The sequence below is a fragment of the Achromobacter xylosoxidans genome (genome assembly GCF_002192695.1).
GTDB classification, from domain to species: Bacteria; Pseudomonadota; Gammaproteobacteria; order Burkholderiales; family Burkholderiaceae_B; genus Achromobacter; species Achromobacter xylosoxidans_C.
The window spans coordinates 1-89,473 of the sequence record NZ_MTLG01000094.1; the positions used below are offsets into that span (position 1 = coordinate 1).

Consider the following 89,473-nt stretch of genomic DNA (forward strand, 5'->3'; position numbering starts at 1 on the left):
CGGGATTCCGATGCTCGCCCCGGTGGGGCTGCGCTTCGGATCCCTCCGTCCGGCCACCGGCTCACGGCATCTGCCCATGAACGGGCCTGAAACCAATGCATTAGGCGACTCTCAGCCGAGGCTGCCCGGAGCCATCCGAAGCGCAGCCCCATTGGGGCGAGCATCGGAATGGCGCAGGGCGGCCTCGGCGGCTACAGAACCCTGGCATCCGCAAGCTCGAAGCCCTGCCGCTCCGCCCCCCGAAAGTGCTTGCCTACAAGGGTTGTCAGGGCTTTCGATAGGATTTATTGCGAATTGTGACGTTATAATTCCCGGCTGCTTGCATGGGGACGTTCCCCAGAAAGGAGCTCCCAGCATGGTAATGATGTTGCCTTTCCTGACTGGCCTGATCGCGGTGTGGTTCGGCATGCTAGGCCGGCGCCGCCCCTGCGTGACCTTCTGGCTGCTGACGCTGGCGCTGTTCGCCGCCTGGTGCCAGTACCACATGACCAGCCCGCTGGCCTTGTCGTTCTGAGGGCGGGGCGATGATCTTCTCTCGCAATCCCGCGCGCGGCTCGCGCATCCTGAACGGCCTGGCGCTGCTGGGCGTCACCGGCGCCCTGGGCATGGCCTTCTTCTGGCAGATCGCCTACGACGAGTTGCCTTGTCCGCTGTGCCTGTTGCAGCGCGTGGCGCTGTTGCTTGCGGGCGTGGGCTTTTTGCTGAACATGCGGCTAGGGCCTTCGCCCATGCACTATGCGATGAGCATCGCGGCCGCATTGGGCGGCATGCTGGCCGCGGGCCGGCAGGTGCTGCTGCACATCGCGCCGGGCGATCCGGGCTATGGCTCGCCGCTGCTGGGCCTGCACTTCTACACCTGGGCGTTCATCGCCTTTGCCGCCATTATCGTGTTCTGCGCGCTGATGCTGACGATCGACCGCAAGTGGGGCGACAACATGCTGCGCAAGCCCGTGTCGGTGCTGGGCGTGCTGGTCATGGCCCTGTTTTTCCTGATGGCGCTGGCCAATGTGGGCAGCACCACGCTGGAGTGCGGTTTCGGGCCCTGCCCGGACAACCCCGCCAGCTATCAGTGGCTGGATTCCGCCGCCGCCACATAGCCCCGCGCTCGCGCCGGGTAAAATACCGGGTTTCGCGGCATCCGTCCGCGGTCCTTTGACTTTCCGCGGCCTTGCGCCGCGGTCTCAACTCTACGACACCGGTTATGACAGCCAAGACTTCCGCAGCGGCAGAGGCCACCCCCGTGGTGGGCGTGATTATGGGTTCTTCCAGCGATTGGGAGGTCATGAAGCACGCGGTCACCATGCTGGAGGACTTCGGCGTTCCCCACGAGGCGCGCGTGATTTCCGCGCACCGCATGCCGCAGGACATGGCTGAGTACGGCGCCGAGGCGCATGCGCGCGGCCTGCGCGGCATCATCGCCGGCGCCGGCGGCGCGGCGCACCTGCCGGGCATGATGGCGGCGCTGACCGAAGTGCCGGTGTTCGGCGTGCCGGTGCCGTCCAAGTACCTGCGCGGCGAGGACTCGCTGCTGTCCATTGTGCAGATGCCCAAGGGCGTGCCGGTGGCCACGTTTGCGATCGGCGAAGCCGGCGCCGCCAATGCGGCGCTGCACCTGATCGCCACCCTGGCGGGCACGGATGCCGGCTTGCACAAGAAACTGGTGGCGTTCCGCGCGCGCCAGACGCAAGCCGCGCGCGACATGAAGGTTCCGCCCGAGGCCTGATCAGAATGACTCAATCGACTGCTTTCATGATTGCCCCCGGCGGCTGGCTGGGTTTGTTGGGCGGCGGCCAACTGGGCCGCATGTTCTGCCACGCGGCCCAGAGCCTGGGCTACAAGGTCGCGGTGCTGGATCCGGCCGCCGAATGCCCGGCGGGCATGGTGGCCGACCTGCACATCCAGGCGGCCTATGACGACGAGGCCGGCCTCGAGCGCCTGGCCCATGCCTGTCAGGCCGTCACCACCGAATTCGAGAACGTGCCCGCGGCCAGCCTGCGCACGCTGGCCACGCGCTGCCGCGTCAGCCCGGCGGCCGACGCCGTGGCCATCGTGCAGGACCGCATCGCCGAAAAGACCTTCATCGCCGCGCAGGGCATCCCGGTGGCGCCGCACGCCGCCATCCGCAGCGAGGCCGACCTGCGCGCCGCGCCGCAGAACCTGTTCCCGGGCATCCTGAAAGTCGCCCGCCTGGGTTACGACGGCAAGGGCCAGGCCCGCATCGACACGCGCGAGGAAGCGCTGGCCGCCTTCGCCGAATTCGGCGGCGTGGCCTGCGTGCTGGAAGCGCTGATGCCGCTGGATTACGAGATTTCCGTGGTCCTGGCGCGCGGCTTTGACGGCGCCAGCGTGGTGTTCCCGGTGGCGCGCAACGTGCACCGCGACGGCATCCTGGCGGTGTCGACCGCCGCGCCCGTGCAGCAGGACGCGGCCCACGCCGAACGCCAGGCCCGCGCCACGCAGGCCGCGCAAGCGATCGCGCAGGGCCTGGGCTACCACGGCGTGCTGTGCGTGGAGTTTTTCGTGCTCAAGGATGGCAGCCTGATCGTCAACGAGATCGCGCCGCGTCCGCACAATAGCGGCCACTACACCATGGACGCCTGCCTGACCAGCCAGTTCGAGCAGCAGGCGCGCGCCATGGCTGGCCTGCCGCTGGGCGGATCCGATCTGCTGGCGCCCGCCGTCATGCTGAACATCCTGGGCGACATCTGGTATCCGTCGGCCACCGCCACGGCGCAGCGCGAACCCGATTGGGCCGCCGCGCTGGCCGTGCCCACCGCCAAGCTGCACCTGTACGGCAAGCGCGAAGCGCGCCGCGGCCGCAAGATGGGCCACATCACGATCGTGGCGCCTACCCTGCAGCAGGCCCGCGACGACGCCGCCCGCGTGGCGGCGGCGCTGGGCATGCAGGCTCCCGAGTAAAGCGCGGACGCCATGACTTCCTTGCCCCCGTCTGCTTCCGCCAGCGCCGCGGAGATCGCCCAGGCCGCGCAGCGCATGCTGGACGGCGAGTTGGCCGCATTCCCCACCGAGACCGTCTACGGCCTGGGCGCGGACGCGGAGAACCCGCAGGCGGTCGCCAAGATCTATGCCGCCAAGGGCCGGCCTTCCAACCATCCCGTCATCGTGCACATCGCGCCGCAAGGCGATTTGTCGTACTGGGCGGCGGAAGTGCCGCAAGAGGCGCGCCTGTTGATCGACGCGTTCTGGCCCGGTCCGCTTACGCTGATCCTCAAGCGCGCGCCGCACATCGTCGACACGGTCAGCGGCGGCCAGGACAGCATCGGCATCCGCTGCCCCTCGCATCCGGTGGCGCAGGCGCTGCTGGCGGCGTTTGCCGCGGGCAAGCCTAACGGGCAGGGCGGCGTCGCGGCGCCGTCGGCCAACAAGTTCGGCCAGGTGTCGCCGACGCGCGCCGAGCACGTGCGCAGCGAGTTCCCCGAGGAAGTCGCGGCCGGCATGCCGGTGCTGGAAGGCGGCGCTTCGGATGTAGGCATCGAATCCACCATCCTCGACCTGTCGCGCCTGGACCGCGGCGCCGGCCCCGTGCTGCTGCGTCCCGGCCACATCAGCGCCGCGCAGATCGAAGCGGTGCTGGGCGTGCAGGTCTTCGCGCCCGACGCCGCCGCGCCGCGCGCCTCGGGCACGCTGAAGGCGCACTACGCGCCGCGCACGGCACTGGAGCTGGCCTCGGACGCGCGCCTGCGGGACGTGGTGCAGGGGCAGGGCCTGCCCGAGGGCAAGGTCGTGGTGGTCGCCTACGGCGATCGGCCCGATGCGCTCGACGGGCGGGTGCAGTGGCAGGGCGTGCCCGCCGATCCGGCGCGCTATGCGCAGGCGCTCTACGGGCTGTTGCGCGACCTGGACAAGCAGGGCTACGCCCGCATCATTGTGCAGGCGCCGCCTGCCACCGATGACTGGCACGCGGTCAACGACCGCATCGGCCGCGCCGCCGCCGCCTTCACGCTGGACACGACGGATCTGTGAGGCTCGAGCCTCACGCCGCCAGGAACTCCCCGATCCGCTCCACCGCCTGCCGTAACGGCGGCAGGAAATCTTCCGTCAGCCGGTTCAGCGGCACCCGCGCCGCCTTGACGCTGACGTTGACCGCGCCGCAGGCCTTGCCGCTGGCCGAGCGCACCGCCACGGAAATGGCGCGCACGTTCAGTTCCAGCTCCTGGTCGACGACGGCGTAGTCCTGCTCGCGGATGCGGGCGAGTTCCGCGCGCAGCCCGTCTTCGGAGACGATCGTGAATTCGGTGTACGGCTGCAGCTCGGTCGCGGCGAAGTAGCGGGCCAGCGCCGGTTCCGGCAACTGCGCCAGCAGCACCCGGCCGATGGAGGTGCAATACGCCGGCAGCCTGCTGCCCAGCCCCATCGAGGTCGCCAGCAGGCGGGTGACCTCGGAGCGCGCCAGGTACAGCATTTCGTGGCTTTCCATGATGGCCAGCGCGCAGGTTTCGTTGATCGTGGCGCTCAGTTCTTCCAGCACCGGCTGCGCCAGCGAGACGAAGGGCGTGGACGAGAAATAGGCGTAGCCCAGGCCCAGGATGCGCGGGGTCAGCACATAGAGCCTGCCCTGCTGTTCGGCGATGCCCAGCAGGATCAGCGTGTGCAGGCAGCGCTGCACCACGGCGCGCGGCAGGCCGGCGCGGCGGCTCAGTTCGGCTGCGGTCTGCGGATGGCGGCGCGTGCCGAAGGCGCGGATCACATGCAGGCCGCGCGCCAGCGTCAGCATGTAGTCCGGATCGCCGCGCAGCTGGTCGGGGTGATCTTCCGCCGCGAGCGGCGCGGCATAGCCGGGCGGGGGAAGATTGGGCCGCATCAGGCTGCGCGCAGTGGCGCGCCGGTGCGCGCCTGTAGGGCTGAGAGGGTCATGCCGTCGATCATATCCCGAACCAGCAGCCCGCCAGGCGTGACCTCGATGACGGCCAGGTCGGTATAGATGCGGTCCACCACGCCGGCGCCCGTCAGCGGATAGGTGCAGCGGTCGACGATCTTGGGTTCGCCGCTTTTGCTGTTGTGTTCCATCATGATGTAGACGCTGCGCGCGCCCACCGCCAGGTCCATGGCGCCGCCCACGGCCGGCGCTTCTCCCGGCTTGGCCAGCGACCAGTTGGCCAGGTCGCCGTTGGCGGCGACCTGCATGCCGCCCATGACGCAGATGTCCAGATGGCCGCCGCGCATCATCGCGAACGAATCCGCATGATGAAAGTACGCGCCGCCCTCGAGCAGGGTCACGGGCTGCTTGCCGGCGTTGATCAGGTCCAGGTTGATGTCGGCCTCGGCGGGCGGCGGGCCCATGCCCAGGATGCCGTTTTCGCTGTGCAGCACGATCTCGCGGCCGGCCGGCAGGTGGGCGGCCACCAGCACCGGCATGCCGATGCCCAGGTTGACATAGCTGCCGTCGGGTATGTCCTGGGCCAGGCGGCGCGCCATGGCTTCGCGGGTCAGGGGTTGGAACATGCGGATTCCTTTGCGGTTCGGCCAGCCCTAGCTGGAAAAGGCGGCGTTGGCGACCTGGGTGACGCGCTTGACGAAGATGCCCGGCGTCACCACGGCTTCGGGCGAGAGCTCGCCCAGCGCGACCTTGGCGCGCACCTGCACGATGGCGGTCTTGGCCGCCATGCACATGACGGGCCCGAAGTTGCGCGCGCTCTTGTTGTAGGTGAGGTTGCCCCAGCGGTCGGCCAGGTCGGCCTTCACCAGCGCGAAGTCGCCGTGCAAGGGGTGTTCGAAGACGTGGCCGCGGCCGTCGATCATGCGCGTTTCCTTCCCGCGCGCCAGCTCGGTGCCGTAGGCCGTGGGCGTGTAGAACCCGCCCAGGCCGGCGCCCGCCGCCCGCAGGCGTTCGGCGATGGTGCCTTGCGGCACGCATTCCAGTTCGATGCGGCCCTGGCGGTAGAACTCGTCGAAGACCCAGGAGTGCGAGGCCTTCGGAAACGAGCAGATCACCTTGCGCACGCGGCCAGCCTTGATCAGCGCGGCCAGGCCGGTTTCGTGGTTGCCGGCGTTGTTGCTGACCACGGTGAGTTCGCGCGCGCCCTGCGCGATCAGCGCGTGGATCAGTTCGGTGGGCATGCCGGCGCCGCCGAAGCCGCTGATCAGCACGGTGGCGCCGTCGTGGACGTCCGCGACGGCTGTTTCTGGGGTGTCGTAGAACTTGTCGATCATGGCGGGGCTCCTGCGCGCTCAGTCCACGGTGATGCGCGCCTGCTTGATGATCCCGGCGTAGCGGGTCGAGTCCGTCTTCATCAGCTCGGCGAATTGCGCGGTGGTGCCGCTGGCCGGCAGAAAGCCCGCGTCCAGGAATTTCTGCCTGACGTCGGGTTCCTTGACGATCTCGCTGATCTCGCGCGCCATGCGGTCCACGATAGCCGCGGGCGTGCCGGCCGGCGCCATCAGCCCGGCCCACGAGCCGGTGACGAAGCCGGGCAGGCCGGCTTCCTCCATGGTCGGGATCGAAGGCTCGGTCGGCCAGCGCGCCTTGCCGGTGAATGCCAAGGCCTTCAGCCGGTTCTGTTTGACGTACTGCATGGGCACGAGGATCGGGTCGAACACCATGGATACCCGGCCGCCCAGCAGGTCGGCCAGGATGGGCGCGCTGCCCTTGTAGGCCACGTGCGTCATCGTGATCTTGCTTTGCAGCGCGAAGTCGGCGCCGGTCAGGTGCGCGCTGGAACCGTTGCCGCTGGAGGCGTAGGTGAGCTTGTCCGGATTCTTGCGGGCATAGTCGACCAGTTCGGCCACCGTCTTCACGGGAATGTCCTGGGCCACGAACAGGAACAGGGGCAGGTCCGCCATCTGCACCACCGGCGTCAGGTCGGCGGGTTTGTAGCCCAGCTTGTACAGGTGGAAATTGATGATGTAGGCCGGAAGAATGGACAGGAAGGTGTAGCCGTCCGGCTCGGCCTTCGCCGCGATGGCCGAGCCCACGCTGCTGTTGGCGCCGGGGCGGTTCTCGATGATGATGGTCTGCTTCAGGCGCGGGCCGAGCTTGTCCATCACGATGCGGGTGACGATGTCGGTCGAGCCGCCGGGCGTGTACGGCACGATGATCTTGATCGGCTTGCTGGGCCAGTCATCCGCCGCATGGACGGCGCCGGCCGCCAGCCCGGCCGCGGCCAGGGTCGCGCCCAGCAGGGTTTTGAGAGTGCTGCGGCGGGACGGCAAAGTGCTTGCATATGCCATGGGTTGGTCTCCTCCATGAGTCGGCCGCTGGCGAGAGCGCGGCCGTTATTGTCGGGATTGCGGCGCCGGCAGCGGCGGGCCCGGGACGCGAAAAAAAGTATGGCATCAGGGCCTGCGGGGATCACGGCTTGGCGAGCGGATAAAGTTCGGTGACCGGACAGCTCTGCAATCTGTTGGAACGGCGGCCTGCCTGCGGGTTTCCACTAGGCGCCTTCGCGTTGTTCACGCCGTGGACATGGCTTAATCTGGCGGCCGGCCCAGTAAGGCAGGGCTCGGTTTCAACCGCAGCCGGCTTACAAGCCGGCGCGGGCATCCATCTCAGGAGAAGCGATCATGAAGCGGTCCATCTTGTTTGCAGCCGGCGCCTTGGCCCTGGCTTGCGCATCCCAGGCGGCGGTGGCGGGGCCCACCCTCGATGCCGTGAAGAAAAAAGGATTCGTGCAGTGCGGCCTGACCGACGGCGTATCCGGTTTTTCGGCCACCAACAGCAAGGGCGAATGGGAAGGCATGGACGTGGACATCTGCCGCGCGGTCGCGGCGGCGGTGTTCGGTGATCCGACCAAATTCAAGGGCACGCCGCTGTCCACGCAGCAACGCTTCACCGCGCTGCAATCTGGCGAAGTGGACGTGCTGCTGCGCACCGTCACGCTGACGCAGACCCGCGATACCTCGCTGGGGCTCGCCGCTGTGGCCGCCAGTTTCTACGACGGCCAGGGCATCCTGGTGAACAAGAAGCTGGGCGTGAAAAGCGCCAAGGAGCTCAACGGCGCCACGGTCTGCGTGCAGCCCGGCACCACCACCGAGCTCAACCTGGCCGACTGGTTCCGCACCAACAACATCGAGTTCAAGCCGGTGGTGATCGACAAGGTGACCGAAGTCGTGCGCGCCTTCGAGTCGGGCCGCTGCGACGCCTTTACCGACGACTCCTCGCAACTGGCCGCCGTGCGCGCCACCCAGGTCGCCAAGCCGGACGACTACGAGATCCTGCCGGAGCGCTTCTCCAAGGAGCCGCTGGGCCCCATGGTGCGCCAGGGCGACGAGAACTGGCTGGGCATCGTGCGCTGGACGCTGTTCGCGTTGATGGAAGCCGAGGAATACGGCATCACGCAGAAGAACGTGGACGAAATGTTGAAGAGCAAGAACCCCAACGTCTTGCGCATCCTGGGCGTGACGCCGGGGGCGGGCAAGAACATGGGGCTGGATGAAAAATGGGCCTACAACGCCATCAAGGCGGTGGGCAACTACAGCGAAGTGTTCGAGCGCAACGTCGGCAAGGACAGCAAGCTCGGCCTGCAACGCGGCACCAACGCGCTGTGGAACAACGGCGGCGCCATGTATCCCTGGCCGATCCGCTAAGGTTCGCGCCCGTCAAGACGGCCCGGTAACCCGGGCCGTTTTTTATGGCATCGCCACGCGATACGCATGAACCGTAATGCGGTACGCTATGCGCTTTCCACCGGACGCCCCATTACGCGCCATGACGCAGACCCGCAACGCCGAGGATTCCCCATTGTTCATCGCCGCGCTGGCGCGCGGCGTTTCTGTCCTGCGCGCCTTCAGCGAGGGCCAGCCCGCCATGACCTTGCCGGAACTGGCGGAAGCGACGGGACTGAGCAAGAGTTCGGTGCAGCGCTTCACCCACACGCTGTGGACCCTGGGCTATCTGCGCAAGGATCCCGTGAGCAAGAAGTTTTCGCTGGGGCCCTGGTCGCTGGAGCTGGGCATGAAGTACGTGCAGACCAGCCCGCTGGTGCTGGGCGGCAATCCCTTCCTGCACACGCTCAACCGCAACAGCCAGGAAACCTGCAGCCTGGCCGAGCCCGACGGCTTGGACATGGTCTACGTGGCGCGCTTTGCCACCCACAAGGAAATGTTCGTGAACATGCCGGTGGGCATGCGCTTGCCGCTGTATTGCACGGCGGCAGGTCGGGCGGTGCTGGCCAGGCTGGATCCCGGCGTCGCGCGCGATTTCCTGGAACGCTGCGACCGCAAGGCTTACACGGCCGCCACCATCACCAGCATGGACGAGCTCCTGGCCGAGCTGGAGTTTGCCCGCCGCCATGGCTATGCGCGCTCCAACGGCGAGTTCTACCCGGGCGACATCACGGTCAGCGCCGCGGTACTCGATGCGGGTGGCACGCCGGTAGGGGCGGTCAACGTGTCGGTCCCGTCCAGCCGCTGGTCGTTCGACCAGGCGCAGGCAGTGTTTGGTCCGCAAGTGGTGGAAACGGCGCACGCCATCAGTGCGTCGCGCACGCTGGGGCGGTCGCGCCCCTTCTATGAGATGGAGCCGCCAGGCGGCGCGCTGCGCGACGCGATGCCGTTCGCGGGCGACGAGGTCTGATTCCGCGGCGGGCAGGGCGCAGGCGCCTCGCGCCTGCGTGCCTTTTATTCATACTGATTTAGTCGGATATAAAACAACCGATTAGGGGAAACTCCCTAATTGGCTGGATGCTTGTACGCGCGCTACTCTTATTTCGACACGTTCATATCGCACAGCGATTTGATTGAATCTAAATAGTGATCCCGATCTTGTCCATGACAGCGGGTCGTCACACAGGAGCCGAGTTGTGCAGCAGCCAGCCGAAGTCCGTTTTCATCCCGTCGCCGGGTTCATGGGCCTGCCTTCCGCACGCGCCGCCGGCACGGGGGCCGCACGCGCCTGCGTGGTGGGCATCCCCTTCGATTGCGGCACGCATCCGTTCCGGGTGGGTTCGCGCCAGGGGCCGGACGCGATCCGCGAGCAGTCCAGGCTGCTGCGTCCGGTCGACATCTTCCGGCGCCACGGCATCGACAATCCGCCGGAATTCCTGCGCGCGATCGATGTGGGCAATGTGGCCTGCCATCCGGGCGATCCGGACGCCTCCTATCCGCTGATCGAGGCCGGCATCGGCGCCATCCTGGATTCGGGCGCCATACCGATTTCCATGGGGGGCGATGGCGCGGTCACGCTGCCGCAGCTGCGCGCCGTGGCGCGCCGCCATCCGGATTTCGTGGTGCTGCATTTCGATTCGCACACCGACACCTATCCCATCCCTGGCTACAACACGGCCACCACGTTCACGCGCGCCGCCGAAGAGGGGCTGCTGGACGTGGCCTCCAGCTTCCACGTGGGCACGCGCGGCAGCTCCTTCATGCCGGGGGTGCTGGAGTTCGGGCGCGAGGTCGGCTACACGATCCTGCCTTACGACGATTTCGACCAGGACCAGAAGGGCGCGCTGGAACAGATCAAGCAGCGCATCGGCCAGCGTCCGGTGTACCTGTGCTTTGACATGGACATCTTCGACCCCTCCTGCGCGCCGGGCGTGTGCACGCCGGAATGGGGCGGGCTCTCGGCCAAGGAAGGGCTGGCGCTGCTGCGCCAGCTCGCGGGCCTGAACTTCGTGGCGTTCGACGTGAACACCGTGTCGCCGCCGCAAGACGTGCAGGGGGCCACGGCTTTCCTGGCGGCCACCGTCATGCAGGAATTCTGCGCGCTGGCGGCGGTGGCGGTGCAGCAGTATCCGCAGGGGCGTCCGGCCTGAGCCGGCAGCGCCACGCCGATAACTTCATTCAAGGGGAAAACGATGAAATTCAAATCCATCCTGTTGGGCCTGGCTGCCGCCAGCCTGCTGGTCCATGCCGGCGCGCAGGCGCGCACGCTGGACGAGATCCGCGCGGACCAGAGCTTGAACGTGGTCACCACGGCGTCCGCGCCGCCGCACGGCTTCAAGAATCCGAAGTCGAACCAGCTGGAAGGCATCATGGTGGACGTGGCCGCGGCCGTGGCCAAGCACCTGAAGGTGTCGGACAAGCTATCCGATGTGCCGTTCTCCGGCTTGATTCCGACGCTGACCTCGGGCCGCGCCGACGTCATGTCGGCGCCGCTCTTCATCACCGAGGAACGCGCCCGCGCCATCGATTTCTCGGCGCCGGTCTATGAATGGGGCGAGGGCATCGTGGTCAGCGACAAGGCCGACAAGAAGTACGCCAAGTTCGAAGACATGAAAGGCCAGCGCGTCGGCGTGCTGGTGGACTCGGTGCAGTTCAACATGATCAAGGACATGCCCGGCACCAAGGTGTCGACGTACCAGGACTATTCCACGCTGCTGGCCGACGTGCGCGCTGGCCGCATCGACCTGGGCATCGTGGACCCGCCCAGCATCATCTACCAGATCAAGACCAAGAACATCCCCGGCGTGAAGCTCGACACCGGCTATCAGCCGCAGCGCAAGTGGCAGGTCGGCATGGCGGTGCAGAAGGGCAACGCCGCATTGCTGGAGGCGGTCAACGGCGCGCTGGCCCAGATGAAGCAGAACGGCGAGCTTGCCGCCATCGGGCAGAAGTGGGGCGTGGCCGACCTGATGAGCAAATGACGCCACAACGGCACGGATAAGGAGCACGACTTGGATCTCGCGACCCTGCGCATGTACCTGACCCCCCTCGCCGAGGGCACGGTCTGGACCCTGGCGCTGTTCTTCTCTTCGGCATTCCTGGCGGTGGCCCTGGGCCTGGTCGTCTGTCTGTGCCGCCTGTCGCCGTCGCGGCTGCTCAGCCGCGGCGCGCGTTTCTACATCGATGTGATACGCGGCACGCCGCTGCTGCTGCAGCTGTTCTACATCTACTACGGCCTGCCCGAAATGGGCGTGGTCATCAACGGCTTCGTTGCCGGCGTGCTGGGCCTGACGCTGAACTTCGGCGCCTATCTGGCCGAGCTTTTCCGCAGCGGCATCCAGTCCGTGGACAGCGGCCAGTACGAGGCGGCGCGCGCGCTGGGCCTGGGCAAGGTGCAGCGGCTGCGCCGCATCGTGCTGCCGCAGGCCTTGCGCACCGTGTTCCCGGCGCTGGGCAACTACGCGCTGGTGCTGATCAAGGAAACCTCGCTGGTGGCCGTCATCAGCGTCTACGAGCTGATGCGCGCGGGCGAAATGCTGGCGGGCGCCACCTTCCAGGCGCTGACCGTCTACACCATGGTGGGCGTCATCTACTTCGCCATGTGCAGCGTGCTGTCCTACGTGTTCCGCCGTTCCGAAAAGCGCCTGACCGTGCCGGGCTACTGGAGCGGCGCCGGCGAAAACCATGACATTTCCAAGGCCTGATGCGATGGATGGATTGAACTACGCCGCCCCTATCATCACGATGCAGGGCGTATGCAAATGGTATGGCGACTTCAAGGTGCTGGACGAGCTGGCGCTGGAGGTGCTGCCGGGGGAAAAGCTGATCCTGTGCGGGCCGTCCGGCTCCGGCAAGTCCACCACCATCCGGCTCTTGAACCGGCTCGAGGAACACCAGCAGGGCCGCATCGTCGTCGACGGCATCGAACTGAACGACGACCTGAAGAACATCGAGCGCATCCGCGCCGAGGTTGGCATGGTGTTCCAGCATTTCAACCTGTTTCCGCACCTGACCGTGCTGGACAACTGCACGCTGGCGCCGATGCTGGTGAAGGGCGTGCCGCGCGAGGAAGCCGAGGCCCGCGCCATGGAATACCTGGAACGGGTCAAGATCCCGCAGCACGCGTCCAAGTATCCGGGCCAGCTGTCCGGCGGCCAGAAGCAGCGCGTGGCGATCGCGCGCGCCCTGTGCATGCGGCCCAAGATCATGCTGTTCGACGAGCCCACCTCCGCGCTGGACCCCGAGATGGTCAAGGAAGTGCTGGACACCATGGTGGCGCTGGCGCGCGATGGCATGACCATGGTGTGCGTGACGCATGAAATGGGTTTCGCGCGCGAGGTCGGCGATCGCGTGGTCTTCATGGACCAGGGCGCCATCGTCGAAGCCGACACGCCGGACAATTTCTTCCGCGCGCCGCGCACCGAACGCGCGCAGGCCTTCCTGGGGCAGATACTGGGTTGACCGGGGTATTCAAATTCCGTTTGGCGGAACCTGCGGAATGGTTCCATGACGGCGGCCTGAAATGGCTCTAGCCGGTTTCGGCTACGCTACCTATCATGCATGTCACGCGGGCGCGCATGCGCCCATGCACCGCCAATGGAAAACGATCAGGGAAAAACGATGAACGGCGCTGATAGTCTTTGCGATACCTTGCTGGCCAACGACGTGGACGTTTGCTTCGCGAACCCCGGCACATCCGAAATGCATTTCGTCGCGGCATTGGATCGCAAGCCGAAGATGCGCTGCGTGCTGGGACTGTTCGAAGGCGTGGTGACGGGCGCGGCCGACGGCTATGCGCGCATGGCCGACAAGCCTGCCGCCACTCTCTTGCACCTGGGGCCGGGGCTGGGCAATGGCCTGGCCAACCTGCACAACGCCAAGCGCGCCCGCACGCCCATGGTCAACATCGTGGGCGACCACGCCACCTATCACGTCCAGTACGACGCGCCGCTGACCAGCGACGTCGAGGGTGTCGCGCGCCCGATGTCGCATTGGGTCAAGCGCACCACCAAGGCCGCCGACCTGTCCGCCGATGCGGCCGAGGCCGTGGGCGTGGCGCGCCGTTCGCCGGGCAATATCGCCACGCTGATCCTGCCGGCCGACGCGGCCTGGACGGATCTGCCGGAAAACGGCGCTGCGCCGGTGCTGGCCAAGAGCGAGGCTTTGGCGCAGACCTCGGAGGAAGCCGTGCGCGCGGCGGCCGCCGCGATCCGCTCGGGTGAAGTCACGACGCTGATGCTGGGCGGTTCCGCACTGCGCGAGCGCGCGCTGAACGCCGCCGGCCGCATCGCGCGCGCCACCGGCGTGCGGCTGGTGTCGGAAACCTCCAACCGCCGCATCGAGCGCGGCGGCTCGCGCACGCCGGTGGACCGCCTGCCGTACCCGATCGACCTGGCGGTGGCCAAGCTGAAGGACGTGCGCCATCTGGTGCTGGTGGGCGCGAAAGCGCCGGTCGGCTTCTTCGCCTATCCCGGCAAACCCAGCCTGCTGGCGCCGCCCGACTGCAAGCAGGTGGTGCTGGGCACGCCCGAGCAGGACCTGGCGCATGCGCTGGAGTGGCTGGCCGACGAGCTGGGCATCGCCCAGGACGCGCCGCGCCTGGCGGCCGCCCCCGCCAACTACGAGGTGCCCCAGTCCGGCAAGCTGACTGGCGCCGCCGTCAACATCCTGGTCGCGCACCATCTGCCGGAGCAGGCCATCGTCTGCGACGAGTCCATCACCCAGGGCCGCGAATTCCCGCTCTACAGCGTCAACAGCGCGCCGCACGACTGGCTGATGCTGACGGGCGGCGCCATCGGCATCGGCCTGCCCATGGCGACGGGCGCGGCGGTCGCCTGCCCGGACCGCAAGGTCATCACCCTGCAGGCCGACGGCAGCGGCATGTACACCTTGCAGGCATTGTGGACGCAGGCGCGCGAGAACCTGGATTGCCTGACCGTGATCCTGGCCAACCGTTCCTACGCCACGCTGCACGGCGAGATGAAGAACGTGGGCGTGCAGGAACCGGGCCGCAACGCCCGCCGCATGCTGGACCTGGAGGAACCGTACCTGGACTGGACGCATCTGGCGCGCGGCATGGGCGTGGAAGCGGTCAGCGTGGACACGGTGGAAGGATTCGCGCGCGCGCTGCAGGAAGGCCTGAAGCGGCGCGGCCCGTTCCTGATCGAAGCGGTGATCTAAACGCCCAGATAGCGCGTCAGCTGCTCGGGCTGCCGGGCCAGCGACGCGCTGTCGCCGTCTTGCACGATCTGGCCTTTTTCCATGACCAGGCAGCGGTCGGTGTGTTCCAGCACGGCGCGGTAATTGCGGTCCACGATCAGCGTGGACATGCCGCTGGCGCGGATCTGCCGGATGATCTTCCAGATCTCGGCCACGATCAACGGTGCCAGGCCCTCGGTGGCTTCGTCCAGGATCAGCAGTTCGGGATTGGTCATCAGCGCCCGGCCGATGGCCAGCATTTGCTGCTCGCCGCCCGATAGCTGCTGGCCGCCATGGCCCAGGCGTTCCTGCAGGCGCGGGAACACCTCCAGCACGCGGGCGTAGGTCCAGTCCTGGCGGCCGTCGCGGCCGGCGCGCGCCGCCACCTGCAGGTTCTCGCGCACGTTCAGGTTGGGAAAGATGCCGCGCCCTTCGGGCACATAGGCCACTCCCAGGCGGGCGATGGCGTGCGGCTGCGCGCGGGTGCAGTCGCGGCCGTCCACGCGCACGCTGCCCCGGGTGCTTCTGACGTGGCCCATCAGGCTGCGGATCAGCGTGGTCTTGCCCATGCCGTTGCGGCCCACCAGGCCCACGGATTCTCCCGGCGCAATGTGCATGTCGACGCCGCGCAGCACATGGCTGGCGCCGTAATGGACGTGCAGGCCGCCGGCTTCGATCAATGCGGTCATACGCTGGCTCCATGGCTGTCTTCGCCCAGGTAGGCGGTGCGCACGTCGGGGTTGGCGCGGATCGCGTCTGGCGTGCCGCTGGCGATGGCGGCGCCGTTGACCATGACGGTGATGGTTTCGGCAACGCGGAAAACCGCGTCCATGTCGTGCTCCACCAGCAGGATGGCGTGGCCGGGCTTGAGTGCTTCCAGCAGCTCCAGGATGCGGTCGGTTTCCTCGGGGCCCATGCCGGCCAGGGGTTCGTCCAGCAGCAGCACCTGCGGTTCGCCGGCAAGGCACATGGCGATTTCGAGCTGGCGCTTGCGGCCGTGCGGCAATAGCCCGGCCTCGCGCGCGGCGTCGTCCGCCAGGCCGGTGCGCTCCAGCGCGTGGCGCGCAAGCTCCGCGCTGTGGCGGCATTCGGAGGCGGACCGCCACCAGTGCCAGAAGCGCTGGCGGCGGGCCTGGGCGGCCAGCCTGCAGTTTTCGAACACGCTCAGTTCGGGAAAGATGGTGGAACGCTGATAGCTGCGGCCCAAGCCCGCGCGCGCCCGGTCGGGCTGGCGCCAGGCCGTGATGTCGCGTCCGCCCAGCATGACCTGGCCGCTGCTGGGCGCGAGTTCGCCCGATAGGATGTTGATCAGCGTGGACTTGCCCGCGCCGTTGGTGCCGATGACGGCGTGGACCTGGCCGCGCTGCAATTGCAGCGACACGCCGTTCACCGCCGTCAGGCCGCCGAAGCGGCGCGTGACCGCGCTTGCGGCAAGCAGGACGTCAGACATGGGGCTCTCCCTGGATGGGCAGGCGGGCGGGGGCGGGCTGGCGGCTGGCGCCGGCTGCGTCGGGCTTGGGCGAGGAGGGGCGGTCCTGGACCTGGGCGGCGTCGCGGCTGGCGCGGCGCTGACGCAGCTGCGCCGGCAGTCCGGCCAGGCCGTTGGGCAGCAAGGCCACCAGCGCGATGATGGCCAGGCCCAGCGGCAGATGCCAGTGGCGCGCGTATTCGCCGAAAATCTCCTGCGACTGGAACAGTTCCTGCAGCAGCACCAGCGTCACGGTGCCCAGCACCGCCCCGCCCAGGCTGCCCATGCCGCCCAGGATCACCATCAGCAGCACCAGGCCCGATTGTTCCCAGGCCAGCAGCTCGGGCGTGACGAAGCCGTCTTTCAGGGCGAACAGAAAGCCCGCCAGGCTGGCCAGCGTGGCGCCGATGACATAGGCGGCGAGCTTGTACGGATAGGTCGAGTAGCCGGCCGCGCGCATGCGCTGTTCGTTGATGCGGATGCCAGCCAGCGCGGCGCCGTAGGGCGAGCGCCGCAGCAGCGCCAGGAAGCCCCAGGTCAGCGCCAGGCAGGCCAGCACGAAGAAGTAGAAGGTCCGGGCATCGCCCAGGTCGAACGGCAGCCAGCCGCCCACCGAAAGCTCGGGCCGGAAGTACAGGTAGATGCCGTCGCTGCCGCCGCCGATCTTGGTGTCGTGGAACACGTAGTAGGCCATCTGCGAGAACGCCAGCGTCACCATGATGAAGTACACGCCGCGGGTGCGCAGCGCCAGCGCGCCGGTCGCCAACGCGTAGGCCGCGGCGGCGAGCAGGGCGGCCGGCAGCAGCCACCACAGGCCGGCGGCTTCGGATTCCGGCGAGAGCAGCGCCGCGACGTAGGCGCCGATGCCGAAGAAGGCGGCGTGGCCCAGACTGACCAGTCCCGCGCCGCCCACCAGCAGCTGCAGGCTGAGCGCGAAGATCCCATAGATCATGATCTTGATCGCCAGGCCGGTGTAGTAGTCGCTGCCGCTCCAGGAAAAAACGGCCAGCGCCAGCAGCGCCGCAATGGGCAAGAGTCGGTTCAACATGGTCAGCCCTGCTTGAACAGCCCTTCGGGCTTGCAAAGAAGTATGAAAGCCATCAGCAGGTACACCAGCACGCCTGCCGCGGACGGGAACAGCACCTGGCCGAAGGTCTCCACCACGCCCACCAGCATCGCCGCCAGGAAGGCGCCGCGGATCGAACCTATGCCACCGATCACGACCACCACGAAGCAGATGATGAGCACGCCGTTGCCCATGCCGGGATAGACCGAGGACACCGGCGCGGCGATGCTGCCCGCCAGGGCCGCCAGCGCCACGCCCGCCGCGAATACCAGGCGGTATAGCTTGTTGATGTCTATGCCCAGCGATCCGATCATCTCGCGGTTGCTGGCGCCGGCCCGCAGCATCATGCCCAGCCGCGTGCGCGTGATGACCCAATACAGCAGCAGCGCCACCGCGATGCCGACGGCAGAAATGAACAGCCGGTAGACCGGATAGGTCATGACGTCGCCCAGCGCGATGCTGCCCTGCAGCCAGGCGGGCAGGGGCACGCCGTGCACGTCATTGCCCACCAGGATGCTGCGCAGTTCTTCGAAGACCAGGATCAGGCCGTAGGTCATCAGCACCTGCTGCAAGTGGTTGCGCTTGTACAGGTAGCTGAAGAAGGCGGCCTCCAGCAGATAGCCCAGCGCGCCGGCGGCCAGCACGCAGAGCGCCAGCGTGGCCAGGAAACCGCCGCCCAGCCAGCGGTCGACGGCCGGTCCCAGCGCGAACGCCATGTAGGCGCCGATCATGTAGAAACTGCCGTGGGCAAGATTGATGATGCCCATGATGCCGAAGATCAGCGTGAGTCCGCTGGCCACCAGGAACAGCAGCAAGCCGTACTGGAAAGCGTTCAGGCTTTGAATGAGCATGATGCTGATGTCCATGGGGCCTCCCTGTGGCGGATTGCGCTTGGCGTCAGAGCTTGCAGCCGCGGGCCGGATCGGCCAGCTTCTTCACGGCGACATCCACGACCTTGTTTTCCAGCCCGTCGACGCGGCGCAGGTAGATGTCCTGCACGGGGTTGCCCGCGCTGGACAGCGTGAAGGGGCCGCGCGGGCTGTCCACCGTGGCGCCGCGCATGGCCTTGCGGAAATCCTCCTTCTTGGCGAAGTCGCCCTTGACCGCGGCCAGGCCCGACTGCATCAGCTGCGCCGCGTCATAGCCCTGCACCGCATAGACGTCGGGCTGCGCCTTGTAGGCCTTGCTGTAGTCGGCGCGGAAGGCATTGTCGCGCGGCGTGTTCAGGCCGTCGGCATAGTGCAGCGTGGTCAGCAGGCCTTGCGCCGATGCGCCCTGGGCCTCCAGCGTGCCGTCGGTCAGGAAGCCCGAGCCGTACAGCGGGATGGTCTTGCCCAGGCCGGCCGCATGGTAGTCCTGCACGAACTTCACGGCCCCGCCACCGGCGAAGAACGTGAACACCATGTCGGGCTTGAGCGCCGCGATCTCGGTCAGCAGCGGCTGGAATTCCACGTTTGGAAACGGCAGGCTCAGTTCCTTCACGACCTTGCCGCCGGCCTTCTCGAAGCCTTCCTTGAAGCCGCCGATAGCTTCGTCGCCGGCGGCGTACTTCCAGGTGATGGTGACGGCCGTCTTGTGGCCCTTGGCGAAGGCCACCGGACCCATGGCGTAGGCCGGCTGCCAATTGGTGAACGAGGTGCGGAAGATGCCCGGGCCGCACAGCGGGCCGGTGATGGCGTTGGCGCCCGCATTGGTCACGATCAGCGTGGTGTCGGCGTCCTTGGCGGCCTTGGCCAGCGCCATCGCCACGCCCGAGTGCACGGTGCCGATCAACACGTCCACCTGGTCGCGCTTGATCAGGCGGTTGGCGTTTTCGGCGGCCTTGGCGGGGTTGGACTCGTCGTCCACCTTGAAGTATTCGATCTCGCGTCCGCCCAGCTTGCCGCCTTGTTCGGCGACGTACAGCTTGAAGCCGTTCTCGATGGCGTTGCCCAGCGCGGCGTAGGTGCCGCTGTAGGGCAGCATGAAGCCGACCTTGATCTTGTCGGCGGCCTGGGCGCCGGTGGCGGCGAGCGTCAGAGCCGCGGCGAGCGCAGCCCGGTTCAGGGCGTGGTTCATGGTTAGTCTCCGTGCTTGTTATGGGCCGACGCAGAGGTCAGCGGGGTTTTTCCAAGCCGCCGACGAAGCCGGCGACGGCCTGGATAACGCGGGCTGGCTGGTCCCTGTGCGCCGAGTGGCCGCAGTCGGGCAGTTCCAGCAGTTCGGTCTGGGGCGCAAGCCGGCGTATGCCGCGTATCTGCGCCAGGCTGCCGTATTCGTCGTCCACGCCTTGGATGGCAAGCACGGGACAGGCGATGCGGGGCAGGTAGTCGTCCAGGTTCCAGCGGCGGAAGGCCGGGTCCAGCCAGATGTCGTTCCAGCCCCAGAACGCCGAATCCGGGTCCGCGTGATGGCGGCCCAGCCGGGCGCGCAGGTCCGTTTCCAGATAGGCCTGGCGCGCCTGCGCGATGCTGTCGACCGACACGTCTTCGACCAGGATATGGGGGGCGGCGGCCACCACGCCGGCGACGGCGTCCGGATGCATGGCGGCGTACAGCAGGGCGATGGAGGCGCCGTCGCTGTGGCCGAACAGCACCGGCTTGTCCTGCCGGGCGTCCAGGTCCAGGGCGCGCAGCAACGCGGGCAGTACGTCGCGCGCCTCGCGTTGCATGTAATCCACCGGCCGCTTTTCTTCGGAGCGCAGCGGCGTCGATTGTCCATATCCCAGACGCGAATACACCAGGCCGCGGCAGCCAGCGGCCTCGCAGACTTGCCGGGGCCAGTCCTTCCACATGGACACCGAACCCAGTCCTTCGTGCAGGAACACCAGCAGCGGGGCGCCGGGGCGATCGGACCCGATCCACTGGCATTCCAGCCGCAGGTCTCGTCCGCCGGCATGGAACTCGGCAAACACGGTCTCGGCCACGGCGCAGGCGTTCATGGCGTGGCCTCTTCCAGCTGGCGCAAGCGGAAGCGCTGTATCTTCCCGGTGGCCGTCTTGGGCAGTTCTTCCGTGAAATTGATCTGGCGCGGATACTTGAACGGCGCCAGATGCTGCTTCACGTAGTTCTGCAGCGCGGCCCCGGTCTGCGCGTCGGGCTCGAAGCCGGGGCGCAGCACCACGTAGGCCTTGGTCTTGACCAGCCCGTCGTGGTCCGGCACGCCGATCACGGCCGCTTCCAGCACGGCCTCGTGCTGCACCAGGATGTTCTCGACCTCCACCGGCGATACATACTGGCCGCTGACCTTGATCATGTCGTCGCTGCGCCCGGCATAGGTGTAGTAGCCGTCCGCGTCGCAGGTGTACTTGTCGCCGCTCTTGAGCCAGTCGCCCAGGAAGCACTGGCGCGTCTTGTCGCGGTTGTTCCAGTACATCAGCGCTGCGCTGGGACCCTTGATGTAGAGGTCGCCGATGGCGCCGGGCGGCACCGGGGCGCCGTTCTCGTCGCGCAGTTGCACTTCGTAGCCGGGCACGGGCTTGCCGGTGGTGCCGTAGCGCAGCTGCCCGGTCTGGTTGGAGATGAAGATGTGCAGCATCTCGGTGGAGCCGATGCCGTCCAGGATCTCGCAGCCGAAGTGGCGCGTGTAGCGTTCGCCGATATCACGCGGCAGCGCTTCGCCGGCGGACGTACAGATGCGCATGGCGACCTGCTCGCGCGCGGGCAGGTCGGGCGAGGCCAGCATGCTGGCGTACAGCGTGGGCACGCCGTAGAACACGGTGGGCCGGTGCTGGGTCAGGCGTTTGAAGACCGCCTGCGGCGTGGGGCGTTCGCCCATCAGGATGACGGTCGCGCCCACCGATAGCGGAAAGGTCAGGCCATTGCCCAGGCCATAGGCGAAGAACAGCTTGGCGGCCGAGAACACCACGTCGTCCTCGCGGATGCCGAGCACGGGCTTGGCGTAGAGCTCGGCCGTGTGCCACAGGTTGCCGTGGGTATGGACCACGCCCTTGGGCTTGCCGGTGGAGCCGGACGAGTACAGCCAGAACGCGATCTCGTCGGATAGGGTGCGCGCCGCCGGTGCAAGCGGCGCGGCGGCCAGCAGCGATTCGAGTTCGCGCGCGCCTTCGGGCAAGGGGCCGGCGGGCTGCGAAACCACCAGGTGTTCGACATCGGCGGCGGCCTGCCCCAGCGCGGTCTGCACCACCGGCAGCAAGGCGCCCGACGCGAACACGGCGCGTACCCGGCTGTGGCCGATGATGTAGGCGTAGTCGTCCGCGGTAAGCAGGGTGTTCACGGCCACCGGCACCACGCCCGCATGCAGCGCGCCCAGGAACACCACCGGCCAGTCTACGGTGTCCTGCATCAGCAGCAGGATGCGCTCCTCGCGCCGCAGGCCCAGCTGGCGCAGCGCGCCGGCCATGCGCGCCACCCGTTCCGCCAATTCGCCGTAGCTGATCTGGCGGGTGTCGTCGATGTAGGCCGGCTTGGCGGCGCGCGGCGCATTGAGCGCCGCCAGGTGGCTGGCGAAGTTGAGTTCGGCGGGACAGGCGTTCACGGTTGTCTCCTGATGTCCTGTGGGGTGGAAGCCGCGCTGTGTGTGTTTTTCTGGCGGTGGGGTGGGGCGGGGCCTCTCAGGTGCGCGTGAATTCGATGGCGCCGCCCGGCAGCAGATACAGCACCAGCGCGCGGCCGCCGCTCACGGTAGGGCTGTGCGCGCTGCCGGGGCCGTAGACCAGCCAGCCGGCGCCGTGGCCGTCGAAGCGGGCGCCCTCCGTCAGCGGCATGATCATGTCGATCTCGCCATTGGGGTGCGCGTGGTGCGGGCCGGCCAGGTCGTTCATGTCGACCACGTCCACCGAGCAGTCCGCCAGGTCGGGCGCGGGCTTGATGACGCGGCCGTAGCGGATGCCGCCGCCTTCCCGGCCGCACATCCAGCCCTCGGCCACGCCTTGCCTACAGGTGGCGTAGATCTCCTGGAACAGGGCGCTTTGGGGGCCGGCCTCGCGGTTCAGGCATTCCTGCAGCGCCGCGTCCAGCGGCTGGCCTTGCGTCAGGCGCGCTACCTCGCGCATCAGGGCATGGAATTGGTCAGGCGTACTCACCGGGCTCCTCCTTTACACTGTCGGCGCTTCAGAATCGAGATGAAATCGACTGCTGTTTTGTTGCGCGTGAGCCGAGCCGCTTTGGACTCGATGGAGGAAAAATAGTGCTTCCATTGATCAGGGTCAAGCACTATAGTGCATAAAACGTGGTAATCAGGGTTTTTGCGGAGTCACGTAAACATGAATCAAGCGCTAGACGCGGCGCCATCCGAACCCAGGCGGGAGGCGTTCCTGGTGGCATTGGGCGAGCGGGTGCGCCGCCTGCGGGCCATACGCGGCATGACCCGCAAGAGCCTGTCGCAGGTCACCGGCGTATCGGAGCGCCACCTGGCCAACCTGGAGCACGGGGTGGGCAACGCCTCCATCCTGGTGCTGCTGCAGATCGCCCGCGCCTTCAACTGCGCGCTGGCCGAACTGGTGGGCGACGTGACCACGGAATCGCCCGACTGGCTGCTGATACGCGAATTGCTCAGCGGCCGCACGGAATCCGACCTGCAGCGCGCGCGCGAAGCCCTGACCCAGCTGTTCGGCGTGGGGGCGGGGGCGCAGCGCCCCAACCGCACGCAGCGCGTGGCGCTGATCGGCCTGCGCGGCGCGGGCAAGTCCACCCTGGGCCAGATGCTGGCCGACGACTTGGGCTACCCGTTCGTGGAATTGAATCGCGAGATTGAGCGCGTGGCCGGGTGCAGCATCCTGGAGATCCATAATCTGTACGGTCCCAACGCCTACCGCCGCTACGAACGGCGGGCGCTGGAAGAGGCCGTGCAGATCTACCCGGAAATGGTGCTGGCCACGCCGGGCGGGCTGGTGTCTGAACCCGCCACCCTGAACCTGCTGCTGGCGCATTGCTACACGGTATGGCTGCGCGCCACGCCCGAGGAACACATGGGCCGGGTCATGGCGCAAGGCGATTTCCGTCCCATGTCGGGCAACAACGAGGCCATGGCGGACCTGAAGCGCATCCTGGCCGGACGCGAGGCCTTCTACGCCAAGGCGGATCTCACCTGGGTCACCAGCAACCTGGACGTGCAGGAAAGCTTTGCCGGCCTGCGCACCCAGGTGCGCAAGGCCTGCGGCCTGCCGCTATAGGCGGATTCGATGCCGGCCGGGCCGGCAATATGCATTTTTGTGCATGCCCCGCTTGACGGGGCTTTTTTTGTCCTCTAATCTGCACAATAATTCATGTCGTGCAGTATTTTTCCTGTTTTGACAGGAGTCCGAGGAGACACACTATGAGCAGCACCCTCAACCGGGTTGATTTCCGGACCGACCCCGAGCAGTACCGCCATTGGCGCCTGAGCTTCGACGGCGCGGTCGCCACGCTGGCCATGGATGTCGCCGAGGACGGCGGCCTGCGTCCGGGCTACAAGCTGAAGCTGAATTCCTACGACCTGGGCGTGGACATCGAACTGCACGACGCCTTGCAGCGCATCCGCTTCGAACATCCGGAAGTGCGCACGGTGGTCGTGACCAGCATGAAGGACCGCATCTTCTGTTCCGGCGCCAATATCTTCATGCTGGGCCTGTCCTCGCACGCCTGGAAGGTGAACTTCTGCAAGTTCACCAACGAAACCCGCAACGGCATCGAGGATTCCAGCCGCCACAGCGGCCTGAAGTTCATCGCCGCGCTCAACGGCGCCTGCGCCGGGGGCGGCTACGAGCTGGCGCTGGCCTGCGACGAGATCATGCTGATCGACGACCGCTCGTCCGCGGTCGCGCTGCCCGAGGTGCCGCTGCTGGGCGTGCTGCCGGGCACCGGCGGCCTGACCCGCGTGACCGACAAGCGCCGCGTGCGCCATGACCACGCGGACATCTTCTGCACCCTGGTCGAGGGCGTGCGCGGCCAGCGCGCCAAGGATTGGCGCCTGGTGGACGACGTGGTCAAGCCGGCCCGCTTCGAGGAGGCCGTGCGCGAACGCGCGCAGGCGCTGGCGCAGGGCAGCGACCGCCCGGCGGGCGAGCAGGGCATTGCGCTGACGCCGGTGCAGCGCACGGAAAGCGCCGACGCCCTGTCCTACCGCTATGTGGACATCCAGCTGGACCGCGACAAGCGCCAAGCCACCTGGACGGTGCGCGCGCCCGAGGGCGCGGTGCAAACCGGATTGCAGGACATCGTCGCCGCGGGCGCGGCCTGGTGGCCGCTGCAGATGGCGCGCGAACTGGACGACGCCATCCTGACCATGCGCACCAACGAGCTGGACATCGGCACCTGGATCATCAAGACCGAAGGCGATGCCGCGCTGGTGCTGGCCGCCGACGCCGCGCTCCAACAGCATGCGGACCACTGGTTCGTGCGCGAAACCGCCGGCATGCTGCGCCGCACGCTGGCGCGCCTGGACGTGACCTCGCGCAGCCTGTTCGCGCTGATCGAGCCGGGCTCCTGCTTTGCCGGCACCCTGCTCGAACTGGCGCTGGCCGCCGACCGCAGCTACATGCTGGACAACGAGGACGAATCCGCGCCCGCGCAGATCGTGGTGGGCGAACGCAATTTCGGCGCCTATCCGCTGGTCAACGGCCAGAGCCGCCTGCAACGCCGCTTCTATGAAGAGGAGACGCCCCTGGAAGCGGTGCGCGCGCGCACCGGCCAGCCGCTGTCGGCCACCGAAGCGCTGGAGCTGGGCCTGGTCACCTATGCGCCCGACAACATCGATTGGGACGACGAGGTGCGCATGATGCTGGAAGAGCGCCGCGCGCTGTCGCCCGACGCCCTGACCGGCCTGGAAGCCAACCTGCGCTTCGGCGGACAGGAAACCATGGAGACCCGCATCTTCGGCCGCCTCACCGCCTGGCAGAACTGGATCTTCAACCGCCCCAACGCCGCCGGCGACAAGGGCGCGCTCAAGCTCTACGGCAAGGGCGAACAGGCCGCATTCGACTGGAACCGGGTCTGACGGCCCCGCGATACCGCGCCGCGTGTATGCGGCCCACCCAAGGAACAGGAGCGAGACATGTCTGGCATCAACTACACCGATAAGATCCCCAACAACGTCAATCTGTCCGGCGACCGCACCTTGCAGCGCGCGCTGGAACATTGGCAGCCCAACTACCTGCAGTGGTGGCAGGACATGGGACCCGACGGCTCCCACGGCTTCGACGTCTACCTGCGCACGGCGGTCAGCGTGCAGCCCGACGGCTGGGCGCACTTCGATCACGTCAAGATGCCGGACTATCGCTGGGGCATCTTCCTGGCGCCGCAGGACGGGCAGCGCAAGATCCATTTCGGCGAGAACATGGGCCGCGACGTCTGGCAGGACGTGCCCGGCGAGCACCGCGCCAACCTGCGCCGCATCATCGTCACGCAGGGCGATACCGAGCCGGCCTCGATCGAGCAGCAGCGCCACCTGGGCCTGACCGCGCCCTCGCAGTACGACCTGCGCAACCTGTTCCAGATCAACGTCGAGGAAGGCCGCCACCTGTGGGCCATGGTCTACCTGCTGCACCGCTACTTCGGCCGCGATGGCCGCGAAGAGGCCGACGCGCTGTTGCAACGCAGTTCGGGGGATTCCGACAACCCGCGCATCCTGGGCGCGTTCAACGAGAAGACGCCGGATTGGCTGGCCTTCTACATGTTTACCTACTTCACCGACCGCGACGGCAAGTTCCAGCTGTGCGCACTGGCGGAATCCAGCTTCGATCCCTTGGCGCGCACCACCAAGTTCATGCTGACCGAGGAAGCGCACCATATGTTCGTGGGCGAATCCGGCATCTCGCGCGTCATCCAGCGCACCTGCGAGGTCATGAACCAGTTGAAGACCGATGACCCGGCAAGCGTGCGCGCCGCAGGCGTGATCGACCTGCCCACCATCCAGCGCTACCTGAATTTCCACTACAGCGTCACCATCGACCTGTTCGGCGCGGATCAGTCGTCCAACGCCGCGATCTTCTACGGCTCCGGCCTGAAAGGCCGCTACGAAGAGAGCAAGCGCACCGACGACCACCAGCTGAAGAACGACACCTACCGCGTGCTGACCGTGGAAAACGGCAGGCTGCGCGAGATCGAGGTGCCGATGCTGAACGCCCTGAACGAAGTGCTGCGCGACGACTTCATCCGCGATTCGGTCGCTGGCATCGGACGCTGGAACAAGGTCATCGAAAAGAGCGGCCTGCCGTTCCGGCTGCAAGTGCCGCACAAGGCCTTCAACCGCCAGATCGGCACGCTGGCCGGCATCCGCATGTCGCCCGAAGGCGAGATCCTCTCCGAATCGCAATGGCAGGCCAACAGCCACAAATGGCTGCCCACGCCCGAGGACCGCGCCTTCGTCGCATCGCTGATGGGCCGCGTCACCGAGCCGGGCAAGTTCGCCAACTGGATCGCGCCGCCGGTCATGGGCGTCAACCGCCAGCCGGTGAATTTCGAGTACGTCCGTTTCAACTAAAGCGGGGCGGCGGCCGTTTCCGCGGCCGCCTACCGGAGCATGGGGTAGACCGAGATGAACGCTCCCTTACCAGCAGAAGTCCTGAAGCAGCACTTGATCGATCCCGAGATCTGCATCCGCTGCAATACCTGCGAAGAAACCTGTCCGATCAAGGCGATCAGCCACGACTCGAACAACTACGTGGTGGATCCCGAGATCTGCAACGGCTGCATGGCCTGCGTGCCGCCTTGCCCCACCGGGGCGATCGACAACTGGCGCCTGATGGTGCGCGCCGAGGCTTATGGCGTGCAGGAGCAGTTGGGCTGGGAAGAGCTGCCCGGCGAGAAGGCGCTGCCGGAAACGGCTGCCGCTGCGCCGGCTGGCGATGAACCTGATGCGCTGCAGCCTGCCGCGCCCGCGCCGTCCGCCGCGCCCGGCGCGACGGTCCCGCCCTGGTCCGCCGCCCATCCCTACGTCAATCTGTACACGCACAAGACGCCGATGACGGCGACCGTGGTCGGCAACTACCGCGTGACCGGCGCCGACACGGAAAGTGACATCCACCATATCGTGCTCGACTTCGGCGAGCTGCCGTTTCCCGTGCTGGAAGGGCAGTCCATCGGCATCCTGCCGCCGGGCGTGGATGCGCAGGGCCGGGCGCATCACGCGCGCCAGTACTCGCTGGCCAGCCCGCGCGACGGCGAGCGGGCCGGCTACAACAATCTTTCCCTGACGGTGAAGCGCGTCACCGAGGATCACGCGGGCGCGGCCGCCCATGGGGTGTGCTCGAACTACCTGTGCGACCTGGCCAAGAACGACAAGGTGCAGGTGATAGGTCCGTTCGGCCATACTTTCCTGATGCCCAACCATCCGCGCGCCAATCTCATCATGATCTGCACCGGCACGGGTTCGGCGCCCATGCGCGCCATGACGGAACGCTACCGCCGCCGCATCGAGACCGGTGAAAATGGCCGGCTGCTGCTGTTCTTCGGCGCGCGCACCGAGCGCGAATTGCCATACTTCGGGCCGCTGATGAAGCTGCCGCGCGACTTCATCGACATCAACCTGGCGCTGTCGCGCGAAGCCGGGCAACCCAAGCGCTACGTGCAGGACCTGATCCGCGACCGCGCGGGCGCGGTGCGGGAACTGCTGGCGGACCGCAATACCTGCATCTACGTGTGCGGCCTGAAGGGCATGGAAGTGGGCGTGCTGGACGCCCTGCGCGACGTGACGGTGCAAGCGGGCCAGGATTGGTCTATCCTGCATGATGCGTTGCGCCGTGAAGGGCGCCTGCATTTCGAAACGTACTGAATCCACAAACATGCGTGGCAATCGGCGCGCCATGGCGCGCCGATTGCATTTGCGGGGGGAGTCCATACATGAAGTTCGCCGAGTTCAAGGACGGCATGGTCATCAAGGGCGGTCCGGTCACCCTGACGGAAGCCGAGATCCTGGAGTTCGCACGCAAGTTCGATCCCCAGTGGTTCCACACCGATCCCAAGCGTGCATCCGAAGGCCGCTGGGGCGGGCTGATCGCCAGCGGCTGGCACACCTGCGCGCTGGCCATGCGCATGGCCGTGGAAGCGGCGCTGCACGATTCCGAATCGTTTGGTTCACCCGGCCTGGGCGAGGTGCGCTGGCGTACGCCGGTGCGCCCAGGCGACACCCTGCGCCTCGAAGCGCGCGTGCAAGGCGTACGCACCTCGTCGTCGCGCCCGGACCTGGGCATCATCACCTGGGCCTGGACGGTCCTGAACCAGCACGACGAGGGCGTGCTGGAACTGGACGCGACCAGCCTGTTCGACCTGTCGGGCGAAAACTGAGGCCGGCCGTCTAGCGCTTGCCCGTCTGCTTCAGGATGGCGGCGGCTTCAGGACCGGCCGCTGCCTTCCAGTTCTTGACCGAGTCCGCCGCAGCATCCTTCAGGGCGCGGCGCACGGGCAGGGGCACCGACGTATTGATCGCCACGCCGTTCTTGCGCATGTTGGCGTAGTTCTGCTGCAGACGCCCGTCGATGCGCTTCCATTGTTCGGTTTCGGTCTGCGCCGCCGCCTGGTCGATGGCGCGGCGCGTGCGCGCGTCCAGCGCCTGATAAGCCTGCAGGTTCATCGTCGCCACCGAGATCGGCATGGCGTAGTTGATCTCCGCGAAGTTGGGCAGGTGCTCCCAGAGCTTGCGGCCCGCGCCGCCGTCGCCCGACGACAGCACCGCGTTCACCTCGCCCGAGGCGATCAGCGGCATCGCGTCCGCGAAGGAAATGTTCTGGGCGCGGGCGCCGGCCTTCTGCATGACGTCCTGCGACGTGGCGTCGTAGGTGCGGATGCTCAGCTTCTTCAAGGCCGCGACGCTGTCCAGCTTCTGCTTGGACCAGATGCCGGACGCCGGCCACGGCGTGGTGTAGAGCAGCTTCTGTCCATGCTCCGCCAGCAGCTTTTCATAGGCGGGGCGGGCGGCCTTGTTGAGGTTGCGGGCCTTGGACAGCGAGTCCGCCAGAAACGGCAGGGACGACACGCCGAACAAGGGGTATTTGGTGGCCAACGCGCCGGCGAAGGCATCGCCCGCATCCACCTTGCGCGCTTGCACCGCATCGATCATGTCGGCCGACTTGATCCCCTTGGACGCGTCAAAGCTGGCGTCGATGACCACATTGCCCGCCGTCTTGGCGCGGACCAGTTCGGCAAAGGTGGACACGCCTTGTCCGGGCATGGAGGTGGCCGGGTACTCGGTGGCCATCGTAAGGGTGGTGGCGGCGTAGGCGCCATGCGCCATGAACGCCATGGCGATGCCTGTCATCAGGCGGAGGGTGGGACAGCCTTGCATGCGCGGCTCCTGGGCTTGGTGGGAAACCTGGCCGTGACACGCGGGAAGGCGCGGGAGCGCCCGGGCTTGTGCCTGGCCGATGCCGCCAAGCGTACGGCGAGTGCCAGGGCTCGCCTATACGGGCTTTCGGCAATGCGCGGACTGTTGGGTCGGCGGCCGCGCGCTTCCTACGTGATGGGCTGGCCGTGCATCTTCAGGAAAGACAACTTGTCCCAGTAACCCCGTTGGAAGACGATCCTGCCGCCGCGCACGGTGAAGAAGCCGCAGCCGCGCAGCCCCAGGGGATCGCGCCACTCCAGCGCCGCAACCTCGCCGGCTTCATGGATCATCTCCACGATGCAGGTCATGTCGGCCTGGGCAAACTCGCGTTCGAACATCGCGCGTATGGCCTCGCGACCGACGATGGGCTCCTGGGTGACCTGGTGGTTCACTGCTGCTGCATCGTAAAGCTCGGCCAGGCCAGCGGCATCGGCGGCATTGAACCGTAAGACCCATTCTTCGACCAGTTGCCGCGGAGTCATGTGTGTTTCCTTTTTGGGGAGGGCGGACTTATGTTGTAAACGAAATGCAGGCACATTGCCGATAGCGGGAGCTGGGCAAAAAAAAACCGCCCCGAAGGGCGGTTTCGTCGGAACCGATCAAGCGATCAATAGAACGCCTGGATGCCGGTCTGCGCACGGCCCAGGATCAGGGCGTGCACGTCGTGGGTGCCTTCGTAGGTGTTGACCACTTCCAGGTTCACCAGGTGGCGGGCCACGCCGAACTCGTCGGAGATGCCGTTGCCGCCGAGCATGTCGCGCGCCAGGCGGGCGATGTCCAGCGCCTTGCCGCAGGAGTTGCGCTTCATGATCGAGGTGATTTCGACGGCGGCGGTGCCTTCGTCCTTCATGCGGCCCAGGCGCAGGCAGCCTTGCAGGGCCAGCGTGATTTCGGTCTGCATGTCGGCCAGCTTCTTCTGGATCAGCTGGTTGGCGGCCAGCGGGCGGCCGAATTGCTTGCGGTCCAGCGTGTACTGGCGGGCGGTGTGCCAGCAGGCTTCGGCGGCGCCGACGGCACCCCAGGCGATGCCGTAACGGGCCGAGTTCAGGCAGGTGAACGGACCCTTCAGGCCGGACACGCCGGGCATCATCTGGTCAGCGGACACTTCCACTTCGTCCATGACGATTTCGCCGGTGATCGAGGCGCGCAGGCCGACCTTGCCGTGGATGGCCGGAGCCGACAGGCCTTTCATGCCCTTTTCCAGGATGAAGCCGCGGATCTTGCCGTCGAAGTCGCCGCCGACGCACTTGGCCCACACCACGAAGACATCGGCGATGGGGGAGTTGGTGATCCACATCTTGTTGCCGGAAATCTTGTAGCCGTCGGACGTCTTGACGGCGCGGGTTTCCATGCCGCCGGGGTCGGAACCGTGATTCGGTTCGGTCAGGCCGAAGCAGCCGATCCACTCGCCGCGGGCCAGCTTGGGCAGGTACTTCTTCTTCTGCTCTTCGCTGCCGAATTCATTGATCGGCACCATCACCAGCGACGACTGCACGCTCATCATGGAGCGGTAGCCGGAGTCGATGCGTTCGACTTCGCGGGCGATCAGGCCGTAGCTGACGTAGTTCAGGCCGGCGCCGCCGTATTCGACGGGGATGGTGGCGCCCAGCAGGCCCAGTTCGCCCATTTCGGAGAAGATGGCCGGGTCGGTCTGTTCGTTGCGGAAGGCGTTCAGCACGCGCGGAGCGAGCTTGTCCTGCGAATAGGCCAGGGCGGCGTCGCGCACCATGCGTTCTTCGTCGGTCAGTTGCTGGTCCAGCAACAGGGGGTCTTGCCAGTGAAAGGAAGGATTCGAGGACATGCTGGGTCTCCGCTATGGATTTCGGAATGCTAGAAAGTTTAAACCTAAAATAATTCGGGCGGCAAGCGGCGAATGGAACGGCGGGCGCGCGGCGCCCCCGTTCCGTCCCGCCTTCAGTGCTGCGCCTTGAGCGCCGCGTCGCGGATTTTTTCCAGGGTCGTGCCCGGGGTGATGGTTTCCGGATCGATGAAGCAGTGCAGGATGGCCGGCTTGCCGCTGGCCAGGGCGCGTTCGAAAGCCGGACCGAACTGCTCGGTGGTCTCGACGCGTTCGCCGTGGCCGCCGAAGGCGCGCGCATAGTCGGCGAAATCCGGATTCTTCAGCTCGGTCGCGGAAATGCGGCCGGGGTAATGCTTTTCCTGGTGCATGCGGATCGTGCCGTACATGCCGTTGTCCACCAGCACCACGACGATGGGCAGGTCGTACTGCACCGCGGTCGCGAATTCCTGGCCGTGCATCAGGAAGCAGCCGTCGCCGGCAAAGCAGACCACGGTCTTGTCCGGCGACACGCGCTTGGCGCCCACGGCCGCGGGCAGGCCGTAGCCCATGGAGCCCGACGTCGGCGCCAATTGCGTGCCGTAGCGCGTAAAGCGGTGGAAGCGGTGCAGCCAGGTGGCGTAGTTGCCGGCGCCGTTGGTCATGATGGCGTCGGCCGGCAGCGTCTTTTCCAGATAGGCCATGACCTGGCCCATCTGCAGCGCGCCGGGGGTGGCGATGGCGCTGGGGTCGCTCCATTTCAGGTAGGACTCGCGCATGGCCTGCGTGCCGGCGGCCCAGGCGGGCTGGGCCGGCGCCTTCAGGCCGGCCAGCGCCTGCGCGAAGGCGGCGGGCGAGGTATTGATGGCCAGGGTGGGGCGGTAGACGCGGCCCAGCTCGGCGGTATCGGGGTGCACGTGCACCAGCTTCTGCTTGGGCACGGGAATGTCCAGCAGCGTGTAGGCCTGGCTGGGGTTTTCCGACATGCGGCCGCCCACCAGCAGGATCAGGTCCGCGTCGGCGACGCGCTTGAGCAGCGCCGGGTTGATGCCCAGGCCCACGTCGCCGATGAAGCAGGGGTGGTTGGCCGGGAACAGCATCTGGCGGCGGAAGGACACGGCCGTGGGCAGCGCATGGCGCTGCGCAAAATCGGCGAATTGCTGCACCGCGCGGGCGTCCCAGCGCGTGCCGCCCAGGATGGCGACCGGACTTTTGGCCTCGGCCAGCAGCTTTTCCAGGTCGGCCAACTGGCCGGCCGTGGGGGCGGAATCAATGACTTCGTAGCGCGGCGCGTCGGCGACCTTGGCGGCTTCGACCAGCATGTCTTCCGGCAGCGCGATCACGACCGGGCCGGGACGGCCCGAGGTGGCGATGTGGAAGGCGCGCGAAACCAGTTCGGGGATGCGCTCGACCTGGTCGATCTCGGTGACCCACTTGGCCTGCGTGCCGAACACGGCGCGGTAATCCATTTCCTGGAAGGCCTCGCGTTCGCGCATGCCGCGCTCGATCTGGCCGACGAAGAGGATCAGGGGGGTGGAGTCCTGCTTGGCGATGTGTACGCCGGCCAGCGCGTTGGACGCGCCCGGGCCGCGGGTCACCATGCAGATGCCGGGTTCGCCGGTCAGCTTGCCGTGGGCGTCGGCCATCATGGCCGCGCCGCCTTCCTGGCGGCACACCGTGACCTTGATGTCCGCATCGTGCAGGCCGTCCAGCACCGCCAGATAGCTTTCGCCGGGAACGCAGAAAACGTGTTTGACGCCCTGTGCAACCAACTGGTCGACCAGGATGTGTCCGCCAAGGCGGGATTCTTGCTGGGACATGGGGGTAGTGGTCATGATGAGCCGAGGTTAGGACATCCGAGCATAATGTTCCTTGATCGCACAATGCAATTGATAAAATTGCACAATCTATTGACCCACCGGCACGAGCTGCCATGCTGCGCCGCGGCAAGATCCGCGCGGCGCGGCAGCGGCGGCGCCCGCCGGCACCTGGCGGTTCCCGCGATATGAGAAACGGCATTCCCAACCTGAGCGCCTTGCAGGCGTTTGAAGCGTCAGCCCGTCTGGGCAGCTTTTCCCGAGCAGCCGAGGAATTGTCCCTGACGCACAGCGCCGTCTACCGCCAGGTGGCCAGCCTGGAGGCGCGCCTGGGTGTGCAGCTGTTCACCCGGGTGCGGCGGCGCATCGTGCTGACCGACCACGGGGCGGAATACGCCGGCCGCATCCGCCACCATTTGGACCAGATCGAAAAAGACACCTTCGGCCTGGTCAGCCGTACCGGCATGGGCCGCAGCATCCACATCGCCGTGGTGCCCACGCTGGCGACGACCTGGCTGATTCCGCGCCTGGCGGACTTCCAGCGCGAGCATGGCGACATCACCGTCAGCCTGTCCGTGCGCACGCTGCCGTTCCAGTTCAAGGACCAGCCCTTCGACGGCGCCCTGTACCACGGGGACGGATTGTGGCCGGGCACCCAGGGCGTGCTGTTGTTCCCCGAACGCGAATTGGTGCCGGTGTGCGCGCCGGAGCTGGCGGCGCGCACGCCGGAGCCCGGCGCCAGCGCCTTGTCCGGCATGACCCATCTGCACCTGGCTTCGCGGCCGGACGCCTGGCGCCAGTGGTACGCGGCCAATAGCCATCTCTATGGCCCGCACGCCGCAGGCGGGCCGCGCTACGAGCTTTTCACCATGGTGATGGCGGCGGTGCAGGCCGGCCTGGGCGTCGGGCTGATGCCGCGTTTCCTGGCCCAGCCCGCGCTGGACCAGGGCACGCTGGCGATGCCCGTGCCGCAATCCCTGGCGGTCAGCCAGGGCTATTACTTCGGCTATCCCCAGCGCAGCGAACGCTCCGAGGCGCTCAAGCTGTTCGAGAGCTGGCTGAAGTCCACCGCCGCGGGTGTGGGTGGACGCTGAGCCGTAGAATCCAGGCATGCCCGCGACCCGCCCCCCGCTTGAATCCCAGGCCGATATCGACGCCTTCATCGACGCCGTCTGGCTGGAAGACGGCCTGTCGGCCAATACCCTGGCCGCCTACCGGCGCGACCTGACCGGCTTTGCCCGCTGGCTGGAAGACCCCGAAGCCTACGCGCGCGAGATGGCCGACCGCCACGGCGATGCGGCGCAGGCCCACGCGCTGCCAGCGGGGCCGGCCAAGCCCTTGCGCGATGCCGGCAAGGCGGACATCGAAGCCTGGTTCGCCTTCCGCCACGAGGAAACCCGCGCCACCACCGCCAACCGCAGGCTGGCCGCGCTGCGCCGCTTCTACGCCTGGGCTTTGCGCGAACACCGCGCCGAGCGCGATCCCTGCCTGACCCTGATCGCCGCCAAGCAGCCGCCGCGCCTGCCCAAGACCCTGTCCGAGCAGCAGGTGGACGCCCTGCTGCGCGCGCCCGACCTGGAACAGGCCCGCGGCCTGCGCGACCGCGCCATGCTGGAAACGCTGTACGCAACCGGCCTGCGCGTGTCCGAGCTGGTGGGCGTGCGCACGCTGGACGTGAGCTTGAACGAAGGCGTGGTGCGGGTGGTGCTGGGCAAGGGCGGCAAGGACCGGCTGGTGCCCCTGGGCGCGGAGGCCGCGCATTGGATCGACCGTTACCTGAAGTCCGGGCGACCGGAATTGGCGGCCGGGCGCGTGAGCGACGCGCTCTTCATCACAGGGCGGGCCGAAGCCATGTCGCGCCAGGCTTTCTGGCAGCTGGTGAAGAAATACGCCCTGCTGGCGGACGTGCGCGCGCCGCTGTCGCCGCACGTGCTGCGCCATGCCTTCGCCACGCACCTGCTGAACCATGGCGCCGATCTGCGCGTGGTGCAGATGCTGCTGGGCCACGCCGACATCTCCACCACGCAGATCTACACGCACGTCGCGCGCGAACGCCTGAAGGCGCTGCACGCGGCGCACCATCCCCGCGGCTAGCCGGCACGCGCCGTTTCAAAATTCTCTTCACGCATAACCATGAGCAAAGCCCGCCACGTTTCCGAAACGCCCGCCACCCAGTTCCTCAAGCAGAACAAGGTGACGTACACGGAACACACCTATGACTACGTCGACCACGGCGGCGCGGGCGAAGCCGCGCGCCAGCTGGGCCTGGATCCGCATGCGGTGGTAAAGACCCTGGTGATGGAGGACGAGTCCGCCAAGCCCCTGATCGTGGTCATGCACGGCGACCGCGAAGTCTCCACCAAGAACCTGGCGCGCCAGGCTGGACTGAAGCGCGTCGAGCCCTGCAAGCCCGAGGTGGCGCAGCGCCATTCGGGCTACCAGGTAGGCGGCACTTCGCCATTCGGCACGCGCAAGAAGATGCCGGTGTGGGTCGAGGCCGAAGTGCTGGATTACCCGGTGGTCTATATCAACGGCGGGCGGCGCGGCTATCTGATCGGCATAGACCCCAAGGTGCTGGTGACGCTGCTGGGCGCCAAGGGCGTGTCGGTCGCGCTGGAGTAGGGCGCTTGCGCGCGCGTGGTATTCCCATACCACCACCCCGGCCGAAGGCGGCGCCACAATAGGGGCGTAGATCAAGAACCGGAGCCCGGCCACGGGCGCTGAACCGGCTTTCCGCCATCCCTGGGAGACAAACATGAGCAAGCGACTGTTGATGCTGGTCGGCGACTACGCCGAGGACTACGAAACCATGGTGCCGTATCAGACCCTGCTGACGGTGGGGCACACGGTGCACGCGGTATGCCCGGACAAGAAGGCGGGCGACACCATCGCCACCGCCATCCACGATTTCGAGGGCGCGCAGACCTACACGGAAAAACGCGGCCACAATTTCGCGCTGAACTACGACTTCGATCGCGTCGAGCCGTCGTCCTACGACGGCCTGGTGATTCCGGGCGGCCGCGCGCCGGAATACCTGCGCCTGAACGAAAAGGTGCTGGACATCGTGCGTGCCTTCGACAAGGCCGGCAAGCCCATCGCGGCGGTGTGCCACGGCGCGCAATTGCTGGCCGCGGCGGGCATCCTGAAGGGCCGCACCTGCTCCGCCTATCCCGCATGCGCGCCGGAAGTGCGCCTGGCGGGCGGCACCTATGCCGAGATTGGCATCGACCAGGCCTACACCGACGGCAATCTGGTGACGGCGCCGGCCTGGCCCGCGCATCCGGCCTGGATGTCGCAATTCCTGGCGGTGCTGGGCACCAAGATCACGCCCTGATCTCCAAGGCCAAAAAGCGCCAGGGCTGCAAGCGTGCAGCCCTGGCGCTTTTCCTTGCGTGGCTAGGCGATCAGGCGAAATCGAGCACGATGCGGCCTTCGATCTGGCCTCGGCGCATGCGGTCGAACACGTTGTTGATGTTCTCCAGGCTTTCGGTGGCGACGGTGGCGTGCACCTTGCCCTCTTCGGCGAACTGCAGCGATTCCTGCAGGTCCAGGCGCGAGCCCACGATGGAGCCGCGCACGGTGACGCCGTTGAGCACCATGTCGAAGATCGACAGCGGGAAGTCGCCCGGCGGCAGCCCGTTGAGCGCCACGGTGCCGCCGCGCCGCACCATGCCCAGCGCCTGCTCGAAGGCCTTGGGCGACACCGCCGTGATCAGCGCGCCGTGAGCGCCGCCGATCTCGCGCTTCAGGTAGGCGGCCGGATCGGTGGTTTTGGCGTTGACCGTGACCTCGGCGCCCAGGCGGCGGGCGAAGTCCAGCTTGGCGTCGTCGATGTCCACCGCGGCGACGTTCAGGCCCATGGCCTTGGCGTATTGCACCGCCATGTGGCCCAGTCCGCCGATGCCGGAAATGACCACCCAGTTGCCCGGACGGGTATCCGTCATCTTCAGGCCCTTGTAGACGGTGACGCCGGCGCACAGCACCGGCGCAATGTCGACGAAGCTGACGTTCTTGGGCAGCAGGCCCACGTAGTCGGCCGCGGCCAGCGCATATTCGGCGAAGCCGCCGTTCACCGAGTAGCCGGCATTCTGCTGCTGTTCGCACAGCGTTTCCCAACCGCCCAGGCAGTGCTCGCAGTGTCCGCAGGCGGAATACAGCCAGGGAATGCCGACGCGGTCGCCTTCCTTCACGTGGGTTACGCCCGCGCCCACCGCCACCACGTGGCCGACGCCTTCGTGGCCGGGAATGAAGGGCGGGTTGGGTTTGACGGGCCAGTCGCCTTCGACCGCGTGCAGGTCGGTATGGCACACGCCGCAGGCTTCGATCTTCACCAGCAATTCGCCCGGACCCGGGCGCGGCACCGCGACCTCTTCGATTGCCAGGGGCTTGCCGAATGCTCGAGCAACCGCCGCTTTCATGGTTTTATCCATCACTGCCTCCGAAGTCTGATCAAGATTCCTTATGCTCGAACGTGGGCGCCTTCCCAGCCATGATTTATATCAACGGAGGGGCTGTCCGCTGACGCCGGAAACGTGTGGTTGCAGAAAGAGGCCGGCCGCCGCGTCTTGCCGGGGCCGCGGCAAACGGCGTACAGTCGGCGCTAGGCCTCCCGGCCCAGGCCCAAGGTCCCGTCCCGAGTTCCAGGAGCTCCCATGTGTGAAATCTTCATCCGCGCCAGCGAGCAGTCCTACGCGCCGGAAACCCGTTCGCTGCGGCTGCACGGCGTGGCCACCAGCCTGCGGCTGGAACAGCTGTTCTGGCAGGTATTGGAAGAAATCGCCGGCCGCGACGGCATGCGCGTGACGCAGCTGATCGAACGCTTGTACGACGAATTGATCGAGTACCGCGGCGAGGCCGCCAATTTCACCTCGTTCCTGCGCGTGTGCTGCCTGCGCTACCAACTGCTGCAGGCAGAGGGCCGCATTCCCCTGGACGCAGCCGTCCCGATCCGTTCGCTCAACCCGCAGGCCGTGCTGGAAGGCCTGCCGCCCACACTGTACGACGCCCAGCCTTTGCGGCCGAAACGCAAGGCTGCATAAACGGCCACACTGGCTGTCGCTGCCGCGACGCCAAAAAGCAAAGGGCCCGAATCTTCGGGCCCTTTGTTCATGTGGCAGCGTAGCGCGGCCGGCGTTCAGCCGCCAGACTGGATCGACGCCATCGCCACTTCGTTCTGCACGATGCGGCGGATGCGCACCGCATCGCCGATGCGCGAGAGCTTGCCTTGCGAATCCAGCAGCACGATGGCCAGGTCGCGGCCGTTGATGCGGGCCAGCATGACCAGGCATTCGCCCGCTTCGTTGATGTAGCCGGTCTTGGACACCTTGATGTCCCAGTCGGGCTTGCGCACCAGCAGGTTGGTGTTGCGGAAGGTCTGCGTGCGGTTGTTGACCTCGACGTCGTACTCGGTATCGGTGGAGTAGCGGTGGATCAGCGGGCGTTGCGAGGCCGCGCGTAGCAGGCGGGCCAGGTCGTGCGGCGACGAGACGTTGTCGCTGGACAGGCCGGTGGGTTCGATGAAGCGGGTGCTGGTCATGCCCAGCGCCTGCGCCTTGGCGTTCATGGCGGCCACGAAAGCGGGCAGGCCGCCCGGATAGTGGCGGCCCAGCGCGTTGGCGGCGCGGTTTTCGGACGACATCAGCGCCAAATGCAGCATGTCGCCGCGCGTCAGCTTGGTGCCCACGCGCAGGCGCGACGTGGTGTGCTTGAGGCCGTCGACGTCGTCGTCGGTGATCTCCAGCATTTCGTCCATGGGCAGGTTGGCGTCGACCACGACCACGGCGGTCATCAGCTTCGAGATGGAAGCGATGGGACGCACCACGTTTTCATTCTTGGCGAAGATGACCGTGGACGTTTCCAGGTCCTGCACGTAGGCGGTGCTGGAACGCAGGGCGGCGACTTCGGCGCGCATCGACGCAGCGGGCGGCGGCATGGCGGCCGAACCCAGCACGGCGGTGGCGGCGGCGCGTTGCGCGCGAGAGGGCTTGTTCGGCTTGCCGTTCTTGCCGGCGGCCGCGCCCTTCTTGGGCGGCGTGCCCTTGGCGGCGACCTGCTTGCCGCCCTTGGGGGCGGCGGCTTTCTTGCCGGAGGAGGATTTTGGGGGAGCCTTTTTGGCGGAAGAGGCGGCTTGTTTGCCCGAGGCGCTCTTGCCGGAGCTGGCCTTGGGGGCCGGAGCCTTCTTCGCTTGTTGCGCCTTGCAGGCCGACGACTTGGCGTTGGTCTTGCAAGGGTCCGTATTCTTCGCGGCTTGCGCGGCGGGGGGCAGGAGCGCGCACACCGCCAGCGCCACCGGCGCTATCGCGTTCGCAATCGCACGTTTCCAGGGAAATGCCATGGTTTGAGCTGGCTTGTCAGTCTGTCAGTAAATGTTTCTTAAGCCGGCGTTTCGTCGGGTCAGGAAAAGTCCAGATGAATTAGAGGCTTACGCGTCGAATTTAAACAGCAATTTCAAGTTGCGCGCAAGGCGATTCGATATCATCGTTCAAAAAAATATTAGTGACGTATTGACGTGGCTTCAATTCGTCACAAGACAAGTCCGAGAAGCTAACGGTACGCCGCGCGTGAGCGTAGCCCGGATTAACCCTCATCCGGCTGAATGCGAGGTTTTTGTCCTGGGCGCCCACGGCAAAACGCACTCATAAAAAGTGCGGCGGCGTCATGAGAATAGGAAACATGCTGGGGAAGAAAGCGTCGGAGCCGACGCCAAGGATGGCCTCGCCGGGTGGAATCGAACCACCAATTGACCCTTAGGAGGGGCCGGTTATATCCATTTAACTACGGCGAGACTATTTCCGATCAGGCGGCAGGGTCGGTCGAAGAGACCGCGCCTGCTCACTAAGGCCTTGATATTGCTGCGAATCTTCCGGTCCTGAGTTTATCACCGGGGACAGGGGATTCGGCGCAGGACGCAAGTCTATCAGCAGGCGGCGCAAGCCCCAAATCCGGTGCCCGCGGCCCGACGCCGCGAACCCGGCCCCCGACGTGGCTATTCCCGGAGCCCGCGGGCTATTTGTATATGATGTCCGAGTCCTGCGCCGCGCGCCGGACCGTCCCGAGGAGGGGGCGGCGAACCAAAACAACGAAAAACGGGTTTCATGTCTAACCAAACCGATACGAATTTCACCCGTACCCTGATCGTGGGCACGCTGGTCGTGCTGCTCGCCATGGGGGTACGCGCCACCTTTGGGCTCTTCATGCAGCCGATGGGCCTGGCGCAGGGCTGGGGGCGCGAAGTGTTCTCCATGGCCTTCGCGCTGCAGAACCTGGTGTGGGGCGTGGCCTGTATCTTCATGGGCATCCTGGCCGACCGCTACGGCTCGGGCCGCACCATCGCGCTGGGCGCGGTGCTGTACATGCTGGGCATGATAGGCACGCGCTTCGCCACCGACGAAGCCACGTTGTACCTGACTGCCGGCGTGCTGGTCGGGCTGGGCCAGGCCGGCACCACCTTTCCCGTGATCCTGCCCGTGGTGGCCCGCGCCGTGCCGCCGGCCTACCGCAGCACGGCCATGGGCATCGCCAGCGCTGGCGGCTCCCTGGGCCAGTTTGCCGTGGTGCCCACGGGCCAGGTGCTGATCAGCGGCCTGGACTGGCCGGGCGCCTTGTGGGTGCTGTCGCTCTTTGTCGCTTGCGGCGCGCCCCTGGCCTATTTCCTGCGCGGACGTCCGCAAGCCCATAGCGGGCCGCAGCAATCGCTGGCCTCGGCGGTCAAGCAGGCGGTGCGCCACCCCTCGTTCCACTTCCTGTTCTGGAGCTATTTCGTCTGCGGCTTCCATACCGCCTTCATCACGCTGCACCTGCCGGCCTACGTCACCGACGGCGGCCTGAGCGCGGGGCAGGGCGCGACCGCCATCGCGCTGATCGGCCTGTTCAACGTGCTGGGTTCGTTCTATGCCGGCAAGCTGGGCGGCAAGTACAGCAAGAAGCGTCTCCTGGCCGTGGTGTACGGCATGCGCGCCTTCGGCATCCTGTTGCTGCTGTGGATGCCGCTGTCGCCATGGGTGCTGTATGCCTTCGCGGCGTGGATGGGCTTGTTCTGGCTCGGAACCGTGCCGCTCACGCAGGGCCTGATCGGCCAGATCTACGGGCTGCGCTATGCGGCCACGCTGTCCGGCATCGTCTTCCTGGGCCACCAACTGGGCAGCTTCATCGGCGTGTGGCTGGGCGGATACGCCTACGCCAAGACCGGCAACTACGACGCTGTCTGGTGGCTGGGCGTGGCGCTGGCCATCATTGCCGCGCTGTTGTGCCTGCCGGTGCGCGAACAACCCGTGGCCCAGCCGGCCGCGGCCTGAGACGCGGCCGCCCATGAAATCTTCGACTCCCTCCGCATCCGCCGCGCGCCGCCATCGCGGCTGGCGGGTTGCGGGCGCGCTGGCCCTGGTCGCCGTCATGGGCCTGGCGTTCTGGGGCTACACCACGCCGGAAATGCAGATCCACTGGGAAAACCTGGCCGCGCTCTGCGGCTTCTAGACGCGTTTTCCGCTCGGCCTCGCGGTATCCTACGGCGGTATTTCTTCCCTCATCGCGCGCGCTCTTGAGCGGGCGCTCCGGATACCCATGCAGGACTCATCGCCTTCCTATTCCGATCTATCGCTGCCGGACATCGGCGGCATGCCTGCCGCCGACACGCTGGTGCTGACGGTGAACAACCGCCTGTCGCGCCGCCTCACGCTGGAGCTGGCAGGCCTGTTGCGCCAGGAGCGCCAGGTCAGCGAATTGCCGCGCATCCTGCCGCTGTCCGCCTGGCTGGCCGATGCCGCCAATGAACTCGCGTTCGAGGCCGATGACGACGTGCCGGCCTACCGGCTGGACAGCTTCGCCACGCAGCTGGTGTGGACCGAGGCGATCCGCGCCGAAGAAGCCGAACGCGTGCTGCTGGACGCGAGCCAGGCCGCGCGCTTGTCGATGGATGCGGACCTGCTGATGGACGAGTGGGAGCTGCAGGTGCCGTCGGGCGCGGACACCGATGAATACCGCGGCTTTGCGAAATGGCGTGCGCGCTACCACCAGGCGCTGGCCGGCATCGATGCCGAGGACGCGAACCAGGGCTACGCGCGCGTGCTGCGGGCGCTGGAGGACGGGCGCCTGCCCGTGCCGCGGCAACTGGTGCTGGCAGGGTTCACGGACATGTCGCCGCGATTCCGCCGGCTGCTGCAGGCCTTTGAAGCACAAGGCGCCGAAGTCTCGCAGTGGCGCGATGCGCAGCGCATCGAAACCGCGGCGCGGCGGTTTGAAGCCGCGGATCAAGGCGCGGAATGGCGCGCCGCCGCGGCTTGGGCGGCCGAGCGCCTGAAGGCGCATCCCCATGGCCGCTACGCCATCGTCTCGCCCCAGCTGGAGGCGGAATCGCCTTTCGCGCGGCGGGTGCTGAGCCAGGCCCTGGCCGGGCACGGGGGCGAAGCCGCGTACGCCTTCAACGTGGCGGTGGGCCGGCCCTTGAACGAGTGGCCCATGGCGCGCGCCGCGCTGGCATGGCTGCGCGCCCTGGCCGAATGCGCGCCGGGCAAGGGCTGCGGCGTCGAGGTGCTGGGCGCGGCTTTGTCGGGCGGGCATTGCGCGGGCGATGTGCGCGACCGCGCGCGGCTGGCCTCGATCGACGCGCGCTGGCGCCGCCAGGCGCAACTGCATGTCAGCCCGCAGGATTGGCGCAAGCTGCTGGCGGATCTGCCTGCGCTGGCGCAGGCCTGGAACCAGGCCATGGAGATCTGGACGCAGGGCGGCCGCCAGGCGACTTGCGACGTGTGGATGCTGCGCATGAAGGCCGCGCTGATGGCGCTGGGTTTCCCCGGCGAAGGCGTGCTGGACAGCGTCGGCTATCAGGTGATGGGCGCGCTGGGCGATGCGCTGGGCAGCTTTTCGGCGCTGGCGCCGGCCGCCGGCCGGCTGGGCGGCGTGGCCGCCGTGAATCTGCTGGATAGCGTGGCGCGCTCCGCCTCGTTCCAGCCGCAGCGCGACCCCTCGGCGCGTCTGGACGTGCTGGGTTTGCTGGAGGCCGAGGGCGGTTATTGGGACGGCGTCTGGATGCTGGGCCTGACCGACGACGTGCTGCCCGCGTCGCCCAAGCCCAACCCGCTGCTGCCGCTGGCCGTGCTGCGCCAGGCCAAGGCGCCGCGCGCCACGCCCGAGCGCGAACGCGAGTGGGCCGAGGGCATGTATGCCGCGCTGTGCCGCTGCGCGCCCGAGCTCATCGTCAGCCACGCGCACATGGACGGCGAACGCGAATTGCGCCCATCGCCGCTGATCGCGGCGGCCGCGCTGACGGACTGGACGCCCGCTGTAGCTGAAGCATTGCCCGCCTTGCCGCAGGAATCGCTGGACGATGCGCAGGGGCCCGCGCTGGCCGCCGGCAACCGCGGCGGCGGCGGCCTGGACGTGCTGGACACTCAGGCGCGCAATCCGCTGTGGGCCTTTGTGCGGCATCGCCTGGGTGGCCGCGAAATGGCGCCTTACGCCGATGCGGCGACGGTCAACGTGCGCGGCCAATTCCTGCACAAGGCGCTGGAACTGGTGTGGGGCATGATGCCCGACCAGGACGCGCTGCATGAGGTCATGGCCGAGGGCCGCCTGCCTGCCTTGCTGGAGCAGGCGGTGGCGCAGGCGGCGGACGAGGAATTGAAAGCCTATGCGCCCGCCTTGCGCACGCTGGAATGCCAGCGCGCCCAGGCCGTGCTGGCATCCTGGCTGGACATGGAAGCGCAGCGCCTGCCCTTTGCGGTGGCGCAGGTGGAAAAGAACCATCAATGGCAGCGCGGCGCGCTCAACCTGAAGTTGCGGCTGGACCGCATCGACACGCTGGGCGATGGGCGCAACGTCATCGTGGACTACAAGACCGGCGTGGCGGCGGCCAAACCCGAACCGGACTGGTCGCGCAGCCGCCCCGTGAACGTGCAGCTGCCGTTCTACGCATCGGTGCTGGCGGACGCCGCGGGCGGCGAAGTGGCGGGCCTGGTGCTGGCGCAGATCCACGCGCGGCAGGTCGCCGCGCAGGGCCTGGCCGACGAAGACCTGGGCGTGCCCGGCGTCACGCTGGCCAGCGACAGCAAGTACTTCGACGGGCTGTCCTGGCTGGAGATCCGGCAGCGCTGGCGCACGGCCATCGAAGCGCTGGCCGACGAGTATGCCGCGGGCTACGCGGCCAACGTGGCGTATCGCCGCGACGATCTGAAATACTGCGATGCATTGCCGTTCCTGCGTTTGCATCTGGATGATGAGGACGCATGACCATGGCTGAACAAGAACGCTTGCCGCACGACCACGTTGCGCGCGCCGACGCGCTGGACCCGGCACGTTCGTTCCTGGTGCAGGCGCCGGCCGGCTCCGGCAAGACCGAGCTGCTGACGGACCGCATCCTGGCGCTGCTGGCCACGGTGAACCGTCCGGAAGAAATCGTCGCCATCACCTTCACGCGCAAGGCCGCGTCCGAAATGCATGCGCGCGTGCTGAGCAAGCTGCGCCGCGGACTGGACGCGCCGCCTGAAGCCATGCACGAGCGCCGCAGCTGGGAACTCGCGCGCGCCGCGCTGGCGCGCAACGACGAACAGGGCTGGCATCTGCTGGACCATCCCGCGCGGCTGGCCATCCGCACCATCGACTCGTTCTGCGCGGGCCTGGTGCGCAGCATGCCCTGGCTGTCCGAGTTGGGCGGCATGCCCGAGATCACGGACGATGCGCGCGCCCAGTACGAGGCCGCCGCGCGTGCCACCCTGGATCTTGCCGACGACTACGAGGCCGTGCGCATCCTGCTCAAGCACCTGGACGTGGATGTGCAGGCGGCCAAGGAGGCCATCGCCGACATGCTGGGGCAGCGCGACCAGTGGCTGCCGCTGCTGCGCCACGGCTCGGACCGCGAGGGCATGGAAGCCATGCTGGCCGAGGCCATCGGCGAGGACCTGGACGCGCTCAGCGAGGCCATGCCCTATGGCTGGGCCGAAGCGCTATGCGGTCCGGCGCGGCTGGCTGCCGCCAATCTGCAAGATGGAGAGGCGGAAAACAAGTTGCTGGCCTTGCTGGACTGGACGGAAGAACCGCCGCCCGACGCCGACGCGCTGGAGCTCTGGCAAGCCGTGGCGCACCTGCTGTTGACGGGCACCGGCACCTTGCGCAAGACCGTCAACAAGAACCAGGGCTTTCCCGCCAAATGCGCGCACAAGGAACCGTTCGTGGCGTGGCTGGAAGCCGCCGACCCGGATGCCGTCTGGGTGCGCCGCCTGCATGCGGTGCGCGACGTGCCCGCGCCGCATTTCACCGATGCGCAATGGGAAGTGCTGGGCGCGCAGCTGATGACGCTGGCGTTGGCGGTGGCGCAGTTGCGGCTGCGCTTTGCCGACACGGGCGAGGTGGATTTCATCGAAATCGCGCAGCGCGCCGCGGCCGCGCTGGGCAGCGCCGACGACCCGGGCGAACTGCTGCTGAAGCTGGACGCCTCGATCCGCCATCTTCTCATCGATGAGTTCCAGGACACCAGCCAGACCCAGCTCGACCTGCTGCGCACGCTGACCTCGGGCTGGCAGCAGGGCGACGGCCGCAGCCTGTTCCTGGTGGGCGACCCGATGCAGTCCATCTACCGATTCCGCAAGGCCGAAGTGGGCTTGTTCCTGGAAGTGGCCGACATCGGCGTGGGCGAGCTGCAGCCGGACTTCCTCAACCTTACCGACAATTTCCGCTCGCAGGCCGGCATCGTCGAATGGGTCAACCAGTCGTTCGCGCAACTGCTGCCCCGGCGCAGCGACGCGGCGGCGGGAGCCATCGCCTACAGCCCGTCCACCGCTTTCCACGAAGCATTGCCGGAACCCGCGGTGCGTTTCCATCCGGCGTGGTCGCGCGAAGGCGCGGCCCCCGCGGAAACGCAGGCCGAGGACATCGCGGTGGCCTTGGTGCGCCAGGCGCTGATCGACCATAAGGGCGCCAAGCATCCCGTTGCCGTGCTGGTGCGGGCGCGCAGCCACCTGGGCAATCTGACCCGCCGGCTGGCGCAGGAAGGCATACGCTGCCGGGCGGTGGACCTGGTGCCGCTGGCCCTGCGGCCGGTGGTGGCGGATCTGGTGCAGCTGGTGCGGGCCTTGTCGCATCCCGGCGACCGCTTGGCCTGGCTGTCGGTGCTGCGCGCGCCGTATTGCGGCCTGACGCTGACGTCCCTGCAGCGCTTGTTCGGCGACGATCACATCACGCCGGTGCCGGTGCTGCTGGAGCGCGCGTTGCGCATCGCGCCGCAGACCGCGCCTGCGGCCGCCGCCAGCGCGCCTCAGGGGTCATTGTTCGACGCGGCGCCCGCTGCGCCGGACACGCCATCGGCGCAAAGCGTGCTCGGCGCCGACGAGTTCGAGCGCTTGCGCCAGGTGGCGGGCATCCTGCTCGACAAGCGCAACGCCTCGGGCGCCATGCCTTTCGCGGCTTGGGTGGAGTCGCTGTGGCGCCGCCTGGGCGGCCCTGCGCTGTACGCTGGCCTGTCTGTCGCCAACGACGCGGAAAGCCTGTTCCAACTGGTCGAACGCCTGGCGCCGCACGGCGCTATCGACGTCGCCGCGCTGGATGCCGGCATTGCGCGCTTGTTCGCCGCGCCGGACGCGGCGGACGAAGACACGGGCGCGGTCGAAATCATGACCATGCACAAGTCCAAGGGCCTACAGTTCGAAACCGTCATCCTGTACGGCCTGCACCGCGCGCCGCGCGGCGACCAGGCGCCGCTGGTGCGCTTCGAGCAGAGCGGCGGCCGCGTGCTGTTCGGCCCGGTCAAGCCGCGCGCCGAAACCGAGGCCGATCCCCTGTCTCGCTACCTGGGCGCACGCGAGGCGCGCCGCGCCTCCTACGAAATCGACCGCCTGTTGTACGTGGCGGCGACGCGGGCGCGCAAGCGCCTGCATCTGGTGGGCCACGTGTCGGTGGATGAGGCCAGCGGCCAGGTCAAGACGCCGTCCTCCGCCAGCCTGCTGGGACGCTTGTGGCCATGCCTGGCCATACCGGCCCCGCCGTCGCTTGACGGCGAAACCATGGCGCAGGAAGCCGACGGCCCCGAGTGGCAGGGCGAACCCTTGCGGCGCGTGGACCGCGCCGGCCTGGCGCAATTGGCGGGCATGGCCGACGTGGCGGTCAGCCCCGGCTTTGGCGCCACGGCGCGCGGCTCCTGGGGCGATGGCGGCGAGCATCCCGCCTGGCAGCTGGAAGCCGGCTACGACGCCGCCATTGGCACCTTGTCGCATGCCTGGCTCGCGCGCATCGGCCAGGACGGCGTGCACGCCTGGTCCGCCGACGCGCTGGCCCAACGCCAGCCCGCCATGCGCCGCCAGCTGACGCGCGCAGGCATTCCCGCCAGCCAGGCCGACGCCGCCTCCGAAGCCGTGCTCGAAACCCTGCAAGCCACCCTGGCCGACGAACGCGGCCTATGGCTGCTGTCCCAATCCGGCGCCCGCCGCGAATGGCCCCTGATAGACGCCGCCGGCAAGGTATCCGTGATCGACCTGGCCCTCAGCACCGAAGACGGCTGGCTCATCGTGGACTACAAGACCGGCCGCCCGCACCCTGGCGAAACTCCCACCGCCTTCGCCACCCGCATGCGCCAACGCCACGGCGATCAACTGCTGCGCTACTGCGCCCAAGTCACGGCCCTGGACGGCCGCACTGCACGCGCCGCCCTGTACTTCCCAAGAGCACGTGCCTGGATCGACCTGAAAGAATAAAGAGGGAAAGGGAATAGAGAGGCAAAGCGAAGAGAGAGGCAAAGCGAAGAGAGAGGCAAAGCGAAGCGAGCCGAAAGGACCAGCGAAGCGAAGTCCCAACCCCCTCCCCCTCGGGGGGAGGGCTGGGGAGGGGGCCCACATACAGCCCCCCGGGGCCCGCCAACCAAGATTCGAGCAAGCAAGCGAAGCGCAGCTCTGCTAGAATCTTGGTTGGCGGGCCCCTCCGCATGGTTCGGCGGTGAACCTGGTCAGGTCGGGAACGAAGCAGCCATAGTCGTTTAGGGTCAGTGCCGGAGTAAGGCTCGCCAACCGGATTCTTCAAGGCAACGCGTCATGACTATCCATGATGTCGTCGCTTTCAAGGGGGACGGGGTTATTTTCCAAGGATACGTTCCACGGGAATAAACCCGTCCCCTTTGCGTTTCAGGCCGCGCGGGGCATGGCTGTCATGCTTCTGCGCCGAACCCCGGAAGCTGGACCGGCCATTTCGGGCCAGCTTGCGAAACAGGCTCTACAATCCACCCATGACTTATCTGGTACTGGCCCGCAAGTGGCGGCCGAGATCGTTCGATACCCTCGTGGGACAGGATCACGTGGTGCGCGCGCTGACGCATGCGCTCGACACCCAACGCTTGCATCACGCCTGGCTGTTCACGGGAACCCGCGGGGTGGGCAAGACCACGCTCTCGCGCATCCTGGCCAAGTCGCTCAACTGCGAAACAGGCATCACTTCCAAGCCTTGCGGCGTCTGTCGCGCCTGCACGGAGATCGATGCCGGACGTTTCGTCGACTATCTCGAACTGGACGCGGCCTCGAACCGCGGCGTCGAGGAAATGACGCAGCTGCTGGAACAGGCGGTATATGCGCCGGGCGCGGGGCGTTTCAAGGTCTACATGATCGACGAAGTCCACATGCTGACCGGGCACGCGTTCAACGCCATGCTCAAGACGCTGGAAGAGCCGCCGCCGCACGTCAAATTCATCCTTGCGACCACCGACCCGCAGAAGATTCCGGTGACGGTGCTGTCGCGCTGCCTGCAGTTCAACCTGAAGCAGATGCCGGCCGACTCCATCGTCGGCCATCTGCAGGCCGTGCTCGGACAGGAAGACGTGGGTTTCGAGGTGCCGGCCCTGCGGCTGATCGGGCAGGCGGCTTCGGGCTCCATGCGCGACGCCCTGTCGCTGACCGACCAGGCCATCGCCTACAGCGCCGGCAACCTGACCGAGGACGCCGTGCGCGGCATGCTCGGCACCATCGATCAGCGGCATCTGGTGCGCCTGCTGGATGCCTTGTCTACCGGCGACGCCAAGGGCGTGCTGGCGGTGGCGGACGAACTGGCCATCCGCGGCCTGTCGTATGCCGGCGCGCTGGCCGACCTGGCCGTGCTGCTGTCGCGCGTGGCCATCGAGCAGCGCGTGCGCGGCGTGACGCCGGCCGAGGATCCCCTGGCCGGCGACATCGCCCGGCTGGCGCAGGTCCTGCATCCCGACGCGGTGCAGCTTTTCTATTCGGTGGCGGTGCATAGCCGCAGCGAACTGACCCTGGCGCCCGACGAGTACGCGGGCTTCATCATGGCCTGCCTGCGCATGCTGGCGCTCAATGGCGACGCCGGTCCGCAGACCGCGCTGGAAGCGCCTGCCGCGCCGGCCCGCCAGACGGCCGATGCAGCCGTGGCCGCCGCGCCTGTTGCCGCATCCGCGCCCCCGGTGGCGCAAGCCGAGCCCGCAACCGCACCGGTCCAGCCCGCTGCTGCGCCGGTTGCAGCGCCCGCGCCGGCTCCCGCGGTCCCGGCGCCGCCTGCGGCTGCGCAAGAGGCCGCAATGGCCGAATCAGCCGCTGCCGCACCTGCCGCTCCGGCGCCCGAATCTGTGCCCGCTGCCGCGGAACCCGAGCCCGCCGCCGTGGCGCAAGCCGATCAAGACGCCCAGGCCGGCAGCGTGCCGCCCTGGGAGGAACTGCCGGCCAATGCGCCGACAGCATCCGAATCCGACGCCGGCAAGACCGCGGGTTCGGCCGCGCTGGCGGTCACGCCGGCCACCGCCGCGGCCATCGCGCCGGCGCCCCAGGCCGACGACGGCGAAGGCCCGCCCTCCTGGGTCGACGAAGAAATCCCGTTCGAAGCCGAAGGCGGTTTCGCGCCGGACAACGGCTTTACGTCGGACCCCGACGACGATGATTTTGAAACCCTGGCCAGCGCGCCCTCGGCCATGCCGCCCGCCGCCGCGCCAGCCAGGCGCGAAGGTCCGGCGCCCGCGCGCAAACGGCAGTCGTCACGCGCCCGCCTGACGGACATGACTTCGGAAACCTGGCCCGAGCTGGCCGCGCGCCTGCCGGTCACCGGCCTGGCGGCGGAGCTGGCGCGCCAGAGCGCATGGGCCGGCGTGCAGGGCGATGCCGTCATCCTGCGCGTGGCTGTCAAGACATTGGCCGAAAGCGAAAGCCGCGTCCGTCTGCAGACGGTGCTGTGCGAACATTTCGGGCAGGGCATCCGGCTGGACGTCGAGGTCGGCGTGACGGGCGAGGCGACGGCGCATGCCGTGGCCCAGGCCGAACGCGCCGCCCGCCAGCAGGCCGCGGAAGACGCGGTCGCAGTCGATCCTTTTGTACAGGCGCTCGTCGCCGATTTCGGCGGCCAAGTCGTGCCCGGCTCGATCCGCCACGTTGATTCCCCCGCCGCCGCTGCCTGACGCGGCGGCTATCTCTCATTCCCCTCGTTCAAGGAAGCATCGATCATGATGAAAGGACAACTGGCCGGCCTGATGCGCCAGGCGCAGCAAATGCAGGAAAACATGAAGAAGGCGCAGGACGCGCTGGCCGATATCCAGGTCGAAGGCGCCTCCGGCGGCGGCCTGGTCAAGGTCACCATGACCTGCCGCCACGACGTCAAGCGGGTCGCCATCGACCCGTCGCTGCTGGGCGACGACAAGGACATGCTGGAAGACCTGGTCGCCGCCGCGTTCAACGACGCGCTGCGCAAGGCCGAAGCCACCTCGCAGGAAAAGATGGCCTCGGTTACCGCCGGCATGCCGCTGCCCCCGGGCATGAAGCTGCCGTTCTGAACGCAGCCCCAAGGCCGCAATGGACCCGCTACTGCCTGAACCCGAGCCGCTCGTCTCGCTGATCGAGGCGCTGCGGCGCCTGCCCGGCGTGGGCGTGCGCTCCGCTCGGCGCATGGCCTATCACCTGCTGCAGCATGATCCGCAAGGCGCGGACATGCTGGGGCGGGCGCTGGCAGGCGCGGTGCATGACCTGAAGCATTGCGCCCGCTGCAACAGCTTCTCGGAAGAAGACGTCTGCGGCACCTGCGTCAATCCCAAGCGCGATCCCTCGCTGCTGTGCATCGTCGAGACGCCGGCCGACCAGAACATGATCGAGTCCAGCCACGGCTATCGCGGCCTGTACTACGTGCTGATGGGCCGGGTCGCGCCGCTCGAAGGGATCGGTCCGCGCGAGCTGGATTTCGAGCGGGTGATCAAGCGCGCGACCGACGGCGTGGTGCAGGAAGTCATCTTGGCCACCAACTTCACCGCCGAAGGCGAAACCACCGCCCACTTCCTGGGCGAAGCGCTGGGCGAACGCGGGCTGCGGGTCACGCGGCTGGCGCGTGGCGTGCCTGCCGGCAGCGAGTTGGAATACGTCGACGCCGGGACCATCGCCTGGGCCCTGATGGAGCGCAAGACCACCTGATTCCGCAGTACCAGAACGCCTTGCCGGCAATGTATCGGCAACGGCAAAACAGTGAGGTAGACAAACCATGTCAGCGCTGACCGGACTGAAGGTCCTGGAACTCGGCACGCTCATTGCCGGCCCGTTCGCCGCGCGCATCTTCGGCGAATTCGGCGCCGACGTCATCAAGGTGGAGACGCCCCACGGGCCTGACGGCACGGGCGGCGGCGACCCCATCCGCAGCTGGCGCCATCTGCACGAGGGCAACTCCCTTTGGTGGACGGTGCAGGCCCGCAACAAGCAATCCATCGCACTCAACTTGAAAGACCCGCGCGCGCGCGAAATCGCCCGCAGGCTGGCGCTGGACGCCGACGTGGTGGTCGAGAACTACCGCCCGGGCGTGCTCGAGAAGTGGGGCCTGGGCTACGAACAGCTGCGCGCGATCAACCCCGCGCTCATCATGGTGCGGCTGTCCGGCTATGGGCAGACCGGTCCCATGAAGGACCAGCCCGGCTTCGGCGCCATCGGCGAATCCATGGGCGGGCTGCGCTACGTGTCGGGCCATCCGGACCGGCCGCCCCTGCGCGTGGGCATCTCCATCGGCGATTCCATCGCCGCCTTGCACGGCGTGATCGGCGCGATGATGGCGCTGCGCCACCGCGACGCCACCGGCGGGCGCTGGAACGGCAGGCAGGGCGCGGATTGCCAGGCGGGGCAGGGCCAGATGGTGGACGTGGCACTGTACGAGGCCGTGTTCAACATGATGGAAAGCCTGGTGCCCGAATACGACGTGGCCGGCGTGGTGCGCGAGCGCACCGGCGGCGCGTTGCCCGGCATCGTTCCCTCGAATACCTACACCACCCGCGATGGCCAGAATATCGTCATCGCCGGCAACGGCGACGCGATCTTCCACCGGCTGATGCGCGCCATCGGCCGCGACGACCTGGCCGCGGATCCGGGACTGGTGCGCAACGACGGCCGCGCCAAGCGCGTCGACGAGATCGACGGCGCCATCCAGCAGTGGTGCGGCGCGCGCGGCATCGAAGAGGCGCTGGGCGTCCTCAAGGGCGCCGACGTGCCGGTGGGCAAGATCTACAGCGTGGCCGACATGTTCAGCGATCCGCAGTTCCTGGCGCGCCGCATGATAGAGCAGCATCGCTTCCCCGACGGCACGCCGGTCAAGCTGCCGGCCGTGGTGCCCAAGCTGTCCGAGACGCCCGGCGAGACGCGCTGGGTGGGTCCGGTATTAGGGGAACATACCGAGGAAGTCCTGAAATCGCTGGGGTATGATTCAGCGGCTATAGAAGAGCTGGCAAAGACCGGCGCTATCGGTCTGCCCGACAACTAGGAGACAAGCACATGTCAGTCACTCGCCGTGATCTGCTCAAGATGGCCGGCGCCGCCGGCGTCATGGGCATGGCGCCCGCCATCGTGCGCGCGCAGAAGCTGGAGAAGACCAAGGTCCAGATCGCAGTCGGCGGCAAGCCGCTGATCTACTATCTCCCCCTGTCCATCGCGGAAGCCCGCGGCTACTTCAAGGACGAAGGGCTGGACGTCAGCATCGCGGACTTCGCGGGTGGCTCCAAGGCCTTGCAGGCCGTGGTGGGCGGCAGCGCCGACATCGTGTCGGGCGCGTTCGAGCACACCTTGTCCATGCAGTCCAAGGGCCAGGCCTATCGCGCCTTCGTGCTGCAGGGCCGCGCACCGATGATAGGCGTGGGCGTGTCCAAGAAAAACCTGCCCAACTACAAGGGCCCCGCCGACCTGAAGGGCAAGAAGATCGGCGTGACCGCGCCGGGCTCGTCCACCAACATGGTGGTCAGCTTCTTCCTCGCCAAGCATGGCCTGAAGGCGTCGGACGTCTCCATCATTGGCGTGGGCGCCGGCGCCGGCGCGGTGACCGCGCTGCGCAGCGGCCAGATCGACGCCATCTCCAATACCGACCCCGTGGTGTCGATGCTGGAAATGCCGGGCGACATCCAGATCATCGTCGACACGCGCACGCTCAAGGACACCAAGGACATCTTCGGCGGCAACATGCCGGCGGGCTGCCTGTATACGCCGCAAGCCTTCATCGACGCCAATCCCAACACCACCCAGGCCCTGGCCAATGCCCTGGTGCGCGCCGACAAGTGGATCCAGAAGGCCGGCGCCGACGAAATCGCCAAGGTCGTGCCGGAAACCTATCTGCTGGGCGATCCGGCCGTGTACAAGGCCGCCATCGCCAAGAGCCTGGAAGGCTTGTCGCCGGACGGCATGATTCCCGAGGATGGCGCGGCCACCGCGCTCAAGGCGCTGGCCGCCTACCAGGCGGATTTCGACGGTTCCAAGATCGATCCGTCCAAGGTCTGGACCAACGACTACGCGCGCCGCGCCAACGAGAAGTACCCCAATGGCTGAAGCCGCGCTGTCGCTGGAAAACATCAGCTGCACCTTTGTCTCCCGCGACGACCGGTCGCAGCGCTACACCGCTGTCAGCGACACGACCCTGGCCATCGAGCCAGGCGAGTTCGTGTCGGTGGTGGGCCCGACCGGCTGCGGCAAGTCCACTTTGCTCAACGTCGGCGCCGGCTTGCTGGCGCCGTCCTCGGGGCAGGTGAAGGTGTTCGGGCAGCCGCTGTCCGGCATCAATGAGCGCGCCGGCTACATGTTCCAGGGCGAGGCCTTGCTGCCCTGGCGCAGTGCGCTGGACAACGTGGTGGCGGGCCTGGACTTTGCCGGCGTGCCGCGCCAGCAGGCGTTGGAGCGCGGCCGCGAATGGATGCGCCGCGTCGGCCTGGGCGGTTTCGAAGGCCGCTATCCGCACCAGATGTCGGGCGGCATGCGCAAGCGCGCGATGCTGGCGCAGACGCTGATCCGCGATCCCGACATCATCCTGATGGACGAGCCGTTCTCGGCTCTGGACATCCAGACCCGCCAGCTCATGGAGAACGAGGTCCTGGACCTCTGGATGGCCAAGCGCAAGGCCGTGCTCTTCATCACGCACGACCTGGACGAGGCCATCGCCATGAGCGACCGCGTGGTGGTGCTGTCGGCAGGGCCGGGCACGCACCCCATCGGCGAATTCGCCATCGACCTGCCGCGCCCGCGCGACGTGGCCGAAGTGCGCACGCATCCGCGCTTCGTCGAGTTGCACGCCGCCATCTGGGGAGTGTTGCGCGAAGAAGTCTTGAAGGGCTATGCCCAACAGAAGCGAGCCTAGGCCATGCCCAAACTGATCAAACCCGGTTCGGCCAGCCTGCGCTTCTGGCAGTTGCTGTTGCTCGTCATCATTCTTCTCGTTTGGCATTTCGCCTCGCGCGATCCCAAGGTGGCCTTCTTCTTCGGCGAACCGTTGAAGGTGTGGGGCCGCATCTGGGCCTGGTTCGTGACCAACGCCGACATCTACACCCATCTGGGCGTGACGCTGACCGAGACCGTGCTGGCCTTTTTCATCGGCACCATCGCCGGCCTGGCCTTCGGCTTGTGGCTGGGCCTGTCGCCCGGCGCCAGCGCGATCCTCGATCCCTACATCAAGGCCGCCAACTCGATGCCGCGCGTCATTCTGGCTCCCATCTTCGGCATGTGGTTCGGCCTGGGCATCTGGTCCAAGGTGGCGCTGGCCGTGACGCTGGTGTTCTTCATCGTGTTCTTCAACGTCTACCAGGGCGTGCGCGAAGTCAGCCCGACCTTGCTGGACAACGCCAGGATGCTGGGCGCGCGCAGGCGCCAGCTGTTGCGGCACGTGTACCTGCCTTCCGCCACCAGCTGGGTGTTTTCCAGCCTGCATACCTCGGTGGGCCTGGCCTTCGTGGGCGCGGTGGTGGGTGAATACCTGGGCTCGGCCAGCGGCGTGGGCTACCTGATCCTGCAGGCCGAAGGCACCTTCGATGTGAACACCGTGTTCGCGGGCATCATCGTGCTCACGGCGTTTGCGCTGGTGCTGGACGCCGTCGTCGGCATGGGCGAAAAGCGGCTGATGAAATGGCAGCCCAGGTCCGGCGAAACCGAAAAGATCTGACCGGAGTTTTCCATGGCCCGCCTATCCTACGCCGACCTGACCCATCCCGAAGCCAAGCCCCTGGTGGACCGCATCGTCGCCGAGCGCGGCAGCGTCCTGCACCTGTACCAGATGCTGCTGCACAGTCCCGCCGTGGCAGGCGGCTGGCTCAATTACCTGACCTCGATCCGCCAGCTCAGCACCTTGCCCGGCGACCTGCGCGAACTGGTCATCATGCGCGTGGCGGCCATCAACGGCGCGCCCTACGAGGCCGACCAGCATGCGCCCATCGCGCTCAAGGAAGGCGTGTCGCAGGCGCAGCTGGACGCGCTGAATGATTGGGAAAGTTCGGACCTGTTCGACGAACGCGAAAGGGCGGTGCTGGCGTATACCGACGCCATGACGCGCAATGTGCAGGTGCCTGAACCCGTGTTCCAGGCGGCCCGCGCGGCCATGGGCTCGGAAAAACTCATCGTGGAGCTGACCGCGACGGTGGCGGCCTACAACATGGTGTCGCGCTTCCTGGAAGCGCTGCAGGTGCACTCGCACGATCACCGCTGATGGGCGCGCGCGGCCACTGGGGCCGCGCGCATGCTTGCCGATATGGCGGCGGAAAGTCCCGCTCAGGCGCGCTGCGCCTCGATCAACGCATCCAGCTTGACCGCGTCCGCCACGAACAGGCGGATGCCCTCCGACAGCTTTTCGCTGGCCATCGCATCTTCGTTGAGCAGGGTACGGAACGTGACTTCGTCCGCGCCGATGCGGGCGATGTGGTCGGGGATGCCGTCCGCGCGCAATTGCGCGGGCGCGTCGCCCTCGGTGCCGGCCAGCTTGGTCAGCAGTTCCGGGCTGATGGTCAGCAGGTCGCAGCCCGACAGCGCCAGGATCTGGCCCACGTTGCGGAAGCTCGCGCCCATGATCTCGGTGGAGATGCCGAAATGCTTGTAGTACTGGTAGACCCGGGTGACCGACAGCACGCCCGGATCGCGCGCGCCGGCGTTGTCGGTTTCGACCCAGTTGGCGCCGGCGGACTTCTTGTGCCAGTCGTAGATGCGGCCGACGAAGGGCGAGATCAGCTGCACGTGGGCGTCGGCGCAAGCCACCGCCTGCGGCAGCGAGAACAGCAGGGTCAGGTTGCAGCGCACGCCTTCCGATTGCAGCGCGCGGGCGGCCTGGATGCCTTCCCAGGTCGAGGCGATCTTGATCAGCACGCGCTCGCGCGGCACGCCGGCGGCTTCGTACAGGGCGATCAGGCTGCGGGCGCGTTCGATGGTGGCGCGGGTGTCGAAGGACAGGCGGGCATCGACCTCGGTCGACACGCGGCCCGGGACGATGTCCAGGATGGCGCGGCCGAAGGCGACCAGCAGGCGGTCCATGAGTTCGGCGGTGGGCGCGCCGCGGTGTTCGCGCGCGGTCTTTTCCAGCAGGGGGCGGTAGGCGTCCTGCTGGACCGCCTTGAGAATTAGGGACGGATTGGTGGTGGCGTCGGTGGGACGCAGCGCCTTCATGGCTTCGAAATCCCCCGTGTCGGCGACGACGGTGGTGTGGTTGCGCAGGGCGTCAAGTTGGCTGGACATGGACGGTACGGCTCGCAGCGGGCTAGGGTTGAAGGTGTCCTAGCGTATCACTGAGGCCGCCAGGCCGCTGTCGGGCGGATGAGGGAGGGGGGCGGCGGGACGCGGAAAAACGGGCCAAAACCCCGTTTCCGGCCTTATTTGGCGCGGTTCGCCGGGAAAATCGGCCGCTCAAGGTATAATCCGAAGGTTTGATTATCGATTCTAAAACCGGGGTTTACTGTGCTGCCGCAACTCTTTCCCGAGGGGATCAACCGCTTCCCTCCTGCAATTCTGGCTCTGGCGGACGGTACCATTTTTCGAGGCGTGTCGATCGGTGCGCCTGGGCATACCGTTGCCGAAGTGGTGTTCAACACCGCGATGACCGGGTACCAGGAAATTCTCACCGATCCCAGCTATAGCGGCCAGATCGTCACGCTGACCTATCCGCACATCGGCAATACCGGCGTCAACGCCGAGGACGTGGAAGCCAAGCGCGTCTTTGCCGCCGGCCTGGTGGTCCGCGACTGTCCCGCCCGCGTGTCGAACTTCCGTTCCACGCAATCGTTGCCTGAGTACCTCTCCGAGCAAGGCGTCGTCGCCATTTCCGGCATCGACACCCGCAAGCTCACCCGCATCCTCCGTGAAAAGGGCGCCCAGGGCGCCTGCATCTTCGTCGGCGCCGACGCCGAGCGCGCCGTCGAACTGGCCCGCGGTTTTGCCGGCATGGCCGGCCAGGACCTGGCCAAGGTGGTGTCGATCAAGGACAGCGCCGAATGGACCGAAGGCACCTGGCAATTGGGCAAGGGCTTCTCCAAGCCCGACCAGTCCAAGTTCCACGTCGTGGCCTACGACTTCGGCATCAAGACCAACATCCTGCGCCTGCTGGCTGATCGCGGCTGCCGCCTGACGGTGGTGCCGGCCCAGACCAGCGCCGAGGAAGTCTTCAAGCTCAACCCCGACGGCGTGTTCCTGTCCAACGGCCCTGGCGACCCCGAGCCCTGCGACTACGCCATCGAGGCCACCCGCGCCTTCCTGGACAAGAAGCTGCCGGTGTTCGGCATCTGCCTGGGCCACCAGATCATGGGCCTGGCGGTGGGCGGCAAGACGCTCAAGATGAAGACCGGCCACCACGGCGCCAACCACCCCGTGCAGGACCTCCAGTCCAAGCGCGTGTTCATCACCAGCCAGAACCATGGCTTCGCGGTTGACGCGGCCAGCCTGCCGGCCACCGCGCGCGTGACGCACGTCTCGCTGTTCGACGGCACGCTGCAGGGCTTCGAGCTCACCGACCGCCCGGCCTTCTGCTTCCAGGGTCACCCCGAAGCCAGCCCGGGTCCGCACGACATCCTTGAACTGTTCGACAAGTTCATCGCCCTGATGTCCGGCCAAAAGTAAAGATTGCATCATGCCCAAGCGTACAGACCTAAAAAGCATACTCATCATCGGCGCCGGCCCCATCATCATCGGGCAGGCCTGCGAATTCGACTATTCCGGCGCACAGGCGTGCAAGGCGCTCAAGGCCGAGGGCTACCGCACCATCCTGGTGAACAGCAACCCGGCCACGATCATGACGGACCCGGAAACGGCCGACGTCACCTACATCGAGCCCATCACCTGGCAAGCCGTCGAAAAGATCATCGAGCGTGAAAAGCCCGATGCGCTGCTGCCCACGATGGGCGGCCAGACCGCGCTGAACTGCGCGCTGGACTTGGCCCACCACGGCGTGCTGAAGAAGCACAACGTCGAACTGATCGGCGCCAACGAGCACGCCATCGAAAAGGCCGAGGACCGCCAGAAGTTCAAGCAGGCCATGACCGACATCGGCCTGGAATCGGCCAAGTCGGGCGTCGCCCACAGCATGGACGAAGCCTGGGAAGTGCAGCGCCGCATCGCGGCCGAAGTCGGCACCTCCGGCTTCCCGGCCGTGATCCGCCCCAGCTTCACCATGGGCGGTTCGGGCGGCGGCATCGCCTACAACGCCGAAGAATTCGAAACCATCTGCCGCCGCGGCCTGGAAGCTTCGCCCACCAGCGAACTGCTGATCGAAGAGTCGCTGCTGGGCTGGAAGGAATTCGAGATGGAAGTGGTCCGCGACAAGGCGGACAACTGCATCATCGTCTGCTCCATCGAAAACCTGGACCCGATGGGCGTGCACACGGGCGACTCCATCACCGTGGCGCCGGCCCAGACGCTGACCGACAAGGAATACCAGATCATGCGTAATGCATCGATCGCGGTATTGCGCGAGATCGGCGTGGATACGGGCGGCTCGAACGTGCAGTTCGCGGTCAACCCCCGCGACGGCCGCATGATCGTCATCGAGATGAACCCGCGCGTGTCGCGTTCGTCGGCGTTGGCGTCCAAGGCCACCGGCTTCCCCATCGCCAAGGTCGCCGCGCGCCTGGCCGTGGGCTACACGCTGGACGAGCTCAAGAACGAAATCACCGGCGGCGCCACGCCCGCCTCGTTCGAACCCTCGATCGACTACGTCGTCACCAAGGTGCCGCGTTTCGCCTTCGAGAAATTCCCCACCGCCGACGCGCGCCTGACCACCCAGATGAAGTCCGTGGGTGAAGTCATGGCCATCGGCCGCACCTTCCAGGAATCGTTCCAGAAGGCGTTGCGCGGCCTGGAAGTGGGTGTGGACGGCTTGAACCAGAAGACCACCGACCGCGAGAAGCTGCAGGTCGAACTCGGCGAACCCGGTCCGGAACGCATCTGGTACGTGGGCGACGCCTTCGCGCAAGGCTTCACGCTGGACGAAGTGCACAACATCACGCACATCGACCCGTGGTTCCTGTCGCAGATCAAGGAAATCGTCGACATCGAACTGGCGCTGGAACAGAAGACGCTGGCCGACCTGGATTACGCCACGCTGTGGGAACTCAAGCGCCGCGGTTTCTCCGACCGCCGCCTGGCCTTCCTGCTGGATTCCTCGGAATCCGAGGTGCGCAAGCTGCGCCACCAGCTGAACGTGCGTCCGGTCTACAAGCGCGTCGACACCTGCGCCGCCGAATTCGCCACCCGCACGGCCTACATGTACTCGACCTACGAGGAAGAGTGCGAAGCCGCGCCCACCGACCGCAAGAAGATCGTGGTGCTGGGCGGCGGTCCGAACCGCATCGGCCAGGGCATTGAATTCGATTATTGCTGCGTGCACGCCGCGCTGGCGCTGCGCGACGACGGGTACGAGACCATCATGGTCAACTGCAACCCGGAAACCGTGTCCACCGACTACGACACCTCGGACCGCCTGTACTTCGAGCCGCTGACGCTCGAAGACGTGCTCGAGATCGTCCACAAGGAAAACCCGGTCGGCATGATCGTCCAGTACGGCGGCCAGACCCCGTTGAAGCTGGCGCGCGCCCTGGAAGCCAACGGCGTGCCCATCATCGGCACCAGCCCCGAATCCATCGACGTGGCCGAAGACCGCGAGCGCTTCCAGAAGCTGCTCAACAAGCTCGGCCTGCGCCAGCCGCCCAACCGCACCGCGCGCACCGAAGGCGAGGCCCTGGCCCACGCCGCCGAAATCGGCTACCCCCTGGTCGTGCGCCCCAGCTACGTGCTGGGCGGCCGCGCCATGGAAATCGTGCACGAGCAGCAGGACCTCGAGCGCTATATGCGCGAGGCCGTGAAGGTCAGCAATGACTCGCCCGTGCTGCTGGACCGCTTCCTGAACAACGCCACCGAAGTGGACGTGGACTGCCTGGCCGACGGCGAAACCGTCTTCATCGGCGGCGTCATGGAACACATCGAGCAGGCCGGCGTGCACTCGGGCGACTCGGCTTGCAGCCTGCCCCCGTACTCGCTGTCGGCGGAAGTCATCGCCGAGATCAAGCGCCAGACCACGATGATGGCCAAGGCGCTGAACGTCAGCGGCCTGATGAACGTGCAGTTCGCAATCCAGGGCGGCGACGTCTACGTGCTGGAAGTGAACCCGCGCGCTTCGCGCACGGTGCCCTACGTTTCCAAGGCCACCGGCCTGCAACTGGCCAAGATCGCCGCGCGCGCCATGGCTGGCCAGACCCTGGCCGCGCAAGGCATCACCAAGGAAGTCGTGCCGCCTTACTTCTCGGTCAAGGAAGCCGTGTTCCCGTTCGTGAAGTTCCCGGGCGTGGACACCATCCTGGGTCCGGAAATGAAGTCGACCGGCGAAGTGATGGGCGTGGGCACGAGCTTCGGCGAAGCCTTCGTCAAGTCGCAACTGGCCGCGGGTGTGCGCCTGCCGGAATCCGGCACGGTATTCATCAGCGTCAAGAACCAGGACAAGCCCCTGGCGGTGGAAGTGGCGCGCGGCCTGCACGCGCTCGGCTTCAAGCTGGTCGCCACGCGCGGCACGGCTGCCGAGATCGAAGCCGCCGGCATTCCGGTGCAGCTGGTGAACAAGGTCACCGAAGGCCGTCCGCACATCGTCGACATGGTGAAGAACGGCGAGATCTCGCTGGTCATCAACACCGTCGAAGAGCGCCGCAACGCCATCGCTGACTCGCGCACCATCCGCACCCAGGCGCTGGCCGCCCGCGTGACCTTCTTCACGACCATTGCCGGCGCCCGCGCCGCGGTCGAAGGCATGCAATACCTGCGCCAAGGCCTGGGCCTGCAGGTCTATCCGCTGCAGGAGCTGCACGCTTCCTTGCAAGGCTAAGCCGGCAAGCGACACAATAGGGCACGCGAGAGCGTGCCCTATTTTTTTGCAACGCGGTTCCGCAACGCCACCACAGGCTATAGGCACACATGGAAAGAGTCTTCATCACCGGCGCCAGCAGCGGCCTGGGACGCGCCCTGGCGCAGCAATACGCGTCCACGGGCGCCACGCTGGGCCTGCTGGGCCGGCGCGAGGACGCGCTGCGCGAACTGGCCGACAGCCTGCCCGGCGAGCACCGCTGCTACGCGGTGGACGTGCGCGACCGCCAGGCCCTGCATGCCGCGGCCCAGGATTTCATTGCTTTCTGCCAGGGGCGGGTGGACGTGGTCATCGCCAGCGCCGGCATCAGCGCCGGCACCTTGACCGAGCATGGCGAGGACTACGACGTCTTCAAGGCCATCGTCGACACCAATCTGCTGGCCACCGTGGCGACCTTCGAACCCTTCATCGCGTCCATGCGGGCGGCGGGATCGGGCCGGCTGGTGGGCATCGCCAGCGTGGCGGGGGTACGGGGGCTGCCGGGCGCGGGCGCCTACAGCGCGTCCAAGTCGGCGGTGGTGACCTATTGCGAAAGCCTGCGGCTGGAGCTGGCCGCCGAAGGCGTGGACGTGGTGACGATCGCGCCCGGCTACATCAAGACGGCAATGACGGCCCACAACCCGTATTCCATGCCTTTCCTGATGGAAGCGGACGCCTTCGCCCGCCGCGCGCGCAGCGCGATCGGGCGGGGTACATCCTATGTGGTGATTCCGTGGCAGATGGGCATCGTGGCCAAGTTGATGCGTCTGTTGCCCAACGCCGTCTACGACAGGCTGGCGCGCAACGCGCCGCGCAAGCCGCGCCGCGCGCGCTGAACCCTCAGGGCACGACGTCGTTGCCGACTTCGTCGCTCACGTGGCCCACGTCGCCCCAGTCCAGCACCTGCCATTTGCGTCCCTGAACGCCGACGCGGTTGATGCTGACGTTCAGTAGCGAGGCGTCGCGCGGCCCGTTCAGCGGCACGCCCGAGGCATGGCGCCAGATGATGTCCAGCACGCCGCCGTGCGTGAACATCAGGATGCGTTCGTCGTCGTGGCGGCTGGCGATGTCGTCCACGGTCGAAATGACGCGGGACTGGAATTGGCCCAGCGTTTCGCCGCCGTCCAGCGGACGCAGCGGGTCGCGGCTCTTCCAGGCGGCAGCGGCTTCGGGGGCCAGCACGTCGATGCGTTCGTGGTCCAGGCCTTCCAGCACGCCGAAGCCGCGCTCGCGGATGCCGGGCTCCACGCGCACGCGCAGGCCCAGTTGTTCCGACACCGGCACGGCGGTGGCGTGGGCGCGCTGCAGGTCGCTGCTGTAGATGGCGTGGATGGGCGTGTGGCGGGCTTCCTCGCGCAAGCGCGCGGCCAGCAGGCTGGCCTGGTTGACGCCGAATTCGTTCAGGGGGATGTCTTGCCAGCCTTGCAGGCGGCGCTGGCGGTTCCAGTCGGTTTCGCCGTGGCGGATGAACCAGATTTCAGTCATTACGGTCTTGATGCGGGTTTAGAGCTGGCCGGGCGCGATGGGCGCGCGCGGTTTCCAGATGGTTTGAATGATCGAGCTTAACGCGACCAGCGCAGGCTCGCTAGCGCGCTCATAGGGCAGGATGAATCCCAACATGGCATCCACGCGCGCCTGGCCCCAAACGATGAAGTCGTTCGACGCCGCGCCCGCCAGCGCGGCTTCCTCGCGCAGCAGGGCGCAGCCGGCGCCGGCGCGCACCAGCGCATCCAGGTTGGCCTGGTCGTCGTTCTGCATCACGATGCGCGGCGACAGGCCATGGCGTTCGAACATGTCGCGCAACAGCAGGTGGGTGTGGCTGCCGGATGGGCCATCCAGCCAGGGCAATTGCGCCACCTCGCGCCAGCCCCCGCGCTTGAGCACGGCGGCATGTTCGCGGGGCATGGCGATGCGGTAGCGCACGCTGCGCAAAGGTTGCCAGAGCACGCCGCGCGGCGGATTGGCGGCGATGATCAGCGCTGCCGGCAGGCGGCCGGTGCTGACTTGTTCGGCCAGGGTGGCGGCGGGCAGCGTCTGGGTCTTCAGTTCGACCAGCGGCAGGCGCTGGGTAACGGCCGAGGCCAGTTCGCCCAGGCGCAGGAAATCCGGCTTTTCACTGGGTACGCCCAGTTCGACCGCGCCGTGCAGGCTGCCCTGCAGTTGCTGGGCTTCGGATTTGAACTGCGCGCCCAGCACCAGCAGGGATTCCGCGGTGGGCAGCAGCACCTCGCCCGCCTTGGTCAGCGCCAGGCGGCCGCCGCTGCGGTCGAACAAGGCCACGCCCAGGCTTTGTTCCAGCGCCTTGATCTGCGCGGTCACGGCGGGCTGGGTCAAGGACAGCGCCTCGGCCGCCTTCGTCAGGTTGCCCAGCCGGGCGACCGTGACGAAGGCGCGGATCTGATAGATTTCCATGGCCCCGAGTTTAGGCCGCCAAGAGCCGCACTTGGGTAGGTTCGAGGCCGATGGAAACGGGCGCGCCGACGGGGAACGGCGACAGCCCGGCCAGATGCGATTGGTCCGCCGTCAGCCGCTGCTCGCCGATCTGCACCTGATAGCGGGTGAATTCACCCAGGAACTCGCTGCTCTCGACGATGCCCGGCAGCCAGACATAGCGGGCATCGCCCAGCCCGTCCGCCATTTCGATCTGCACGGTGTGCGGGCGGAAGCTGGCCGCCAGCCGCGACGCGGCTGGCGCTTCGCCGGTAAGCGGCAAGTGCAGGTCGCCCACGCCTTCCACCGCCAGCACCACGCTGCCGCTGGTGCGTTCGCGCACGTCGCCTTCCAGCACGTTCATCGTGCCCACGAAGTTGGCGACGAAGCGGTTGACCGGATAGTCGAACAAGGTGCTGGGCGCGCCGATCTGCTGGACCACGCCATGGTCCAGCACCGCCATGCGGTCGGCGGTGGTCATGGCCTCTTCCTGGTCGTGGGTGACGAAGATGGTGGTGATGCCAAGCCGGCGCTGCAGGCTGAGCAGGTCCTGGCGCATCTGCACGCGCAGCTTCTTGTCCAGGTTGGACAGGGGCTCGTCCAGCAGCAGCACCTGCGGTTCGATCACGATGGTGCGCGCCAGGGCCACACGCTGCTGCTGGCCCCCGGACAGCTGGTTGGGGCGGCGCTTGCCATACTGGGACAGGCCGACCAGGTCCAGCGCGGCCTCCACCTTGGCGTGGATCTCGGCGCGCGGCAGCTTGCGTTCGACCAGGCCGAAGGCCACGTTGTCCCAGACCGACATGTGCGGCCACAGGGCGTAGTTCTGGAATACCATGCCGATGTTGCGGTTCCAGGGCGGTGTGCCGCTGATGTCCTTGCCGTCCACCAGCAGCTGCCCGGCGCTATGCCGGTTGAAGCCGGCGATCAGCCGCAGCAGCGTGGACTTGCCCGAGCCCGAGGGACCCAGCAGCGCGAAGAACTCGCCGGGCTCGATGCTGATGTTGACGTCCTTGAGCACCTCGGTCTTGCCGTAGGACAGCCGGATGTTGCGGCATTCGACGCTGACTTTCTTCATGCGGATTCCCCTTCATTGCGAGCCGGCCGCTGGCGCGCCTGGGCGCGTTCCACCAGCAGGTGCGAGACATACGTGCCGATGGCCACCGCGGCCACCGCCAGGACGCCGAGCGCGGCGCCGGGACCCCGGCCGGCCGCGCTCTGCATGTACAGATAGATGCCATAGCTCATGGGCGCCTGGCTGTCCTTGGTCACCAGCATGATGGTGGCCGACAGTTCCACGGCCGCGGTGACGAAGCTGGTCACGAAGCCGGCCAGCATGCCGCCCGCCATCAGCGGCACCACCACCCGGCGTATCGTGCTCATGCGCGTCGCCCCCAGCGATTGCGCGGCCTCTTCCAGCGAGATGTTGATCTGCTGCAGCGAGGCCACGCAGGAGCGCAGGGCATAGGGCAGTCGCCGCACCGAGTACGCGATCATGATGATGATCCACGACGAGGTCAGCAGCGTGCCGGTGCCGGGCAGCTCGATGCCGCGGAAGGTGCGCAGAAAGCCGATGGCCAGCACGATGCCGGGAATCGCCAGCGCCGCGGACGCCAGGAAATCCAGCCACTGGCGCGCCGGCAAGCGGGTGCGCAGCATCAGGTAGGCGATCGCGGTGCCCAGGATGACGTCCACGCCCGCGGCCAGGCCGCAATAGAGCAGGGTGTTGGCGATCATGCCTTGCGATTCGGAGAACACCGCGGAGTAGTGCGCTAGCGTGTAGCCGTCGGGCAGCGGCGCGAAGCTCCAGACGCTGGCCAGCGACAGCAGCAGCACCCCCATGTGCGGCGACAGCACCAGTAGCAGCACCAGGATGATCCAGCCATAGGCCAGCACGCTTTCCATCGGACGCAGCTTGCGCTTCTGGATGGAGCTGCCGCCCTTCTGCAGGGTGGAGTAGTCGCGGCCCTTGAGCACGCGCGCCGACAGCCACAGCGCCAGGATCGAGAACCCGACCATGATGACGCTGATCACATAGCCCAGCGGATCCTCCAGGCCCACCTGCGTGATGCGCAGATAGGCCTGCGGCGCCAGCATGTTGGTGGTGCCCAGCACCAGCGGCGTGCCCAGGTCGTCGAACACCTTGACGAATACCAGCGACGTGCCGGCCACATAGCCGGGCAGGGCCAGCGGAAAGATCACGCGGCGGAACAGGCGGAAGCCCCGCGAGCCCAGGTTGAAGGCCGCCTCCTCCATGGCGCCGTCGATGTTGCGCAGCGCCACCACCAGGTTCATCAGGATGAAGGGGAAGTAGTGCAGCGATTCCACGAAGATGACGCCGTTCAAGCCTTCCATGAACGGGATGGTGAAGCCGAACCAATCGTTGAGCAGCAGGTTCACGCTGCCCGAGCGGCCGAAGATCAGCTGCATCGCGACCGCGCCGACGAAGGGCGGCATGATCAGCGGCAGCACGCCCAGGGTCTGGATCAGCAGCGCGCCGCGGAAGTCGAAGCGCACAGTGAAGTACGCCAGCGGCACGGCGATGAGCGACGAGAGCAGCGCCGACCAGCCCGCCACGTACAGGCTGTTGAAGAAGGCTTCCTTCATCAGCGGCTGGTTGAAGAAGGCGCCGAAGTGGCCCATGGTGAAGCTGCCGTCGGCGTTCACGAAGGCGGTGTAGAACACCGTGCCGACCGGCACGGCCAGGAACAGCAGCAGAAAACCGAACACCAGTAGCGCCGTCAGCAGGGGGCCGACGGGCAGGCGCGAGTGGCCCGAAGAATTCATCGAGATTCCCGAAATCGTTGCCAGGTGAAAACCGCGGCGGCGGACGGGACTGTTCCCGTCCGGCCCGCGCGCGTGCTGCGTGTGTTGCGGCCTAGAGCGCCGCGGCCTGCTTGGCGAGCTTCACGGCTTCTTCGTAGTTCGCCTTGGAACGGCCGTTCCATTCGCCTTCCAGCTGGGTGATCTGCTGGTTCACGGCGGCGTCCTTCTTGTTGCCGGCGAAGATCGCCAGGAAGGCCGGGTCGGCGGCCTTCTTGCCGTCGATGAGCGGCGCCCAGGTCAGCTTGCGGGCTTGCGCCAGCAGCTCGGCCGCCTTGCCGCTCTTGGCCTTGTCGCCCAGCTTGGCTTCGGCGTCGTAGATGGCCTTGGTGGCGGCCTGCAGTTCCTTCAGTCGGAACGTGACCGTCTGGTCATACAGGGACTGCACCACGTAGTAGCGCGACTGCGACAGGTCGGCGTTGAACTGCACCTTGCTGCGCTTGGCGATTTCGGCGGGGTCGGGGTAGCCCTGGGGAATCTTGCCGGCCAGCGCCGTGTAGGGCAGCACCGGCAGGCGCGAGATCTTGGGCTCCAGCAGCAGTTCCTGCCCGGCCTGGCTGAGGGTGAAGGCGATGAACTTCTTGCCTTCCTCGGTGTTTTTCGCGCCCTGGATCAGCGCGATGTTGGCGGGCACGATGGCGGTTTCGGAGGGGTAGACGAACTCCACCGGGAACTTGGAATACTTGCTGGACAGGCCGAAGAAGTCGATCACCGGCCCGGCGCCGAACTGGCCGTTGTTCACGCCATCCGGCACGCCGAACGAGCGCTCGGTGACGGCGCTGCTGTTGCCCGACATGCGCAGCAGGGTGCTCCAGCCTTCGTCCCAGCCTTCGCCCTGGAGGATGGTTTCCACGGTCAGGTGCATGGTGCCCGAGCGCGACGGCGAGGTGATGCCGACGTGGCCGAACCATTGCGGCGACAGCAGGTCCTTCCATTCCACCGGCGCGGGGATCTTGTGCGCCGCGATGTAGCGCGTGTTGTAGATGATGCCGTAGCCGGCCAGGGCCTGGCCCAGGTACATGCCGCCGGGATCGTTGATGGGGTAGTTGCCGATCTTGTCCGGCACCTGCTTGTTGGCCACGTCGGCCGAACTCGCCAGCAGCTTGTCGCGGCCCAGCACTTCGAAGGCGTCGGGCGCGCTGGCCCAGAACACCTCGGGGCGCTGGCCGGCGGGCGTTTCGCGCACATAGGCGATGCCCGACACCGTGTTCTTGTTCAGGATTTCCAGCGTGATGCCGGGGTTGGCCTTTTCGAAGGCCGTCTTGTAGGCCTGGGTGAGGTCTTTGGGGAACGACGTGATCACCGTGACGGTGCCTGCGAGGGCAGGGGCCGCGCAAACGGCCAGCACCGCACCTGCAAGGGCTGTGCGCATTGCATGCATGGTTTGTCTCCGTGGTTTTAGATTTGTTCGGAGACAGTACTGGCCGGCCTGGGCAGCGTCCAATCAGAAATTTTGATGCGCGCCATCAATGCGGGCGCCCCGGCCGCGCGGGGCGCCGTGCCTTGTGCCCGCTAGGCTGTGGCGGATACGCCGCCTTGCATGGCCCGGGCCTGCTTGTCCATCACGGCAGTGATCTGCTGCTGGATCTGCATCGCCTGGGCATTGAGCGCCATCAGTTGCTGGGCCTTCATTTCGGCCGGCATGCTGCTGGCCTTGACCTTGGCGATCTGGTCCATCACGCGCTTGAGCTGCTTCTGCAGTTCCTTGATCTGGCGCGTGTAGGCGTCGTCGTTGCTGGAGTCTTCGGTTTCCTTGGTTTCCTGCACGTTGCCCATTTTCAGGCCGCCGGGGTTGTTGATGCGGATCTTGCCGTCCGGGGACGCAGAGCTCGCTGCTTCGCCGGAGGCGCTCTTGGCTTCCTTGTTGGCCTGGATTTTCTCGGCCCACATGTCCGCCAGCGTGGTGGCGCGGGAGATGCCGCTGATGGGATTGATCGCCATGATTGTTCCTGCCTTTTCAAGGGGTCGGGGTTTTCACTAGTACGGCATTCCAGCGGCGAACTTAAGCATTGCCCCCCCTTTGCGGCCCCCTTTACACTGGCGCCCGCTTACACCCAACACCTATTTTGGGATATCCATGTCCAATTCCTACTTTCCGCGCTGGCGCCTGGCCGACGACACCGAGCCCGGCGTCATCATCGCGCCCGACGAAAGGCTGTCCTGGCCCAAGAACGTGGCCATGGGCGCCCAGCACGTGGTCGCCATGTTCGGCTCCACCGTGCTGGCGCCGCTACTCATGGGCTTTGACCCGAACGTCGCCATCCTCATGTCGGGCATAGGCACGCTGATCTTCTTCCTGTTCGTGGGCGGCAGGGTGCCCAGCTACCTGGGTTCCAGCTTCGCCTTCATTGGCGGCGTGATCGCGGTGACCGGCTATGCCGGCGGCGGTGCCAACGCCAATATCGGCGTGGCCCTGGGCGCCATCATCGCCTGCGGCTTGGCCTACACGCTGATCGGCCTGATCGTCTGGTTCGTCAACGCGCGCGCCGGGGGCGGCGCGAACTGGATCGACACCCTGATGCCGCCCGTCGTCACGGGCGCGGTGGTCGCGGTCATCGGCCTGAACCTGGCCCCTATCGCCGCCAAGGGCGCGATGGGCGCATCGGGCTTCGACAGCGTGATGTCCATGGTCACCATCCTCTGCGTGGGCGGCATCGCGGTGTTCACCAAGGGCATGGTGCAGCGCCTGCTGATCCTGGTCGGCATGATCCTGGCCTGCGTGGTGTACGGCATCCTCGCCAACGGCATGGGGCTGGGCAAGCCCATCGATTTCTCCGGCGTGGCCGCCGCGGCCTGGTTCGGCCTGCCGCACTTCGCCGCGCCGGTGTTCAAGGCCGAGGCCATGGGCCTGATCGTGCCTGTCGCCATCATTCTGGTGGCCGAGAACCTGGGCCACGTGAAGGCCGTCAGCGCCATGACCGGTCAGGACCTGGACCGCTACCTCGGTCGCGCCTTCGTCGGCGACGGGGTCGCCACCATGGTGTCCGGCGCCGTGGGCGGCACGGGCGTCACCACCTATGCCGAGAATATCGGCGTGATGGCGGTCACGCGCATCTATTCCACCCTGGTGTTCGTGGTGGCGGCCCTGATCGCCATCGTGCTGGGCTTCTCGCCCAAATTCGGCGCGCTGATCCAGATGATCCCGGGGCCCGTGCTGGGCGGCATGTCGGTGGTGGTGTTCGGCCTGATCGCCATCGCCGGCGCCCGCATCTGGGTGGTCAACCAGGTGGACTTCAGCGACAACCGCAACCTCATCGTGGCCGCGGTCACGCTGGTGCTGGGGGCGGGCGACTTCACCGTCAAGCTGGGCAATTTCACGCTGGGCGGCATCGGCACCGCCACCTTCGGCGCCATCATCCTGTACGCCTTGCTGCGCCGCAGGAAATAGGCGGCGCGGCCATGCGCGGACTCCGTGTCCCGCGCATGGCCGGCTGGCGCACCTGGCTAGGTGCGCGACAGCCGCGAGGCCGCGGCCGTGCCGGTCAGCGCCACCGGCGCCGCCTCGATCACCTGTCCCGATTGCGTCTTGAATACCGAGGTGGCCTCGGCCAGGCGCCGCGCCTGTTCCTCCATCGCGGCCGCCGCGGCCGACGCCTCCTCGACCAGCGCGGCGTTCTGCTGCGTCACCTCGTCCATCTGCGAGATCGCCAGGCTGACCTGGTCTATGCCGCCGGCTTGCTGGGTCGAGGCGGCCGAGATCTCAGCCATGATCGCGGCCACGCGCTGCACCGAATCCACGATTTCCTGCATGGTTTGCCCGGCGGCCGCGACCTGGGCCGATCCGGCGGCGACGGTGTCCACCGAGGCCTCGATCAGCGTCTTGATCTCCTTGGCGGCCTGTGCGGCTCGCTGGGCCAGTGAACGGACCTCGCCCGCGACCACGGCAAAGCCCTTGCCCTGTTCGCCGGCGCGCGCGGCTTCGACGGCCGCGTTCAGCGCGAGGATGTTGGTCTGGAAGGCGATGCTGTCGATCACGGACACGATGTCCGAGATCCGCCGCGAGCTGTCCGAGATGCCGTGCATGGTGGCCACCACCTGTTCCACGTTCTGGCCGCCGCGCTGCGCCACGTCCATGCTGACCGCCGCCAGCTGGTTGGCCTGGGCGGCGTTTTCCGCATTCTGCTTGACGGTGACCGCCAGCTCTTCCATGGTGGACGCGGTCTCTTCGAGCGCCGCGGCCTGTTCTTCGGTACGCACCGACAGATTGGCGTTGCCGGCCGCGATTTCCGCCGCGCCCACGTTGATCTCGTCCACGCCCTGGCGCACGGACGTCACCGTGCGGGTGAGGCCCTCCTGCATGCGTTTGAGCGAAGCGAACAGGACGCCGATCTCATTGTTGGAGCGGGTCTCCACGCGGTTCGTCAGGTCTCCGGCCGCGATGCGATCGAAGTGCCTGCCGGCCTCCTGCAGCGGACGGAGCACGGCGCGGCGGATGAAGGCCCAGCACAGCGCGGTCAGCAGCAGGGCGGCCGAAATCAACGCGACCGCCGAAATCCGCGCGGTGGAATAGGTCTGCTCGGAGCTTGCCAGCACGCCGTCGCTGCGCTCCTGGACCCGGGCCAGGAAGGCTTGCATGTCCTTCATGAAGTAGGCGTCAGCCTGGGGCAGCCGCCCCTCGTCCTGGCGGTACTTGGCTGGCGAGCGTTCCTTGAGGTCGGATTCCAGCGTATCCAGGATGGTGGCGTAGGCGGTGAAGCGCCCCTGCAGCGCCTCGGCCAGCTGCTGACCGCGCGGACTCTTGGGTACGGCCATGTAGCGGGCAAAACGCTCGCGCGCCTGTTTCAGATGGTTGGCGGCTTCCTCGCCGGCCAGCCCGGCCTGATCCATGCCGCCGGCCTGCAGGGCAGCCATGCCTGCACCGAGCGCCAGCCGCGCGCGCAGCAGGGCGGCGCTGGCCTCGTACAGAGGATCGACCTGATGGACCGCGACATTGTTCAGGTCCTTGATCTCGGTCACGCTTTTCTCGGCGTTCATCCAGCTCAAGCCGCAAGCCAGCGCCAGGGCGACGACGAAGCAGCCCAGAACCAACAGCATTCCAGTACGGACTTTCAGTTTTTCCAGCATGAGAGCTCCTCGTTCTTGAACGCGATCCGCCATGCGCGGGAAGGGGCCAGGCCGCCCGCCGCGCGGCGGAACGGCGAACGTCGCGCCGGATGGCTGCGATGCGTCCGCCACCACTGCAAACACCCGCAAAAACAAATCTCTTGCGCCCGGCTCAGCCTTGGCCGGATGGTAGTTTTCCGAGTGCAATATGTATTTAATTGTTATTAATGACACAATTTGTTGTTTTATACCGCGTCAGCCTGCATTTCCTGGCGTTTTTGAGAGTTGTGTTTTGGTGGTGTTGCAAAAAACTATCGAAGAGTAGTTTTTATGCAACATACCCGTCACGAAGGCGCGGCCGCGGGCGATTCCAGCCGGTTTCCGGATGGATTGGAAAAAACTGGAAAAAATGACGGGTTTTAGCGGGTTACAGCGGCGAAATGCAGCGAAAACGACGTTTTCTCCGGCGGCTTGCAATTCCCGTGGACTTTGACCACAATATGACCTTGATTGCCCCGGTTCCGACCCGAGCCGGGGTTTTGTTTTGGTCGGCCGCGCCGCTCGCCCGTTTTGCTTTCACCCGGTTGCCTGCGCGCGCCAGGATTCCGACCTTCACCGAGAACGCTCCGTCCGGGGCGTTTTCTACTTTTGTTTGGGAAACGACATGTCTGCCATTCCTTTGACCGTGCGCGGGGCCGAGCGCTTGCAAGAAGAGCTCCAGCGGCTGAAAACCGTGGAACGTCCTGCCGTTATCAACGCGATCGCTGAAGCGCGTGCGCAGGGTGATCTGTCGGAAAATGCCGAGTACGATGCTGCTCGCGAGCGCCAAGGCTTTATCGAGGGCCGGATTGCCGAGCTTGAAGGCACGCTTTCCAATGCCCATCTGATCGATCCTACCGCCCTGGATGCCGAAGGGCGCGCCGTGTTTGGCGCCACCGTCGACATCGAGGACCTGGATTCGGGCGATCGTGTGACGTACCAAATCGTCGGCGACGTTGAAGCCGACATCAAGTCGAACCTGATTTCCGTGTCCAGCCCGGTGGCGCGCGCGTTGATCGGCAAGAGCGAAGGCGATGTGGTCGAGGTCAAGGCCCCGGCAGGCGTTCGCGAGTATGAAGTCCTGGGCGTGCGCTACATCTGACGCCAACAGTAGTAAGCTGGAAACTGTCAAAACACCATAGTCCGAACAGTGCGTTCGACTGAATTCCGCGGTTTAATGCGGATCGCTATGGTGGACCGGGCGCGTAAAGCGCCCGTTTTTGTGCCTGGCGCTTACCTTTTCGACGACTTGCGGCTGGTGCCGCTGCGTGCTCCGGCCCGCAGGCTGAGCGCGCTGCCAGCGCGGCGGGGAATGCCGTGACCGCTGGCGGTGGTCTTCCTGGTGCCGGGACGCATGGGTTTGCCGTTCTTGTTGAGCTGGTCCTGGGGCACGAAGCGCGTCTTCGGCTTGGGCTCTTCGGATTCGCTGCGGCGCGGACGCTTGGCCAGGGTCTTGCCTTCGGCGGCCAGCTTCTTGGGCGTGTGCGGCTCGGAGGCGCGGCGCTTGGCGGGGCGTTCGGGTTCCATGGCGGCCAGCGCGGCGGGCTTGATATTGCCGGCCAGCGGGCGGAACAGGATCAGCGTCTTTCCCAGGTGGTGCACCGGGGCGCAGGAAAGCGTGTCGCAGATGGTCGACAGCATTGCGTCGCGGGCCTCGCGGTCGTCGCCGCCGGCGCGCACCTTGATGAGGCCATGCGAAGTCAGTGCCAGGTCGATTTCCTTGAGCACGGCTTCGGTCAGGCCATTGTCGCCAATCAGGACGACGGGGCGCAAAGGGTGAGCGGCGGACCGAAGGTCGCTGCGCTCACGAGAGGTAAGTTCTAATATAGGCATGCGTGGAATTGTACGGTAATGGCCAAGAATAAATTCTCTAAAGACTGGATTCACCAGCACATCAACGATCCCTATGTGAAGCTGGCGCAACAGAAGGGCTACAGAGCCCGCGCCGCTTTCAAGCTGATCGAGATCCTGGACACCGAGAAGCTGATGCGCCGGGGCGACCTGGTGGTCGACCTGGGCTCGGCGCCCGGCAGCTGGTCCCAAGTGGCGCGCGAGCGCCTGGCGGGGCCGGGCGGGATCGTGGACGGACGCATCATCGCGCTCGACCTGCTCCCCATGGAGCCCGTGGCGGGCGTCGAGTTCATCCAGGGTGACTTCCGCGATGATGACGTTTTGAAACAACTGGAAGACATGGTCGGATCGCGCGCGGTGGATCTTGTTATTTCCGACATGGCCCCCAACTTGTCTGGGGTGGGTATTGCCGACTCCGCGCGCATCCAGCATGTGTGCGAGCTGGCGATGGAATTCTCCTGCGCCCACCTCAAGCCCAACGGGGTGCTGATCGTCAAGGCTTTCCACGGCAGCGGCTTTTCGCAGATCGTGGAGTCCTTCAAGCAGCGCTTCAAGCGGGTGGTCGAACGCAAGCCGAAGGCATCGCGGGACAAATCCTCCGAAACCTTTCTGGTTGCGCGCGATCTGAAGTAGCCCGGGTCCGGGGCGCGCCGCCTCGGACTCGAAAAACTCACAGCCTGCCGGAACAACGACCAGAAAATTCGCGAATCAGACAAAACCTAGAGCGGCTCAGCCATCCCGGGACGCAATCCGGTCTGACAGGGTAGAATGAGCTATTGACATACTTGTGACTGTGCCATATGCGGGTGCACGGTCGCCGGTCGGAATCGAAAGCAGGAGATCGACCTTGAATAATTCATTTTCGAAAGTCGCTGTCTGGATGGTGATAGCCCTCGTGCTGTTCACCGTCTTCAAACAGTTCGACGGACGCGCTCAGACCCAGGACGGCGTGACCTACACGCAGTTCATGGACGACGCCAAGGCGGGACGTATCCGCAAGGTCGACGTCCAGGGCGACGTGCTGTACGTCACCCCTGACGCGGGCCGCGCCTACACGCTGACTTCGCCGGGCGACCTCTGGATGGTCTCCGATCTGCTGAAGTATGGCGTCCAGGTGTCGGGCAAGCCGCGCGAAGAGCAGTCGCTGCTGATGAGCATCTTCGTCTCGTGGTTCCCCATGTTGTTGCTGATCGGCGTCTGGGTGTTCTTCATGCGCCAGATGCAGGGCGGCGGCAGGGGCGGGGCGTTCAGCTTCGGCAAATCGCGCGCCCGCATGCTCGACGAGAACACCAACCAGATCACCTTCGCCGACGTCGCAGGCTGCGACGAAGCCAAGGAAGACGTCCAGGAACTGGTCGATTTCCTGCGCGACCCCAGCAAGTTCCAAAAGCTGGGCGGCCGCATTCCGCGCGGCGTGCTGATGGTCGGCTCGCCGGGTACCGGCAAGACGCTGCTGGCCAAGGCCATCGCGGGCGAAGCCAAGGTGCCGTTCTTCAGCATCTCCGGTTCCGACTTCGTTGAAATGTTCGTCGGCGTGGGCGCGGCCCGCGTGCGCGACATGTTCGAAAACGCCAAGAAGCACGCTCCCTGCATCATCTTCATCGACGAAATCGATGCGGTCGGCCGCCAGCGTGGCGCCGGCCTGGGCGGCGGCAACGACGAACGCGAACAGACGTTGAACCAGATGCTGGTGGAAATGGACGGCTTCGAGTCCGGCCAGGGCGTCATCGTCATCGCCGCGACCAACCGTCCCGACGTGCTGGATCCCGCGCTGCTGCGCCCGGGCCGCTTCGACCGCCAGGTCGTGGTGCCGCTGCCCGATATCCGCGGCCGCGAGCAGATCCTGAAGGTCCATATGCGCAAGGTTCCGCTGTCGCCCAACGTCGACGCGACCGTCCTGGCGCGCGGCACCCCGGGCTTCTCCGGCGCCGACCTGGCCAACCTGGTCAACGAAGCCGCGCTGTTCGCCGCCCGCCGCAATGGCCGCACGGTCGACATGTCCGACTTCGAAAAGGCCAAGGACAAGATCATCATGGGTGCGGAACGCCGCTCCATCGTGATGCCCGAAGAGGAACGCAAGAACACCGCGTACCACGAGTCCGGCCATGCGATCGTCGCCCGTCTGCTGCCCAAGACCGACCCGGTCCACAAGGTCACCATCATTCCGCGCGGCCGTGCGCTGGGCGTGACCATGCAGCTGCCTGAGACCGACCGCTACAGCATGGACAAGGGCCGCCTGCTGTCCACCATCGCCGTGCTGTTCGGCGGCCGCATCGCCGAAGAAATCTTCATGGACCAGATGACGACGGGCGCCTCGAACGACTTCGAACGCGCCACCGCCATCGCCCGCGACATCGTCACGCGTTACGGCATGACCGACGAGCTGGGCCCCATGGTCTATGCCGAGAACGAAGGCGAAGTGTTCCTGGGCCGCAGCGTCACCAAGACCACGCACATGTCGGAAGCCACCATGCAGAAGGTGGATACCGAGATCCGCCGCATCATCGACGAGCAGTACAGCGTCGCGCGCAAGATCCTGGAAGACAACCGCGACAAGGTCGAAGTCATGACCTCCGCGCTGCTCGAATGGGAAACCATCGACGCGGACCAGATCAACGACATCATCGAGGGCCGCCCCCCGCGTCCCCCGAAGACGCCTCAGGGCCCGTCGGATACTTCCGATACGCCGCCCACGGGCCTGGCGGCAGGTGGCAATACGGCTGCCGCTGTCTGAGGCTGCTCATCCTGAGTTATGGCAAATAACTTCCTTTGCGGGCGCTTCGAGTTTGATCTCGAGCGCCCGCTTGTCATGGGTATCGTCAATGTCACGCCGGATTCGTTTTCCGACGGCGGCCAGCACGACGATACGGATTCCGCGGTGGCGCATGCGCGCCAACTGATTGCCGAAGGCGCCCAGATCCTGGACCTGGGCGGCGAGTCCACGCGTCCCGGGGCCGATCCGGTGTCGGTGGCCGACGAACTGGCCCGGCTGCTGCCGGTGGTGGAGGCGCTGCGCGATTGCGGCGTGCCGCTGTCCATCGACACCTTCAAGCCGGAAGTCATGCGCGCCGTGCTGGACGCCGGCGCGGACATGATCAACGACATCTATGGCTTCAGGCAGCCCGGCGCCGTCGAGGCGGTGGCGCATTCGCGCTGCGGGCTGTGCGTGATGCACATGAAGGGCGAGCCCCGCACCATGCAGGCCGCTCCGCCCGAGTACACCGACCTGATCGGTGAAATCGGGCTCTTCCTGGGGGCTCGCGCGCACAAGCTGCGCGCGGCCTGGATCGATCCTCGCCGCATCGTGCTGGACCCGGGCTTCGGCTTCGGCAAGACGGGCGACCAGAATTTCCAACTGCTGCGCCGGCTGTCCAGCCTGCGCAGCGCCGGCTATCCATTGCTGATCGGCCTGTCGCGCAAAACCATGATAGGCCAGGCAACCGGCCGGCCCGTGGGCGACAGGTTGCCCGGCAGCATCGCCGCGGCGCTCGCCTGTGTGGCGCGTGGCGCTTCCATCGTGCGGGTGCACGATGTGGCCGCCACCGTCGACGCGCTCAAGGTATGGCACGCGGCAGAACAAGGAGCAATCAGTACATGATTCGACGCAAATATTTCGGTACCGATGGTGTCCGCGGCGAAGTCGGCGGTCCGGTGATCAACGCCGAATTTGCCCTGCGCCTGGGTTACGCGGCCGGCCGCGTGCTGGCGCGCGAGCACGCCGTGCGCGGCGGCAGCCGTCCGCAGGTCGTGATCGGCAAGGACACACGGATTTCCGGCTACATGCTGGAATCCGCGCTGGAAGCCGGCCTGTCGGCTGCCGGCATCGACGTGCTGCTGGCCGGTCCGATTCCGACGCCGGCGGTGGCCTACCTGACCCGGGCGCTGCGCCTGGTGGCGGGCATTGTCATCAGCGCTTCGCATAATCCGTACCAGGACAACGGCATCAAGTTCTTCTCGGCGCAGGGCATGAAGCTGCCCGACGAGATCGAGGCCAGCATCGAAGCCGCCCTGGACGAGCCGCTGGGCTGCGTCGCCTCGGAAGCGCTGGGGCGCGCGCGCCGCATGGGCGACGCGCAGGGCCGCTACATCGAATTCTGCAAGAGCACCTTCCCCAACGATCTGGACCTGAACGGCATGACGATCGTGGTCGACGCCGCCCACGGCGCCGCCTACAACATCGCGCCCCATGTGTTCCGCGAGCTGGGCGCCGAAGTGCATGCCATCGGCGTCAATCCGGACGGCTTCAACATCAACAAGGGCGTGGGCGCGCTGCATCCCGAGCTGCTGGCCCAGGAAGTGAGCGCCCGCGGCGCCCAGCTGGGCATCGCGCTGGACGGCGACGCCGACCGCCTGCAGATGGTGGACGGCGAGGGCCGGATCTACAACGGCGACGAACTCATGTACGCCATCGTCCGCGAACGCATGCAGCGCGGCAAGGTGGACGGCGTGGTGGGCACGCTGATGACCAACTTCGGCTTCGAGCGTGAAATGCAGCGCCTGGGCGTGGGCTTTGAGCGCGCGAACGTGGGCGACCGCTACGTGCTGGAGCAGATGCAGGCGCGCGGCTGGCTGTACGGCGGCGAAAGCTCCGGCCACCTGCTGTGCCTGGACTGCCATTCGACAGGCGACGGCATCGTTGCCGCGCTGCAGGTCCTGACCGCGCTGCGTCGTAATTCGGTCGGGCTGGCGGAGTGGCTGAGCGATCTGCGCATGTATCCGCAGAAGATGATCAACGTGCCGCTGGCCCCCGGCCAGGACTGGAAGACGCACGCAGGCCTGAGCGCCGCGCGCAAGGCGGTCGAAGCCGAGCTCGACGGCCGCGGCCGAATCCTGATCCGCGCCTCGGGCACCGAGCCGAAGCTGCGCCTGATGGTCGAGGCCGAAGATGAAGCGCTCGCCGTATCCTGCGCCGAGAAGCTTGCGGCCAGCCTGGGGTAAACGACGGCGTCCGATTGCGAGCAAGGCCACCCGGCGCGTGACGGGTGGCCTTGTTTGTTCAAGGGTTGTATAGATTTGTAAAGTTTTGTCGATTTGGGCGGAGGATTGATTTATTCGCTCCAGACTAAACTTCATAGTCACGTAACATATTGGTCAAGTCTTTGACATACAGGGCGTCCACACTGGCTGGACTCTCTAGGAGCTTCGCGCAATGCTGGAATTAGCACGCATCAATCCGAGCCGTAATGCCGCAGAACCTTGGACCGGCGCCGCCGCCAAGGTGCTGGTGGTGGGCTTGGCGCGCACCGCTGAAGAAATCGAGCAGATTCAACGCCTGCGCTATGACGTCTTCACCGAGGACATGGGCGCGGTGTTTCCCGACGCCCAGGATGGCATCGAGCATGACCGCTTCGATCCGTTCTGCGAACACCTGATGGTCCGAGAGCTGGATACGGGCCGCGTGGTCGGCACCTACCGCATCCTGACGCCGGAAAAGGCGCGGGAGGCCGGCGGTTATTACTCGCAGTCAGAGTTCGACCTGTCCGGGCTGGGCTCGATCCAGGACGAACTGGTCGAAGTCGGCCGCTCCTGCACCCACGCCGACTACCGCGGCGGCGGCGTCATCATGCTGCTGTGGTCGGGCCTGGCCGAATACCTGCGCCGCGGCGGCTATCAGTACGTGCTGGGCTGCGCCAGCGTCAGCCTGCGCGACGACGGCGTCACCGCCGCCGAAGTGTGGCGCACCATTTCCAAGCAACTGCCGCAGGGCGACGAACCGCGCGTGACGCCGTTGCACCGCTACCCGGTGGAAAAGCTCAACAGCACTTTGCCGGCGCGCGTGCCGCCGCTGATCAAGGGCTATCTGAAGCTGGGCGCCAAGGTCTGTGGCGAGCCCGCCTGGGATCCGGACTTCAATGCCGCGGATTTTCCGGTGCTGCTCAAGATGGACCGCATGGACGAGCGCTACCGCCGCCACTTCGGGCTGGACCAGCCCGCAACCGCCAACGCCCAGCGCTGAGGCCATCATGCGCCGCCTGCTCCGCCGCATGAAGATCAGACTGATACGGCGGGCCACCAGGCCTTTGCGCATGGAGCTCAAGCGGCTGGATCGCGAAACCGATCTGTCGCCGTTCTAGCACGCCGGCCCGGCTGCGCGGTGCTGGAATAGGGCGGCGCGAGCGCGCCGCCCGGCTGGTTCCTCAGAACTCCAGCAGTTCGAACGAAAAACCTACCTTGTTCCACTCGGCTTCTTCCGCGCGCAGCGTGAAGTCGCTCAGGGGATGCTGCGCCAGCCATTCGCGGTTGACCCGCACCACGATGGAGTTGTCGCGCACCGACGCCGTCAGCGGCAACGGCTCGATCTCGTTGCGGCGGCGGAACAACAGCACCGCCAGGCGCAGGCTGAGGATGGCCTTCCATTGCGCGCGCGACCGCACCAGCGGTTCCAGCTTGGTCAGCTTGCCCTGGTGGCCGAGCGCCAGCAGCGCCAGCAGCTGCTGGTCGGCGCGCGAGAAGCCCGGCATGTCGGCGTTTTCCAGCACGTAGGCGGTGTGCTTGTGGTACGCGTTGTGGGCGATGGACAGGCCCACTTCGTGCAGGTCGGCAGCCCAGCCCAGCGCGGGGCGCAGCTCGGCGCGTTCCGGGCCGTCCGGGAACATCGTGTCGAACAGGGTCAGCGCGGCGTGGTGCACGCGGCGCGCCTGGTTGACGTCGACGTGGTAGCGCTTCATGAACTGGCGCACCGATTCGTCGCGTTTGTCATGTTCGTCGTCGCGGCCCAGCAGGTCGTACAGCACGCCCAGGCGCAAGGCGCCGTCGCCGGTGTGCATGACGTCGATGCCCAGTTCATCGAACAGGGCGCTCATGATGGCCAGGCCACCCGGCAGCACGTCCGAGCGTTCGATCTTGATGCCTGGGAGCTCGGACGGAATCACGCGGCCCGAGCGGATGATGCGGTCCTTCAGCTTGTTCAGGCCGGCGCGCGTGATGCCGCGGTCCGAGAAGCGGCATTCGGTCAGGATGGCGAACAGCGCCTTGGCCGTGCCGGAAGAGCCGTAGGCTTCCTTCCAGCCCATCTTGCGGTACTGCTTGGCGATGACTTCGATTTCGCGGCGGGCGGCCAGTTCGGCCTGCTTCATCTGGTGCGCGTCGACCACGCCGTCCGAGAAGAACTGGCGGCTGTAGCTGACGCAGCCCATGTAAAGCGAGGACATCAGGCCGGGTTCGTGGCCCTTGCCGATGATGACTTCGGTGGAACCGCCGCCGATGTCGATGACCAGGCGCTTGTTGGGCGAGGGGGGCAGGGTGTGGACCACGCCGGAGAAGATCAGGCGGGCCTCTTCGCGGCCGGCGATGACTTCGATGGGAAAGCCCAGCGCGGCTTCGGCGCGCGGCAGGAAGTCGCGGGTGTTGCGGGCGACGCGGAAGGTGTTGGTGGCGACGGCGCGGACCCGGTTCGGGTGGAAGCTGCGCAGGCGGTCGCCGAAGCGCTCCAGCACGGCGATGGCTCTGTCGATGGCCTCGTCGCCCAGCCTTTTTTCAGAGTCCAGGCCGGCCGCGAGCCGGACGGTTTCCTTGAGGCGGTCGATCTGATAGATCTGGGGCGTACCGTCCTGTTGAACGATGCGTCCGATGGAGAGGCGGAAGCTGTTGGACCCGAGGTCCACCGCGGCCAGAAGTTGATCCATGCGGCTCGTAAATATTGTCTGAGAGGTGGCCCGATTATAGAGACCCCATGTGACAGCGCCCCCGCGCACGTTTTTTTTCTTATAGAACAGGGGTTTGCGGCATCTGATCGGCCTGCTATGCGTCCCGGTTTTGGCGTACGCTACGTATTTGCTGCTGTGTCATGGAACCGTCACTTTTTTGCAGTAAAACTCCACGCTCTCCCTACGTATGGAATCCGGTATGCCCTCACGCCCTCCTGCCGAGCCTTTGCTTCTGAACCGCGAGTTGTCGCTGCTGAAATTCAACGAACGCGTGCTGGCGATGGCGGAGAATCCCAAGACTCCCTTGCTGGAACGCCTGCGCTACGTGTGCATTGTCAGTTCCAACCTGGACGAGTTCTTCGAGATCCGGATTTCCAGCCTGAAGGAGCAGCAGCGCCAATCGCCCAACCTGGTGGGGCCGGACGGCATGACGCCGGACCAGGCCTTCGAGAACGTGCAGCAGGCGGTGCACGCGCTGGTCAACCGCCAGTACAACCTGCTCAATGACGAGATCCTGCCGGCCATGCACGCCGAGGGTATTTCGCTGCACCACGCGTCCGAATGGAATCCGCAGCAGCAGGAGTGGGCGCGCGAGGTCTTCAACCGCGACGTGATGCCGCTGCTGACCCCGATCGGGCTGGACCCGGCGCATCCGTTTCCGCGCGTCTACAACAAGAGCCTGAATTTCATCGTGTCGCTGTCGGGCGCCGACGCCTTCGGCCGCCAGGCATCGATCGCCGTGGTGCAGGCGCCGCGCGCCTTGCCGCGCCTGATCAAGATGCCCCAGGAACTGTCGGGCCAGCCCGAGGGCTACATCCTGCTGACCTCGCTGCTGCGCGCCTTCGTCGGCGAGCTGTTTCCGGGCCTGGAGATGCTGGGCTGCTACCAGTGGCGGGTCACGCGCAACAGCGACCTGTTCGTGGACGAGGAAGAAGTCACCAATCTGCGCCATGCCTTGCAGGGTGAACTGTCGCAGCGCAACTTCGGCGCCGCGGTGCGCCTGGAAATCGACAAGCTGACGCCGGTCGAACTGGAACACTTCCTGCAGCGCGAGTTCTCGCTCAAGGCCGAGGACACCTACCGCGTTCCCGGGCCAGTGAACCTGTCGCGCCTGATGCAGCTGTGCAACTCGGATTCGCGCCCGGACCTGCTGTTCCCCGATTACCGCGCGCCCGTGCCGGCGCCGTTCGATCGCGTGGGTGACAAGCCTGCCGAACTGTTCGAGGCAGTGGCCGAACAGGACCGCCTGTTGCACCATCCCTACCAGTCGTTCCAGCCTGTCATCGACTTCCTGACCGCCGCCGCGCTGGATCCGGACGTCATGGCGATCAAGCAGACCATCTACCGCACCGGCGAGGATTCCGAGCTGATGAAGATCCTGCTGGCCGCCGCGCGCGCCGGCAAGGAAGTGACGGTGGTGGTGGAGCTGATGGCCCGCTTCGACGAACAGACCAACATCAACTGGGCCTCCAAGCTCGAAGAGGTGGGGGCGCACGTGGTGTACGGCGTGGTGGCGCACAAGACGCACGCCAAGATGGCCGTGGTGCTGCGCCGCGAGAAAGGGCGCTTGCGCCGCTATGCCCACCTGGGCACCGGGAACTACCACCCGCGTACGGCGCGGCTGTACACCGACTTCGGCCTGCTCACCGCCGATCCCAAGCTGTGCGAGGACATGGATAAGGTGTTCGCGCAGCTGACCGGGCTGGGCGCGCGTCGCTCGCTCAAGGCGCTGATGCAGTCGCCCTTCACCATGCACGACGGCATGGTGGCGCTGATCCGCGCCGAGGCCCGCGCGGCCAAGGCCGGCAAGCGTTCGCGCATCATGGCCAAGATGAACTCGCTGCTGGAAGAGCAGATCATCGAGGAACTCTACAAGGCTGGCCAGGCCGGCGTGAAGATCGACCTGATCGTGCGCGGCGTATGCGCGCTGCGCGCCGGCGTGCCGGGCCTGTCCGAGAACATCCGGGTGCGTTCCATCGTCGGCCGCTTCCTGGAGCATTCGCGGGTCTTTTATTTCTACGCCGACGGCGAAGAAACGGTGTATCTGTCGTCGGCCGACTGGATGGACCGCAACTTCTTCCGCCGGGTGGAAATCGCGTTCCCGATCTACGACAAGACCCTGAAGAAGCGCGTCATCGACGAAGCCTTCACCTATGCCCTGCGCGACAACCAATTGGCCTGGCAGCAGCAGGCCGACGGCGACTACGCCCGAGTCAAGAGCCGCCGCGAGCCCTTCAACCTGCACCAGTACCTGATGCAGAAGCTGGGCGTGTAAGCCTTCCCATGAAAATGGGGTTTGTCCCCATCAGCCGCCGGCCGCCCTGGTTTCCTTGGGCGGCCGTCTTGTTTTCAGGCGGGGGCGCATAAAGCGTATGTGACTGTCACTATCCTGTCATGTGGGACTTCTAATATTCGAGGGTCGCTGAAAGACAGGCAGTTTTCCAAGCCTGCCAGACTCCTCCAACGAGCACAGAAGGAACCCTGATGTTCAAACGTGTCTTCAAACAAGTTTCCCTGGGCGTCGCGCTGAGCGCCGCCGTGTTTGCCGTCCAGGCCGCCGACGTGACCGGCGCCGGCGCATCGTTCCCGTACCCGATCTACGCCAAGTGGGCGTCCGACTACAAGGCTGCCACCAACAGCGCCGTCAACTACCAGTCCATCGGTTCGGGCGGCGGCCAGCAGCAGATCATCGCCAAGACCGTCGACTTCGGCGCCTCGGACGATCCCATGAAGGCAGCCGACCTGGAAAAGAACGGCCTGCTGCAGTTCCCGGCCGTCATCGGCGGCACGGTGGCCGTGGTGAACGTCGACGGCATCGAACCCGGCAAGCTGAAGCTGTCGGGCAAGGTCCTGGCCGACATCTTCCTGGGCAAGATCAAGAAGTGGGACGACGCCGCCATCAAGGCGATGAACCCCGACCTGAAGCTGCCGGCTGCCGACATCATCGTCGTGCACCGTTCGGACGGTTCGGGCACCACCTTCGGCTGGACCAACTACCTGTCCAAGGTGTCGCCGGACTGGAAGTCGACCGTGGGTGAAGGCAAGGCCGTCAAGTGGCCGGTGGGCCAGGGCGGCAAGGGCAACGAAGGCGTCGCCGCCTACGTCGGCCAGCTGAAGAACTCGATCGGCTACGTGGAATACGCCTACGCCAAGCAGAACAAGCTGGCCTGGACGCAGTTGCAGAACAAGGACGGCAAGTTCGTCCAGCCGGAACAGAAGGCTTTCGCCGCCGCGGCCGCCAACGCCGACTGGAAGAGCGCGCCGGGCATGGGCGTGGTCCTGACCGACGAGCCGGGCGCTGATTCCTGGCCCGTCACCGCCGCCACCTTCATCCTGATCCACAAGTCGCAAGACAAGCCGGCTCAGGGCAAGGCTGTCCTGGAATTCTTCGACTGGGCCTTCAAGAACGGCGCCAAGTCGGCTGAAGCCATGGACTACGTGCCGCTGCCGGAAGCCGTGACCAAGGAAATCCGCGCCGCCTGGGGCGAGGTCAAGGCCGCCGACGGCAAGGCTGTCTGGCAGTAATGGATGGAGCGCGGGGGAGACCGGGCAACAACCCACTCTTCGCCGCGCAAGCCGTATCAGCGGCCGTCCCTTGAACTTTCGCGAGAGCGCAACGACAGGGACGGTCCGCCGCAAGACCTTCGCAGTTCTTCCCCTGGTTTCCTAAGGAAAGTCCATCCATGAGCGCGGTAATGGATAATAGTGTGCCGCTTTCGCCCAGCGTGGCGGACTCCGTGACTACCGGCACGCCTTCGCCTATGAAGCAAAATAAAAACGCGCTGATGGATGCGCTATTCAAGAACCTGACCCGCCTGTTCGCCTTCCTGGTGTTCATCCTGCTGGCGGCGATTCTGGTTTCCCTGATCTACGGCAGCCGCGAGTCGCTGGCCAAGTACGGCCTGTCGTTCCTCTGGCTCAACGACTGGGATCCGGTCAATTCGAACTACGGCGCCGTGGTGCCCATCATCGGCACGCTGCTGACCTCGGCCATCGCCCTGATCATCGCCGTGCCGGTCTCCTTCGGCATCGCCATCTTCCTGACCGAGCTGTCGCCGACCTGGCTGCGCCGCCCCCTGGGCACCGCGGTCGAAATGCTGGCGGCGATTCCGTCCATCATCTACGGCATGTGGGGCCTGTTCGTCTTCGTCCCCGTGTTCCAGCAGTATGTGCAGCCCTTCCTGATCGCCACCCTGGGCAGCCTGCCCGTGATCGGCGGCATCTTCGCCGGGCCGCCTTTCGGCATCGGCATCTTCACGGCCGGCCTGATCCTGTCGATCATGATCATCCCGTTCATCGCCGCGGTCATGCGCGACGTGTTCGAGCTGGTGCCGGCGATGCTCAAGGAGTCCGCCTACGGCCTGGGCAGCACGACCTGGGAAGTGATGTGGCGCGTGGTACTGCCCTACACCAAGTCGGGCGTCATCGGCGGCATCATGCTGGGCCTGGGCCGCGCGCTCGGCGAGACCATGGCGGTGACCTTCGTCATCGGCAACGCCTTCAAGTGGTCCGGCTCGCTGTTCTCGCCCGGCAACTCGATCGCCTCGGCGCTGGCCAATGAATTCAATGAGGCGGGCGGCATACAGAAGTCGGCGCTGCTGGAACTGGGCCTGATCCTGTTCCTCATCACGACCATCGTGCTCGCCCTGGCCAAGATGCTGCTGGTTCGCCTGTCCGCCAGTGAAGGCAAGAAAACCTGACGCGCCGCGAGCACAAGGAAAAGATCATGGCTGTATCCGTACTCAATATGCAGAACGGCACCTATCGCCGGCGTCGCGTGATCAACCGCATCATGCTGACCGTGTCGCTGGGGACGCTGGTGTTCGGGCTGTTCTGGCTGTTCTGGATCATTCTGACGCTATTGGTGAAAGGCGCGCCCGCGCTGTCGTACACGCTCTTCACCGAGATCACGCCGCCGCCGGGGCAGACCGGCGGCCTGATCAACGCCATCTTCGGCAGCGTGATGATGGCCGGCGTGGGCACGCTGATAGGCACGCCCGTCGGCATCCTGGCCGGCACCTACCTGGCCGAATACGGCCAGCGCGGCTGGCTGGCGCCCGCCACGCGCTTCCTGAACGACGTGCTGCTGTCGGCCCCGTCCATCATCATCGGCTTGTTCATCTATGCCGTGTACGTGGCCCAGGTCGGGCACTACTCGGGCTGGGCCGGCGCCATCGCGCTGTCCATCCTGGTGATTCCGGTGGTGGTGCGCACCACCGACAACATGCTGCTGCTGGTGCCCAACAGCCTGCGCGAAGCCGCAGCCGCGCTGGGCTGCCCCAAGTGGCGCATGATCACCTTGGTGTGCTATCGCGCCGCCAAGACCGGCATCATCACCGGCGTGCTGCTGGCCATCGCCCGAATCTCCGGCGAAACCGCGCCGCTGCTGTTCACCGCGCTGTCGAACCAGTTCATGTCCTTGAACATGAACGGCCCGATGGCCAACCTGCCGGTCGTGATCTACCAATACGCCGCCAGCCCCTTCAAGGACTGGAACAACCTGGCATGGGCCGGCGCCACGCTGATTACGCTGCTGGTGCTGGGCATCAACATCATCGCCCGCAACATGTTCCGCAAGTAAAGATCGCTTTGCCGGCGCGCTGGGCGCGCCGGAGCCAAGGGAAACCAAATGGAAAACACCGCTAACGCCGTCAAGAACAAGATCGAGGTCAAGAACCTGAACTTCTACTACGGCAAGTTCCATGCGATCCGCAATGTGAACATGTCGATCCAGGAGAAGAAGGTCACCGCCTTCATCGGCCCGTCGGGCTGCGGCAAGTCCACGCTGCTGCGCACCTTCAACCGCATGTTCGAGCTCTATCCCGGCCAGCGCGCCGAGGGCGAAATCATCCTGGACGGCGAAAACCTGCTGACGGCCAAGACCGACATCTCGCTGATCCGCGCCAAGGTCGGCATGGTGTTCCAGAAGCCCACGCCGTTCCCCATGAGCATCTACGACAACATCGCCTTCGGCGTGCGCCTGTTCGAGCGCCTGTCCAAGGGTGAAATGGACGAGCGCGTGGAATGGGCCCTGAGCAAGGCCGCGCTGTGGAACGAAGTGAAGGACAAGCTGCACCAGAGCGGCAACAGCCTGTCGGGCGGCCAGCAACAGCGCCTGTGCATCGCGCGCGGCGTGGCCATCAAGCCCGAAGTGCTGCTGCTGGACGAGCCGTGTTCGGCGCTGGACCCGATTTCGACCGCCAAGATCGAAGAGCTGATCGCCGAACTGAAGAACGACTACACCGTCGTCATCGTGACGCACAACATGCAGCAGGCCGCGCGCTGCTCGGACTACACCGCCTACATGTACCTGGGCGAGCTGATGGAATTCGGCCAGACCGACCAGATCTTCGTGAAGCCCTCGCGCAAGGAAACGGAAGACTACATCACGGGCCGCTTCGGCTGATCGCCGGGTTTCGGTTCCGCAAAAAAACGGGCATTCCGGAGTAAGAACGCAGGGCGGCCGACCGGGGGGCGGTCCTCTGGCGGCTATCCACCGCAGCGTCGGAAGCCATATTTAATTTAGGCTCGAAATATATAGGTATCAATCAGGGAGATGCCGGCGGCGGGCGGCTTGCGGCGCGCAGCAGGGCGGACATAGGCCGCCCGCCCGGGATCTGGTATAGTTGCCACCCTTCGGGGCGTAGCGCAGCCTGGTAGCGCATCTGCTTTGGGAGCAGAGGGTCGTGAGTTCGAATCCCACCGCCCCGACCAATATCCATGCGTATCTTCGGATACGCAGAGCAAGAGAAGTTCAAAGGTGGACCGAATGCGGACCGCCTGCAAAAAGGCCCCAATCTCATTGAGATCGGGGCCTTTTTGTTGATCCATCGGAATGCCGATCAGGGTTTGATGGCGCCAACGCCCGGGCTTCCGTTCTCGTCTGACGGAAACTCGCTTGCGTATTCCGCTCTTGAGATTTCGAGACCTTGGGGACGCGGCTTTCCTGACGCTCGATCAACCTCAAGTTGCCTTTCGCGCACGTTTCGGGCGTGTCGATGTATGCCTCAGATTGGCAATAGCGGTAACTGTCATTTCGCTCCGTCCTGGCTGGATTGGCCGGCGCTATGATGGTCGTACACACTTGGGAGTGCGCCATGTGGAAATGCCGAAATTGCGGGCTTGAAGTCATGTTCTCGGCTGCCCAGCCTGAAGTGGACGAGGAGGGGTGTTACTTCCTTTGTCCCAGTTGTGGACATCGGAATGCACTGATTAATGCTGGAGGCGGTGGATCGGACGACACGCTGGAATTGGCCCAGCCGGACGAATAACGCATTTATCCCTTCTCTCTCAGGTTGCCTTGCCGGGACGAAAGGCGTGACAGGATCTTTCTTGTTCTTGTAGCGCGCGCCAACCCCATGCTGCGGATGCCATCGGCCTCTTATGTCCGGCACATCGTCAGGGGCGGGAGCGGTGCGTTCAGGGCGGGCGGGATGCGCAAGAGTGCGAGAGAGGCTCGACCTTGGTCAGATCAGGGATGTTGGATTAATATCGCGAGGCGACAAATATAATTAGACACAACTGGTCGGAGGGCGTAATGGCTTGGGCGAACGCTTGGATGAAAACCAGAGAGATGTGGCGGCGTAGGGGTGCGATCTCATGCATCACACTTGGATACTTGATCGCCGTCCATCAAATCTTGGCCGCCACCGATGCCTACGAGCAGGTTCGCAGCGTCCTGATTGAACACGAGCATTTTGAACTGGACGAACTGGTGCTTCTTGCAGCGCTGGCATCCCCCTTTGCCTGTGTCGCGCTCTGGATCCAAACCCGCCGCTTGCGGCAGGAAACACTGCAACGACGAGCGCTGGACGAGCTCATGACCGAGCTTTTCAAGCGAGTGCAGGAAAAGGATCGGCGCACGTGGTAGCGATCACGGCGCATGTCCGGGTTGTTGCGGGTGGATGACGTTCACGCTATCGCCAAAACTAGGGATGCTCTGCACTGGCCCTGATTCTGAAATCAGCCGATGTGCAT

78 protein-coding genes, 2 tRNA genes and 1 other RNA gene are annotated in these 89,473 nt (G+C 66.4%); 52 read left to right on the top strand and 29 right to left on the bottom strand.

Features of this window, described 5'->3' with window-relative positions:
* The first annotated feature begins 355 nt into the window (after positions 1 to 355).
* The 5 genes from BRO63_RS34305 (at position 356) to BRO63_RS23670 (ending at position 3,984) form a co-directional block, all read left to right on the top strand.
* Positions 356 to 514, top strand: coding sequence for a DUF5993 family protein (locus tag BRO63_RS34305; protein WP_013395673.1), 159 nt, complete (start codon positions 356 to 358; stop codon positions 512 to 514).
* A gap of 10 nt (positions 515 to 524) precedes the next feature.
* Positions 525 to 1,097, top strand: coding sequence for a disulfide bond formation protein B (locus tag BRO63_RS23655; protein ID WP_088142152.1), 573 nt, complete (start codon positions 525 to 527; stop codon positions 1,095 to 1,097).
* Between the two features lie 104 nt (positions 1,098 to 1,201).
* Positions 1,202 to 1,723, top strand: a complete 522-nt coding sequence (gene purE / locus BRO63_RS23660; RefSeq protein ID WP_013395671.1) for a 5-(carboxyamino)imidazole ribonucleotide mutase — start codon at positions 1,202 to 1,204, stop codon at positions 1,721 to 1,723.
* Positions 1,724 to 1,728: 5 nt separating this feature from the next.
* Entirely contained in the window at positions 1,729 to 2,919 is a 1,191-nt protein-coding gene (locus BRO63_RS23665; RefSeq protein ID WP_088142153.1) for a 5-(carboxyamino)imidazole ribonucleotide synthase, read from the top strand.
* Between the two features lie 12 nt (positions 2,920 to 2,931).
* Complete coding sequence (locus BRO63_RS23670; RefSeq protein ID WP_088142154.1) at positions 2,932 to 3,984, top strand: L-threonylcarbamoyladenylate synthase; 1,053 nt, start codon at positions 2,932 to 2,934, stop codon at positions 3,982 to 3,984.
* 10 nt (positions 3,985 to 3,994) lie between these two features.
* On the opposite strand, the gene BRO63_RS23675 is transcribed toward BRO63_RS23670, so the two are convergent.
* From BRO63_RS23675 to BRO63_RS23690, 4 genes are read right to left on the bottom strand one after another with little or no spacing between them, the layout of a single operon-like run.
* On the bottom strand, positions 3,995 to 4,822 hold the full coding sequence (locus BRO63_RS23675; protein WP_088142155.1) for an IclR family transcriptional regulator domain-containing protein: 828 nt from the start codon (positions 4,820 to 4,822) through the stop codon (positions 3,995 to 3,997).
* On the bottom strand, positions 4,822 to 5,463 hold the full coding sequence (locus BRO63_RS23680) for a 3-oxoacid CoA-transferase subunit B (RefSeq protein WP_088142156.1): 642 nt from the start codon (positions 5,461 to 5,463) through the stop codon (positions 4,822 to 4,824). Before BRO63_RS23680 ends, BRO63_RS23675 begins: the two co-directional genes overlap by 1 nt.
* A gap of 27 nt (positions 5,464 to 5,490) precedes the next feature.
* The gene (locus BRO63_RS23685) at positions 5,491 to 6,171 is read right to left on the bottom strand and encodes a 3-oxoacid CoA-transferase subunit A (RefSeq protein ID WP_059380203.1); all 681 of its coding nucleotides are present in this window, start codon (positions 6,169 to 6,171) and stop codon (positions 5,491 to 5,493) included.
* Positions 6,172 to 6,189: 18 nt separating this feature from the next.
* A complete protein-coding gene (locus tag BRO63_RS23690) occupies positions 6,190 to 7,188 on the bottom strand; it encodes a Bug family tripartite tricarboxylate transporter substrate binding protein (RefSeq protein ID WP_088142157.1) in 999 nt (332 codons plus the stop codon).
* 333 nt (positions 7,189 to 7,521) lie between these two features.
* On the opposite strand from BRO63_RS23690, the gene BRO63_RS23695 reads away from it, so the two are divergent.
* From BRO63_RS23695 to BRO63_RS23725, 7 genes are all read left to right on the top strand, one after another.
* Positions 7,522 to 8,544: an amino acid ABC transporter substrate-binding protein gene (locus BRO63_RS23695; RefSeq protein ID WP_088142158.1), complete on the top strand. Its 1,023-nt coding sequence runs from the start codon at positions 7,522 to 7,524 to the stop codon at positions 8,542 to 8,544.
* A gap of 121 nt (positions 8,545 to 8,665) precedes the next feature.
* Complete coding sequence (locus BRO63_RS23700) at positions 8,666 to 9,532, top strand: IclR family transcriptional regulator (protein ID WP_088142159.1); 867 nt, start codon at positions 8,666 to 8,668, stop codon at positions 9,530 to 9,532.
* Between the two features lie 271 nt (positions 9,533 to 9,803).
* Entirely contained in the window at positions 9,804 to 10,712 is a 909-nt protein-coding gene (locus BRO63_RS23705) for an arginase family protein (protein ID WP_088142211.1), read from the top strand.
* Positions 10,713 to 10,754: 42 nt separating this feature from the next.
* The gene (locus BRO63_RS23710; RefSeq protein ID WP_088142160.1) at positions 10,755 to 11,543 is read left to right on the top strand and encodes an ABC transporter substrate-binding protein; all 789 of its coding nucleotides are present in this window, start codon (positions 10,755 to 10,757) and stop codon (positions 11,541 to 11,543) included.
* A gap of 30 nt (positions 11,544 to 11,573) precedes the next feature.
* Positions 11,574 to 12,266, top strand: a complete 693-nt coding sequence (locus BRO63_RS23715; protein WP_054451450.1) for an amino acid ABC transporter permease — start codon at positions 11,574 to 11,576, stop codon at positions 12,264 to 12,266.
* Positions 12,267 to 12,270: 4 nt separating this feature from the next.
* Complete coding sequence (locus tag BRO63_RS23720; protein ID WP_054451448.1) at positions 12,271 to 13,023, top strand: amino acid ABC transporter ATP-binding protein; 753 nt, start codon at positions 12,271 to 12,273, stop codon at positions 13,021 to 13,023.
* A gap of 159 nt (positions 13,024 to 13,182) precedes the next feature.
* Positions 13,183 to 14,742 (top strand): acetolactate synthase large subunit, encoded by a 1,560-nt coding sequence (locus BRO63_RS23725; protein WP_088142212.1) that lies wholly within the window; start codon positions 13,183 to 13,185, stop codon positions 14,740 to 14,742.
* On the opposite strand, the gene BRO63_RS23730 is transcribed toward BRO63_RS23725, so the two are convergent.
* From BRO63_RS23730 to BRO63_RS23765, 8 genes are all read right to left on the bottom strand, one after another.
* The gene (locus BRO63_RS23730) at positions 14,739 to 15,449 is read right to left on the bottom strand and encodes an ABC transporter ATP-binding protein (RefSeq protein WP_088142161.1); all 711 of its coding nucleotides are present in this window, start codon (positions 15,447 to 15,449) and stop codon (positions 14,739 to 14,741) included. The two genes, BRO63_RS23725 and BRO63_RS23730, sit on opposite strands and share 4 nt — an antisense overlap.
* Positions 15,446 to 16,210, bottom strand: a complete 765-nt coding sequence (locus tag BRO63_RS23735) for an ABC transporter ATP-binding protein (protein WP_088142162.1) — start codon at positions 16,208 to 16,210, stop codon at positions 15,446 to 15,448. Before BRO63_RS23735 ends, BRO63_RS23730 begins: the two co-directional genes overlap by 4 nt.
* On the bottom strand, positions 16,203 to 17,276 hold the full coding sequence (locus tag BRO63_RS23740; protein WP_088142163.1) for a branched-chain amino acid ABC transporter permease: 1,074 nt from the start codon (positions 17,274 to 17,276) through the stop codon (positions 16,203 to 16,205). Before BRO63_RS23740 ends, BRO63_RS23735 begins: the two co-directional genes overlap by 8 nt.
* A 2-nt stretch (positions 17,277 to 17,278) precedes the next feature.
* On the bottom strand, positions 17,279 to 18,160 hold the full coding sequence (locus tag BRO63_RS23745) for a branched-chain amino acid ABC transporter permease (RefSeq protein WP_088142164.1): 882 nt from the start codon (positions 18,158 to 18,160) through the stop codon (positions 17,279 to 17,281).
* A gap of 31 nt (positions 18,161 to 18,191) precedes the next feature.
* Entirely contained in the window at positions 18,192 to 19,352 is a 1,161-nt protein-coding gene (locus BRO63_RS23750; RefSeq protein WP_088142165.1) for an ABC transporter substrate-binding protein, read from the bottom strand.
* A 37-nt stretch (positions 19,353 to 19,389) separates the two neighbouring features.
* The gene (locus tag BRO63_RS23755; protein ID WP_088142166.1) at positions 19,390 to 20,214 is read right to left on the bottom strand and encodes an alpha/beta fold hydrolase; all 825 of its coding nucleotides are present in this window, start codon (positions 20,212 to 20,214) and stop codon (positions 19,390 to 19,392) included.
* On the bottom strand, positions 20,211 to 21,770 hold the full coding sequence (locus BRO63_RS23760; protein WP_088142167.1) for a benzoate-CoA ligase family protein: 1,560 nt from the start codon (positions 21,768 to 21,770) through the stop codon (positions 20,211 to 20,213). The genes BRO63_RS23755 and BRO63_RS23760 overlap by 4 nt, the downstream gene beginning before the upstream one ends.
* Positions 21,771 to 21,846: 76 nt before the next feature.
* The gene (locus BRO63_RS23765; RefSeq protein ID WP_088142168.1) at positions 21,847 to 22,317 is read right to left on the bottom strand and encodes a DUF4863 family protein; all 471 of its coding nucleotides are present in this window, start codon (positions 22,315 to 22,317) and stop codon (positions 21,847 to 21,849) included.
* Positions 22,318 to 22,497: 180 nt separating this feature from the next.
* Here BRO63_RS23765 and BRO63_RS23770 point away from each other — a divergent pair, with 180 nt between their 5' ends.
* From BRO63_RS23770 to BRO63_RS23790, 5 genes are all read left to right on the top strand, one after another.
* Positions 22,498 to 23,406: a helix-turn-helix transcriptional regulator gene (locus BRO63_RS23770; protein WP_042794737.1), complete on the top strand. Its 909-nt coding sequence runs from the start codon at positions 22,498 to 22,500 to the stop codon at positions 23,404 to 23,406.
* Positions 23,407 to 23,549: 143 nt separating this feature from the next.
* On the top strand, positions 23,550 to 25,208 hold the full coding sequence (boxC, locus tag BRO63_RS23775) for a 2,3-epoxybenzoyl-CoA dihydrolase (RefSeq protein WP_088142169.1): 1,659 nt from the start codon (positions 23,550 to 23,552) through the stop codon (positions 25,206 to 25,208).
* 57 nt (positions 25,209 to 25,265) lie between these two features.
* A complete protein-coding gene (gene boxB, locus BRO63_RS23780) occupies positions 25,266 to 26,693 on the top strand; it encodes a benzoyl-CoA 2,3-epoxidase subunit BoxB (RefSeq protein ID WP_088142170.1) in 1,428 nt (475 codons plus the stop codon).
* Between the two features lie 54 nt (positions 26,694 to 26,747).
* Positions 26,748 to 27,983, top strand: a complete 1,236-nt coding sequence (boxA, locus tag BRO63_RS23785) for a benzoyl-CoA 2,3-epoxidase subunit BoxA (protein WP_088142171.1) — start codon at positions 26,748 to 26,750, stop codon at positions 27,981 to 27,983.
* 68 nt (positions 27,984 to 28,051) lie between these two features.
* The gene (locus BRO63_RS23790) at positions 28,052 to 28,495 is read left to right on the top strand and encodes a MaoC family dehydratase (protein WP_088142172.1); all 444 of its coding nucleotides are present in this window, start codon (positions 28,052 to 28,054) and stop codon (positions 28,493 to 28,495) included.
* Between the two features lie 10 nt (positions 28,496 to 28,505).
* Here the strand turns inward: BRO63_RS23790 and BRO63_RS23795 are convergent, their stop codons facing one another.
* The 4 genes from BRO63_RS23795 to BRO63_RS23810 form a co-directional block, all read right to left on the bottom strand.
* Positions 28,506 to 29,492 (bottom strand): TRAP transporter substrate-binding protein, encoded by a 987-nt coding sequence (locus BRO63_RS23795; RefSeq protein ID WP_088142173.1) that lies wholly within the window; start codon positions 29,490 to 29,492, stop codon positions 28,506 to 28,508.
* Between the two features lie 167 nt (positions 29,493 to 29,659).
* Complete coding sequence (locus tag BRO63_RS23800) at positions 29,660 to 30,013, bottom strand: nuclear transport factor 2 family protein (protein ID WP_088142174.1); 354 nt, start codon at positions 30,011 to 30,013, stop codon at positions 29,660 to 29,662.
* Positions 30,014 to 30,138: 125 nt separating this feature from the next.
* Positions 30,139 to 31,332, bottom strand: coding sequence for an acyl-CoA dehydrogenase (locus tag BRO63_RS23805; RefSeq protein ID WP_088142175.1), 1,194 nt, complete (start codon positions 31,330 to 31,332; stop codon positions 30,139 to 30,141).
* Positions 31,333 to 31,445: 113 nt separating this feature from the next.
* Positions 31,446 to 33,128, bottom strand: a complete 1,683-nt coding sequence (locus BRO63_RS23810) for a thiamine pyrophosphate-binding protein (protein ID WP_088142213.1) — start codon at positions 33,126 to 33,128, stop codon at positions 31,446 to 31,448.
* 185 nt (positions 33,129 to 33,313) lie between these two features.
* Here BRO63_RS23810 and BRO63_RS23815 point away from each other — a divergent pair, with 185 nt between their 5' ends.
* The 4 genes from BRO63_RS23815 (at position 33,314) to BRO63_RS23830 (ending at position 36,459) form a co-directional block, all read left to right on the top strand.
* On the top strand, positions 33,314 to 34,219 hold the full coding sequence (locus tag BRO63_RS23815) for a LysR substrate-binding domain-containing protein (protein WP_088142214.1): 906 nt from the start codon (positions 33,314 to 33,316) through the stop codon (positions 34,217 to 34,219).
* 16 nt (positions 34,220 to 34,235) lie between these two features.
* Positions 34,236 to 35,219, top strand: a complete 984-nt coding sequence (xerD, locus tag BRO63_RS23820; RefSeq protein WP_088142176.1) for a site-specific tyrosine recombinase XerD — start codon at positions 34,236 to 34,238, stop codon at positions 35,217 to 35,219.
* A 39-nt stretch (positions 35,220 to 35,258) separates the two neighbouring features.
* Positions 35,259 to 35,747 (top strand): Cys-tRNA(Pro) deacylase, encoded by a 489-nt coding sequence (gene ybaK, locus BRO63_RS23825; RefSeq protein ID WP_088142177.1) that lies wholly within the window; start codon positions 35,259 to 35,261, stop codon positions 35,745 to 35,747.
* Positions 35,748 to 35,880: 133 nt separating this feature from the next.
* Entirely contained in the window at positions 35,881 to 36,459 is a 579-nt protein-coding gene (locus BRO63_RS23830) for a DJ-1/PfpI family protein (RefSeq protein WP_054451405.1), read from the top strand.
* Between the two features lie 70 nt (positions 36,460 to 36,529).
* Here the strand turns inward: BRO63_RS23830 and adhP are convergent, their stop codons facing one another.
* Complete coding sequence (gene adhP, locus BRO63_RS23835; protein ID WP_088142178.1) at positions 36,530 to 37,555, bottom strand: alcohol dehydrogenase AdhP; 1,026 nt, start codon at positions 37,553 to 37,555, stop codon at positions 36,530 to 36,532.
* A gap of 222 nt (positions 37,556 to 37,777) precedes the next feature.
* Between adhP and BRO63_RS23840 the strand changes: the two genes are divergently transcribed.
* Positions 37,778 to 38,164, top strand: a complete 387-nt coding sequence (locus tag BRO63_RS23840) for a ribbon-helix-helix domain-containing protein (RefSeq protein ID WP_054451398.1) — start codon at positions 37,778 to 37,780, stop codon at positions 38,162 to 38,164.
* A gap of 95 nt (positions 38,165 to 38,259) precedes the next feature.
* On the opposite strand, the gene pbpG is transcribed toward BRO63_RS23840, so the two are convergent.
* Together pbpG and BRO63_RS23850 are read right to left on the bottom strand one after the other, a co-directional pair.
* On the bottom strand, positions 38,260 to 39,459 hold the full coding sequence (pbpG, locus tag BRO63_RS23845; protein ID WP_256943396.1) for a D-alanyl-D-alanine endopeptidase: 1,200 nt from the start codon (positions 39,457 to 39,459) through the stop codon (positions 38,260 to 38,262).
* A gap of 375 nt (positions 39,460 to 39,834) precedes the next feature.
* A tRNA-Arg gene (locus BRO63_RS23850) sits at positions 39,835 to 39,909 on the bottom strand.
* Between the two features lie 310 nt (positions 39,910 to 40,219).
* Here BRO63_RS23850 and BRO63_RS23855 point away from each other — a divergent pair.
* From BRO63_RS23855 to BRO63_RS23910, 13 genes are all read left to right on the top strand, one after another.
* The gene (locus BRO63_RS23855) at positions 40,220 to 41,419 is read left to right on the top strand and encodes an MFS transporter (RefSeq protein WP_088142179.1); all 1,200 of its coding nucleotides are present in this window, start codon (positions 40,220 to 40,222) and stop codon (positions 41,417 to 41,419) included.
* 13 nt (positions 41,420 to 41,432) lie between these two features.
* Positions 41,433 to 41,597, top strand: coding sequence for a hypothetical protein (locus BRO63_RS34310; protein WP_179215202.1), 165 nt, complete (start codon positions 41,433 to 41,435; stop codon positions 41,595 to 41,597).
* A gap of 87 nt (positions 41,598 to 41,684) precedes the next feature.
* Positions 41,685 to 44,348, top strand: coding sequence for a PD-(D/E)XK nuclease family protein (locus BRO63_RS23860; protein ID WP_088142180.1), 2,664 nt, complete (start codon positions 41,685 to 41,687; stop codon positions 44,346 to 44,348).
* Between the two features lie 2 nt (positions 44,349 to 44,350).
* Positions 44,351 to 47,800, top strand: coding sequence for a UvrD-helicase domain-containing protein (locus BRO63_RS23865; RefSeq protein ID WP_088142216.1), 3,450 nt, complete (start codon positions 44,351 to 44,353; stop codon positions 47,798 to 47,800).
* Positions 47,801 to 48,012: 212 nt separating this feature from the next.
* Positions 48,013 to 48,110: signal recognition particle sRNA small type (gene ffs / locus BRO63_RS23870), an RNA gene on the top strand.
* 214 nt (positions 48,111 to 48,324) lie between these two features.
* Positions 48,325 to 50,487 (top strand): DNA polymerase III subunit gamma/tau, encoded by a 2,163-nt coding sequence (locus BRO63_RS23875; RefSeq protein WP_088142181.1) that lies wholly within the window; start codon positions 48,325 to 48,327, stop codon positions 50,485 to 50,487.
* A gap of 45 nt (positions 50,488 to 50,532) precedes the next feature.
* Positions 50,533 to 50,859, top strand: a complete 327-nt coding sequence (locus BRO63_RS23880) for a YbaB/EbfC family nucleoid-associated protein (RefSeq protein WP_013395612.1) — start codon at positions 50,533 to 50,535, stop codon at positions 50,857 to 50,859.
* Positions 50,860 to 50,878: 19 nt separating this feature from the next.
* Complete coding sequence (gene recR / locus BRO63_RS23885) at positions 50,879 to 51,487, top strand: recombination mediator RecR (protein ID WP_088142182.1); 609 nt, start codon at positions 50,879 to 50,881, stop codon at positions 51,485 to 51,487.
* A 67-nt stretch (positions 51,488 to 51,554) separates the two neighbouring features.
* Positions 51,555 to 52,814 carry a CaiB/BaiF CoA transferase family protein gene (locus tag BRO63_RS23890; RefSeq protein ID WP_088142183.1) on the top strand — a complete coding sequence of 420 codons (1,260 nt, stop codon included), beginning with the start codon at positions 51,555 to 51,557 and terminating at the stop codon, positions 52,812 to 52,814.
* Positions 52,815 to 52,825: 11 nt separating this feature from the next.
* Entirely contained in the window at positions 52,826 to 53,866 is a 1,041-nt protein-coding gene (locus tag BRO63_RS23895) for an ABC transporter substrate-binding protein (RefSeq protein ID WP_088142184.1), read from the top strand.
* Entirely contained in the window at positions 53,859 to 54,668 is an 810-nt protein-coding gene (locus BRO63_RS23900) for an ABC transporter ATP-binding protein (protein WP_088142185.1), read from the top strand. Before BRO63_RS23895 ends, BRO63_RS23900 begins: the two co-directional genes overlap by 8 nt.
* A gap of 3 nt (positions 54,669 to 54,671) precedes the next feature.
* The gene (locus BRO63_RS23905) at positions 54,672 to 55,466 is read left to right on the top strand and encodes an ABC transporter permease (protein WP_088142186.1); all 795 of its coding nucleotides are present in this window, start codon (positions 54,672 to 54,674) and stop codon (positions 55,464 to 55,466) included.
* Between the two features lie 12 nt (positions 55,467 to 55,478).
* Complete coding sequence (locus BRO63_RS23910) at positions 55,479 to 56,006, top strand: carboxymuconolactone decarboxylase family protein (RefSeq protein WP_088142187.1); 528 nt, start codon at positions 55,479 to 55,481, stop codon at positions 56,004 to 56,006.
* Between the two features lie 62 nt (positions 56,007 to 56,068).
* On the opposite strand, the gene tal is transcribed toward BRO63_RS23910, so the two are convergent.
* Positions 56,069 to 57,022: a transaldolase gene (gene tal, locus BRO63_RS23915; protein WP_088142188.1), complete on the bottom strand. Its 954-nt coding sequence runs from the start codon at positions 57,020 to 57,022 to the stop codon at positions 56,069 to 56,071.
* Between the two features lie 219 nt (positions 57,023 to 57,241).
* Between tal and carA the strand changes: the two genes are divergently transcribed.
* From carA to BRO63_RS23930, 3 genes are all read left to right on the top strand, one after another.
* On the top strand, positions 57,242 to 58,396 hold the full coding sequence (gene carA / locus BRO63_RS23920; protein ID WP_179215203.1) for a glutamine-hydrolyzing carbamoyl-phosphate synthase small subunit: 1,155 nt from the start codon (positions 57,242 to 57,244) through the stop codon (positions 58,394 to 58,396).
* Between the two features lie 10 nt (positions 58,397 to 58,406).
* A complete protein-coding gene (carB, locus tag BRO63_RS23925) occupies positions 58,407 to 61,646 on the top strand; it encodes a carbamoyl-phosphate synthase large subunit (protein ID WP_088142189.1) in 3,240 nt (1,079 codons plus the stop codon).
* A gap of 89 nt (positions 61,647 to 61,735) precedes the next feature.
* Positions 61,736 to 62,500 carry an SDR family oxidoreductase gene (locus BRO63_RS23930; protein WP_088142190.1) on the top strand — a complete coding sequence of 255 codons (765 nt, stop codon included), beginning with the start codon at positions 61,736 to 61,738 and terminating at the stop codon, positions 62,498 to 62,500.
* Positions 62,501 to 62,504: 4 nt separating this feature from the next.
* On the opposite strand, the gene BRO63_RS23935 is transcribed toward BRO63_RS23930, so the two are convergent.
* The 6 genes from BRO63_RS23935 to BRO63_RS23960 form a co-directional block, all read right to left on the bottom strand.
* Positions 62,505 to 63,149 carry a histidine phosphatase family protein gene (locus BRO63_RS23935; protein WP_088142191.1) on the bottom strand — a complete coding sequence of 215 codons (645 nt, stop codon included), beginning with the start codon at positions 63,147 to 63,149 and terminating at the stop codon, positions 62,505 to 62,507.
* Between the two features lie 18 nt (positions 63,150 to 63,167).
* Positions 63,168 to 64,076: a LysR family transcriptional regulator gene (locus tag BRO63_RS23940; RefSeq protein ID WP_088142192.1), complete on the bottom strand. Its 909-nt coding sequence runs from the start codon at positions 64,074 to 64,076 to the stop codon at positions 63,168 to 63,170.
* A 10-nt stretch (positions 64,077 to 64,086) separates the two neighbouring features.
* The gene (locus BRO63_RS23945; protein ID WP_088142193.1) at positions 64,087 to 65,172 is read right to left on the bottom strand and encodes an ABC transporter ATP-binding protein; all 1,086 of its coding nucleotides are present in this window, start codon (positions 65,170 to 65,172) and stop codon (positions 64,087 to 64,089) included.
* Positions 65,169 to 66,881, bottom strand: a complete 1,713-nt coding sequence (locus tag BRO63_RS23950; RefSeq protein WP_088142194.1) for an ABC transporter permease — start codon at positions 66,879 to 66,881, stop codon at positions 65,169 to 65,171. Before BRO63_RS23950 ends, BRO63_RS23945 begins: the two co-directional genes overlap by 4 nt.
* Positions 66,882 to 66,972: 91 nt before the next feature.
* Positions 66,973 to 68,298: an ABC transporter substrate-binding protein gene (locus BRO63_RS23955; RefSeq protein WP_088142195.1), complete on the bottom strand. Its 1,326-nt coding sequence runs from the start codon at positions 68,296 to 68,298 to the stop codon at positions 66,973 to 66,975.
* A gap of 131 nt (positions 68,299 to 68,429) precedes the next feature.
* Entirely contained in the window at positions 68,430 to 68,858 is a 429-nt protein-coding gene (locus tag BRO63_RS23960; RefSeq protein WP_088142196.1) for a hypothetical protein, read from the bottom strand.
* 136 nt (positions 68,859 to 68,994) lie between these two features.
* Here BRO63_RS23960 and BRO63_RS23965 point away from each other — a divergent pair, with 136 nt between their 5' ends.
* Positions 68,995 to 70,305 (top strand): solute carrier family 23 protein, encoded by a 1,311-nt coding sequence (locus BRO63_RS23965; protein WP_088142197.1) that lies wholly within the window; start codon positions 68,995 to 68,997, stop codon positions 70,303 to 70,305.
* A gap of 56 nt (positions 70,306 to 70,361) precedes the next feature.
* Here BRO63_RS23965 and BRO63_RS23970 read toward each other — a convergent pair whose 3' ends face one another.
* The gene (locus BRO63_RS23970; RefSeq protein ID WP_088142198.1) at positions 70,362 to 71,981 is read right to left on the bottom strand and encodes a methyl-accepting chemotaxis protein; all 1,620 of its coding nucleotides are present in this window, start codon (positions 71,979 to 71,981) and stop codon (positions 70,362 to 70,364) included.
* A gap of 643 nt (positions 71,982 to 72,624) precedes the next feature.
* On the opposite strand from BRO63_RS23970, the gene greA reads away from it, so the two are divergent.
* Positions 72,625 to 73,101 carry a transcription elongation factor GreA gene (gene greA / locus BRO63_RS23975; protein ID WP_054451366.1) on the top strand — a complete coding sequence of 159 codons (477 nt, stop codon included), beginning with the start codon at positions 72,625 to 72,627 and terminating at the stop codon, positions 73,099 to 73,101.
* A 131-nt stretch (positions 73,102 to 73,232) separates the two neighbouring features.
* On the opposite strand, the gene BRO63_RS23980 is transcribed toward greA, so the two are convergent.
* Positions 73,233 to 73,832: a YhbY family RNA-binding protein gene (locus tag BRO63_RS23980; protein WP_088142199.1), complete on the bottom strand. Its 600-nt coding sequence runs from the start codon at positions 73,830 to 73,832 to the stop codon at positions 73,233 to 73,235.
* A gap of 18 nt (positions 73,833 to 73,850) precedes the next feature.
* On the opposite strand from BRO63_RS23980, the gene BRO63_RS23985 reads away from it, so the two are divergent.
* The 5 genes from BRO63_RS23985 (at position 73,851) to BRO63_RS24005 (ending at position 79,806) form a co-directional block, all read left to right on the top strand.
* Positions 73,851 to 74,483, top strand: a complete 633-nt coding sequence (locus BRO63_RS23985) for an RlmE family RNA methyltransferase (RefSeq protein WP_088142200.1) — start codon at positions 73,851 to 73,853, stop codon at positions 74,481 to 74,483.
* 214 nt (positions 74,484 to 74,697) lie between these two features.
* Entirely contained in the window at positions 74,698 to 76,584 is a 1,887-nt protein-coding gene (ftsH, locus tag BRO63_RS23990) for an ATP-dependent zinc metalloprotease FtsH (protein ID WP_054451363.1), read from the top strand.
* An 18-nt stretch (positions 76,585 to 76,602) separates the two neighbouring features.
* Positions 76,603 to 77,448, top strand: a complete 846-nt coding sequence (gene folP / locus BRO63_RS23995; RefSeq protein WP_088142201.1) for a dihydropteroate synthase — start codon at positions 76,603 to 76,605, stop codon at positions 77,446 to 77,448.
* Positions 77,445 to 78,788 carry a phosphoglucosamine mutase gene (glmM, locus tag BRO63_RS24000; RefSeq protein ID WP_088142202.1) on the top strand — a complete coding sequence of 448 codons (1,344 nt, stop codon included), beginning with the start codon at positions 77,445 to 77,447 and terminating at the stop codon, positions 78,786 to 78,788. Before folP ends, glmM begins: the two co-directional genes overlap by 4 nt.
* Positions 78,789 to 78,999: 211 nt before the next feature.
* Positions 79,000 to 79,806, top strand: a complete 807-nt coding sequence (locus BRO63_RS24005; protein WP_088142203.1) for a GNAT family N-acetyltransferase — start codon at positions 79,000 to 79,002, stop codon at positions 79,804 to 79,806.
* Between the two features lie 181 nt (positions 79,807 to 79,987).
* Here the strand turns inward: BRO63_RS24005 and ppx are convergent, their stop codons facing one another.
* The gene (ppx, locus tag BRO63_RS24010) at positions 79,988 to 81,475 is read right to left on the bottom strand and encodes an exopolyphosphatase (protein WP_088142204.1); all 1,488 of its coding nucleotides are present in this window, start codon (positions 81,473 to 81,475) and stop codon (positions 79,988 to 79,990) included.
* 220 nt (positions 81,476 to 81,695) lie between these two features.
* Here ppx and ppk1 point away from each other — a divergent pair, with 220 nt between their 5' ends.
* The 7 genes from ppk1 to BRO63_RS24050 all read left to right on the top strand — a co-directional run bounded on the left by ppk1 (position 81,696) and on the right by BRO63_RS24050 (position 89,366).
* Complete coding sequence (ppk1, locus tag BRO63_RS24015; RefSeq protein WP_088142205.1) at positions 81,696 to 83,771, top strand: polyphosphate kinase 1; 2,076 nt, start codon at positions 81,696 to 81,698, stop codon at positions 83,769 to 83,771.
* 209 nt (positions 83,772 to 83,980) lie between these two features.
* Positions 83,981 to 85,021 (top strand): phosphate ABC transporter substrate-binding protein PstS, encoded by a 1,041-nt coding sequence (gene pstS, locus BRO63_RS24020; protein ID WP_088142206.1) that lies wholly within the window; start codon positions 83,981 to 83,983, stop codon positions 85,019 to 85,021.
* A gap of 158 nt (positions 85,022 to 85,179) precedes the next feature.
* Complete coding sequence (pstC, locus tag BRO63_RS24025) at positions 85,180 to 86,196, top strand: phosphate ABC transporter permease subunit PstC (RefSeq protein ID WP_059380153.1); 1,017 nt, start codon at positions 85,180 to 85,182, stop codon at positions 86,194 to 86,196.
* Positions 86,197 to 86,222: 26 nt separating this feature from the next.
* Positions 86,223 to 87,077, top strand: a complete 855-nt coding sequence (pstA, locus tag BRO63_RS24030) for a phosphate ABC transporter permease PstA (RefSeq protein WP_088142207.1) — start codon at positions 86,223 to 86,225, stop codon at positions 87,075 to 87,077.
* A gap of 48 nt (positions 87,078 to 87,125) precedes the next feature.
* On the top strand, positions 87,126 to 87,902 hold the full coding sequence (pstB, locus tag BRO63_RS24035; RefSeq protein ID WP_088142208.1) for a phosphate ABC transporter ATP-binding protein PstB: 777 nt from the start codon (positions 87,126 to 87,128) through the stop codon (positions 87,900 to 87,902).
* Positions 87,903 to 88,133: 231 nt separating this feature from the next.
* A tRNA-Pro gene (locus BRO63_RS24040) sits at positions 88,134 to 88,210 on the top strand.
* Positions 88,211 to 89,114: 904 nt separating this feature from the next.
* Complete coding sequence (locus BRO63_RS24050; protein ID WP_143219509.1) at positions 89,115 to 89,366, top strand: hypothetical protein; 252 nt, start codon at positions 89,115 to 89,117, stop codon at positions 89,364 to 89,366.
* Positions 89,367 to 89,473 lie beyond the last annotated feature (107 nt).

Coding starts and splice junctions, on each gene's coding strand:
- BRO63_RS23940 (WP_088142192.1), bottom strand. CDS start 64,076: ATGGAAATCTATCAGATCCGCGCCTTCGTCACGGTCGCCCGGCTGGGC.
- BRO63_RS23710 (WP_088142160.1), top strand. CDS start 10,755: ATGAAATTCAAATCCATCCTGTTGGGCCTGGCTGCCGCCAGCCTGCTG.
- BRO63_RS34305 (WP_013395673.1), top strand. CDS start 356: ATGGTAATGATGTTGCCTTTCCTGACTGGCCTGATCGCGGTGTGGTTC.
- pstA (WP_088142207.1), top strand. CDS start 86,223: ATGGCTGTATCCGTACTCAATATGCAGAACGGCACCTATCGCCGGCGT.
- BRO63_RS23930 (WP_088142190.1), top strand. CDS start 61,736: ATGGAAAGAGTCTTCATCACCGGCGCCAGCAGCGGCCTGGGACGCGCC.
- BRO63_RS23950 (WP_088142194.1), bottom strand. CDS start 66,881: ATGAATTCTTCGGGCCACTCGCGCCTGCCCGTCGGCCCCCTGCTGACG.
- pbpG (WP_256943396.1), bottom strand. CDS start 39,459: ATGGCATTTCCCTGGAAACGTGCGATTGCGAACGCGATAGCGCCGGTG.
- boxB (WP_088142170.1), top strand. CDS start 25,266: ATGTCTGGCATCAACTACACCGATAAGATCCCCAACAACGTCAATCTG.
- ppx (WP_088142204.1), bottom strand. CDS start 81,475: ATGGATCAACTTCTGGCCGCGGTGGACCTCGGGTCCAACAGCTTCCGC.
- BRO63_RS23945 (WP_088142193.1), bottom strand. CDS start 65,172: ATGAAGAAAGTCAGCGTCGAATGCCGCAACATCCGGCTGTCCTACGGC.
- BRO63_RS23720 (WP_054451448.1), top strand. CDS start 12,271: ATGGATGGATTGAACTACGCCGCCCCTATCATCACGATGCAGGGCGTA.
- glmM (WP_088142202.1), top strand. CDS start 77,445: ATGATTCGACGCAAATATTTCGGTACCGATGGTGTCCGCGGCGAAGTC.
- BRO63_RS23905 (WP_088142186.1), top strand. CDS start 54,672: ATGCCCAAACTGATCAAACCCGGTTCGGCCAGCCTGCGCTTCTGGCAG.
- BRO63_RS23985 (WP_088142200.1), top strand. CDS start 73,851: ATGGCCAAGAATAAATTCTCTAAAGACTGGATTCACCAGCACATCAAC.
- folP (WP_088142201.1), top strand. CDS start 76,603: ATGGCAAATAACTTCCTTTGCGGGCGCTTCGAGTTTGATCTCGAGCGC.
- BRO63_RS23735 (WP_088142162.1), bottom strand. CDS start 16,210: ATGTCTGACGTCCTGCTTGCCGCAAGCGCGGTCACGCGCCGCTTCGGC.
- BRO63_RS23695 (WP_088142158.1), top strand. CDS start 7,522: ATGAAGCGGTCCATCTTGTTTGCAGCCGGCGCCTTGGCCCTGGCTTGC.
- BRO63_RS23860 (WP_088142180.1), top strand. CDS start 41,685: ATGCAGGACTCATCGCCTTCCTATTCCGATCTATCGCTGCCGGACATC.
- greA (WP_054451366.1), top strand. CDS start 72,625: ATGTCTGCCATTCCTTTGACCGTGCGCGGGGCCGAGCGCTTGCAAGAA.
- recR (WP_088142182.1), top strand. CDS start 50,879: ATGGACCCGCTACTGCCTGAACCCGAGCCGCTCGTCTCGCTGATCGAG.
- BRO63_RS23960 (WP_088142196.1), bottom strand. CDS start 68,858: ATGGCGATCAATCCCATCAGCGGCATCTCCCGCGCCACCACGCTGGCG.
- BRO63_RS23980 (WP_088142199.1), bottom strand. CDS start 73,832: ATGCCTATATTAGAACTTACCTCTCGTGAGCGCAGCGACCTTCGGTCC.
- pstB (WP_088142208.1), top strand. CDS start 87,126: ATGGAAAACACCGCTAACGCCGTCAAGAACAAGATCGAGGTCAAGAAC.
- BRO63_RS23840 (WP_054451398.1), top strand. CDS start 37,778: ATGTGTGAAATCTTCATCCGCGCCAGCGAGCAGTCCTACGCGCCGGAA.
- boxA (WP_088142171.1), top strand. CDS start 26,748: ATGAACGCTCCCTTACCAGCAGAAGTCCTGAAGCAGCACTTGATCGAT.
- BRO63_RS23910 (WP_088142187.1), top strand. CDS start 55,479: ATGGCCCGCCTATCCTACGCCGACCTGACCCATCCCGAAGCCAAGCCC.
- BRO63_RS23730 (WP_088142161.1), bottom strand. CDS start 15,449: ATGACCGCATTGATCGAAGCCGGCGGCCTGCACGTCCATTACGGCGCC.
- BRO63_RS23890 (WP_088142183.1), top strand. CDS start 51,555: ATGTCAGCGCTGACCGGACTGAAGGTCCTGGAACTCGGCACGCTCATT.
- BRO63_RS23700 (WP_088142159.1), top strand. CDS start 8,666: ATGACGCAGACCCGCAACGCCGAGGATTCCCCATTGTTCATCGCCGCG.
- adhP (WP_088142178.1), bottom strand. CDS start 37,555: ATGGATAAAACCATGAAAGCGGCGGTTGCTCGAGCATTCGGCAAGCCC.
- BRO63_RS23675 (WP_088142155.1), bottom strand. CDS start 4,822: ATGCGGCCCAATCTTCCCCCGCCCGGCTATGCCGCGCCGCTCGCGGCG.
- BRO63_RS23895 (WP_088142184.1), top strand. CDS start 52,826: ATGTCAGTCACTCGCCGTGATCTGCTCAAGATGGCCGGCGCCGCCGGC.
- BRO63_RS23655 (WP_088142152.1), top strand. CDS start 525: ATGATCTTCTCTCGCAATCCCGCGCGCGGCTCGCGCATCCTGAACGGC.
- BRO63_RS23880 (WP_013395612.1), top strand. CDS start 50,533: ATGATGAAAGGACAACTGGCCGGCCTGATGCGCCAGGCGCAGCAAATG.
- BRO63_RS23750 (WP_088142165.1), bottom strand. CDS start 19,352: ATGAACCACGCCCTGAACCGGGCTGCGCTCGCCGCGGCTCTGACGCTC.
- ppk1 (WP_088142205.1), top strand. CDS start 81,696: ATGCCCTCACGCCCTCCTGCCGAGCCTTTGCTTCTGAACCGCGAGTTG.
- BRO63_RS23740 (WP_088142163.1), bottom strand. CDS start 17,276: ATGTTGAACCGACTCTTGCCCATTGCGGCGCTGCTGGCGCTGGCCGTT.
- BRO63_RS23800 (WP_088142174.1), bottom strand. CDS start 30,013: ATGACTCCGCGGCAACTGGTCGAAGAATGGGTCTTACGGTTCAATGCC.
- BRO63_RS23745 (WP_088142164.1), bottom strand. CDS start 18,160: ATGGACATCAGCATCATGCTCATTCAAAGCCTGAACGCTTTCCAGTAC.
- BRO63_RS23705 (WP_088142211.1), top strand. CDS start 9,804: ATGGGCCTGCCTTCCGCACGCGCCGCCGGCACGGGGGCCGCACGCGCC.
- BRO63_RS34310 (WP_179215202.1), top strand. CDS start 41,433: ATGAAATCTTCGACTCCCTCCGCATCCGCCGCGCGCCGCCATCGCGGC.
- ybaK (WP_088142177.1), top strand. CDS start 35,259: ATGAGCAAAGCCCGCCACGTTTCCGAAACGCCCGCCACCCAGTTCCTC.
- BRO63_RS23875 (WP_088142181.1), top strand. CDS start 48,325: ATGACTTATCTGGTACTGGCCCGCAAGTGGCGGCCGAGATCGTTCGAT.
- boxC (WP_088142169.1), top strand. CDS start 23,550: ATGAGCAGCACCCTCAACCGGGTTGATTTCCGGACCGACCCCGAGCAG.
- carB (WP_088142189.1), top strand. CDS start 58,407: ATGCCCAAGCGTACAGACCTAAAAAGCATACTCATCATCGGCGCCGGC.
- BRO63_RS23855 (WP_088142179.1), top strand. CDS start 40,220: ATGTCTAACCAAACCGATACGAATTTCACCCGTACCCTGATCGTGGGC.
- BRO63_RS23690 (WP_088142157.1), bottom strand. CDS start 7,188: ATGGCATATGCAAGCACTTTGCCGTCCCGCCGCAGCACTCTCAAAACC.
- BRO63_RS23900 (WP_088142185.1), top strand. CDS start 53,859: ATGGCTGAAGCCGCGCTGTCGCTGGAAAACATCAGCTGCACCTTTGTC.
- BRO63_RS23865 (WP_088142216.1), top strand. CDS start 44,351: ATGGCTGAACAAGAACGCTTGCCGCACGACCACGTTGCGCGCGCCGAC.
- BRO63_RS23830 (WP_054451405.1), top strand. CDS start 35,881: ATGAGCAAGCGACTGTTGATGCTGGTCGGCGACTACGCCGAGGACTAC.
- BRO63_RS23685 (WP_059380203.1), bottom strand. CDS start 6,171: ATGATCGACAAGTTCTACGACACCCCAGAAACAGCCGTCGCGGACGTC.
- BRO63_RS23790 (WP_088142172.1), top strand. CDS start 28,052: ATGAAGTTCGCCGAGTTCAAGGACGGCATGGTCATCAAGGGCGGTCCG.
- BRO63_RS23955 (WP_088142195.1), bottom strand. CDS start 68,298: ATGCATGCAATGCGCACAGCCCTTGCAGGTGCGGTGCTGGCCGTTTGC.
- BRO63_RS23770 (WP_042794737.1), top strand. CDS start 22,498: ATGAATCAAGCGCTAGACGCGGCGCCATCCGAACCCAGGCGGGAGGCG.
- BRO63_RS23680 (WP_088142156.1), bottom strand. CDS start 5,463: ATGTTCCAACCCCTGACCCGCGAAGCCATGGCGCGCCGCCTGGCCCAG.
- BRO63_RS23970 (WP_088142198.1), bottom strand. CDS start 71,981: ATGCTGGAAAAACTGAAAGTCCGTACTGGAATGCTGTTGGTTCTGGGC.
- BRO63_RS23755 (WP_088142166.1), bottom strand. CDS start 20,214: ATGAACGCCTGCGCCGTGGCCGAGACCGTGTTTGCCGAGTTCCATGCC.
- BRO63_RS23665 (WP_088142153.1), top strand. CDS start 1,729: ATGACTCAATCGACTGCTTTCATGATTGCCCCCGGCGGCTGGCTGGGT.
- pstS (WP_088142206.1), top strand. CDS start 83,981: ATGTTCAAACGTGTCTTCAAACAAGTTTCCCTGGGCGTCGCGCTGAGC.
- BRO63_RS23795 (WP_088142173.1), bottom strand. CDS start 29,492: ATGCAAGGCTGTCCCACCCTCCGCCTGATGACAGGCATCGCCATGGCG.
- BRO63_RS24005 (WP_088142203.1), top strand. CDS start 79,000: ATGCTGGAATTAGCACGCATCAATCCGAGCCGTAATGCCGCAGAACCT.
- BRO63_RS23725 (WP_088142212.1), top strand. CDS start 13,183: ATGAACGGCGCTGATAGTCTTTGCGATACCTTGCTGGCCAACGACGTG.
- BRO63_RS23805 (WP_088142175.1), bottom strand. CDS start 31,332: ATGTCCTCGAATCCTTCCTTTCACTGGCAAGACCCCCTGTTGCTGGAC.
- purE (WP_013395671.1), top strand. CDS start 1,202: ATGACAGCCAAGACTTCCGCAGCGGCAGAGGCCACCCCCGTGGTGGGC.
- tal (WP_088142188.1), bottom strand. CDS start 57,022: ATGTCCAGCCAACTTGACGCCCTGCGCAACCACACCACCGTCGTCGCC.
- BRO63_RS23810 (WP_088142213.1), bottom strand. CDS start 33,128: ATGTCCCAGCAAGAATCCCGCCTTGGCGGACACATCCTGGTCGACCAG.
- pstC (WP_059380153.1), top strand. CDS start 85,180: ATGAGCGCGGTAATGGATAATAGTGTGCCGCTTTCGCCCAGCGTGGCG.
- BRO63_RS23935 (WP_088142191.1), bottom strand. CDS start 63,149: ATGACTGAAATCTGGTTCATCCGCCACGGCGAAACCGACTGGAACCGC.
- BRO63_RS23965 (WP_088142197.1), top strand. CDS start 68,995: ATGTCCAATTCCTACTTTCCGCGCTGGCGCCTGGCCGACGACACCGAG.
- xerD (WP_088142176.1), top strand. CDS start 34,236: ATGCCCGCGACCCGCCCCCCGCTTGAATCCCAGGCCGATATCGACGCC.
- BRO63_RS23670 (WP_088142154.1), top strand. CDS start 2,932: ATGACTTCCTTGCCCCCGTCTGCTTCCGCCAGCGCCGCGGAGATCGCC.
- BRO63_RS23815 (WP_088142214.1), top strand. CDS start 33,314: ATGAGAAACGGCATTCCCAACCTGAGCGCCTTGCAGGCGTTTGAAGCG.